This is a genomic window from Shewanella sp. AC34-MNA-CIBAN-0136, assembly GCF_040309945.1.
Taxonomy (GTDB): domain Bacteria; phylum Pseudomonadota; class Gammaproteobacteria; order Enterobacterales; family Shewanellaceae; genus Shewanella.
The window spans coordinates 1-92,214 of sequence record NZ_JBEOPJ010000021.1; the positions used below are offsets into that span (position 1 = coordinate 1).

The following is a 92,214-nucleotide window of genomic DNA, read 5'->3' on the forward strand; positions in this document are numbered from 1 at the left end:
TTGGTTAAAAGCCAACTGCTCTACCAACTGAGCTAACGACCCATCTTGGTTTTGCAAGAACTGATATTCTTACTGGAACAAAAGCCAACTGTCTCTATTTCAAGACCAACTAAGCTAACGACCCATCTTTGTTTTGCAAGAACTTAAGGTTCTTACTGGAATGAAACAAACTGCCTATATTTCAAGTCTTGTTAAATTATCATCCCATTTTGTTGTTTGTTAATAACAACTCATATTACAGTAACTGTAGACTAAGTTATTATCACATCAACACACCCCAGAAGGCTCTGCCGTTCTGAGGGCGCCTATAATACCTTTTTCAATTTCTCATGCAAGCCCAAATTTATAATTTCTTGTTGTTTGCATGAAAAACAGACTAAGAGGCTGTTTTTTGGCTTAATTAGCCTTTCAATGCTGATAATTGCTGTTGTGCAAGGCGTGCGGAGGCACTATCTGCGTACTCTTTTAAGACTTTGTTATACAGTGCTCTTGCACCCGCAGAGTCATTTTCTTTTTCTGCAATCATGCCAAGCTTAACTAAACTATCGCCACGCTTATTTGAATCTGCAAATTTACTGACAACTGTACTAAAAGCTTGTTTCGCATCATTGTACTCACTTTTATTGTACAACAATTGGCCTAACCAATAGTTTGCATTAGCTGCATAATTAGATTCTGGGTATGTCGATATAAAACTACGAAAAGCAGGAATGGCTTCATCATACTTGCGTTCTTTAAGAACCAAGTTAACAGCGGCCTCATAGCTTCCTGTTTCACCTAACGTTGAACTGGCTGCGGCAACCGTAGTAGCATCAGCTTGAGCTGGCGCTGCTGGGGTTGATGACTTAGCAGTAAGATTAGCAATTTCCTCGTACAGCTGTCGTTGACGCTGTAACATCTGATTCATTTGATAATTTTGTTGCTCAGTAATGCCTCTTAAATCTAACACTTCATTTTGCAATGCATCCATACGACGTTGCATGTCGAATTCGCCTTGTTGCTTTGCTTTAATGATGCGTTCTAATCTTGAAATTCTGTCATCATTTGAACCACCAGATGCATCCGAAACCGGTGCTGGTGCAGCAAAAGCCGTGGCCGTTGTAAAGAACATCGCCGCAACTAATATGGCTAGTTTCATTTTTATCTCCTAAAAAAGGCCAACCGATAACGGTTGGCCTTACACTTCTTACGCTTTAGTAAACTAACACACCACGACGGTTTTTAGCAAAACCAGTATCGTTACGTGAATAATCTAATGGCTTTTCTTCGCCGTAGCTCACGATGCTCATTTGGCTAGGTTGTACACCCATACCTTGTAAATACTTAGCAACCGCTTTAGCACGACGTTCGCCTAGTGCGATGTTGTATTCTGGAGTACCACGTTCATCAGCATGACCTTCAATCAACACTCGAACATTTGGATGTTCAACTAAATAGTTACCATGAGCTTGAATGATCTCAGCATTTTCACTTTGAACTTCACTGCGATCAAAGTCGAAGTAAATGATATTTTGACGACGTAATTCTTGTTCTTTTAAACGCTGCTGTTCTGCAGAGCTCAGTACAGGAGCTACACCACCAGTTTCAATACCACCATTACCGTATTCACTACCAGTACCACTCATAGAACCGTTAGCGTCAGTTTCAGAGTCTGAAGTTGAGCTACAGGCACCCAGTGCCATAAGCGGAACTGCAACCAACATAGCTTTAAACAACTTATTCAGATCCATTTTAAATCCTTATCAATATCTATTTAGAGAAACGGAGACCATGCTGGTGACTTCACCTCGCCCTGGCCGACAGGCAATCTTGCTTTAAATCTGCCGTCCATAGAAACAGCAGCTAACACTTGTTTACCTTGATGGGTTGTACCGTAGATAACCATAGTGCCATTTGGAGCAACACTTGGTGATTCATCAAGTTGAGTTGATGAAAGCACCTGCATAAAGCGTGTTGCAAGATCCATTCTAGCAATATGGAATTTACCGTTAGTACGGTTTACAAAAATCATACTACGACCGTCTGGGCTAATTGAACCGCCTAGGTTCCATTCACCTTCAAAAGTCATACGCGAGACTTTATTTGTATCTAAACTTACGCGATATAACTGTGGTTTCCCACCACGTTCAGAGGTAAATAAAATTGATTTACCGTCTGGGAACCAAGAAGGTTCAGTATCGATTGCGTAATGCTCTGTAATACGTCGAGTTGCTTTAGTCGCAATATCGACGACATAAATTTCTGGTTGGCCATCTTTTGACAGTGTAACAGCTAATTTTTTCCCATCAGGAGAAAATGCTGGTGCACCATTAATACCGTCAAAACTACTCACTAATGTACGAGTTTGGCTGTAAATGTCTTGAACAAAGATTTCAGCTTTTCTATTTTCAAAACTCACATAAGCTAAACGACGACCATCAGGAGACCACGTTGGTGACATCAATGGCTCTGGTGAACGTAGTAACATTTGTTCATTGTAGCCATCGTAATCCGCAATCATTAGATGGTAAGGTGCTTTTTGACCTTGTTTAACCACAACATATGCGATACGGGTTAAAAATGCACCACGAATACCGGTGAGCTTTTCATACACAATATCACTGATACGGTGGCTGTACTGTCTAAATTGGTTTGCACTAATAACCGTTTCACGGCTTTCAAGTAATAACTCATTGTTATTCTGAGGCCCTTTACCCGCTTGAAGTTGTGCTTTAACTAAATCAATCAGCTCAAAACTCACTAAATATTGATCGGCGCCATATGGCTTAACCGTACCAACCACAAGCGCTTCCGCTTCTACATTAGCCCAATTTTGAGCAGTAAATCCATTTACAGACGAAATAGTTGATTGTGGCAATGCACGCACATCAAGTGTCTTAAATGTACCACTGCGAGACAAATCAGATGCTACCACATCAGAAATAGATGCAGGAGCTGGACCTTGACCTTGCCATACAAAAGGTACAACAGCAATCGGTCTTGCTGCATCAACCCCTTCTGTAATCACAATATCTAACGCTGCGCGAGCAGGTGTAGTTAACACTATTAATACCAGTGTTAGCCATTTAGCCAAATTATTCATGCGACTCCTTTTAACTCCATTCCATCATTAAATACGATTGATATTAATTAAATTCCGGTGAAACGGTTAAATTAATTTCTTTTAATTGCTGATAAACAGCCGGTTCAGGCGATACTGGTAACCGTCCCGCTTTATTTATCGACGCTTTGGCGGCTCGACAAACTACCTGATCACCATCTAACGTTTGGCTTGTTGTGACAAAACCATCTGACGCTAGACGAATAAAGACCCTGCAGCTTTTCCCACGCATTGACTCATCAACAACTAAATTTCGTTGAATAGTGGCAATAATCATTGCTTTATACTTATCAACTTCTGACAACACTTGCTTGTTACGTGTTTTAGAAAGTGAGTCTTGTTCAGCAGCCATAGCCTCTGCCATTTCACGTTCTTGACGCGCTTTAGTATCAGCTTCTGCTTTACGTTTACGCTCAGCATCTTCTTTACGTTTACGTTCGTCATCAGCGCGTTGACGTTCTTCTTGAGCTTTTTTCGCAGCAGCTTCTTCTTGCTTACGTTTTTCAGCGGCTTTCTTAGCTGCGTCTTCAGAAGCTTTTTGCTCTTGTTCTTTTTGCTTGCGTACTACTTCAGCTTTATCTGCTCGCTCTTTTTCTAGCACTTGCTTTGCCTGAGCGGCTTTAGCGGCGTCATTAGCCTTTTGAGTTTCCTGCTCTTTTTGTTTACGCTGGATCTCTAAAGTTTTAATTTTTTCTTGTTCACGTTCACGTTCACGCTCACGGCGAGCTTCTGATGCTTTACGTTCTAGTTCTGCTTGACGGGCTTTTTCTTGCTGGGCCACATCTTGCTTTTGTTTCTTTAATTGCTCAACTCTGTCATTCACTTTCTGTTGATCAATTACAATTGCTTGTACAGCAGGTGCACTTGCTGCTGCCGTTTGCATTTGCTTGGGCTTATCATCAAAACTAATGCCTAAAGCAAGAATGACGATAAATCCAATATGAATACCAGCAGAAATAGAAACTGGTACGGTTAAATCTGAATTTCCAGCCACCTATTTCTCCTTTGGTGAATCGGTCATTAGCCCTACGGCAGGCACACCAGCACCTTGCAAGCTAATCATTAATTGAATAACGCTTTCATAAGGTATCGTGCGGTCCGCTTTTACAACCACTGGCCTTAACGGTTCAAGTTGGATTAATGCTCCAACTTCAGTTGATACTTGCTCTAAGTCCATAACTTCAGAGTTAGAACTACTGCCGATATTCAAAAAATATTGTCCCTCTGCGTCAATCGATGCAACGATAGGAGGCTTACTATCAGGTGGCAACGACTCCGCATTACCTTGAGGCAATTCTACTTTGACTCCTTGCGATACAATAGGCGCTGTCACCATAAAAATAATCAACAACACCAACATCACGTCGATGTAAGGTACCACGTTGATTTCTGCAACTGGACGACGACGTTTACGCTGATACATTAAACAGCTTCCTTCTCGCTATACGCTTGACGTTGCAATATGTTGGAGAATTCTTCCATAAAGTTAGCATAACTCATTTCAATTTTATCAACTTGCGTTGTAAAACGGTTATAACCAATAACGGCAGGTATTGCAGCAAACAAGCCCATTGCAGTTGCAATCAATGCTTCTGCAATACCAGGTGCAACCATTGCCAATGTGGCATTTTCTACCGCGCCCAGTGCAATAAAGGAATTCATAATTCCCCATACCGTACCAAACAAGCCAATGTATGGACTGGTTGAACCAATCGTTGCCAATAACGGTAAATGGTTTTCAAGTTTCTCCATTTCGCGCGACAAACTCACTCGCATTGCTCGAGACGTTCCATCCATAACCGCTTCAGGAGCTTTACTGTTTACTTTGCTCAAACGAGTATATTCTTTGAAACCAGCCACAAACATCGATTCTAAACCAGAGATAGCACTACCACGCGCAATTAATTCTTTGTAAAGACGATTTAAATCAACACCAGACCAAAACGTTTCTTCAAAACGTAATGACTTAACTCTTGCAGAACCTAATAATTTGTTGCGTTGAATGATCACTGCCCATGAGGCAATCGATAATGCCAACAAGGTCAGCATAACTAACTTTACCAACACACTGGCTTCTAAAAACAAACCAATAAATGAAATTTCAGCGTGCACTGTCAAACTCCTGAACAATATTTAGGGGAATAGCACGGGGACGCATACGTGATAAAGATATACACGCGACAACAACAGTCGCTTCACAATAGCAATCACCTTGATGATCAACTAGGCGCTGGTGAAATACCAACGACACTTTTTTTAATTCTATAACCTTGGATTCAACCACGAAATCCTGTTCAAATTTTGCAGCTTTACGAAAATCTAATTCTGCATGTTTGACGACAAAAGCAATATCTTCTGCCAACAGTTCAGCTTGGCGAACACCCATTGCTTTTAACCATTGCGTTCGGGCTCGTTCAAAAAATTTTAAGTAATTCGAATGGTACACAACACCGCCGGCATCGGTATCTTCGTAATAGATTGAAATAGGCCAAACAAACATAATCTGAACATCAATTTTTAGGTTGTAAAAGTTGGCTTACTATACCGAGTACCAACACGCTTGTGAATATTGTACCGAGGGAAAAGCAGACTTTATTTTGCTCAAAATGCGCTAAAACACACTAAAAACCTCAGGAACTGTAAGAGATGAAGCTTTATTAATGTGTTTACCCAAAAATTTAACAATTTATTAAACAAAACATGCCATATAAATAGAATTTTTCCTGGTAACAACAGCCTACTTTTACGGCCTAAAGCTCACAAAAAGACAATAATCAGGTAAAAGTAAACTGCGAATCCCCCTTACCATCGCACACTTTGCAAAATGTAAACGTGAATAAATGTTAAGCCGGTAAAATTCACCAACCTCTTTTTAGCAGATACATTATCAATTGTTAAGTTAATAGCATTATCTTACTCGTCTTGATGACCATATGCTGTGTGTTAAACATCAAGAAGAGATAACCGTAAAATCCCACCTTAAATATGGGTAGAATAATCATATTCATAGTGGTGTAGAGTAATATTTAACATATTAAAAGGAGTAAGCAGACTTTACAGCATGACGGGATATATACTATTTGTTAAATATTATTGCCGCCTAATTAACTAATCCGAATAGTTATGCATAAAAAATAAGTAATAACCTAATAAAGCGCTATATAAGACGATTAGAGTATAAATAACATATCACCACCGCCACAAAGCATTAGCTTTACTAATGATAACGCTTAATTTTTCTAGTTTGTCAGATTAGTGTATACATTCTATTATTGCCTTGTTTTCAGGACACATCTGATTCAGATGTTGAAAACCAAGAACTCCAAACTGATGTAACCCAATACCTCAGTTATCCCTAGTTCTTATGCTTGACTTCCTTCCTTAAATTTGTTGATTGCAAATTATTTAGCCCACTTGGATTAAGTGGGTTTTTTTTACCTTTTTTTTAGCATCTTTATAAACCCAAATGAGAAGCTTTGCGAAAAAAATTGTAAATTCGAGCGCTACTGATAGGTTGAACCCTTTCAAATGATCACCACGCAAAATACCCTTACATGTTTTATTGATTAGGCTCTTAAAGGAACGATGGTTCATTTATAAAAGAGTATTGTCAATTTGGCTCAATTTAGTTTTACGAATGTTGAATAAATGCCGAGTAAAGCAGACTGATAAACATAGGGGAACTTTGGCTGTCGTATCAATACTATTTATTAGAAAAATAGCTGACTCAAGTTACTAGCAACATCGTGACTCAAGTAAATTGATATCTCAATCATATCCAGTAATAAGGATACTGCCCATGGCTGAGCAGTGAGTGATACATGAATGGGTTTATATAGGCTTGGTTATTTTAATCACGACTCTGCGGTTCATCTTACGTTCTTCAGCAAGATCATTGCCTGTTACATGGCGTTTTTCACCATGGCCCGATGTATGAATCCGATCCTTAGGAATACCACTAGCAATGAGAATATCTTTCACTGAGTCCGCACGTTTATCTGACACCTTTTGGTTAACCGAGCGTCCACCGTAACTGTCGGTGTAAGCATCAATCAGTACAAGCTCGACTTCAGGGTCATAAGACAAATAACGCTGTATTTTCTGTAATTGTTGGGTAGAAAAACGAGTCAGCTCTACCCCGCCTTCTTGGTAATTTAACACTGTAAAAGCAATATCATCAAAACTGTAAGGCAGTAAATTAGCCAAGCAGGCGCGAAATTCACGGTATTTACCGCCAAAATTAGCTGACGACAATCCCACGGCAATTTTAGCGTTTTGATTATACCAATCCGCATAATAAAACGTGGGCTCCATTCCTTGACTCAATTCATTCAACATCGACCAAGCGGCTTTTTTGGGTACTTCACCATTAAATTGCTTATTGTAAGTCAGTTGAGTGATTTCTTTAGAATTGTGTCCAGGACGCCAACTAGGGGCTCGACTAATTAATGTCGCGTTGGTCACCGAATCAGGTTTTAACCACATATCTAACGTAAAATGTAAATTTAGCTCTTTACCGGCATTACTGGTAAACACAGCACGCCCATAGTCAGGAATATCATGTTCAAGACGGCATTCTATCGGATTGTTCTCACCGATACGCCATGCTGAGTTTTCCAGTGACGCAACGTAGTGCCTCAAATCGGCATTAGCCGTTGAGCAAAGACACAAACTTGTGAGGACCATCAGTTTTCGCCACATAAAACCACCCTTTATACCCGATTACATTTGTTCTATCGGCCATAAAGTCAGTTCCTTTAGTAAACAATCATGTTTAATCGATGATAAAAACCACAATCAAACATGACACTGCGCTTGAGTTTGCGCATAATACTCGGCTTATATCATTTGCACCGATGAATGATAGCTATTGAGGATAAAAACTGTAATGACTGATATTTGCGACGCTAATAAGTTTAAACACCGATTTCGTGGTTATTTCCCTGTTGTTATCGATGTCGAAACTGCTGGGTTTAATGCTAATACCGATGCGTTGCTTGAAATTGCCGTCAGCTTACTAAAAATGAATAGTGATGGGATCATTGTACTTGATAGAACCCTTCATTTTCATATTGAGCCTTTTGAAGGCGCGAACTTAGAGCCTGCAGCTTTAGCTTTTAATGGTATAGACCCCACTAATCCACTTCGTGGTGCAGTAGACGAAAAAGTCGCTTTTTTAGAGATTTTTAAAGAAGTAAAAAAAGCCCAAAAAGCAGCAGATTGTCATCGCAGTATCATTGTCGCGCACAATGCCGCTTTTGATTTAGGTTTTGTTAACAAGGCTATTGAACGAAATGGTTTAAAACGTTCTCCTTTTCATCCTTTTGCTAGCTTTGATACCGCGACACTTGCAGGCCTGGCTATTGGACACACAGTATTAGCTAAAGCCTGTAAAATGGCAGGGATCGATTTCGACAACAATGAAGCCCATTCAGCATTATATGATACCGAACGTACCGCCGAACTATTTTGCCTTATAGTCAATCGATGGAAAGCATTGGGTGGTTGGCCATTAGCGGCTGTGGAAGATGATACCGACTCAGCAAACGAATAATGAATACTCAGCCCTTTGATCTCATGCCAGCCATCTACACTTGGCTAGTGCGATAACAAAGTATTAATTTTATCCAATAAAAAAGCTGCCGAAGCAGCTTTTTTATTATCTCTAACTTGCTAGATTATAGCTTGTCAGAATTATCTTTTAGATATGCAGCAACACCTTCAGTGCTTGCAGTCATACCTTTTTCGCCTTTTGACCAGCCCGCTGGACAAACTTCACCGTGCTCTTCATGGAACTGAAGTGCGTCAATCATACGGATCATTTCATCAACGTTACGGCCTAGTGGTAAATCGTTAACCACTTGGTGACGAACTTGGCCTTCTTTGTCTACTAAGAAAGAACCACGGAAAGCCACACCAGCTTCTGGATGCTCTACGTCGTATGCTTTACAAATTTCGTGCTTAACATCAGCAACTAGAGTGTACTTAACTTGGCCAATACCACCCTTGTCTACTGGAGTGTTACGCCATGCGTTATGAGTAAACTGTGAATCAATAGAAACACCAATCACTTCAACACCACGTTTAGTGAACTCTTCCATACGGTGATCAAAAGCAATTAGCTCTGATGGGCATACAAAAGTAAAATCGAGTGGGTAGAAGAAAATAACTGCAGGCTTACCTTTAATTGCGGTAGCAAGGTTAAATGTGTCAACAATTTCACCAGAACCAAGAACGGCTGCTGCGGTAAAATCTGGGGCTGGACGGCCTACTAATACGCTCATTATCTATCTCCATTTAATGGCTTAAACACTCAACAACGGTATATGCGTATCGCAAAATGATGATCCACCAAGCAATTACCCATACCGTTGGGACTTATATCAGTCGTATACCATACATCTAAATTAACGGACTTATAAGTCATTTCAGATGAAAGTTGGTTTACTTGCTGAAAAATAAAACATGATGACCCATTAAATAATAAGTTTCAAATATGACAAAATGATTTGATAACAAGATTTCACTCATCACTATCAACAACCATATGTTAAACAGCAAATAATTCTGAGCTAACTATCAGCAAAAAATACCTAAAAAAGCGATATGCGCTGGACAAATAGACACTAGACAGTCAAGAATAGCGGCCTCACTTACTTTTAAGAAAAATGATTATGAATGCGGTTGTTATCGCGGTTTGCTTAATGCTGTTTTTAAGCTTTATTCGAATTAACGTTGTGGTCTCACTAACCATCAGTGCTGTTGTCGCCGGTTTAGTCGGTGGATTAGATATTCATCAAACAATTGCAGCCTTTAATGATGGCCTAGGCGGCGGCGCTCAAATAGCCCTAAGCTACGCATTGCTTGGTGCATTTGCAGCAGCTTTGTCACATTCAGGCTTAACAACATTGATTTCTCATTCAATTATAAAGAAACTCGGTAAAGAACCTAATAGTAGTAATACTCAAGTTGTACGTTGGTTGTTATTGGTCACAATATTATTGATGGCGGTTTCATCACAAAATATTTTGCCTATTCACATCGCTTTCATACCCATTCTTATTCCACCATTACTAAATGTCATTTCAAAGCTACATATCGACCGCCGTCTTATAGCCTGTATTCTCACATTTGGCTTGGTCACCACGTACATGATTCTACCCATCGGTTTTGGCGGTATTTTCCTCAATGATATCCTGTTGGCAAATTTAAATACAAATGGGCTAAATGCAATCCGTGAACAAATTCCTAACGCAATGCTATTACCTGCTATGGGCATGGTTGTAGGTTTACTCACCGCAATATTTATTAGTTACCGCAAACCTAGACAATATATGATTGAAGAACCAGTGGTAAGCGACAATATTGAAACCACGATAAGTCGAAAAAGCCTAGTGATATCACTCTCAGCAATAGTGGTCACTTTAATCGTTCAATTACAAACTGATTCGATGATATTTGGTGCATTAAGTGGATTTATTATCTTTCGTTTTTCTGGAATCATTAAACACGAAGTAAGCAAAGACCTGTTTAATCAAGGTGTGCACATGATGGCCAGCATCGGCTTTATTATGATTGCAGCTGCAGGCTTTGCTGCAGTAGTTAAATCTACCGGGGAAGTTGGCACACTAGTGACCTCTCTAGGTGACATCATTGGTGACAACAAAGCGTTAGCCGCATTACTGATGCTTATTGTTGGATTATTGATCACCATGGGAATTGGCTCTTCGTTCTCAACCATTCCCATTATCGCCACTATTTACGTGCCTTTAGCGCTCAGTTTTGGTTTTTCTGTCGCAGCAACAATTGCGCTAGTGGGTACCGCTGCAGCGCTTGGTGACGCGGGTTCGCCAGCATCAGATTCGACACTAGGTCCCACAGCGGGTCTTAATGCCGATGGGCAACATGATCATATTCGCGACAGCGTGATCCCGACGTTTATTCACTATAATATTCCACTGCTTGTTTTTGGTTGGATCGCTGCGATGGTGCTTTAACATTCAACAGATAGCTACGGCTTATCAAGATAAAAAATAAAAACGGGAGCCTCACTAAAGGCTCCCGTTTTTATGGTCTCGTACATGATATTAATCATATCGAGCCTGGGTATCTATAATCTCGGATAACGAACTATTTGGTACCGAATATCTTATCGCCCGCATCACCTAAACCTGGCAAGATATAACCTTGCTCGTTTAAGCAATCATCAATCGCAGCGGTATACAATTCAATATCAGGATGCGCGAGTTCAAGTGCTTTAATGCCTTCTGGCGCAGCAACCAAAACCAACGCTTTAATTGAAGTACAACCACGTTTTTTCAGCAGGTCGATAGTCGCAATCATTGAACCGCCAGTCGCTAACATTGGGTCAACCACTAAAGCAATACGCTCTTCAACATTACTGACTATTTTTTCAAAGTAAGGTATAGGTTGTAGTGTTTCTTCATCACGATAAATACCCACTACAGAAATACGCGCACTAGGAAGATGCTCAAGAACGCCATCCATCATACCTAAACCCGCACGAAGAATAGGCACTACGGTCACTTTCTTACCTTTAAGTTGCTCAATAGTAACAGGGCCATTCCAACCTTCAATTGTCACCGTTTCAGTTTCAAAATCAGCGGTAGCTTCGTAGGTTAATAAACTGCCAACTTCAGTGGCAAGTTCACGAAATCGTTTGGTGCTGATATCAGCTTCACGCATCAAACCGACTTTATGACGTACCAGTGGATGCTTTACTTCAACGACTTTCATTTCTTTCTCCTAGATTTCTGACTATTTCAGGCAAATTTGACAAATGTTAGTCGATTTATCCTCTCTATAAAACATAAAGTTTCAAAATTGCAGTAAATCGTGACCTAAACCAATAAAAAATAGGCAATTCATCGTTTTCTTTATAGGATAAAGTAAAAACATGGCTTCCGACTAGCAGCACAAACTGGTAGAATATTGCCGCATAAAATTCCATAAAACGATGTACCCTAGAGGATCCTCCGTGACCACTCCTACCCCCCTAAGTTACAAAGACGCCGGCGTTGATATCGATGCAGGTAATGCGTTAGTAAACAACATTAAATCTGCGGTAAAACGCACTCGCCGTCCAGAAGTTATGGGCAATTTAGGTGGTTTTGGCGCATTATGCGAATTACCAACTAAATACAAACATCCAGTGCTTGTTTCGGGCACTGATGGTGTTGGCACTAAATTAAGATTAGCCATTGATTACAAAAAGCATGACACCGTCGGTGTTGATTTAGTTGCTATGTGTGTTAATGACCTGATTGTTTCTGGCGCTGAACCGCTTTTCTTCCTCGATTACTACGCGACTGGTAAGCTTGACGTTGAAACGGCAACCTCAGTTGTTAGCGGCATTGCAGAAGGTTGTTTCCAATCTGGTTGCGCATTAATCGGTGGCGAAACGGCTGAAATGCCGGGCATGTACGAAGGCGAAGATTACGACCTTGCCGGATTTTGTGTTGGTGTTGTTGAAAAAGCAGACATCATTGATGGTACCAAAGTCAAAGCCGGTGACTCACTCATAGCACTTGGTTCGAGTGGTCCTCATTCAAATGGTTACTCATTAATCCGTAAGGTATTAGAAGTCAGCAAAGCAGACCCTCAGCAAGATCTTGCTGGTAAGCCATTGATTGACCATTTATTAGAACCAACAAGAATATATGTTAAGCCTTTGTTGAAACTGATTGAACAATCAGACATTCACGCTATGGCGCACATTACCGGTGGTGGATTCTGGGAAAATATCCCACGAGTGCTTCCTGATGATTGTAAAGCTGTAATCAAGGGTGACTCTTGGCAATGGCCAGTGGTGTTCGATTGGATAATGACAAACGGTAACATAGCACAACACGAAATGTTCCTAACATTTAACTGTGGTGTGGGTATGGTTATTGCGCTGCCAACAGACAAAGTCGATGCTGCATTGGCATTATTAACAGCAGAAGGCGAAAATGCTTGGTTGATAGGTGAAATTGCTACGCGTCAAGGTGACGAAGAGCAAGTGGAGATCATCTAATGAGCCAAAGCTGTCGTGTTGTGGTACTGATTTCCGGGAATGGCAGTAATCTTCAAGCTATCATTGATGGCTGTGACGATAACCTAAAAGCTGACATTGTTGGTGTGATTAGTAACAAGCCGGATGCTTATGGGTTAATTCGCGCTCATCAAAGCGAGATTGATACCAGTTGCGTTATTCCTTATACCAATGAAGTACGCAGTGATTATGATGCGCGTTTATTGAAATCAATTGAAAAATACCAACCGGATCTGATTATTCTTGCAGGTTTTATGCGTATTTTGACAGATGATTTTGTAAGTCACTTCCTTGGAAAGATGATTAATATTCATCCATCATTATTACCTAAGTATACCGGGCTTCACACGCATCAACGGGCTATTGATGCCGGCGATAAAAAGCATGGCGCTAGTGTGCATTTTGTTATTCCAGAGCTCGATGCCGGACCGGTAATATTACAAGCTAAAGTCCCTATTTACCCTGAAGATAATGCTGAAGTATTAGCTGAGCGTGTTCATGAACAAGAACATGCCATTTATCCTCTTGTAGTAAAATGGTTCAGCTTAGGTCGTTTAGCGATGGCTGATGGTAAAGCTTACTTAGATGGCGAGTTAATTGGTCCATCTGGTTACGCACCAGATTAATATCGATGACTAAGTGACTAAGTGACTAAGTGACTAAGTGACTAAGTGACTAAGTCTTTATGTTAAAAACAAAAAACCTCGCTAATTCGCGAGGTTTTTTTATGCAATAAACATTGTCGATATACAGTGCTAACGTACCGGTAATGTCATGTCTGCAAACATTTCATCAATCAGTTGTTGATCACGAAGCGCGACCGCTTTTTCTACCACATCTCGGGTTAAATGCGGTGCAAAATGTCGCATAAAGTCATACATGTAACTGCGTAAAAAACTACCACGTCTAAAACCAATTTTGGTTGTACTATGAGCAAACAAATGACTCGCATCAATCGCGACTAGATCTTTATCTACTGCTGGATCGATAGCCATTGAAGCAATAACCCCTACCCCTAACCCTAAACGTACGTATGTTTTAAGTACATCAGCACTGGTTGCACTAAACACCACCCGAGGATCAAGATCCGCACGCTTAAAAGACTTTTCAATTTCAGAGGCTTTATCAAAACCAAACACATAAGTCACCAGCGGAAATTTGGCTAAATCTTCAATACTAATTTTTGTCGATTGAGTCGCGAATGGATGGTCACGAGTCACAACAATTGATCGATTCCAATGATAACAAGGCAGCATAATTAAATCGGTATACAAGTGCATTGCTTCAGTAGCAATGGCAAAATCAGCATCACCTCTAGCCGCTTGCTCACTAATTTGTGATGGCGTACCTTGATGCATATGCAAATTCACTTTCGGATATCGTTTAATAAACTCTTTAATAATTTGTGGCAGAGCATATCGAGCCTGAGTATCGGTGGTGGTAATATTTAAATCACCCTGATTAGGCTGAGTATATTCTTCAGATACCTTTTTAATGCTATCGACCTTGCCAAGTATATCATTTGCAATATCAATAACTTGCTGACCTGCTGGAGTCACGTGAGTCAAGTGCTTACCACTTCGACCAAATATTTGAATACCTAATTCATCTTCTAGCATTCTAACTTGCTTACTAATGCCGGGTTGTGAGGTATAGAGGTTCTCAGCCGTTGATGACACATTTAGGTTGTGTTTAACAACCTCTGCAATATATCTAAGTTGTTGCAGCTTCATGGTTTTATCCTTTATTTAACCAGCACTCATCAGCAAAATATGCAAATAAGAACAAATCGATCGATGTTTCACATGGCAAGAACAGTTGTTCAACTATAATAAAACGTTATATGACAATTGAAATGTAATATAAATAGGAATAACGAGCAAGTAAAAATCACCTGCAATTTAATTGACTTAGCTTTTGATAAACATCCTTACTCAAATGTTTAATGATTTATCAACAAAACGACTTATTATTCAACGACAGCCGCGATAACATACGCTAAGATATAGAATCATTTTGATGCAGTTTTATTGCAACAATTTATTCCAGCATCAAAATAACTTTTAGCCATTGTCGTTTGGCTATATTTACCATGAGATATGAAAGATAAAATGGAACCTTTATGTCCTTAATTTTGGTATTAATTCTTATTGGTGCACTCTTATTGCTGATTATCGGCTTTAGTATTGTCCAACAACAAAAAGAGCGTGCTGAAGCTGAACGTCGAGTAGAAGTATCTCGCCAACGCGCCATTATAGATGAAACCGATGCAGTATTATCCAACACAGGTATGACCCCGTCTTCTAGCCACATTATGTTAGTACTCTATCGCCGCATTCAAGATGCTTTAGAACAATCTGTTATCCATGCATCAGGCCAATTAAAATCGGATTATGAGCGTCGCCTAGCTGACATTAAAATGCAAATAGCCACAGTATCGAATTCACCAAGCCAAGTCCCTGCAATTGAGAATTTTCGTTTACCTGATAATGATAGACAAGTTTTAGAATTAGTAAAAACACTGAAGAAACTTAAAGCTATTTTACGTGCAGAACATAATAAGGGAAAAGTTGATCCGTCTATTTTTGCTGAAGAAGAAATGCGTATCGACAATCTGCAATTAAGGATTAATGTTGATTCTATGATTAGCCGCGCTCGTGCAGCATGCTTTATGAAGCAGTACGGTTCCAGTAAACAAATGGTCACAAAAGCATTAAACACGTTGCACACTATTAAAGCGCAAACGCCAAATGATCCTTTTATTGCTCGTAAAGTCGATGAAGCTAAGCAGTTACTCGATGAAATAATGGGCGCTCAAAAACACAGTGAACCGAGTGCTCCAAAACCGAAAAAAGAAGGCGATGATCTTGATATGCTGTTTCAACCGAAAAAGAAATGGTAATTATCTTTATCTTCGCTAACTAAAAAACCAAGTCTCCTTAGGAGGCTTGGTTTTTTTATACGCAAAATCTATTTAATATAAAAACTGCGTTATTTTTTAACCACACATAAAAAATGCAGTAATACAGTGAGTTAGTAAAATAACTTACGTTCGTCAACACAGTTGTCCACAGAATCTGTGGATAACTGTGTGAGACATTCCTTATCACTATGTTTATTAGCAATAATAAATCGGTATGAACAAACACTCTCTATCGTTGTTTCTATACAAGTCTTGTGCGTTGATACAATTAACTTATGACATGTCATTTTGATTGCGTCAAGCCATTAACTACAAAAGTATCCTCATTTGTAGTTAATCGAACAAATAATAGCTTATCAGTAAACTGAAATGAACCATTGATACTTTCAATATATTACAAAATATGAGCATATAAGGCTTTACGCTACAATTATTGATAATGATATTATTTAAATCGAGCCTATCCTTGTAAGCTATAGCATAAATCGAGATACTAGATAAAAATTATAATATCAGCAGTAAAAAAGCCTTATGTTAAAAATGACTTCCATTAAAATATTCTCTGTATTTCTACTGTTCATTCTCACTGCTTGCGGACAATCAGATGAATTTGGTCAACCTCAACTCACACCAGAACAAGTTTCTTTGGGTTTCTTCGAAGCTATTTATGTCGATCGTGATGTAGAGAAAGCTAAAAAGTTTGTCGCACCTGATATACAGGATGTTATGGATCATTATCATATAGCATCAGCGGTGCAACGACACGTATTAGGCTTATCCATGAAGCAAGTGACGATGTCTATTGATGAAATTGATATCGATTTTTTCCGAAAATTTACCGATGACGTGACTGTAATCGTTAAAATGCAAGGATTAAAAGGTGGAAGACAATGGATTGATGATCGAACCATTCGTCTGCATAAACAAGGCAATACCTGGATTATTGTTGAGATACTACCCGAAAAAGGTCGTATTGAAGGTTAGTATTGAAGGTTAGTATTGAGTCAAAACAGATTACCAAAATTAGCTAATTTTAGTGTTTAATCATGATGGGAGATCAAAAACAATTATCGTTCATTTCAGATACTCACCACTATGCGATATGTTTAAGCATTATAAATAATTGATAAAATAAACAATGAGCAATAACCAATAAAAATAGCAGCCTAGGCTGCTATTTTTATTTTTTGTCGGAGTATTTAATGCATCAACTGAGTTGCCAAAGCATTAATAAGCTCGTTCAATCGTCTTATTCTTCGTTAGAAGGTAAAGACTCTAACACGTCATCTTTCACTTGATAGTAAGCGTTTTCGTATTCATGAACTTCCATAATAACTCCAATCTTTTAGGTCGTTTTGTAGGTGTAGGCCTGTCTTTTTATAAACAACAACACGATATTGAATCCTTAATACTGACGACATCGTGTTAATGCTGGGGGGATGACATTTGCCTTACAGAGAGAAGAGTACCAATCACTTTCTTCTTGGCGCTGAGTATATCAATAGTCAGATCACTTTCAAACCACAATTACGAAAAACTTTCAGTTCTGTTTTGTGGATAGTCTAAATGTGCCTTTAAATTGAGGTTTTACACTAAAAAACAGAAAGTGTTTCAGAAATTACAACATACTCGACGTGACAACGTACTAGCGCATTGCGATACAAGTCGACGGTTCCATTGCTGCTGTTAAGGCTAAATACCTATTACTATGCCCCTATAACAGCAACTCAAACTCTATAGTTCTGATTATTTATTGAAAGAATAATGCCCTTTAAAGATGAGGCCACAACATAATGAAATACTGGAGTGCCTCACTCAAAAATAACGCCCTGCACTCAGCCTGCACTATCAAAGCATTTAACGAATATGGCTAAGCTTTTGGTTTAGAATTAATCGTTAAAGCGGATTAGTTGCCAGGAAATGACAGGTCTTACAGGCATAACTAGAAATTGAATCAATTTGGGATAATAAAAAACCGACATCACCTAAGTGATATCGGTTTTATTCGCATCGTCATGCGATGGAGCAACGCATCAAGGTTACACTTGACTGATGGAATTCAATACTCGCTTTTCTGAAATAGGATAAGCGGTACCTAATACCTGAGCAAAACAAGATACCCGGTACTCTTCTATCATCCAGCGAGCTTCAATGAGTGCCTCTGGGACCGGTTGTGAACGTGGCACTTTGGCTAATTGAGCCGTTAACTCCTCTTGTACTTTTGCAATACTGTGCATGTGTAATCGATCACGTGCTGGGTCAACAGGTAGCTTATCGAGTCTATTTTCAATGGCTTTTAAATAACGAACAACATCCGTTAATCGTTGCCAGCCACAGTCTTCGACAAATCCTTTATACACAAGGCTATCAAGCTGAGTTTGAATATCACTCATTGCAAATGCAATATCTAAGCTAATTTTGCCCTTTAGACGTTTTTTAATACGTTGATAAATTGTCAAAATTTGCTCTACATTGAGCGCAATGCTCTCTGCTGTTGGGTTAAGCTCTTGGCGAACCCACTCTTTTGCTTGCTCGAACTGCTGCTCATTGCGAATGTCTAGTTGCTTTTGATCTAACAACTGCTGTACCGCTGCATTAATAATATCTTCGATTAATATCTGCACTTGTCCAAATGGATTAAAGTACATTGCTAGCTTTGCTTTATTAGGCAAAGCTTGTTGCAAATGTTTCACTGGCGAAGGAATGTTTATCAACAGTAATCGGCGTAAGCCTACTCGATGATGACGCTTTGCTTCATGTTCATCATCAAATAACTTAATCGCCACATCGGTTTTATTATCAATCAATGCCGGATATGCTTTAACTTCGTAATTACCTTTGCGCTGCTGATATTGAGCGGGTAAATCACCAAATGACCATGTGGTTATTGCCTCTTGCTCAATGCCTTTGTCAGCTACTTTACGTATTGCTTTAGCCACAACACCTTGCAGTTGGCCTTTTAACAGCTCTAAATCACGACCTTGGGCAACTAAACGACCATGGTCATCCTCAATCTTAAAGTTCATCTTAAGATGTTCTGTCAGTTGAGTTACATCAAAGTCGTCAGCAGAAATGCGTACACCGCTCATGCGCAGTAACTGTTTACACATGGTATCAAGCATCGATAACTCAAACGGCTTCATCGCTTGATAACATGCCCGAGCATAATCTGGGGCGGGAACAAAATTACGACGCAAATTTTTAGGCAAGGATTTAATCAGTGCAATCAACTTTTCTTGTCGTAACCCAGGCACTAGCCAATCAAAGTCACTGTCATCAATTTGATTAATCAGTGCAACAGGAATATGCACTGACACGCCGTCATCAATACTACCCGGTTCAAAATGATAACTGACAGTTAAGCCGAGATTACCTTTATGCCATATTTCTGGAAAATCGAGCGCAGATATATGGTCGGCACTACGCTGCATTAATAATGCTTGGCTGTAATCGAGTAAGTCAGGCGTTTGTTGACGCGCTTTTTTCCACCAGGCAAAAAATAGTGGTCCATTATAAATGCCAGCTGGTATTAGTAGTTCGTAAAAATCCACCAACACTTGCTCATCGACCAAAATATCTCGGCGGCGAGATTTATGTTCTAGCGACTCTATGTCATTAAGCAATTTTTGATTATTAACAAAAAACGTTTCTTTCGTCTGTAACTGCCCTTCGGCTAAAGCACTGCGAACAAAAATTTCTCGAGCTTCTATTGGGTCAATCGGTCCGTATTGCACTCGACGACGATTGACTATGGTCAAGCCATAAAGAACTTGGTTCTCAAGTGCTATAACGCTTGCCGCTTTGGCTTCAAAATGCGGTTCTAGATAATTCTTTTTCACTAAATGTGAGGCGAGTGATTCTAACCATTCAGGGTCTATTTTGGCGCAACAACGCGCAAATAAGCGTGAGGTTTCAGTCAGCTCAGCAGCCATTATCCACTTAGGACCTTTTTTCGCTAAAGGCGATCCCGGAAACACAAAGAATTTACGGTTACGCGCCCCTAGATACTCGTTGTTCTCGCCTTTAAAACCAACATGACTTAACAAACCTGATAATAATGCTCGATGTAACTGTTCATAACTGGCTGCACTGTCATTGATACGCCATTTCAATTCATGAACAGCTTGTTTCACTTGAGTGTATAAATCTTGCCATTCACGTACGCGTAAATAGGCGAGATATTCGTCACGACATTGTTTTCTAAACTGACTGGCTGATAGCTCATGCTTTTGATCTTTTACGTGATCCCATAACTTCACCCAGCTGGCAAAGTCTGAATCTTTATCCGCATAACGGCGATGACACTCGTCTGCTGCTTGTTTCTTTTCTGCGGGACGTTCACGTGGATCTTGAATCGACAAACCTGCAGTAATCACTAATGCTTCGTGCAAACAACCCAATTTGTTCGCTTCAATGACCATTCGGGCTAAACGCGGATCGAGTGGGATTTTAGCTAAATCTTTGCCTAATGGCGTTAACACTAGGTCATTACCAGACTTTTTAACCGCTTGTAATTCTTCAAGCAATAAAAAACCGTCTCGAATGTGTTTTTGATCCGGTGGTTGAATAAATGGAAATCCGCCAATGTCACCTAATCCAATCGCCAACATGTGCAAAATCACTGAAGCAAGATTGGTTCGTAATATTTCAGGATCAGTAAATTCAGGGCGCTGAATAAAATCCATTTCATCGTAAAGTCGAATACAAATACCTGGGCCTACGCGACCACAACGTCCTTGACGTTGATTGGCACTGGCTTGCGATATGGGTTCTATCGGTAAACGTTGTACTTTCGTACGGTAACTATAACGGCTTATGCGTGCGGTACCAGGGTCGATAACATAACGGATCCCAGGCACGGTTAATGACGTTTCGGCAACGTTGGTAGCTAATACAATACGACGGCCAATATGGCTTTTAAAGACTTTAGATTGTTCACCGTAAGAAAGGCGCGCATATAGTGGTAAAACTTCAGTATCACGATATTGCTGTTTATTGAGTAAATCAGCGGTATCGCGAATTTCACGCTCACCATTCATAAATATCAATATGTCGCCAGGACCCGCGGCCATTAACTCTTCTACGGCAGCAAAAATGCCATCACTGACATCTAAATCTTCATCAGTGTCGCGCACTAAAGGACGATAACGCGTTTCAACTTCAAAAGTACGCCCAGACACTTCAATAACAGGTGCATTATTAAAGTGTTTTGAAAAACGATCTACATCTATGGTAGCCGAAGTAATAATGACTTTTAAGTCAGGACGTTTTTTTAGTACCTGCTTCAGATATCCCAATATAAAATCAATGTTTAAGCTGCGTTCATGCGCTTCATCAATAATAATCGCATCGTACTGGTTTAAAAATCGGTCCGAGGTGAGTTCGGCGAGCAAAATGCCATCGGTCATCAGTTTAATATAACTGTTGTCACTCATGGCATCAGCAAAACGAACTTTAAAGCCAACAACTTCACCTAATGGGCTGTTAAGTTCATCAGCAATACGGTTCGCGACACTTCGTGCAGCAAGACGACGAGGTTGGGTATGGCCAATTAAGCCTCGAGTTCCTAAACCCAGTTCAAGACAGATTTTAGGTAACTGGGTTGTTTTACCAGATCCTGTCTCCCCCGCCACAATCACCACTTGATTATTGGCAATAGCAGAAGCAATATCGTCACGTTTTTGCGACACAGGAAGTTCATCTGGATAACTAATAATAGGTCTAGACTGTAAGCGCTGCTGCGCTTTTTGATAGGCTTGCTGCGCAGCTTCCGTTAACTGCGCTAACGTTTGGGATTTTTTTTCAGACTCGGCTTCTTTATTGACACGATACAAACGACGACGAATTTTAGCAGCATCGGTTTGATAACAAAGATTGAGATACGCCTTAGATAGCGGGTGAAGGTCCGAATTCAAATCTGATTCCCTTGCTTACATCAAAAAAAGCGATCCTAGCAAGGAAAACAGCAGAATGGTATTGATTTTAACGATTGTTAAGCTGGAGATAAGTAACACTGTTGCATATAAATATTCATCGCCTTAAGCACATTGGTCCGATTAATGGTTCCAATGACTTTTCCGGCACTCAATACAGGATAAATTTTTGGTTTAGAGCCTAACATTTGTTCAGCTAATTCCAATATACTTTCATCGGGAGTAACTGATAATACAGGGCTTTTCATACAATCTGCCACTGTGCTGGTCATATCACAGTGGTAGCTACTTTTTAACATCACTGACAAGCAATCTTGTTGGGATAAGAACCCCACTAACTTTCCAACACTATCCACAACTGGCGCGCCGCTCTTATTACTTTCGAGTAGTTTCTCAACCGCTATTGCCAGTGACATATCTGCGGTTAACAGTATCGGACGTCTATCCATGTGATCTTTAATTTTTATTGAATCCATATTGCCCCCTAAATGCACGCTAATTGACTACGTGCTTAATAAATCTCGTCAATCAATTCAAAATGAATCAACATTCAAGTACTGACTTAATTTAAGTTTAGTCAATAATGGCTCAGTGGATAGAAAATAAAACCGATTGTTTTAATCGGTCTTTATCATCACAGCTAGGACTTACTTGTCACGCCAGATCATGACTGTGGCAGCTTGGCCTTGGCTTCGAGTTGCACGATACATACCTTCGGTATTAAATGGCGTTGCGATATTGCCACGCTGATCAATTGCTATCACGCCTCCAGTTCCACCAGCTGATATTAAACGTTGATTAATGACTTCATCAGCCGCTTGAATAATCGATACTTGTTGGTATTTAACTCTAGTACATATGTCACCCGCCACTTGATAACGGATAAAATACTCACCGTGCCCTGTTGCAGATACCGCACAGACACCATTTTCAGCATACGTTCCGGCGCCAATGACCGGAGAATCACCAATACGGCCAAAACGTTTTGCTGTCATGCCGCCAGTTGATGTCCCTGCAGCAAGGTTACCTTGCTTATCAAGTGCAACAGCACCCACGGTGCCGTATTTATAATTGGCTTTTAACTGTTCTACTGACGCCTGATAATCTCCGCCATTATTTTGCTCGGCTTCAATGATACTCGCCTTAGCATCAAGCAACTGTGCATAACGATGTGGGGTATCAAAATGACTGTTAGGCACTAAACTAAATTGTTGTGTTAGCGCAAATTCTTCCGCCCCTTGTCCATAAAGCATCACATGGGGTGATTTTTCCATCACCTTTCTTGCTAAATCAATCGGGTTTTTAATATGTTTAACCCCAGCGACGGCACCTGCATTCATAGTGTTACCGTCCATGATGGAGGCATCAAGTTCATGGCCACCATCAAAAGTATAAACAGCGCCAACCCCTGCATTAAATAATGGGCTATTTTCTAACACATTTATCGCAGATTGAACCGCATCGAGGCTGTCGCCGCCTTTATCTAACACTTTATATCCGGCATCAACTGCCTGTTTAAGTTTGTCGCGAATGGCTTTCTCTTGCTCAGGGCTTAGACTGGCTGCTGAAATAGTGCCGGCGCCACCATGGATTGCTATAGCAAAAGGTGTATCGTCTTTAGCAAAACTGCTATTGGACGTTAAGCTTAAACATAGCGTAATCGTTAAATATAATTTATTCATGTTAGAAAAATCCTTGAAGGTGGTTTATCTTTGTAACCATTTCTGTTTGTAATTTCAATCATATCCTTGCGACTTTTATACTTTGTAGCGACAATGGTCATCATCATCAATTTTGGAAAAGTTAGCTTAACTTGTCGACAAAACGCCTTAAAATTAGCCAATTTCTATTGCTTTCGTTGACCTTACTGATGTCAGGCTTGGTGCTGGCCGACGAAAATTGGTTAACGATTAACGTTACCGGTGTGCCGAAAAAAATTGAAAAGAACATTTTTGCTCATTTAGGCACACTGCCAGATAACGATGTTCAGCGGCGAGCATTTTTATTTACCGTTGACGATAACACCCATGATGCGCTTGAATCCATGGGCTACTACCATGCAATTTTAGATATTGATGTCAAAGAGAATGATAAAGGCCCTTGGGAGTTAAGCCTCAATATAACCCCAGGCGAACCGGTCATTATTCAATGGGTGGATATTAATTTTCAAGGTGACATGCTCCAAGATAATACTTTTTCGCTGTGGCTTAATAGCTTGAAAATAAAACCTGGTGATACCTTAAACCACGGTGTATATGATTCGATAAAATCACAGTTAATCACGTTAGCGCTGGCAAGAGGATATTTTGATGGTCAATACACCAAATCAGAAATCAACATTAATCGTGACTTAAATACCGCCCAAATTAACCTACAGTTTAATTCTGGTAAACGCTATTTATTTGGTGATGTTCACTTTGAAGGCAGTACTCTCAATGATGACGTTGTTGAATCATTGATTCCTTTTGATGCTGATGCGCCTTACGCCACACAGCTATTAACTGAGTTTAATCGTAATTTATTAGATACAGGTTATTTTAGTAATATCAAAGTATTGCCACAGCTAAACAAAATAGATACTGGGGTAGTTCCGATTAAAGTTGAGCTAAGCCCTCGACCTAGCCATCTGATTGAAGTGGGTTTAGGTGCTGATATAGGTAATAGTACAGAAAACAGTGTTGATCCTCGTGTGCGAGTCACCTGGCGCACGCCGCAAATCAATCGCTATGGCCATTATCAAGAAACCAGTGCTGAATGGTCACCTGAGCGACCTAAGATTTTAACCACTTATACTATTCCGTTAACTCACCCCTTAGATGATCAACTGAAAATAAAACTCGGATTATTACGCGACACCTATGGTGTCACCCAAGATTACGACGCTGATAAACGCCAATTTAATAATACCGGGCAATTAGAGTCTAAAAAGTATCTCGTTGGCTTAACGCGTCAAAGGCGATCTAAAAGTAATTGGTTACATGGATATTCAATTGAATCCGTTAGAGAGTTTTATAATCAACTCGATACAGATTACGATCCACGTTTTTATTTGTTCGGTTTCAACCTCACCAAAACAGTTCGTGGTGACAACACGCTCGATCCCAAATCTGGGTATCGTCAAACTTACAGTGTTGAATACGCCGACCCGTCCTTAGGCTCCACCATCCGCCTAGCACGTTTACAAGCCCGATTTAAATGGGTAGAGACTATATTCGATAAACATCGTTTTGTTGCTCGAGTCGATTTAGGAGCCAATATTGCTGATAAAAACGATATGGCTAATATACCGCCATCGTTACGATATTTTGCCGGTGGAGACCAAAGCATACGAGGTTACAGTTACCAAGAATTAGGTCCCTATATTGACTACACCAACAGTGAAGGCGGCTTATCTCGACAGGTTGTCGGTGGGCGCTACTTGGCGATTGGCAGTGTTGAATATCAATATTATCTTACCCCGACATGGCGAGTTGCCACCTTTGTCGATGCTGGTAATGCTTTTGATACACAACAGTTTGAACCGGTAGTATCGGTTGGTGGAGGATTACACTGGATATCACCTATTGGCCCGATTCGAATGGACCTAGGTTTTGGCTTAAAAGAAACCGAGACAGTTGCACGTTCATATCGTTTCCATTTAACCATGGGAACTGATTTATGATAGATAAACATACCGAGCAAAGTACTTTGCAACATAATGAGCAAAACGCTCAGTCAGAGGAATCACTCAAGCCAAGTAATAAAAAAGCACCTAAATCAACCAGCCTATCTGCAAGAATTTGGCGCAGCATTAAGCTTTATACCCGAATACTGATTTATGTCCCTTTGGTATTATTGATGCTGTTTGCCATCATCATGGGCACCCCATTTGGCAGTAAAATGGGGGTGATGTTCGTTAATCAATTTGTCAGTGATATCGATGTTGAATATGCTTCAGGCACCTTAAATGATGATATCACATTGCATCACTTGTCATGGTCAATGCCAGGGATTAGCGTCGAAGCTGATGATTTAACTTTAAAATGGGTGCCAACATGTCTGATTAACAAACAGCTTTGTGTCACAAATCTGCTGGCATCAAGTATTGATGTGAACATTATCAGTGATGATATTCCAGTAACCGAAAAAACCACAGAAACGGGGGATATCATCGATCCCTTTACCGAGCTTAAATTACCGATTAGTATTAATCTTAGCCACGCCCAATTGGCCAATATTAATGTAGATGTTAATGGTATGACTTTTTATGCCGACAATTTAACGACTCAAGCTATCTGGAATAACGCTGGCCTTGTGGTTGAATCACTCACCAGCCAAGGGCTAATCGTCAACATCCCAGATGCAACATCAACAAGCCAAACACGTTCTCAGCCAAATAATAAAGCAACAAACCAAACCGCCGCGCCCAAAGAAACTTCATGGCCATTGGCTAACTTACCACAGGTGTTTATGCCTTTTCCTGTCAATGTGAGACAGTTTAATGCCACCGACAGTCAGCTCATTATCGGCCAGCGCAACGACCATTTTAGCCATATCGCATTAGCTGCCAGTTTTCGTCAATTTCAACTTGGAATAACCCAACTAGACATTCAACATGATGACGGTGATGTGAGTGTTATCGGTGATATTAGCTTACACGATCATTATCCACTGACATTAAAACTACTTGCTAATGTCGAAAATCTGCCTGAGTTGCCAGGGCTTCAACAGCAACAACTCCGTGTTGATCTTACCCAAGACTTAAGCCAATTAAATATCAATGCCATCGCTAAAGGCGATAGCCATTTCAATCTTGCAGCCGACATTAATCTCACCACGCCGGCGCTTGAATACCAAGTAACACTGACCGATGCCGCTTTGCAGTGGCCGTTAAAAAATCCGCTATACACCAGTAATATTAGTCACTTTACCAGTAAAGGTAATATAAAAGACCAAGTGGCACAGTTTGAAGGGCAACTGACAACACCTTACCACCCTACTTTGGCGGTTATTGCAGATGTTGTTAACAACAATCAAAAGTTGACCATCAATACACTCAATTTACAGTCAATCGCGGGCAACCTAGATCTAACTGGACAGCTATCATATAAAGATAAAATAACCTGGCAGGCCAACGTGCTTACCAACGACATTCAGTTGCAATATATTGACTATATTAATCAGCAAAATCCGATCAAAAGTAAATTCAGTGGCCATTTTAATAGCACGGGCAGCATTGCCGATAAGCAGTGGCAAGTGGCCATTCAAGACGCCGATTTAACCGGTCGATTAAATGGGTACCCGTTGAACTTGCAAGGCGATATTTCATTAAATCAAGATTTTGCGATTAACGCGACAAACCTGCAGGCCAATGCCCTTGGCGCTCAATTAATCATCAATGGCCAAGCCGACAAAACATGGGACATCGATGCCGAACTTAGCGTTCCCGATGTCAGTCAGTGGCTAAAAGGCGGCCGCGGCAATATTTTTGCAAAAGTTGATGTTACGGGTAATAGTGCCGACCCAATTGTGGATATTAACGCGCAAATCAGTCAATTCAGTTACCAAGGAAGTAAAATTGACAGCCTTGATTTACTGGCTAATTATCGCCCTTATTCGCAGCATCAATATCGGATAGAACTGCATAATAATAATCTTGTATGGGACAGCTATAAGCTGACAGATATCGCATTCATCAGTGACGGCAATCAACATCAACAACAAAGCACACTTAATACTCAAGGTGATGTGGTCATCAATACTCAAATGGCCAGTAGTAGTAATATTGATAAACAACAGATCAATGCCACATTAACAGAATTCAATATCAGTAATGCTCTTGGGCAATGGCAACAAGATAAACACATTACCTTCAGCTGGGATCAGCTCAATCATAGTGGCAGTGTAAGCCGTTTTTGCTTAGTGCATCCACACAATAAATTGTGCTTAATCAATGATGTTAATTTAGGTCACACTGGCCAGGCTAATATTACTTTTACCGGTAATCCCGGTAAATCATTGGCACCTGTGTTGTCTAAAAAAATCACTTGGAGCGGTGAAGCAGCGCTAACCAGTCAAGTTAATTGGGCTAAAGGTAAAAAGCCCACTGCCAATGTTCAGTTTACGCTTTTACCGGGCAATATTAAGCTAAGCCGCGCCAAAAACAACACCATCAGCATCGACTACCAGCAGTTACTATTACAAGCATCGCTTGATGAGAAACAAATTACTAGCTCATTGAGTTTCGATTCATCCGGAATCGCCAGTTGGCAAAGCCAACTAAGTGTCAACATCACGCCCGATCGGACCTTACAAGGTACCATTAATGTTAATGAACTTAATCTCGCGCCTTTTGGAGAGTTCTTTCCAAGGCTAGAAACCTTAGAAGGCATGTTATCCAGTCGATTAAATTTATCCGGCACCCTTATGGACCCTAATGTCTCGGGTAATATTAAACTCAGTGACGGTGCATTTGCCTTATCCACCAACCCAACATTAATCGATAAACTGTACTTGTCACTGTCTCTAGAAGGTCAGCAAGGACAACTCAATGGCCAATGGCATATGGGTGACGGGCAAGTGAGCACGACAGGTACCCTTGCTTGGCCTCAAGGGAAATTTAGTGGTGACATTGATATTAAGGGTGAAAATTTAGCGGTAATTCAACCACCAATGGCAATATTAAATGTCTCTCCAGATATTAATATGGCCTTTGATGAGCAACTGTTTGCGATAAAAGGCAAAGTTGACGTGCCATCAGGACAAATAAAAATTACTCAGTTAGCTGAAGGAGGCGTTGCGGTATCGAACGATGTGGTATTTAACGATTCAGTGTCTGAACAAACCGTTAAAACCAGTCCTTACGCCGTTACAGCCGATTTGAATATCAGTGTCGGTAAACGCCTTACTATTGATGGTATGGGTCTTAAGGGAAGACTAGAAGGCGATCTGGTACTAAAACAGCAAGCTTTTAAGCCGCCCATGTTATTTGGTGATATTAAAGTCAACAAAGGGACTTATAAGTTTATGGGGCAAACCTTAAGTATTAATACTGGTGAAGTCCAATTTATTGGTCCAACAGAATTGCCAAACCTAAATATAGAAGCAACTAGAGACATAAAAGAGAGCGATATCACCGCCGGTGTTCGAGTCACTGGTACCCCAATGCGCCCAGTGGTCACCTTATTCTCTAATCCAGCAAAAGAGCAAGCCGAGGTGCTTTCTTATATTTTGACGGGTAAAGGTTTTACCAGTACAACCAACCAACAAAGTAACTCACTAATGATGGGCGCCGCGCTCAGTTTAGGTTCACAATTTGATGGTGGAGCAATGAATAGCATTGGCAGTACTGCGACAGGACTGATTGAAAAGTTTGGATTTTCGAATGTACAACTTGATACTAATGATGACGGTAAAGTGGCTGTGAGTGGGTATATAGGTGAAGACTTAATGATTAAGTATGGCGTGGGAGTATTTAACCCCGGTTATGAAATGACCGTACGATATTATTTGTTTTCACAATTATATTTAGAGAGTGTGTCTAGCACCTTAAGTCAATCACTGGATATCTACTATAGCTTCGAAATCGATTAGCATTTGGCATTTGGCATTTGGCATTTGGCATTTGGCATTTGGCATTTGGCATTTGGCATTATAAGAATAAATTTAGCGATAAACATTCAGTCATAAAAAAAGCGCCCTAAGGCGCTTTTTTTTCACATTTGCGATTAAGCAAACATAAAGTCAATGTGTTCAACCAATTGCTTGAATGCGTGACGTTGGATAGCTTTTACACGAACTTTAACTTCTTTACCTTCAATAGAAACGGTTAAGTCAGTTGTGTAAAAGTCATCATTTAACTGGATGTTAATGATGTCTTTGTGTTCAAACTTGATTGATACAGGCTCTTTACCTGGACCATAAATTACTGCAGGAACTTTACCGGCATGACGTAGGCGGCGGCTCGAACCTTTCCCGATTTCTGTGCGGGTTACTGCGTTGATTGTGTAAGACATTAGTCACTCACTTAATAATTAATAAAGTATGAAGGCGTCATCATTTTCGACCAACGATGACTCAAATAAAGCGCGCGGATATTACCACAGCCATTATCAACCCACAAGAAGATATACCAATCCTATTAAATATGTGCTCTTTCAGCGGGAGTTCAAAGTACTGTAGGCAAGGCAGATGATTGAAACGAATAGTGATGATCGGTAACAAGCTCATGCGTTACTCTACCTCTAGCATCTAACCGCTAGCATCTGATCGCCATGAATAGTGGGAATGTCTTATTTTTATGGAAATAGACCATGCAGTCGTATTTTGAAAGCATCTAACAAAGCATAAAGTACTTTGAAACCCGCCAGAATAGAGTCTCTCAGGTATGCCACTTCTGTGTTGCATCGATTTAAAAGGGAACAACCATTTCTACATCAATACGCCTTGAAATGAAAAACCTGACAGACTCTGAACTGACCAGATATTTAATGATATTGGTATTAATTAACCCCAACGCCTCACTGGCCCACAATCAATATGCACAAACCCATCTCGAGGATAAAATCCTACACCACCTAACTTAAGCGACTCAGCAGCATCGCGTAAGTGTTTAGTTTTCACTCCGGGTAAGGCAATATCCATCGCCATGCCTTTCATGTGATAACTTTTCTTGGCAACCCCATTGCTACGCGATGCGAGCATTTGATTTGTTTTGGGTGAACGATAAGCTGAAATAACATGGATTTCATCTTGATTATCTAATGTAACCTGTAATTTATACAAATATTCAAATAATCTTTTATCAATCGGTGCGGCTAAATTTTGGCGATGATCCCGTAATACTTGATTAAATTCAGTCAACGTTTCTGATTGATATTGACCATCAACCCAAAAACTTCCCTGGCTTCTTTCACCAGTATGCAAATTATAAAAACGTAAATCTTTAACACCAAGAGTAGAACGACTTGCTTGCGCGGTATTCGGTAACAGAGTTACCACTGCGGCACCGCTTAAGCCTAATAATAACTGCCGACGAGTTAGGCACTCTATTGTCATTTATACACCACTTAAATTATCTAAATTACGATACTTATCGGCTTTAAAAGCACGATTTCATCTTCACAGCGCTTTTTATTGCGTTGTTGCTTTTTTATCCAACTGGCGAATAAATTAACCATTAATGCTGATAAATGCAAGTATACCTATGTTGAGATGTGCATTAAACACGCTAACTTACATAAGAGTGTGATATAGCTCAAGTGCTTAGGGATGAAGTAAAACCTCATTAACTTTGTTTCATCAATTATGATTATTGCACAATATCGTTACTGGTGACTTTATGGCTTAATAACTTCATCGACTCTACTGGGGTTAATTGATAAATGTCATCTCGGTACTGCGCAACATGCTGTTCATCGACCCAAGCGCGCCAATATACCATGTGAACAGGCAAGGTTGATGATAAGGCAAACCATTGAGTTTGAGTGTGATTAGACTGCAAATGAGCCCAAGTACGCTTATCAATAACTAAATGGTTGGCAAACCAGTCGGCTAACTGTTGTACTTTTTCAATTCGCACACAACCTGATGATACATCCCGCTCCACATGTGCAAACATTTCAGGTGTTGGCGTATCATGTAAATACACGCTCTGATCATTGTTAAAGTGGAATTTATAACGGCCTAATGCATTACCGTTACCGGGGCGCTGAACCACTCTGTACGGGAATTTCCCTTTTGCAGCCTGTTGCCACTGTTGAGGTGTTTTATCGACACGATGACCTTCATAATCAAACACATCAAAATGTCTATCGGTAAAGTAAGCACCATTTAATCTAACTTGCGGTAAAATATCCTTACGTAAAAGTTGTCGAGGTACTGTCCAGGTGGGATTGATAACTATATTCGAAATTTGCCCCGTCATCACCGGAGTCTGTCGATATGGCTTACCCACAATCACTTTCGACGTCAACACCACTTCATTTTGATCGACTAATACCATTTGAAAAGCCGGAATATTAATCAACAGATAAGACTGAGGGAGCCGGCTTAAATAGGTCGTTTTTTCGACAAAGCTTTTTGCTAATAAAGAGGCTCGTTGTTGTGGAGTTTGATTTAACCAGAATAAGGTTTTAGGACCAATAACCGCGTCGGCCTTTAACCCATGCCGAGACTGAAAGCGTTTAACACTTTGCTCCAAAGCCGGTTGATATTTATCTTCATCCGCAAGGTATGCGTACGCATCACCTAACAACCACAAACGTTGATTAATTTGCTTAATGCTTGGGTGACTATCTCCAGGGCGCAACAGCCCTTCAAGCGTGATGGTTGGCCAATCTTGCGTTTGCGATAACCACATTAACTTACGCAGATCATTTATTACCCCAAGGTAATCATCTGCAGCAGGCTCCAGTGCAATGTTTTTATCACGTAACGAAGTGGTGTTAGCTATTGAATCAAATGGCAGGGGTACTTGTTTATTATGCCAAAAAGCGGCCACACTCTGTTGAATGTTGTCGATATATTCTAATTGTTCAGCAGCGGACCCTGTCTGTAATATCGCTAAATATTGTGCCCGCTGTGCTGTGGGCTCAGCCAAATACTGTAATTGCAGATGTTGAGTCAAATTGCCGTATTGCTCTTCAGTGTTAGCCAACACAAATGGCGACACACACAAAAGCAATATACCCATTATGCTAACGTTTACAGACAGTTTCAGTTTGCTGAACATGCTATTCCCCATTGGCCCCACACAATGATATTGTCATGTTTTTTCACGTAAGTGAAATGAATATAGCCATTATGATTAATAATAAATGTGCTTGGGTGCAAGAAACAATTAATCAACAAAAGTGAATACCAAAGCGTTACCTATTCGCTACCTAAGCCTTACCTAAGTCAGTGAAAATTAATCATCTAGATGAAAAGTAACCAGTTAACATTAATTTATGAATACACAACTAGGAAGGGCCATGCTGAATTGTTATAAGGTGAATAAGAAGTACTGAAGCAATAGAGAATCACATGAATAAAAAACAACTCACTCAAACCATGGCCAACAAAATGGACATTCCTCAAGTTCAAGCTAAGCAACAACTTGAACAAATCCTAGCGGTTATTCATCAAGGTTTAGCAGAAGGTGAAAAAATTTACATTCCCCAATTTGGTACATTTGAATTACGTTTTTACTTACCAAAACTAGGTCGTAATCCACAAACGGGTGAAACCATAGAAATTGACGGATTTAATCAACCCAGCTTTAAAGTATCACCCGCATTAAAAGCATTGATTAACGCTTAAACCAAAGTGGTAGAAACCTTATAAGCCGACGTACTAGAACGCTTCGCGGCTAGAGGCTATACCTGCAGTTATCCAGTTTAACTCTACCTAACTGAAACTAGCCAACGACTTTCCCAATAACCCGCTCTTATAGCCGCGTAGCGAACTAGCAGGACGAAGTCCGCCCTAGCATCTAGGCTCGTTCACTCTTATCGCCCTCACCTTCTTTTGCGTTTGTTACCCTTAAAGATCAAATTCCAGACGTAAAAAAGCCCCAACATAAGTTGAGGCTTTTTTACACCACTCTCTATTGCTAGAGATTATAATGGTACCCGAGGCCAGACTTGAACTGGCACGCTTATTCAGCGAGGGATTTTAAATCCCTTGTGTCTACCGATTCCACCACTCGGGCAAACTGAGCGTGTCTTGATAACAAACATCAAATCACTTAATTCATATTTGCATAAGATAAACAGGGTTACTTTCGCGTCCCGCTTAACTTGGTGACACTTTACTGTTTTTTTTTGGCCAAGCAACTAAAATATTCATCACATCGAACTGAACGCTTCAAAAAACGTCAATCCGATGTAAAATCCAACAAAACAAGATGCTTAGCACAAAAATGATTAATTAGCTCTAACAGGGGTTAACCCTTTACTGCGATTGGTGACAGCTTCCTCAATTTCAAAACCTGCTTCGCTCCACACTTGTGCTTCTTCAACATTAAACGATTCTTTAGCCCAAATGGTCGCAGTATCTAAATTGAAGTTGGCTTTTATCCAACCATCAGATTCTGTAGGGCCAAAACCTCTTACGCGCCAATTTTGCGCTTGGGTTGAATCAAAGCCTATTGCTTTCCATTGGCTGATCTCACGTTCAGACATTCCTTGCCAGCTAGGAGCTGACGCGCATGCTACCAATAACGATACTAACAAACCTAACAATAATTTTTTCATACAGTCCTAATAACCAATGTAAATGCTGCGGCGCATAAATCGTCGAAAAACAGCACAATAAGTCGTAAATTTTGAGAATCATATCTGAGAAAAAACTTTTGACAAGTAGGTGAGCAATAATTAATTTTCATCGAAAAAAACTAACAAAAAAGGCCGCATCCGCGACCTTCTATAAAGTAACCTAAATATCAATATTAGCTACGCTGACGAGTTGGTTTACCGTGATTACCAACCACTTTATGCTTATGAACTGCACGGCGAATTTTAGCACTTTTAACTTTAGAACGAGCAACACTGTGTTTATCCGAACCTAAAACAGATCGCGTTTCAGCTTCTAAACCAGCAAGTTGGCGTAAATAGTTAACTTGGTCCATTGGCAACTCAATCCAACCACCACGCGGTAATGTTTTTGGTAACTCAACTTTGCCATAACGTACGCGGATTAAACGGCTGACCTGCACGTCTTGTGATTCCCACAAACGACGTACTTCACGATTACGTCCTTCGCGAAGGGTAACATGCCACCACTGGTTTATGCCTTCGCCACCAGCAGCTTTAATGGTATCAAACTGTGCTGGACCATCTTCTAAAGTCACGCCGGTACGTAAACGCTGTACAGCTGCTTCTGGCACTTCACCAAATGTACGCACAGCATATTCACGCTCTACTTCATTTGAAGGATGCATTAAACGGTTAGCTAATTCACCATCACAGGTAAATAACAGCAACCCTGAAGTATTAATATCTAAACGCCCTACCGCAACCCAGCGAGCATCGCGCACTTTAGGTAAACGTTCAAACACGGTAGTACGGCCTTCAGGATCTTTGCGCGAGCAAATCTCACCTTCAGGTTTATGGTATGCCAGTACACGACAAATAATGTCGTCAGCTGATTTTAATGAAATAGCACGGCCATCAATACGTATTTTGGCGTCAACCTCTACACGATCACCTAAACCAGAAATTTCACCGTCAACACTAACTCGGCCTGCAGCAATCCATGCCTCCATCTCACGACGGGAGCCATGGCCTGCACGGGCCAAGACTTTCTGCAATTTTTCACTCATTAGCGGGGACTCTTTAAAGAAATTTTATAAAAAACAAAAGGTTAATTACTCTTGCTTTATTGTCTTTTTAGGATTGTACCCGCCAATGGCGCATACAATTAGAAAAGTGCGTAGATTATACGCTGAATGGGGCTTGTGAGCAAAAAATACCATCACTAAGCTTAACTCAGGATAACAGATGCCATAAACGCTTAGAAATCAGGCTGTTTAACCTGAACTCGATGTATGGACTCCTTTTGTTTTAGACTCCACCAATCTACGACCGTAGAGTGGTGGAGTCCATACATCGAGTTACGATTGCTTAATACTTTTATCAGCCTGCCTAACCCAAGCCAATAGATTTATTCAGCCCATAAAAAAAGCTGCTAACATTATCCGTCAGCAGCCTTAATCATTTAATAAACAATTCGATATTACGATTAAATATAAAACGTAGCGCTTAGCGAGTCACGTTAAGATTAAACACAAGACTATACATTACCGGCAACACCACTAAGGTGAGTAGAGAAGCAAAGCCCAAACCAAAAATGATGGTGATGGCCATAGAACCAAAGAAAGCATCACTAATTAATGGGATCATGCCTAACATAGTAGTAATGGCCGCCATCATCACCGGGCGAACACGGCTCACACACGAATCAACCAGTGCGAATCCAGGTTCTTTACCTTCTTCAAGTTCGAGATTGATCTGGTCCACTAATACAATGCCATTTTTAATCACCATCCCGGAGAGACTCAACAACCCAAGTAGCGCCATAAAGCTGAATGGGGCATCGAACAACAGTAATCCCGCAGAAACACCGATGACCGCTAATGGTACAGTGAACCAAATGACTAAAGGTTGCCTAACTGAATTGAACAAAAATACCGTGATTAAAAACATGGCTAAATAACCCATCGGAATCGAGCTAAAGACGGCTGTTTGAGCTTCTCCTGCTGATTCAAACTCCCCGCCCCACTCTAAGCGATAACCTGCCGGCAGCTGAATGTCCTCCACTTTACTTCTGACTTTTTTATGTACCGAGTCTGCGGTTTCATTAGATCCCAATTTGGGATCGCCCAATACTGCCAACATACGAATTCGGTCACGGCGCATCACGAGAGGATTTTCCCATTCAGTGCTGAACTCACTAACAACTTGTGTTGCGGGTACAAATATATTGTTCTCTGTGCTCCATATTTGCATTTTCCACAAGCTATCAGCTTGAAGACGTTCGGCTGCAGGTGCACGAGCAACAATCGGTAACAGATGGCTAGTTTCACGATACAAGCCAATTTGTTTACCGCTAAAATTAACCAGCAAGGCATTATCTAAATCTTGCTTACTGATGCCAGTTTCACGAGCTTGAGCATTTTGCAGTTGCGGGCGAATGAGTGGCACTTGATTGCGCCAATTATGGCGAACACCATCCATTGTCGGCTCATTTCTAAAAACGATTTCAGCTTGTGCGGCCAAATTGCGCAGCACTTGAGGATCTTCGCCATAAAAACGGGCTTCGATTTTAGCCGCTGGAGACGGACCATTTTCCATATTTTTTAAGCGATATTGTGCTTGGGGAAAATGGCTATTTAACAGCTGTTCAACTTGCGGCATATAAGCCTTAACGGCTGCTAAATCACGCATTTCGACGATAAGCTGAGCAAAAGCTGGATAGCCTTTTTCAGGCTGATAAGGTAATACAAAACGCTGGGCACCCTGGCCGATGACAGATGTCAGGTGCACTAAACCTGTGTCATTAAGCTCACTTTCTTGCAGTAGCTTTTTCTCTATTTCGCCGGTAAAACGTTCAGTTGCTTTAATGTCTGTCCCTTCTGGCATCCATACATCAACAAAAAATATTGGCGTATTAGATGCGGGGAAAAACACGTTTTTAATATGACCAAAGCCTATTACGGCAGTGACTAACATCGCCAACACCACTGACAATGTAACGAGGCGAAAGCGCAATACAAAGTACAGAAAACTGCGATAAGTGGTAAATAACCAGCCTTTATAAGGGTCTACCTGCTCAGCTTGTGGCGAGGTCTCTTTGAATAGCAAATTACAGAAAAACGGTGTTAAGGTGATTGCCGTTATCCAACTGATAAACAATGAAATCATTAACACTTGGAACAATGAACGACAAAATTCACCGGCAGCATTTTGTGACAAACCAATGGGTGCAAAAGCAATAATGGCAATCACAGTGGCACCTAACAATGGCCACTGCGTTTGCGATACCACTTGCTTGGCCGCTTCAAGACGGGTTTTACCGCGTTGTAAGCCAATCAAAATACCTTCGGTCACCACAATGGCGTTGTCGACCAACATGCCTAAGGCAATGATCAGCGCGCCCAGAGAAATAAGCTGTAATTCAATGTCTAATACTTTCATCACAATGAAAGTACCTAGAATAGTGAGTAGCAGAATTAGGCCCATCAATAATCCAGAACGAAGGCCCATAAACAATAATAATACCGCGATAACAATCGCAATCGACTCTAAAAGGTTAATCAAAAAACCTTTTACGGTATTATCGACAGCAGAGCTTTGGTTATAAACGGTATCAAGGCTCATCCCTAACGGTCGTTGTGATTCAAGCTCAACTAAGCGTTCACTAACACGTTGACCCACATCGACTACGTTTACGCCGCCAGAAAACGCAATACCTAACGATAACGCCGCCTCACCACTATTGTGATAAAGCACATTGGGAGTGTCGTCATAGTCTTTTTCAATGTTGGCAATATCCCCAAGATAAATAAGCTCAGTGCTGCCAGGTGAGCTCACCACTAAACGAGACAATTCCTCTACCGAACTAAACTCACCGGTAGGATGTAAACGGATACGATTATCACCAATGACAATACTGCCAGCATTAGACACCACGTTCTGATTGTTGACTAATCCATAGATGTAATTTTGATCTAAGCCTAGCGCTGACAATTTTTGTTGTGAAATCTCAATCACCACTTGCTCTGTCACATCACCCACCACAGAGACTTTTTTTACCCCGGGAACAAGCACCAGTTCGCGGCGTAAATAATCTGAATAGTTGCTCAGTTCTCGGTTACTAAAATCGTTACCTGACAAGTTAAGTAAAATACCGTATACATCACCAAAATCATCAATCACTTGTGGCTTTGCGGTACCGGGTGGTAAACGCCCTGTAGTGTCATTAACTTTTCGACGCACCTCATCCCACACTTGTGGTAATCGATGTTTGTCATAACTGTCTTTAATCTCAACCTGAATTTGTGATAATCCAGCACTATTGATAGAGGTGATATGTTTAATACCATCAAGCTGCTGTAAAGCGTCTTCAAGCGGTAATGTCACCTCTTCTTCTACTTGTTCAGGCGACGCGCCAGGATAAGCGGTGATCACCAAGGCTTGCTTAATGGTAAATTCGGGGAATTCTAATTGTCCTAAACCAGTAAACGCCACACTGCCGCCAATAAGCAGTAAAAACGCAAACATCCAGCTAATGACTTTGTGATGAATGGAATACTCAGCAACATTCATCAATTACACTCCTCGTTGCCAGCGTAGAGGCTTCACTTTCATGCCTTCAGATAATTGCGATAATCCTGCGGCAACAATAGCATCGCCTTTTTGTAGTCCAGTTAACACTTCGACACCGTCAGTACTCACCCGCCCAAGAGTCACTTTTACCGGACTAACATCTCCACTCTCTGGCTGATAACGCCATACGGTTACATCACCATTTTGGTCTTGTTTGTCTACGGCTGAAATAGGCACTATGGTACTAAAGCCTTTTTGGGAGTCATTTAGCGTCGCTAAAGTTAATTCGGCACTCATGCCTGGCAATAGTTGTACATTGTCAGGTTGTGGTAATGAAAACACTACTTCGTAAGCTTGTGTGCCTGGCGTCACTTGAGTTGAGTATTCTTTAAATTTTGCATCAAACACCATGTCATCTAATGCGCTAAAACGAACTTTTGCAGCTAAACCATTGGCAATATCTTGAGTTAATACTGCCGCCATTGCTTCAGGTACCTGAATGCTGACATCAAGTAACTGATTATTTTGCAAGGTCATCACACCTTGGTTTGCTTGAACAATTTGGTGGTTATCTACCAAACGTTTTGCAATGGTGCCGCTAAATGGCGCTTCTAAACGGGTATAACTGACTTGATCATTGGCAGCAGCTAACGCTGCTTTGGCCGATTTAAGTTGGGCTTTACTGCTGTCAAATAGCGCTTGCGAAATTAATTTACGTTCTAATAAGGTTTGATTACGGCTAAAGTCTGCGAGCAACAAATCATACTCGGCCTCACGAGTCATTAAATTATTATGCGCATCGCGATCGTCTAATTGAGCCAGTAAAAAACCTTGTTTAACATGTTGCCCTTCAACAAGATCCAGTCTAACAAGTTGGCCTGAAATCCTAAATGATAATTCTGCACGGCTATTTGCTTCGACTCTTGCAGGAAACTGACGAATGGTATTGCCTGATGACTGTGTCACATCAAACAATTTTACTGGGCGCACCAGTACATCTTGTACGGCGCTTTCAACAGGCGTACAACCGACTAAAATAAGAGAAATAAGCAATGCCAACGGCAACGTTGAGTGATATTTCATCGACTATGATCCTTGGGAACTAAGCGTTAAAAAGACGTGGTGACAACAATATTTCCCTTTTCAGGGATAACAGTTAATTCACAATTGGGCCGAACAATACCCTGAATTATAGTTGCAATAAATGGGTTTATTTGGGAACATCAATCCCATTATTTGAGTTTGACTTATTTGCCATAATCAGAGCAATCCACATGAAAACCGAAGACATTACATTATTTCATCGAATTGTCGAAACCGGCAGCATACTTGAAGCCGCTAATTTGTTGAATTTACCTAAATCGACGGTCAGCAGACGCTTACAATCGTTAGAAGAGTCATTAAATTTAAAGTTGTTTCATCGCCAAAGTCGCGCAATAACACTGACCTCTGCAGGCAGTCATTTCTACGAAAAAACCTTGGTAATGTTAGCTGACTTAGATAGAACTCTTGCAGATATTACCGACAACAAAGCAGAGTTGACTGGCCACTTACGGATTTTGATATTTCCTATCCCGCAGATAATGGATATCGTGAGTAAAATATTTGCCTTTATGGATGAAAATCCTAAGTTTTCGCTTGAGATCATTACCAGTACCGAGCCCTTAGACATGGTGCGTAACAATATTGATATCGCATTTATGGTGAATGAAACGTTTAGTGAGCTCGACATGGTGGCCAAACCGGTTATCAGTGAAGATATGTGTTTCTTTGCCAGCCCAGAATACTTAGCCAAAGCTGGCATGCCTGTCACCTTGAGTGATATTGAACAACACAACTCAATTTTATTTCGCTTCCCAAATGGTAAAACCTTCAGTGAAGTGCCACTCGCCAATGACGCTATGCAGGCCGTAAAAGGCAATTTATGCACCAATAGCATTCAACTGGCTTATGAAGCCACAAAATTAGGCCGAGGGATTGGTTATTTACCCAAAAAATTATGTCAGGACGACGTAGAGCAAGGGGCGTTAGTGCGTTTATTTAATGATTTAGCGCCTTATACTGGCGTGGTATTTCTAGTATATCCGTCAAGACGATTTTTAAGCCTAACGGGTCAGCGCTTACTCGATTACATGCTCGCCCAGCTCCCTGTTCAAACTAGCGACAAAGGGGCGGCAAACAATACTAAAGTGTGGATTTAATGGGTTAGATTTTGGCTGTTTTTAACAACATCGACGGCTTCGTCGTCTACATCATCAAGTTCATTTGTGGTTGTATCACTGCTGTTTTCGCTATCGTTTTGCTCGTCATTGACTTGTTGATCATCGTCTTGGTGATCATCGTCTTGGTCATCAATATTACTGGCATCATCTGTAGGCTCATCGAGAGCAACTTGCACTTTATCAAATAACCCTTGCAGTGATGCGGCATCGGTTAATGCAGGTAAATCGGCAAGTTTTGTTAAATTAAAATAATCCAGAAATGCAGGGGTGGTCGCATACAATGCTGGTTTACCAGGTACTTCCTTATGGCCAACCACTTTAATCCACTGCCGATCCGCTAAGCTTTTTATGATATTACTGCTAATCGCCACGCCTCTAATATATTCAATATCACCACGCGTTACTGGTTGCCGATATGCAATCACCGCCAACGTTTCAAGCGTTGCACGAGAGTACTTAGGGGATTTGTCTTGCCACAGAGGTTGTAAATAAGGGCTGAGTATTTCTTGAGTTTGAAAACGATAACCACTAGCGACTTTAACTAGCTGTACGCCCCGCTCTTGATAATCTTGCTGTAATTCATCAAGCGTTTCCTGAATGCGCGTGCGCGATACACTAAAGTCAGCTAACACCGTTTCTTTAATGACTTTTACCGACAACGGCTTAGCTAAGACAAACAAACTGGCTTCAATAAGCTGTTTTAACTGAATAGGATTAATGGGCTTCATGGATCTCTTCGAATATCGTTAATTAATACGCTTTTACATAGATGGGTGAAAACGGTTCATTTTGCACTAACTCAACGAGTAACTCTTTAACCAGCTCCATGAGTGCCAAAAAACTCACCACTACACCAGCTCGACCTTCACTGACATCAAACAAACACTCAAAACCAATGTATTCTGTACTGGATAATTTAGCTAAAATTTGGCTCATGCGTTCACGGGTAGATAAATGTTCACGCTTTACATGATGATCTTCGTTGGCATCAATGCGTTTTAGCACTTCGCCAAACGCACGAGCTATATCCACCAGCGAAACATCTGGCGGTACCGTCACCGGTTTAATGTCTGGGGCTGCGCTAACAGATGCTTGAAACACATCTCGTTCAATCCGCGGTAACGTATCAATATCCACAGCAGCTTGTTTGATCACTTCATAGGCTTTTAATTGCCGTATAAGCACCACGCGAGGATCTTCTTCCTCATCATCTTCACTGGCCATTTTAGGTAACAATAATCGGGATTTAATCTCCGCTAATGTTGCCGCCATCACAAGGTAGTCGGCAGCCAGTTCAATGCGCGCTTCAGTGAGAATTTCAATATAGAGCAAATATTGTTGGGTGATTTGTTGAATAGGCAAATCAACCACATCTAATTTTTGTTTGCGGATTAAATATAATAATAAATCTAATGGGCCTTCAAAGGTTTCAAGAAACACTTCTAAGGCCTCAGGCGGAATAAACAAGTCTAGGGGCATGCTATTAAGCGCTTGGCCACGAACCATTGCTAATGGCAGGCTTTGCTGACTTCCTGGCATGTTTATCTTAGATGATTCGTCTGCGGGTATCACGTTGGTTTATTCAAATGCACTGGTATCGCCAGCACCATGACGTAATATCACCATCTCATCTTCAGACATATCAATCACTGTCGTTTGATTTTCAGGTAAATAACCACCGTGAATAATACCGTCTACCAAGTTATCGAGTATATCGCGAATATGTTCAGGGTCAGATTCAGCAAATTGCTCATTTGGCATCACTAAACTGGTGGTCATCATTGGTTCACCCAATGCTTCAAGTAACGCGAGTGCAATGACATTATTAGGCACGCGAATGCCAATGGTGCGCTTTTTGTCACACTGTAAACGACGTGGCACTTCTTTAGTGGCTTTGAAAATAAACGTATATGGACCAGGCATACAGCTTTTTAATAAACGATATGCTTGGTTATCAACGCGGGCAAAATTGGCCAGCTCAGAGAGATCACGACACATTAATGAAAAATTAGTGTCATTTTCAATCTGGCGAATGCGCGCCATACGCGTCATGGCATTTTTTTCGCCAATCATACAACCCAATGCATAACCTGAGTCAGTGGGATAAACAATGACTCCACCTTGTTTAAGAATCGCCACAGCTTGGTTAATTAATCGTGCCTGTGGGTTCTCATCATGAATATACCAAAATTGACTCATGCTCTTTTCGTCCAATGTTGTGATTGCCAAACCCATTCCACACCTTGTGGTTGGAATAAGTTTTTACCTAACTCGATCCAATTACTCGGGAAGTGAAAATCGCTCCCCACAGAAGCAAGTAGGTTATTTTGCTTACTTAATGCGATAAGGTTATTACGGTCGTCTAATGTTTGCTGGCCTAAAATAACTTCCATCGCATCGCCACCGGCCTCTGCAAATTCACGCACTAAGCGCTTAAGCCATTTGGCCGATAATTTATAACCGCTAGGGTGAGCTAATACTGCTACACCACCGGCTTGATGAATATGCGCTATCGCATTGGCCATATCGCCCCAATTATTGGGTACATAACCTGTTTTGCCACGAGCTAAAAAGCGTTTAAATACACTAGGCATATCAGTCGCATGACCATTATCGGCTAACCATCTAGCATAATGGCCACGACTCAGCGCTGCATCGCCGGCAATAGCTTTAGCACCATCATAGGCACCTTCTATCCCCGCTTTAGCTAAACGTTCACCAATTTCTTGGGCTCGGACTTCACGCAACTCACGTTGATGAGTTAAAAAATCCAATAATCCCGTATGAGCGATATCCAAGTTTAATCCGACGATATGAATATCAAAACTGTTCCAACGAGTCGAAATCTCACAACCATTAATTAATACTAATGGCGTGGCATGGTTTTGATTAGCAAGATGCGCTTCCGCTAACCCTCCGACAGTGTCATGGTCAGTAATAGCAAACATCTCAACGCCTTTTTCAATAGCGCGAGTTAATAATTCTGTCGGTGTTAATTGACCGTCTGATGCGGTCGTGTGGCTGTGAAGATCGGCCAAGAGAGTCTCTGTAATCATGTGGTTATTGTACTAGAGTGGCGATTAAAATACTGCTTGGATTTATGAATAAATGATGGCAATTGATGAATTATTTATGCATAAGTTAGTTAGAGGGCTCAATAAGTAGACTAGATTTGTCCATATTGCCATTTTTTGTTAGCTTTTGAGAAATATTCAATTGACATTAATCTCCAGCTGGGTTTTCCTATAGGCATTAAACACAGACACAGACACAACACAGCGATTAACGATGACACACTCTTTAGCTTCATTACACATTACTTGGTGGTGGCACTTCCCAAATTAACGGGTGGTGTGAAGCGTTGTGCTCATTTTTAAGAGACAAGATTTTACCCAAAAGCCCGCAGAAATGTGGGCTTTCTTGTTATTTGGCCCACTCACTTTAGTCACTCGGGTTACATAATATTAAAGGCCAACAGATGATAAACAAACAGGATACAAGGAGCGGCGACATAGTGATGACAACAGTGACGACAACAGTGAGCACACCAAACCAACTCGCTCAGGTTACCACGCAAAAGCAGGCATTAACCTACCATACTGATCCACTAAAATTGTATCAGCAAGTGACTAATAATGCGCCTCATACCATGCTGTTAGAATCAGCAGAGGTCGAAAGTAAAGACCATTTAAAAAGCATCGTACTCACTCATGCGGCAATGATGATACGTTGCGACGGTTATCAGCTCAGCTTCAGCGCATTAACTCAAAATGGTGCAGCGTTATTAACGCCAATAGCCAACTTCTTCAGCGATACACAGCAACAACGAGATAATAATACTCTCATCGTGACGCTGCAAAAGGCCACCGAGTTACAAGATGAAGATGCACGTTTAAAGTCAACATCTCCTCTTGATGGCTTAAGAATGTTTATTAAACACATTCAAACCAATAATCCGCTTAAATTTGAAGATTTATTTTTAGGTGGTGTATTAGCCTATGACTTAATTGATACTGTCGAGCCACTCCCTGCAGCGCCCAACGCTCACAATGATTGCCCAGATTATTTATTCTATCTTGCTGAAACACTTATTTTAATTGACCATCAAACTCAGCAAGCCGAGATTGTTAGCCACCAATTCGGTCAAGATGAAATGATTGCACAACAATTAGTTCAGCAACTGCAACACGTTATCGAACAATGTGCCGATCTAGGTGACATTGCTCAATTAACACCAGTGACAACCGACGAAGAAGTTAACATCACCGACGAGCAATTTAAGCAAACCGTGATTGATTTAAAAGAACACATTGTCGCCGGCGATATTTTCCAAGTTGTGCCATCTCGTTGTTTCAGCTTACCTTGCCCAAATACGCTCGGGGCATATCGGGCTTTGCGCTTAACCAACCCTAGTCCGTATATGTTCTATTTTAGAGGTCCTGATTTCACCTTATTTGGTGCGTCGCCAGAAAGTGCCCTGAAATACGATGCGGCCAGTAACCAAGTTGAAGTGTATCCCATTGCTGGCACGCGTAAGCGCGGTAAAAATGCTCAAGGTGAGATTGATTTTGACCTAGACAGCCGTATAGAGCTCGAGCTGCGTTTAGATAAGAAAGAATTGTCAGAACATTTAATGCTGGTCGATTTAGCACGTAACGACATTGCTCGCATCAGCCAAAGCGGTAGCCGTAAAGTGGCCGAACTGCTAAAAGTTGATCGTTACTCGCACGTGATGCATTTAGTCAGTCGCGTCACTGGTCAATTACGTTTAGATTTAGATGCCCTGCACGCTTATCAAGCTTGCATGAACATGGGAACCTTAGTGGGTGCGCCAAAAGTGCGTGCATCGCAATTAGTTCGCCAAGCGGAGCAAGCTCGTCGCGGCAGTTATGGTGGCGCAGTGGGTTACCTCAATGGTCTCGGCGACATGGATACCTGCATTGTTATCCGTTCAGCGTTTGTTAAAAATGATGTTGCTCATATACAAGCAGGTGCTGGAGTGGTGTTTGACTCAGATCCACAAGCCGAAGCAGATGAAACACGTCAAAAAGCCCAAGCGGTCATTTCTGCGATAAAAATGGGAGGTGGGCTATGAGCACCGCAACCACACAAAACGATCAACGGATGAAAATATATTTACTCGATAACTTCGATTCGTTTACTTACAATCTAGTCGATCAATTCCGCAGCCTTGGCTGTGAAGTTGTCATTTATCGTAATGATGTCAGTGCCGATTATGTTGCTGAAAAACTCATGAATGAAACGGGTAAAAAGGCATTAGTGCTATCACCCGGACCTGGTGCTCCTCACGAGGCGGGCTGCATGATGGAACTCATTGGCAAAGTGGCTGGTAAAGTCCCGATGCTTGGCATTTGTTTAGGTCATCAAGCCATGGTTGAATATTATGGCGGCAAAGTAGAGCGAGCGCCGTTTGTTGTCCACGGTAAAGCCAGCCCGACCTTCCATAATGGTCAAGGCGTATTTGCAAACTTACCCTCACCATTACCGGTGGCCCGTTATCACAGCTTAGTTGCGACTAAGGTACCTGACTGCTTAGACGTTATTGCCACCACAGATGACATGCCAATGGCAATATTACATCCACAACATCAAGCTATGGGCTTTCAATTTCATCCAGAATCAATTTTAACCACCCTAGGCAGCCAGTTACTCACGCAGACATTAGCGTATTTAACCCAAGACCATGCCTTTACTGGAGGAGAATAATGGATAATCTGCAAACGTTATTCGACCATCTGTATCAAGGTAAGCCATTAACTCGTGAACAAATGGCACAAGTGTTTAGCGCTATTATTCAAGGTGATATGCAACCTGCAACCATGGCGGGTATGTTAGTGGCGCTAAAAATGCGCGGCGAAACCATTGATGAAATAGCCGGAGCGGCTGACGCATTGCGCCAAGCAGCTAAACCCTTTCCACGAAGTGATGCCTCAAAGCAAACTGGCATTGTTGATATTGTCGGTACTGGCGGCGATGGCCATAACACCATCAACATTTCTACTACTGCCGCTTTTGTTGCAGCAGCAGCAGGCGCAAAAGTAGCTAAACACGGTAACCGCAGCGTCTCAAGCAAGTCTGGCTCTTCTGACTTACTGTCACATTGCGGTATCGCGCTCACCATGGCGCCAGACGCAGCAAGCCAGTGTTTAGATAAGCTTGGCTTATGTTTTCTATTTGCGCCGCATTACCATGGCGGGGTGAAACATGCTGTGCCTGTAAGGCAAGCGTTAAAAACCCGTACTATTTTTAATGTGTTAGGCCCATTAATTAACCCAGCAAGCCCAGAATTTATGCTGTTGGGCGTATATACACTTGAACTCATCGAACCTATTGCACAAGTGTTACATGCCCTTGGCGTTAAACGCGCAATGGTGGTGTATGGCAGTGGCTTAGATGAAGTGGCGCTTCATGATAATACTCATGTGGCAGAACTAAAAGACGGTGTGGTGCGTACTTACCAACTGAGCCCTGAAGATCTCGGCGTTAACCGTGCAGACATATCGCAGTTAACGGGTGGAGAACCAGCTGATAATGCCTTAATCACCCAAGCCATTTTACAAGGTAAAGGTCTACCAGCACATAGAGATGCGGTGGCGATTAATGCAGGTTGTGCTTTGTATATCAGTGGTATTTGCGACTCAGTTCAAGCCGGTACTCAGCTAGCGCTCACGACACTCGCCAGCGGTACAGCTTTTACCTTATTAACCGATTTAGCTGCCGCTAGCCAAGCTGGAGAACACCATGAGTAAGCCAGAAAGTAATGTATTAACCCGTATCGTTGATACTAAAGTGGCACATATCGCCGCGCTAAAACTGCGTTTCCCTGAAGCCAGTCTACAGCCTAAAATATCTGACCGTAGCTTATACGAAGCCCTGAAAGCACCTAATGCTCAGTTTATTTTTGAATGTAAAAAGGCCAGTCCTTCTAAAGGGCTTATTCGCCCTGTATTTGATGTTGAAGCCATCGCAGATATTTATGTCAATTACGCTGCAGGCATCTCTGTACTCACCGATGAACAATTTTTCCAAGGTGACATGGACTACATTCCAAAAGTCCGCGCCAGAGTGACTCAGCCCATTATCTGTAAAGACTTTTTTGTCGACCCGTATCAAGTGAAATTGGCGGCCCATCAAGGTGCTGATGCTATTTTACTCATGTTGTCAGTGCTTGATGATGAGCAATATCGTTTATTAGCCAGCGAAGCGGCTAAGTATCAATTAGATACCTTAACTGAAGTGAGTAACCAAGAAGAATTGATCCGAGCGATTGATCTCCTTGCCCCAATAATTGGTATTAACAATCGTAATTTACGCGACTTAAGTACTAATTTGGCGACAACTGAGTTATTAGCGCCACAGATCCCCGCAGACAGAGTCGTTATTAGCGAATCAGGTATTTATAACCATCAACAAGTTTGCCGCCTAAATCCATTGGTTGACGGTTATCTTGTTGGCAGTTCAATTATGGCGCAAGACGATATTGATTTAGCGTGCAGACAACTTATTTTTGGTAATAATAAAGTCTGTGGTTTGACTCGAATTGACGATATTGAGGCAGTAGCAACAGCAGGGGCGGTATTTGGTGGGTTAATTTTTTATCCCAAATCACCTAGAGCCGTAACACCAGCACAAGCAAGTGAATTAGTCGCCCAAATGCAGCAACGTAATATTGGCTTAAATATGGTGGGTGTGTTTGTTAATCACCCCGTTGCAGATATCGCTTCATTGGCCCAAACACTGAATCTTTTTGCAGTGCAATTACACGGCAATGAAACTGAACTTGAAATCACCGAATTAAAAGCGTTATTGAATCAACAGCAGCTAAAAACCGAGATTTGGAAAGCCGTTGCAATTGACAGCAACAGCGACGAAGTGAGTCAACAACCTGCTGGCGCCGATCGTTATTTATACGACAGCAAATCAGCACAACAATTTGGCGGCACCGGAAAAACATTCAACTGGCAAGCCAATATTAATGATAAACAAGATGCGATGTTGGCCGGTGGATTAACCCCTGACAATGTTTATCTAGCAAGCCAACAAGGATTTTATGGGGTCGACTTAAATTCAGGAGTAGAATCTACCCCTGGCCATAAAGACCATCAAAAACTGATTGCTGCATTTACTCAATTACGCCGTAATTAATTTTCTATTTACGACACCATTTTTAGTTAAAAACATGATTACTCGAAGGGAATATTTATGACCGAGCTCAAGCTTAACCCTTATTTCGGCGAATACGGTGGGATGTACGTACCGCAGATTTTAGTGCCTGCATTAAAACAACTCGAAACGGCCTTTGTTGAAGCACAACAAGATGAAAGCTTTATCGCTGAATTTACCGACCTGCTAAAGAACTATGCTGGCCGCCCAACAGCGCTAACACTGACCCGTAATTTAAGTCCAAATCCGTTGGTAAAAATTTACCTAAAACGTGAAGACTTACTTCATGGCGGCGCCCATAAAACCAACCAGGTATTGGGACAAGCGTTGTTAGCCAGACGCATGGGTAAAAAAGAAATCATCGCTGAAACCGGTGCTGGTCAACACGGCGTAGCTACTGCTCTAGCCTGTGCGCTTTTAGGCTTAAAATGTAGAGTCTACATGGGCGCTAAAGACATTGAACGTCAATCGCCAAATGTGTTCCGCATGAAATTAATGGGCGCTGAAGTTATACCGGTTACCTCAGGTTCATCAACCCTAAAAGATGCGTGTAACGAAGCCATGCGCGACTGGTCGGGCAGCTATGATAAAGCGCATTACTTATTAGGCACCGCAGCTGGACCGCACCCATTCCCGACAATTGTGCGCGAGTTTCAGCGCATTATTGGTGAAGAAACTAAAAAACAAATTCTTGAAAAAGAAGGCCGTTTACCCGACGCCGTTATTGCCTGTGTTGGTGGAGGCTCAAATGCTATTGGTATGTTTGCTGACTTTATTGACGAAGCATCGGTTGAGTTGATTGGCGTTGAACCTGCAGGTAAAGGCCTTGATACGGCAATGCACGGCGCGCCGCTTAAACACGGTAAAACAGGTATATTCTTTGGCATGAAATCACCGTTAATGCAAAACAGTGACGGACAAATTGAAGAATCGTATTCAGTTTCTGCCGGACTTGATTTTCCATCGGTAGGCCCACAACATGCACATTTAAACGCTATTGGTCGTGCTCGTTATGAGTCTGCAACCGATGATGAAGCACTTGAAATGTTCCAAACACTCGCTCGTTGTGAAGGCATTATTCCTGCATTAGAATCAGCCCACGCACTTGCTTACGCCGTTCGCATGGCAAAGGAAGCCACTAAAGAAACCATTTTAGTGGTTAATTTATCAGGTCGTGGTGACAAAGATATTTTCACAGTGGCAGATATTTTAGAGGCCAAACAAAAACAACAGGAGAGCGGCAATGAGTAACCGTTATCAAGCAAAATTTGCTGCACTGAAAGCACAACATCAAGGCGCATTTGTTCCCTTTGTGACCATTGGCGATCCAAGTCCTGAATTATCGATGAAAATCATTCAGACCTTAGTTGATAATGGCGCTGATGCACTTGAATTAGGTTTTCCTTTTTCAGATCCATTAGCCGATGGCCCGGTGATACAAGGTGCTAACCTACGCTCATTAGCGGCAGGCACTAAACAAAGTGATTGCTTTGACATTATCGCTAAAATACGTGCGCAATATCCTGAGCTGCCTATCGGATTATTGCTATATGCCAACTTAGTATTTGCTAATGGTATCGATTCATTTTATGCCAAAGCACAAGCTGCTGGTGTTGATTCTGTATTGATTGCCGATGTGCCTGTAGAAGAATCAAAACCCTTTAGTTTGGCTGCAAAAGCACATGGTATCGCGCCTATCTTTATTGCACCGCCTAATGCTGATGCTGACACCTTAAAACTGGTTAGTGAACAAGGTGAAGGTTATACCTACCTATTATCTCGTGCCGGCGTAACGGGCACAGAATCCAAAGCGGGTGAGCCAATTGAGAATATTCTGGCGCAACTGGTCGAATTTAATGCCCCACCGCCACTATTAGGTTTTGGTATTGCTGAACCGGAGCAAGTATGCGCCGCCATCAAGGCTGGAGCAGCGGGTGCTATTTCAGGTTCTGCCGTGGTTAAAATCATTGAAGCGCATCAACATGATGAAGTGACATTATTGGCCAAACTCGCCGAATTTACCGCAGCAATGAAAGCGGCTACATAACGACCACTTTCAGGTTGAAAAAGGAGCGATTTTATTGCTCCTTTTTTTATGTCCGTTATACTAGGATAAATATCAACCAATTCGGTATTATATGAAAAGTTCGTTAATAGGGATTTTAACGATTGCCATTCTATCTGTTATCTGCAGTTTTAAAACTGTGGCGACGTCTGAACAACCTAAAATTATTGTCACTTATAATGCTGCAATTCAAGGCACTGACCCAAAACAGGCTTATTTTGTTTCGTTACTTGAACTTGCGTTAGAGAAAAGTCGCGATAAATATGGCGACTTTCAAATGAATGCCGCCATGATCCAAATGCCGCAGGGTCGAGCACTTAAAATGGTGGCTGATAACACGATTATTGATGTTGTCTGGACCATGACCAGCATTGAACGAGAAGATCAATTACAAGCTATTTATGTGCCATTACTTAAAGGACTAATGGGTTACCGAATTGGGCTGATCCGTAAAAATGATCAAGCTAAATTTGACAACATAAACGCGATAGAAGACATCAAAAAGACCTTAATTGGCCAAGGCGCTGATTGGCCAGATGTACCTATTTTGCACAGTAATGGTTTTACCGTCACATCTGGCAGTGATAGTCGTTTAATAGCCATGTTACTGAAAGGTCGCTTTGACTACTATCCCCGCTCAATACACGAACCATGGCGAGACTTGGACCGTTATCCAGACCTAGCACTTGAACAAAAAATCTTATTAAAGTATCCCGCGCCCATTTATTTTTTTGTCAGTAAAGACAACACATCCTTAGCTCAGCGCATCGAATACGGCCTCAGAAAAGCTATCGATGACGGTAGCTTCGATGACTTATTCTATAACCACCCAATCACTCAAGGTATGTTCAGTAAATCCGAATTAGATAACCGCACCGAATTTGTGCTGCATAATCCCTTTTTATCTAAAAAAAGTGCTGATCTACTAAGTGAAACTCAGTTATGGCTCACCTTAAAACAACAATGATCACTAAGGTTGCAATTGCACAACTGCTTATGGTTCATAAACACTATCTCATCATGTTACAATCGGCGTATATTGTCGTAGTGACAGCTGTTTGTTGTCCTTTTTCTGCAAGAGATTTTTATGAAACAACTGTTAGACTTTTTACCACTGGTCATTTTTTTTGCCGTTTACAAATTCTATGATATCTACGCCGCAACAGGAGTATTGATTGCTGCCACGGCTATTCAACTCGTCATTACGTATCTGATTTATAAACATATTGAAAAAATGCATTTAGCCACCTTCGCCATGGTGACTGTATTTGGTTCACTCACCCTATTTTTCCACGATGATGCTTTTATCAAATGGAAAGTCAGTATTGTTTATGCCTTGTTTGCTATAGGGTTAATTGCCTCACAAATCATGGGGAAATCAGCGCTTAAGAGCATGTTAGGCAAAGAAATGAAAGTAGACGATAGAATATGGACTCAAGTCACATGGTATTGGGTTGGATTTTTTGTATTATGTAGTTTCGCCAATATTTATATTGCGTTTAATTTACCTTTAGAAACCTGGGTTAACTTCAAAGTATTTGGCTTAACCGCCCTTACCTTAATTAACACAGTGATAACGGTAGTGTATCTGTATAAAAATATGCAAGATGACAACTCGCAACCTACTGATAACCAATAATTGTTTATGTAAAATCAAATAAAGGAAGCAGCTATATGTGGTATATGATTTCATCTCAAGATATTGAAAACAGTTTAGAAAAACGTTTATCTGTTCGTGCTGAACATTTAGCCCGTTTACAAGTTTTAGCCGATGAAGGCCGTTTATTAACCGCTGGACCACATCCTGCTATTGATAATGAAAATCCTGGTGAAGCGGGTTTCACAGGGTCATTAGTGGTTGCTGATTTCCCTTCATTAGAAGATGCACAAGCTTGGGCAGATGTGGATCCTTATATTGGTGCTGGCGTGTACAAAAGCGTTATCGTTAAGCCATTTAAACGAGTGCTTCCTTAATGAAAATAGTTTCTTTTAATATCAATGGTATTCGTGCTCGTTTGCATCAACTGCAAGCTCTCATCGACAGTCATTCACCCGATATAATTGGCTTACAAGAAACCAAAGTACATGACGAAGCTTTTCCTGTTGCTGACGTTGAGGCTATGGGGTACAAAGTCCATTATCATGGTGGCAAAGCACATTACGGTGTCGCTATGCTGTCAAAAGCAGAACCTCTTGAAATCATTAAAGGGTATGAAACCGATGATGAAGACGCGCAACGCCGTCTTATTATTGGTCAGTTCACACAAGATAATGGCCGTATATTAACGGTTTTCAATGGTTACTTCCCACAAGGTGAAAGTATCCATCACGAAACGAAATATCCAGCTAAGCGCAAGTTTTATCAAGACTTAATGCTGCATTTAGATAAACATCACAATCCAAGTGAAGACATCGCGATTATTGGCGACATTAATATTTCGCCAACCGATTTAGACATCGGTATTGGTGAGGTTAACGCCAAACGTTGGTTAAAAACCGGTAAATGTAGTTTCCAACCAGAAGAACGTGAATGGTTAGCACGTTTACAGCAATGGGGCTTTATCGACAGTTTCCGTCAATTACACCCTACTCGCACTGAACGTTATTCATGGTTTGATTATCGTAGTAAAGGTTTTGATGATAACCGTGGACTTCGAATTGACGTCATTCTGGTCACAGAGTCAATGTTGCCACGTTTAGTTGAGTCAGATGTAGATTACGAATTACGTGGTATTGATAAACCATCAGACCATGCGCCAATTTGGAGCACATTTAGTTAATCTAAGTGGATGTTAACTGACCCTTAGATTAAACGACATGATGCTTGAACAAAAAACGCTATGCCTAACAGCATAGCGTTTTTTTATGATTGTTGACTCTGCATTAGCCATTAGCCCATGCTTGTAGTTAACCCATATTAGCCGTTAACTAACCTAAACTTGGAATAATAAACACCTTTCAAACTGCTTCCTTTCTTGCTAACTTTGTCTTGCTAACTTTGTCTTGCTAACTTTATTGAATTAACTTGCAGTAGGCTTAACTAAAAAAAGTAACGGCTAGACACTTGCCATTGTTGCTCAAGCAGTTCGACCGATTCATTAAGATACGCTCTAGCAGGTCTGGTTGAATCGACAGCATTGTATTCAAATTGAATAAACCACGGTCTATCGAGTTGATATTGATACGCAAGGGTCAATGATTGGCCATCTTCATTATTATTATCTTCAGGAGTAAGGTCATTATCGGTAACAGAAAAGTCTTCAACTCTTAAACTTAATCTGTGCTTGTCCCAACGTTTACTCAATAACACGTAACCCGATTGAAAATCATTATCGACCACAGGATAACCATCAGTGTTGGTCATTAAGGTGGTTCCTTGCATAAATTGACTGATTAAACTGACACCAAAAGGCAAACGCCATTTTGCGCCAACATGACCAAACTGGGTCAACCACACATATTGACCTTGCTTAACAATATGCGTATTGGCGTTATTATCATAATACCCCGCTTGAACACTGCCTTTATTACGCCAAGTCCACTTTGCGAGTACATGCCCACCAATGCGGTCGTCAAGTTCAGTAAAAGGGTCTGAGTTAGCGGCTTGGGCCTCTAACATACCCTCCTCTTCCATTGCAGGAATGGCAGTGATAGGAATGGTTTCTTGCACTAATGTTTGTCTTGAGGTTTGAGTCCAGCCATGCCAGGCCAGCATAGCGCCGGTGGTATCGTTAAACATAAAGGCTTCTGCAGTTAACGAAAAATCATGCTCTGATTGCCGATATTTCCCTAATGATTCAACCGTTGTCGACAGGCCAATGTGCCTAACCTCTTCGGCCAGCCAACTATTCATGGTTGAATAGTTTAAGGTGAAAGGTGATGCCCATGCGGTAGCGACATTTTCTAACGATATTTGCGGATACATCAAGCCAAACTGAACATCAAACCGAATACCTTGCTCACTCGGAATATCCCGATAACGTAAAATGGCTTCAGTGATACCTAACCCATTATTGATACCATCAACATATCCATTAGCCACAATACGACTCGACCAGGCATCGCCCCACTGGCTGTGATAACTTAACCCCAGTTGTGATAAGGCTAAGTGCGCGCCATAATTAACGCCAAACTTGCCCAATCCACCATCCAAATAAGAATCGATGCTATCGGCATAACCAACACGGACATCTATCACGCCACTGAAATCATGCTCAACATCTGCATGACCAATCACGTCATTATCCAATGGTTCGGCATAAATACTGCTACTCACACACAGTAAGCAACACACTATCCTTGTACGTAAGCCGCAAATAATCAATTCTCCTACAGGTAATCAGATTGCCCTAACCAGTCATTAAACTGTTGTTCAGGCAATGGTCGCGACAAATAAAAGCCTTGGCCCATTTCGCAGTTTAGATTGGTTAACCATTCTAAAGTAGCCTTGTCTTCAATGCCTTCGGCAACCACTTTAAGGCCTAAATTATGAGCTAATTGTAACGTCGATTGCACAATGATTTGGTCTGCTTCATTTTCAAGTAACTTTTGCACAAACGACTTATCAATTTTAAGTTCATCGACCGGCAGCTGTTTCAATTGTGCCAATGAAGAATAGCCAGTGCCATAGTCATCTATTGATAACGTGAGTCCATTTTGACGCAATAACGTGAGCTGTTTTATTGCCAGCTCGGGATCAGATACCACCGCATCTTCAGTTATTTCTAACGTCATCGCGGTAACAGGTACATTATGCTCAGCGAGGGCATTAATGACCCAGTGGCAAAACTGCTCGTCTTTTAAATTTTCAGCCGAAATATTTACTGCTATACACATATCAATGCCCAGTAATTGCCAACGATGATATTGAGCCATAGCTTCGGTAATCACCCAGCGGGTCAATGCATCCATTTGCATGGTTTTTTCAGCGATAGGAATAAACGTATCCGGTGGAATAATGCCTCTAGCGGGATGATCCCAGCGAACTAACGCTTCAACATGGGTAATTTTTTGTTTGGCTAAGTTTAATTTTGGTTGGTAGTAAAGCACTAACTGATTTTGCTCAATCGCCACTTTAAGCTCGTTAATGAGTTGAAAACGTTCAATGCTATTTTTATCGATATTGGCATCGTAGATTTGATAATCACGCTTATTTATTTTAGCGTGCTGCAAAGCCGTGTCAGCTTGTCTTAGCAGGGTAACAATATCTACGTTTGGCTGATAAAAACTGACACCAGCAGTAAACTGCAAATGTAACATTACATCTTGATAGTGATAATCTTGGCCAATCTGATCTTGGAGCTTTTTGAGAAGCACATCAAACGATTGATGTTCACAATGCTTAAATGCTAAAACGAACTCATCACCCGACAATCGATAAGCTAAGGCATCGGGATTAACCTCACATAAACGTTTAGCCACTTCTTTAATTACTTCATCACCTACAGCGTGACCTAAAGTGACATTAATTTCAGTCATACGGCGAATATTAATTAAACACAGACCCATGGTTGACCCCGATACTAACCAAGGTTCAATCATGCGCTGTAATTCATTACGATTGCCTAAATTGGTTAATGGGTCATGATAGGCTTGATGAGCAATGGCTTTTTCTCGTTGTAGAATAGCTTGCTGCATCGAGGTAAATTCATTGGCTAATTGCTGTAGCTCAATACTGGAATCGACACTCACATTAGAATCATAATTACCTTGTGCGATAAAACGTGCCTGGGCAATTAACTGTGTAATAGGTCGAGTGATACTGCCCGAAATCCAAAATGCCAACAGTAAGGACACCGGTAACATCATGACTAACACCGCGACTTGTTGTAACCACTGTGATTCTATTGAAGCCAACAAATCAGAGCGTGATTTATACATATAGGCATGCAGAGACTGACCATCGACTTCACCTAAAGATTGCTTCCAGAGAATATAATCGTGGTTGGTTTTCTCTTCAATGATATAGCGCGATAATAGTGAGCTTTCATCGTCTGGCAACGGCAAACCAGAATGGCCAACCCCAATGACCTTATTTTCAGTTGTTAACATAAAACCGCTGTTTAAACCGGTGAGCTTCTGCAATGAATTAGCTAAGGTATCATCAATAAGAAACCCAAAGCCCACCCAACCGATAACGCTATTACCACCACTAGTGAGTGGCGAAAACTTAATTTGATACAGTTTATTATCTAATAAATAGAATGGACTCAGCGTTTCAAATTCAGAACCTAACTTGTATCGAAACACCTCGTTCTGCTCCGAGCCCAGAGCAACGGCTTCACGGCCTAATTCACCTTGTGAGGCCACCAGCTGGCCAATAACTTTACCTTCAGCAGACACCGCCATTGCTAAAGATGCATTAATCCGACTGCGATGATTATTTAACGCCACTAGAAAACTACGATTATCGCCATCAATAAAGATATCTTTTAAACCAAAATCCTTTGCGGCCGTCGCGGCAAATGCAGCCAAATAATAATTTCGGTTATCATATTGCGACTCGAAAACTAAACTCGCTACTTCAAGTTGATTGGCCACATACTGTTGCTCTAACCTTTGATTAGATTGATACGTTAACCAAAAAGACAAACTCAGTACGGCAATGATTAGCAATACAAAAAAAGCAAAAATCCGAGTTTGCAACCGATTAAAAAATAGCAATACTAGTATCCTTCTAAAAATTCAAATTCATCTAAACTTTGCTGGCTAGGAATATTATCAAATTCTGCCTGTAAGGTGATAGTCATAGCGTTATCTCTAGAGAAATGAACAGTTTTCACTTGCTGATTATCAGGCATTTTTAGCTGTGGATGCCACACAACCAGCTTGAAGTCATCAGCAGGTAAATCCGCAAATGTTACTATTCCTTCTAAATTGGTCACAGCATAATACGGGGTGTCGACCACCAATAAATGTCCAGACATCCAGTCATGAACATTGCAGCCCATAGACACATGCCCTGTTTGCTCAAATCTCAATATTTGCTGTTGTTGCTGATGACGAAGTTTGAATGAAAAACGCTTCGGTCCTAATGCAGAAAAAATATGATGAGTAATATCATCTTCATTGACAAAAGCCACATCATTGCCTTTTTGTACAACAGTAATATAGGGAGAAAACTGCTTATCTTTTTGATGAACTTCAGCTTTTGGCGGAGCAACGGTGGTAACAATATTGGCAGGGTCGCTTGGGAGTAAATACACCACCATGTTTTGTGCTGGTTGGCCTTGGGCATTTAACACCGCAATACTCTGCGGTGCTGCGATCGCGGCAGAGGTACTCAATAATACACAGCTTAAGGTCAGCGCTATAACAACGCGCGTAGAGATAATAATCATTGATACTCCTAATGATGTTTGCCGAATAACACAATAAAGCGCCGCAATAAGGTGGCGATGACACATACACCATGCTATTCACAGATATCTAATAGTGTAATGCGACTAACTCAAGTGGTGTTCGACGACTAATTAGAGTCAATACACCTAAACCACCACTTAACAACTTAGTAACAGACCAGATACCTTAGTACTTTATTTCAAGCTAATCAAAAATATATCAACGATCTCCTCTTTAATGATGAGGCTGTAAGCGCTAGATTTTATATTGACTTAAAATCGCAGCTAAACCTTTAGACGATTGATTCAAATCTTTAGCTAATACACCAGCTTGTTTGGAAGTACTGCGAATCGTTTCCGATTGATGACGAATTTGATTAAGTTGTGAGGCGATATCCCTCGCAGACATGCTTTGTTGTTCCGCGGATGCGGCTATTTGGCTGCTCATATCGAACACCGCATTAATAGACTCAGCCATATGAGTAATATCATCACCGACCGCCTTAATGCTCGCACTCCCTTGGTCTGCTTCAGCAACAATCACATTGGTAATACTGGTCAGTTTTTTAGAACCTTGTTGCAACCCTTCAATCATGTTTTGAATTTCTACGGTGGCTTTTTGGGTACGCCCCGCAAGGGTTCGCACTTCGTCCGCCACCACAGCAAAACCACGACCTTGCTCCCCGGCACGCGCCGCTTCAATGGCAGCATTTAATGCCAATAAATTGGTTTGTTCAGAAATACTATCAATGGTAGTAACAGCATCATTAATTTGGGTGGCATCGCGGGAGAGCTGCTCGACAGATGAAAACGCTTCAGCGATACGCTCAGACAAATAGCTAATACGTTTGACGGCATCGTTAATCTTACTTTGGCTTTGATCCATTTGCGTTGCATTTTGCTTAGTATTTAATGATGTATCACTCGCGTGATGTGACACATCGGCTATGGCGGCCGTCATTTGATCCATGGCGTGTGCCACTGAGTCTAAAAAGTGATGTTGCTGATCAATCAGCTCGTCGTTGGTACTGGCTTGATGATTAAACTCGTTAGCGGCAACAGCCAAGGTTTCAGCATTACTGCGGATAGCACTGACCATTTCACTCATATTATCGGCGCAACGATCAATATCTTTGGCGATTAAACTGAAGTCGTCTGTACCAAAAAAGTTTAACCTCATGGTTAAATCACCGTCAGCTAGACGCTTGATTGCCATGTACATTTCCCATAAACCTCCCCCTAATGAGGTTGAGATCCAGTAACTCAACTGAAATAAGGGTAATAAACCCACCAATGCGATTATTAACATAAAACTAGTTTGGCTTAACGGCTCTTGTTCCGACGGTTGTACATTTTGACTCATCGTTAAAAATTGGTTGCCCACACTCGCCGATGCCGTCACTACATCGCCGCTACGTAACGTATTGTCGCGCCCAGATAGCTGCAATTGATTTTCTTGGGCAAATTGCTTAAGGGCATCATTTGCTAAACCTTGATTATTAGCAACCGAAGCATAACTTTCAATACTTGCTTTAACACGTTGTAACGATGTTTGTTCAATTAAGTCGTTTGTTTGTTGGTAATTCATTAGCGCTACAACACTGGTGATCAATGCCACAAGTGAACACACCACCCAAAATTTTCCATTTAGGCTGAATTTAATCAAGATTGCATCAATTTTTCTAAACTGGATTTGCTTCATATAAGCTTCCTAAGGCAATTGGCCATTATCTCAACAGTGAAAACAAAACGACATAAACGAATAACACCCACACAAACGCCAATTAATATTATAGAAGAGTCTGATTATTCAGATTCAATTACTATTCAATAACCAACATTTTTAAATTTTTTTTGCACACAATAATAATGCCTAAGTGCGCATACACTTAGGCATTTGGCTTATTTATTATCGGCTTAAGATAATAAAACTTAAGTGCTATAGCTCACGAAAATGGCTAGATCGATAAAAACTTATTAAGCGGTAAATCGCGATATCTGATCCCCGTGGCCGCAAAAATCGCATTGGTTAAACTCGGCGCAACAGGCGGTACGCCTGGCTCACCAACACCGGCAGGTTTTGCCGTAGACTCAATAATATAGGTCTCAATATCAGGGCATTGCGGTAAACGCAATAACGGATAATCATGGAAGTTAGATTGTTCAACCTTGCCATCTTTAAAGCTGATTTCGCCCATCATGGCTAAACTTAGCCCAAAAATGATTGCGCCTTCTAGTTGTGATTTAACCCGATCAGGATTAACCACTCTACCGGCGTCAATCACCGCTATGGATTTCAATACTTTGAGCTGTTTATCCACCACTTCAACTAATGTTGCTACCGCAACATAGCTAACAAAACTGCGATGAACAGCCATACCCCAACCTTGGTTTTCAGCCGCTTTAGGCGCATCTGCCATTACCGCTTCTAACTTATCTAACACCTTATGATAACGGCCCACATCAACAGGATGATCCGCTAACTCCTCACCGTAATTACCATAAGTAAAAGCTTGATTTTCAAACGGCTCAATTCGAGACGGACCTAATAAATCACGCCACATTTGCACACAGGGTTTGTTAGCATTTACCGCTATTTCGTCGACAAAACTGCCAATACCAAAAGCATGTTGAATATTACATACTGATCGCATCCAACCTATACGAGTGTGTGCAGGAGCTTTAACGGCTTCAAGTTGGATATTTTTAAGGGCTAGCGGTACATCGCTAAAACCTAAATCAAGTTCGCCAGCTGAAGGATATTCAACACCTTCGGCAAATGTTGAACTAATTGAAGGGAAACCAGTACGCGCTAATAATGCTGTCGGCATCTTATTGCTGTCTAATGCAACTTGATACATCTGTGCACTGATCGCATGGTAATAACCGTTTTGAATTTCGTCTTCTCGACTCCAGCAGACTTTGATCGGCTTATTGAGTTTTTGCGATAAAATAGCGGCTTCAACACTAAAGTCCGGCTTAGATTTACGTCCAAAACCACCGCCCAACAAAGTCACATTAACCGTAACTTGCTCTTCTTTAAGGCCTAACGCACCTGCCACATTTTGCTGGGTACTTTGTGGTGTTTGGCTCGAAGCCCACAACTCGCAACCTTCAGCCGTCACATTCGCCGTTGCTACTGGCGGCTCCATCATTGCATGAGTTAAATACGGAACGGTATAAACGGCCTTAACCGTAGAAGCTTGTGGCCAATCAGTAACAGACTCACCTAATTGACGCATCACTTTACCCGGTTGGTTAACTCGCTCGACCAAGCCTTGCAAATATGTCTCTGAGTCATGACTATCATTAATCGATTTAGACCAGGTAATGGTTAACGCTTTACGTGCTTCAATTGCACTCCAGCTGTTTGTTGCAATCACGGCAACCCCACCTAGAGCTTGGAATAATGGCGCACCTTTAGGCACTGGCAAAGTAATAATATCAACCACCCCAGCAATCTTACGAGCTTTTGCATCATCAACACTAACCACATCACTGCCTAACACTGGCGGACGAGTGATACTGGCATACAACATTCCATCGAGTTTAATATCATATCCGTATATTGCTTTACCCGTTAGCATCGCATCCATGTCGACAATGGTGTGGGATTGACCGATATGAGTGAATTCACTTTCGGGCTTGAGCACAACCGAATCTAACTCTGGCATCGCTAATGTCGCTGCAACTAGTGCTAACTCACCGTAAGTAAGACTCTTTTTACTGCCTTTGTGATGGACTTTATGAGCTTTAGCGTACACTTCAGTCACTGGAACTTGCCATATTTGTGCTGCGGCTTGTTCAAGCATGGTTCTGGCGGTTGCGCCCATTTGGCGCATACGTTGATAATGCTTACGGATACTGCGGCTACCATCGGTATTTTGGCTGCCGTAACGTTTGTCTGCTAAACCTTGAACCACGACAACCTTATCCCAATCAGCTTCCAATTCATCAGCTAAAATTTGTGGTATGCCCGTTCGGATCCCTTGTCCCATCTCAGATCGATGACAAGTCAAATACACCTTATTATCTTCCCCAATGGCCACAAACAAGTTCATCATTGCTTGCTTGTCTTGAGCTAACGCCATTGGGCTCCAACTTAAGCCTGTTGCGCCTAACGCTAATCCACCACCGACTGCACCAAATATCTTTAATACGTTACGACGACTAATATTTTCAACTGCTGTAAATGTGGTCATGATTACGCCTCCGAAGCCGATTGAATAGCGGCTTTTATCCGTGGATAAGTCCCACAACGACAAATATTACCCGACATGGCATCGGCTATTTGTGTTTCAGTAGGTTTGGGCGTCGAGGTTAATAACGCAGCAGCAGACATTAACTGCCCCGCCTGACAATAACCACATTGCGGTACATTATGTTCTAACCAAGCTTGCTTTAACTTTTCAGCCTCAAGACCTTCAATAGTGGTAACTTGCTTGCCTTGTACTTGTTTTAAACTGGTTAAACACCCGCGCATAGGACTACCGTCAACATGAATAGTGCATGCCCCACAAAGCCCTGCGCCACAACCAAATTTGGTGCCAGTTAGGCCTAATATGTCACGCAATGCCCAAAGAACGGGCATATTAGGGTCAGCATCGAGGGTGAAATCCTTTCCATTTACCATCAGTTTTTGTGTTGGGGTTGTCATAATTAATCCTTATTATCTAACCAACGAGCTAAGTCAGCTGGTGTATCAATATCAAATTGCGCTTGTTCCATCTGAACAACGTTCAAGCTATTATTTTTATCATGTTGTTTTAAAATGCTTTTAGCACCTTTATCGCCATCAATCGACATCAAAACATTAATATCTTCAGCTAAAAAAATAGCTGGAACACCCACATTTTGCAGGTAAAAAGCGCAAGTAGTTAAGTTATTACGAATATAGGCTTCTATCAATTGCAAATACTCTGTTTCTTGCAAAGCCACTTGGTCGGCTAATACGATTAACATTGCATCTGCTTGTTGGCTTTGAGCATAACGCCCTGCAAGTTTTACCGAGCTTGATAAGCCTAACTGCCAATTATCATTGATGAGCCGATGATGATCCGCAGTGATCGCCAATACTTCATCCGTTTGATGTGCACCTAACATTACCACCGCTGGGGCGATACCCACTGCGGTGGTGACGCGATCGAGAGTCTGCAGGCAATGCTCAAGTAAGCTTAGTTCGCCTTGCACTTTGGCGACAATTTTAGCACCGTTAAAACGGCTGCTAGCGCCAGCGGCTAAGATTACAGTAACAATTTTAGGCTTCATGAATGCATGTACTCTGAGAGTTTATGACAACATCACCGTATCAAGGCTGGTTAACTGACTTTGATACAGCACTCCATGGCATTGAGATAATATACTGAGCCCAACCGAACCAGGCAGCTCGCCGCCTAATGCTAACCCTGCAGGTGCCGAAAAATAGCCACTAAAATCATCGACACTGAGTTCAGCCATGCTCAACACCTTGTCACGACGATGGGTAGGACCCAATAACGAAATATAAGCCAAAGGTATGGTTTGGAGTACCTGTAATGTTTTAGCATCAATTTGTAAATTATGGCTCATCACAAAGGCGGCATCTAAACTAGCCAAAAGTGTTGTAGACACTTCTGCTGTTGGTTTCTTGATGATCTGACATCCAGGAAAATCATAAGTACGCGCATAAGCAGTACGTTCATCAAACACACTGACTTTCCAACCAAGTGTTTGCGCCATTTGTGCAATAGGTTGTGCATCTAAGCCACCACCAAAAATACCAATGTGTACTGGTGGTCTAACTGGAATATGCAACACAGTATTATCTTGATCGACTACTGCGCGAGTTTTACTATTGAGAGTGACAGATGTTGATAGCTCGGCGCCTTGTTCGACAAAGTGACCACTTAGTTTATTGACCGGCGTGCCATCTGCAACAACATCAATTTGATACACACCTGCATGACCACGCATTAAGGCGTCATGGACACTCACCAAACCAAGATAATTGTTCGATTTATTTAACGACACCATCATGATATTAACAATACCACCACAGCCCAGCTGATAACTGGTATCAGACTCATCGGTTGCGTCATAGGTTAACTGAATAACTTGCTGAGTTTGAATCGCACGTTGGGCGTGACGACGTAAATCCGCCTCAAGACAACCACCACTTAACATCCCTAGGCTTTTACCCATTGGATGAAATAGCATTATGGCGCCAGGTTTGCGGTAAGAAGACCCTTGTACTTGGGTAAGAACGGCGAGTACCCAGTCTTCTTGATAAGAAGGTAACCAGGTATCGAGTAAATCAACGAGGTGTTGAACCATGTTGGTTGTCCATCATTTGTAAACGCATTATCTTAAGCTAACAGACTGCGTTTACAATGCAAAGAATCAATGGTTTCAACTTATTAATAAATAACCTCAATGACCTGATCACATAACAATTTGTTAATCAAATAACTGATCGGCAACAAAAGGGTTATGTTGTCGCTCATCAGCGAACGTCGACATAGGCCCATGACCGGGAATAAAACTGACATTGAGCCCTAATGGCCATAATTTGGTGGTAATGGAGTGAAGTAAATCTTGATGATTAGATTGCGGAAAATCAGTTCGACCAATTGAGCCTCTAAAAAGCACATCGCCAACCCAAGCTAAATCAGCCATTTTATCATAAAAAACAATGTGTCCGGGTGTATGCCCTGGACAATGCAACACCTGTAAATGTTGTTCTCCCACACTCACTTCATCACCTTCATTAAGGTACTGATTCGGCTCAAAAGCTTCAGCGCGTGGAAAACCAAAGTTTTGACTTTGTTTAACTAAATTTTCTAACCAAAATTTATCCGCTATGTGCGGGCCTATAATCGGAATAGCTAATTTTCTGGCTAATTCAGCTGCTCCACCAACATGATCTATATGACCATGGGTTAATAATATTTGTTCAACACTTAAGCCTAACTTAGCCACCTCAGCTAAAATTCGGTCAATATTGCCACCAGGATCAACAACCGCAGCCTTTAAGGTCTTTTCGCACCATATAACACTACAATTTTGCTGAAAAGGCGTTACGGGGATGATTTGATACTTCATCGACAACCTCGTTCTTTATGATCATTCGGTTAATTATCAGTTAATTTTACCTAGGCAGATTTGATCTAGATACCTATTTAATGTGATTTCCATCGAGTTACCGATTGTTAATCGTTAAGATGGCTCATAAAATAGTACCATTCGCGCCTAAATAAGCGCCCAAGCACCGTATGAATCAAACCATATAGATGCGCCTCTAACACCAAAAAATAGCACCGGTACATCAGAGTTTGAAGAAATTTGCTGTCCCATTAATCAACACTGAATAGGCATTATATGCACACAGAACTCACCTTAGCAGACATTGTTGCTCGTAAGCACTTTTTCTCTGTGCCGTTAGACTATCAACAAAGTCCAAGTAAACAGATTACAGTTTTCGCTCGGGAAATTGTCAGCGTTGAGAACCAACATAAAAAGTTGCCTTATTTAGTGTTTTTTCAAGGTGGGCCAGGATTTGGTGCCGTCAGACCGATCAGCAATAACGGTTGGATAAAACGTGCGTTAACTGAATATAGAGTATTATTACTCGATCAACGGGGCACCGGACTATCAAGCCCAGTTAATGCCACCAGCTTAAGCTACATGAGTTCAACAGACCAAGCGGACTACCTAAGCTTTTTCCGTGCAGACAATATTGTTCGAGATGCGGAGTATATTCGCGCAAAATTATCGCCAGACCAACCTTGGAGTATTTTAGGCCAAAGTTTTGGTGGGTTTTGTGTATTGCATTATTTGTCTGCTGCGCCAGAAGGCCTAAAAGAGGCATACATTACTGGTGGTATTCCTTCACTAGACCGCCCTGCCGAAGAGGTTTATCAAGCCACTTATCAACGTGTCATCGCTAAAAACAATGACTTTTTCAAGCGTTTTAGTGATGCACGCACCTTAGTCGATGACTTAGCAAAATACCTTTACGAAAACAAAGTCTACTTAGCCACTGGCGAGCAACTCACGGTCGAAATGTTGCAGTTGTTAGGCATTAATATCGGTATGGAACAAGGCCCTGAAGCGGTTTACTATCTGCTTGAGCAAGCCTTAATTGAAACGCCGCATGGTATCGACATTAATCCACTGTTTTTACATCAGTTCAGTCAATTTCTCGACTATAACACCAACCCTATTTTTGCATTAATGCATGAGTCTATTTATTGTCAGCAACAAGCATCAGCTTGGGCCGCACACAGAGTACGAGCACAATACAGCCAATTTAACTATCGTCCTGACAAACCATTATTGTTCACTGGCGAAATGGTCTATCCGTGGATGTTTGCCCAATTTGAACAACTCATTCCACTGCAACAAGCCGCTGAACTTATCGCAGCGAAAAAAGACTGGCCTGCGTTATATGACCTAGAGAAACTGGCGAATAATAAAGTCCCGGTTGCAGCCGCGATATACAGCGAAGATATGTTTGTCGAAATGCAATACAGTTTAGAAACCACTAAAAAAGTGGCTAACCTTAAGTACTGGCTCACATCAGAATATGAGCACAATGGTATTCGTATGGACGGCGAACGCGTACTCGATAAATTGATAAGCCTCAATCGTGGCCACTGTTTGCGCTAGTGACTCAATACTGGTCAACGTGTTCAGCTTCAGTAACTTAAAAAAGGGGGCATAAGATTACTCTTATGCCCCTTTTTCATTAATATCAGTCGCGTAAATAGCGACTTATCAATTATAAAACCTGTAATACTTGCTCAATGTTTAAACGAGATTTTGGTAACTTGGCGTTGTAGTCTTCATCTGAATGATGATAACCAAATGCTAATGCGACTTCACACACATAACCGTCCAGCTCTTTAGCAAATATTTGGCCTAGCATTTCACTATCAACACCTTCCATTGGCGTAGAGTCGATACCAAGACGCGCTAGCGTATGCATAGTGTTACCTAATGCTAAATAGGTTTGTGACTTAGTCCAAGCCGCATTGTTACCCGCTTCATCAGTGTTTAAGTCAACAAATGCGTATCCACCAAATGCAGCTTCGCGATCTTCAGGCTTAGTACGGCCATCAATAATGCCTTGATCTACCACTTTGGCATAATCTTCACGGGTATACTTAGGGTTATATGCAAACAATATAGTATGTGAAGCCGTTTTAGCATGCGGTTGATTAAACTGAAACTTATTAGCATAAGAGTCATGTAAACGTTGCTTGGCCTCGTCACTTTCAATCACGATAAACTTCCATGGTTGAGAGTTAATTGATGACGGCGATAACACCATAGCGTCATAAATCACGGCTAAATCTTCTTTTGGCACGCGTTTAGTCGCATCGTAGCGTTTGGCGGTGTAGCGTTTTTCTAAATCAGCAATAATGGCATTGGTCATGTGATATCTCGATTTTACAATCATTAAAAGGACTGGCAGTTAACGACATTGATTAATGCTGTTGATTAATATCATCGAGTAACTAGCCTTGTTAGTCACAACTATTTGTCGTAAATAACATCTAAAACTCAAACTAAACTCAAACTAAACTCAAAAAAACAAAATACAAATTAACAATAAATACAATTAGTTAACAACACAGTTAACTTGAAACTTTCTTTGCATTATTATTGTGCTTAAAAACAATTTTTCAAGGTTTATAGCTCATTAAATTTATAGCTAACTAAAATGGCTTATCGCCATTTAATAGAGCAACCCATGCTGGCTGTTTGTTGTTTAGGCCCTTTGCCTATTGCAGCAATCATTTGCATGGCTTGTAGTAGTTCAGGTTCTCTGTTCGGCGCATCTTGCAAACGCGCATCATCTAACCTGCCACGATATTGCAATTCACCGAAATGATTAAAACCAAAAAAGTCAGGAGTGCACACTGCACCATATTGCTTAGCCACTTGCTGATCTTCATCCACTAAATAAGCAAATTCAAAACCATGTTGCTTGGCAAAACGCAGCATATTTTGTGGCGAGTCGGCCTCAACTTCATGATAATCATTAGACATGACCGCTAACACATTGATGCCTTCAGCCATTAATTGCTTTGTATCCGCAGCTAAACGCGTCGCAATGGCTTTAACATAAGGACAATGATTACAAATAAACATGATCAATAAGCCCTTTTCTCCTAAGTGCTCACTCATGGTAAAAGCATTACCATTGGCATCTTTCAAGGTGAAATCAGGGGCTTTCCAGTCATAATCGCAAATGGGTGTATCAAGTAGCATCAGTTTCCTTAAGCGTGTCGCTGTATGTCTATAGCCCTATTACAGCTCAATTCACTCAATATTCAAGGCTATCTGCGTTAATGTGGTTATGATATACAAAAGTTTAATCGCCATATACAGCATAATAATTGAAACATTATCAATTATTATTAGAAAATAAACTCACAAACAAAAATAGCCAACTTAAGTTAGCTATTTAGAAACTCTTTTAACACGACGGTATTACCCCTGAGAAACCACCGCCCGATAACCATCTTGGTTTTCATCTTGCACAAACTCAATATAGTGCTGAATACTGTCTAGGCTATCTTCTTGATAATGCGAGACATACAACAATTGACTTAAGTGTTCTTTGGCAATGAGTTCAAGGGCATTTTTAATCAGTCGGCGTCCCAAATAATCCAAACCTTGATAAGGCTCATCGAGGATCAATAAGGTCGGTTGTTTCACTATGGCGCGAGCAATGAGTAATAAGCGTTGTTGGCCATATTCTAATTGTCGAAAAGCGGTTTTACTTAAATGGCCCATGTGTAAAATGGCCAACCATTCTGTAGCGACAGATATTTGTTGTGCCGTCGGTTTTTGGTACAAACCAATAGAATCATAAAAACCAGAAACAATCACATCCAGTGCGCTACAGTTAACCCGATATTGCTGATGTAATGCCGAAGACACCATACCTATATGCTGTTTAATTTCCCAAATACTTTCGCCAGACCCTCTTTTTTTGCCAAAAATATCAATGTCGTTGCTGTAACATTGTGGATGGTCGCCAAAAATAAGCCCAAGCAAAGTACTCTTACCGCAACCATTTGGCCCTTTTACTTGCCAATGCACGCCATTATCAATACGCCAGTTCACGCCCGAAAAAATCACTTTATCGCTGTAAGCCACTCGTCCATTGTTTAACTGAAAAACCGGGTTAGCAAATAATGGCTTGTGTCTGTGACGACGAATTAGCGCCAATATATCATCACTTTGTTGACCCGCTTGCGCCGTTAACTGGGCAATAACAGGATGGTTATCCCACTGTGATTTGGTCATCATAGTGTCTAATTTACCATGACTAAACATAGCAACATGTTCAATCCAATCTGGCATATCTTCTTCACGCGACACCACGACCAGTATCTGTTTGGTTTGAGATAATTGTTGTAAATATTTAGTCAGAGTCTGTCTGTGTGCAACATCAAGACCTGCATAAGGTTCGTCGAGCACTAAAAAAGGCACTTGAGTTGCTACTGCACGGGCAAGCATGACTCGGCGGCCTTCACCGGTAGACAATTGAGCAAAAGGACTTAAGCTTAAATGCGTTAAATCTAATTGCTGCAGCAATTGATGGGTTAAGTCATTGTCATGGCATTGATTAAAAACAACCCCAAACACGGTCGTTTTAGGATCGGTATATCCCAGTGACTCACTGTCATCTTGCTCTAAAATAGCTTCAAGCAGTGATTGTTGCTCAAGCAATGACACTAATGCCACACAAGCTGGCGTGACACCGGTAATATCGCCACTATACGTTAAGGTTTGTGCATCAACTTGCTGGGTTAATAACTGACCAAGTAATGCACCGACATCACCTTCGGTGCTAAATACCCCCCAAGATTGTTGTGATTCAATCACCCAATCATCAATATCGACAGTGACACTCGATGAACAACACTGCAACTGCGTAAATCTGATTTCCATCTTGCCACTTATCCTAATATTTAACCTGAACTAGGTTTAATCAAGTCGATTTATCACTTGAGTGTCTCATAAGAGACTAAAAAAAATCGACAAAAAAGCAGAACATTTTATGTTCTGCTTTTGGATGTCATTCAATTGAATCGCCAACTTGAATAAAACTAGTCGATAACGGTCATTTCATTCAACGTAAATTCATCAACAGCGCCTTGAGTTGCAGCCACAAAATCGGCTAAATGCTGATTTTCCATATGCACACGCCATAATTCACGTGTCTGCCAAGTCTCATAAAACATAAAGTGAGCAGAGTTATCATTGTCTCGGTGTAATTCATAGCTAATACACCCTTGTTCAGCGCGTGTAACGTCAATCAGCTTCAGTAACTCAGTTTTCACCAATTCAATTTTGTCCGCTTTGGCTTTAATATTGGCTACAATCGTTAAATGTGACATGTTGATTCCTGTTCGATAATATAAGTGTTCGATAATATAAGTATTTAACATTACTCAATAATATAATTTAAGGTCTTAATTAAAACCCTTCTAACACAATTTTACCAATCGCACGGCCAGCTTCTAACGCCTCATGTGCAGCACGAAGATTTGCAGCATTTATTGCGCCCATGTGCTGGCCTAACGTAGTTTGAATAAAACCTTGGTCGACAAGATCCGCTACTCGGTTAAGTAAACGTCCCTGCTCATCCATATCGACTGCGTTAAACATCGAACGAGCAAACATAAACTCCCAATGTAATGACAAACTCTTTAGCTTTAATTTAGTCACATCAAGCGCAACTGGATCGTCAATCATCGCAATCTTACCAAACGGTGCTAATAACTCTGTGTAACTGTCAAAATAAGTATCGGTGCTGTTTAGACTCGCAACATGAGTAACAGGGCCAATGTTTAATGCCGCTATTTGCGCAACAAGCGGTTTAGTGTGGTCGACAACATAGTCCGCACCCAATTTCTTAACCCACTCACTTGAGCTTGCACGTGATGCGGTACCAATAATAGTTGCACCCGTAATGGCTTTAGCCAATTGTACAAATATAGAACCCACACCACCGGCAGCGCCAACAACCAAAATAACTTCGTTTGATTTCTCTTTCGCGCCAGGGCTTTGCTGCTTAATCGATAAATGCTCAAACAACAATTCCCATGCTGTTATCGCCGTTAATGGTAGTGCTGCAGCTTCTGCATTCGACAAGCTTTTAGGCTTCATGCCCACTAAGCGTTCATCAACTAACTGATATTCAGCGTTACTTCCTGTGCGAGTAATATCACCAGCATAGTACACCACATCACCCGGTTTAAATTGGCTTACCTTATCACCTGTTGCAATGACTTCGCCAACCGCGTCCCAACCAATCACTTTAACTTCACCGTCTGCAGGTGGCATGTTTAAGCGCACTTTATAATCGGCAGGGTTAACTGCAATGGCACTCACTTTAATCAATAAATCACGACCTGTTGCAATGGGTTGATCCAATGTCACATCGATTAAAGATTCTGGGTTCGAAATTTCAAGAGACTGTTTATATCCAATAGCTTTCATAAGATTGTTCCTGTGATATATAAAATAAGGTTGCTCAAACTTGATGAAGCTATATTAGCGCTTGTTTTATCTCCCATAAACAGCATAATAATTGAAACATTATCAATTAAAAATCGATAATCATGTTATTAGAAGACCTTTATGTGGTGCTTAAAGTCGCAGAGTTTCGCAGCATCACTGCCGCGGCAACCAATCTAGACATGCGCACCGCCACCGCTAGTGCTGCATTAAAACGCGTTGAAGCCAGTTTAGGCGTTGAACTTTTTATTCGCACCACCCGGCAACTTCGTTTATCGAGCGCTGGCGAAAAGTATATACCGCAGTGTGAGCAAGCCATGTTAATGCTGGAGCAAGCAAAGCAAAACATGAAAGGTGAGCTGGACATTATTGATGGTGACTTACGCTTAGCCATATCATCGGATCTGGGGCGTAATATTGTAATCCCTTGGCTTGATGAATTTATGGATACTCATTCAAAAGTGAGTTTGAGAGTCAGCATTAGTGATGCCAACGTTGACTTTTATCGCGACGCTGTCGATTTAGCTTTACGTTATGGTTCACCTAATGATGCTAATTTATACGGCTTTAAAATTTGTAATGTGCCAAGGCTAATTTGTGCATCACAAACTTACCTTGATAAATTTGGCACCCCAACACATCCACAAGAATTGGCAGAACATAATGCCCTGCTATATCAATTACAAAACTTAACTCACGACATCTGGGAGTTCACCAAAGCTGACAACAGTATTAAAGTAAAAGTATCCGGTGACCGGGTTGCCAATGATGCAGACTTAGTTAGACGTTGGTGCGTTAATGGCAAAGGAATATCAGCTAAGTCATGCTTAGACATGTCACATGACTTACTGACCAATAACCTAGTGAGGATAATGGCGGACTATCCCGTTAAATCCACTGAACTCTGGTTAGTATTTCCTAGCAGACAATCTATTACACCCGCTGCGCGATTACTGCGTGACATGCTTAAAGACAAAACTCGCAGTATTTTACTGCAACTAATAGAGAAAGGCATACTCGATAAAAGCGTGTTGGATTGATAAGACTAACTATGACATCTTATTCATTATTATTCCGATAACCTTATTCAATTCTGGCCTACGGCATTAACGTTTTAACGTTCGCTAACTCCAGCGTTGGAAAAGCAAAAGACTATCGCGTAACGACGTGCCAGATGACATAAAACCAAGATAAAAAACCATGAAAAATTGCCCATAAAACTGACTTATTTACACTCCATGAAATAGCGATAGATAACGCTGTTCCAAAGGTTATTCCATATTTCGCTATTTCATTCCTTGAATCTTTCATTAATCCTATTCCTTGTTTTATTTTATTCAGTATAAAATCATAATTCAATTTGATAGTGATAATACACGGAGCTGCGGCAAATCGGTGCCTAAGCCTGCCTGCCTGCCTGCCTGCCTGCCTGCCTGCAAATAATATTTTTGTTATGTTGTTATACGCCAACATAACCCTAAAAAACGATTAATTCAAAAAAGTGCTTTTTCTAAAGGGTTTAACTCTTTTTCACACTCTAACTTTTTTTCACACTCACATTCTTTTTCACAATCAAATTCTTCGCAACCCCCATACCCCTTTGCTTTTGTATGGGGGGTACCTGAAGCGCCAAAATACAAGTAGCGACTGCCATAAATTAAGCCTAATGTGTCGCTTTATCACCCCAAATTTCATTTAATCTTTTGTCTCTGCCACAATTCCAGCGATAAGCATTATAGCGAATTGGGTTGTTCTTATAGTAATCCTGATGATAACTTTCATCGCCTTTTATAGGATAAAAAATTGAAGCATTTAAAATAGGCGTCACAACTTTACTATTAGGAAATTGCTTTTCAACATTGCTTTTAGACTGTTGTGCAATTTCTCTTTCTGTGTCGTTTGCCACAAAAATCGCGCTTAAATAGCTAGAACCTTTATCGCAAAACTGTCCGCTTGCATCAAAAGGGTCAATGTTCACCCAGTAATGTTCTAACAGCTCGGTGTAACTCACTTTGCTAGGATCGTATGTTATTTCAACCGCTTCATAATGACCACTGTGGTTACCATTATAGGTAGGGTCTTTGATGTTTCCGCCAGTAAATCCTGAGACCACATCGGTTACGCCATCAAGCTTTTCAAAATCTGATTCCATACACCAAAAACATCCACCAGCTAAAATGGTTTTATCTGCTGTGGCATTAGATGCATAAGACAATAAACTTGCTGCAAATATCGTTAACACTAGTGTGCTTTTCATAACACTCTCCTTTATTTTCCTAGGTTATTAGTATTTTTGTCTGTAAATATCTACTATATGAACTTAATGGTTTAAAAGTTCACAATGACATTTACAAAGTTCCTAATGGTGAGTTAACACAGTTATATTTCCGAAATACCTAGACTGTAATGCAAGTAACTCTTGCCAATTTAGCTTTTCGCTTTAGCCTTCTTTTTATACGTTTTTTTAAAACTGCGCTTTGGCGCGCTACTGGCAACACCTTGTAATGCTGAGGGTAATTGACTCGATGCTTGAGTGATGAGGCCATCTAATTGGCTCAACAATGGCTGCATAAAAGCATCATACTTTAAACGTTTTTGGCTGATAGCATCCAAGCTATTTTCCCATAATGCGGTCATGTCGGGCGTGGTTGCTGATTCGGGTAAACTGCGGATTAAGCCAGTACCCACAGGGGTGGCCAATATCGATTTACCCTGGCGAATTAAATAACCGCGTTTAAACAGCAATTCAATAATTCCTGCACGTGTGGCCTCTGTACCTAAACCATCGGTTTCTTTAAGGATTTTTTTAATCTCGCTGTTTGTCACATAACGGCTAATACCCGTCATCGCGCCCAATAATGTCGCATCGGTAAAATGCTTCGGCGCTTGGGTCATTTTCTGTAGTAATTCACCACGCTGACAATGCAAAATTTGACCTTTAACCAGTGGCGGTAAAGACTGTACCGCGTCTTCATTGTCGTCGTCGCTGCTAGTTGAATTAGAACTAGATTGATTTGCAGTGGAAGACCGTTTAAACAGTTGTTTCCAGCCTAAGGTTTTATCTTGACGTGCTTTAGTGGTAAATAATCCACCGGCAATGGTCACTTCAACTGCGGTTTCTGCATAGATATAAGCGGGATAGAACTGGGCTAAATATTGCCTTGCCACATGTTGATATAACTTAGCTTCGTTGCTTGATAATGTCGATAAATTAGCCACCTTTTCAGTTGGCACTATCGCATGGTGAGCATCTACTTTAGTGTCATCCCACGCTTTAGATTTAAGTTTACTATTAGGAGACTCACAACCCTCAATTAAGCCTGAAGCGCCTTTGAGCACGGCGTCCAATACTTTTGGCGCCAAAGCATGCTGATCTTTAGGTAAATAGCGACTGTCTGAGCGCGGATAAGTAATCAATTTGTGGCGCTCATACAAACTTTGGCAAGTATCCAGTACCTCTTTCGCTGACAGGCCAAAACGTTTAGCTGCATCTATTTGCAGTGCCGATAAGCTGTAAGGTAATGGTGGGTTTTGGCGCTTATCTTTAGCCTCAATTTTAGTGACTTCCGCTGGTTTCCCATTGATACGGGCAACGACATTTTCGGCTAAACCTTTAGCTAATACTCGTCCGTCTTCATCCATATATGGCTGACATGCTTCGCTAGGTTGCCATTTTGCGGTGAATGCTTGTTGTTGGTCTGTCAATAAATGGGCTAATACTTCGTAAAATGCTTTAGGGGTAAAATCAGCGATTTCATCATCGCGGCGTACCACTAACCCGAGTAACGGTGTTTGTACTCGACCAACCGACAACACGCCTTGGTAACCCACTTTACGGCCTTGAATCGTGTAGGCTCGGGTCATGTTCATGCCATATAGCCAATCAGCACGGCTGCGGGCCAATGCAGAGGTCGATAATGGAATAAACTCTCGGTTACTGCGTAATTGCCCTAATGCACGTTTTACCGCTTGTGGGTTTAAGTCACTGATTAACAAGCGCTGAACTTGACTCAGCTTGTCTCCTTTTACACCCAGATAAGAAATCACTTCATCGACCAGCAACTGCCCTTCGCGGTCTGGATCGCCAGCATTAATGATCGATGATGCTTGCTTGACCAATTTTCGTAACACCGTAAGTTGACTGCGTGTTTTAGGTTTTGGCTGTAGTTTCCACGTTTGTGGCACGATGGGAAGGTGTTCGAGTTTCCATGACTTAAATGCATCGTCATAGGCGTCCGGTTCTGCTTGTTCGAGCAAATGGCCAATACACCATGACACGCAATCACCATTAGCAGCAGTGATAAAGCCATCACCTTTTTTATGTGGTTTTGGCAGAACATCGGCAATAGCACGACCTAAACTGGGTTTTTCAGCAATATATAAAATCATAATCCACTGTTGGGTCGCTAATATTCAATGAAATGAACCGCGCCACTTAACTGTATAAATTTACAGTATAGATTAGCGTTAAATACGCCAAGCTGCAAATATGAAATAATTAACCACTTAGTCATTTAAATCATTACAATGCGCAGGTTCACTTTAAAACACGACAAACAGATGAAACTCGGCCACCGCTTAGCACATATCAACATGATGATCCCCAATGGTTACACTCATATTTGGGATTGCTGTTGCGACCATGGATTACTCGGCGCCGCGTTGCTAGACAGACATGCTGCTATAATCCATTTTGTCGACATTGTGCCAGCATTGATGCAGCAGTTAACCGCCAAGCTCGAACGTTTTTACCCACAGCAAAACCCACCAAAATGGCAAGTACATTGTGTTGATGTGTCAGCGATCCCTTTAGATCAAGATGAGCATACACCCTTAGTGATTGTTGCCGGAGTGGGTGGAGATTTGATGATCGAGTTTGTTAGGTCACTTTGCCAGCAATATTCGAACCGAAAAATCGATTTTATCTTGTGTCCAGTTCATCATCAATATGAGTTACGCCAACAACTTATCAAGCTTAATTGTGAATTAATTGACGAAAAACTGATTGAAGAAAACCGTCGTTTCTACGAAATCCTTTATATCAGACGTGATCCCAAACTCCCCACGAATGTTGCTAATGATTCGCTTACAGACATTGACCCTATAGGCAGTGTAATTTGGCAAGCGAGTGATGCTGTACAGCAAGACATTGCTATGCGTTATTTAGCTAAAACGATTGCGCACTACAGTCGCATCAATCAATCTCGTTCAGGAAACACCTCTCAAGCACTAAAAGAGTATCAACAGGTAAACATCGCTTTAAAATAATGCCTAAAACGCTTCAATTGGCAGTCCATTTCTGGGCATATAAAGTATCAAGGACGCTACGCCGCAAATGACAAGGACGGACTTAGTCCTGCAATAAAGAGCTGGATTCCCGATCAGCTGCATCTCAGGAATGACGTAATTGCAGTATGACTACCCATGTAGTTTTCTATGTAAAATATCGTACTTTGGTTTTTTAGTAGAAGGCCGTGGATAGGTGTCATCATTTAAGGTTAACGTTGCTTCACCAAGGCTTATTGAGCCACCATTAAGCTGACTTTTCCATCTAACAAGATACTTAGCTGGAGGTAACTTAGGAAGATTAAAATAAAAAATAGTCCCAGGATCTTTTGGCACTTGAACATCTAAGTTAAGTAAATAACCATCATTATTTCTAATGACTATTGAATGCAAAGTCACACTACTTTCAAACGTTACCTTCAAAGATCGCGTAGGCTCGATAGTAAACTCAATCGTCACATCGCTATTCTTCGCAGAAAGCTCACTAGCATATATATTATTTGGTACCAGCAAAGCGAAAAAGATCATGGTTAGGTAACGATAAACTCTCATTTCAATATCCTTTCTTATAACTAAATTTAATGAGCTGACCGCATGGTCCTAACACAGCAACTATTTCCTTTATCGACTTAGTACTTTTCTTTTGCGGCTAGCACAAAGTGCCTGTATGAATGATGGGTGTAATCCAATATCGACACGGATTATGTTTACAAACCGCAGACAAGGCACCTAATAACGCATCTTGATGATCCACAGGATGCATAATTTCAAACTTACAAAATTCCCTGTAGCCTTCAACTTGCTCTTTGATATTAAAATGGCTGTGTTCACGGCTAAAACCGCAAATATTACCGAGGCTAAAACCAGATAAAAACTCAAGCTCAATCAAGGTATCAACGATATCGTCCTTAATATCATTTTGGGCGATCAGCACTAACAATTGCTCCGTGATCATTGACGTTTCTCCAGCCAGTAATAAAGGATTGGTAACAAATAAAGGGTTGTAATGGTTGATGTCAGCAAACCGCCAATAACAACAATGGCCAATGGCTTTTGGATTTCAGCACCAGGGCCCGATGCAAACACCAATGGCATCAAGCCAAACATGGCTGTCGTGGCGGTCATCAAAATAGGTCGTAAACGTCTTGCTGCACCTTGCTCGACTCGCGCCAATAAACTGCTAAAGACATGTTTGGTCTGCTCGTAATAACTCACCATCACCACACCGTTAAGTACCGCGACGCCGAGTAATGCAATAAAACCAACCGAAGCAGGCACAGATAAATACTCGCCCGAAACATACAAGCTCACGATCCCGCCCATCATAGCAAAGGGGACGTTAGCCAAAATCAAGCCCGCTTTAGCAAGCGAACCAAAAGTGGTAAACAAAATGAGAGTAATAAGCGCAATGGCGACGGGAATAACCAGTAATAAGTTATTAGTGGCACGTTGTTGATTTTCAAACTCGCCACCAAAACTGACACTGTAACCGCTAGGTAAGTTAACCTCAGCGTCAATTTTCGCGTTGAGTTCTTCAACAAAACTGACTATGTCTCGACCTTGCACGTTAGTCGTAATCACCGAGAAACGATCACCTTGTTCGCGTTCAATTAAAATAGGGCCTTCTTTATAGGTTAATTTAGCGATATCGGTAAGGCGTTTTAATGAATGATCAGGCATCACCAACAACTGATTCTGCAGCTCATTAATACTACTCAACCCGCCTTGATTATTGGCGATCAATACTGGGGTACGCTTTTTACCTTGCAGCACTTCGGTCACAACAACACCTTCAAGTTGGCTTTTTAAATACCGCGAAAACTCCATGGTGCTCATGCCAAAGCCACGTGCCAGCTCATTATCTAGGGTTAAGTTAATAAATGGACTGCCCTCAATCATGGCCATTTTTACATCGATACTGCCACTGGTGTCACTGACAAGCTGCTCAATTTGGGCCGTTAATTGCCCAAGTGTATCAATATCGGTGCCAAAGACTTTAATGGCCACATCACCAATACTGCCAGTAAGCATTTCAGAGACGCGCATCTGAATAGGTTGAGTAAAATTAAAATTTACTCCAGGAAAATTAAGCAGTTCAGTGCGAATAGCATCAATCAGTTGCGTCTTGTCAGCAAAGCGCCACTCGTCTCGCGGTGCGAGTTCCAAAAATACATCGGTTTCATTTAGCCCCATAGGATCTAAACCAATTTCATCAGAACCGGTCCGCGCAACCATTTGTTTAATTTCTGGCACCTTTTCAAGCAAGGTAATTTGAATTTGCTTGTCGATAGCAATCGACGCTTCAAGCGAAATAGAAGGTGATTTTTCTAGCTGTAAAATAATATCGCCTTCATCCAATGTCGGCATAAAGGTTTTACCCACAAGACTAAATAGCCCTAAACTCACCACTAACAGCGTAAACGACACGATGATAAACGGCTTTTTATAGGTAAACGTCTTTTTTAAACTGCTCAAATAAGCCGCTTTTAGTTTCTCTATCGCTTTAGGCTCTTGTGCAGACTTTTCGTTAACCAGATAAGATGCAATGACCGGAATAACCGTAAGCGACAACACCAATGCCGATAACATGGCAAAGACAATCGTGACAGCCACGGGCGTAAATAATTTGCCCTCTAAGCCGGTTAATGTCAGTAAGGGAGAAAACACAATCATCACAATGACAGTGCCAGATACAACTGGAATAGCCACATCTTTAGTCGCACGATAAATAAGGTGTAAACGCGGTAAACGTTGCTTAGTCGCAATAAGATTGACCATGTTCTCAACCACTACCACAGATGAGTCAACCAACATACCAATCGCGATGACTAAGCCACCTAGACTCATTAAATTTGCTGACAGATTAAATAAATCCATCATCAAAAACGTCATTAATGCCGCAAGAGGCAAAGACAATGACACAACTAAAGCGGCCCTGACATTACCTAAAAACAGCGCTAGTAATACAATCACTAACAACACGGCTTCAAATAACGCACTTGAAATGGTATCAATCGCGGTATTAATTAAATTAGCACGATCATAAAAAACGTTAAGCTCGCTGCCTTCAGGCAACGAAGTATTAATTTGCGCTAACTTTGCTTTAATATTGGTGACTACTTGGGCAGTATTGGCATCTTTAAGTGCAATAATTAAGGCTTCAGCCGCCTCTTCACCGTCTTTTGATACCGCACCATAGCGGGCTAAATGGCCAATCTGTACGTCAGCTAAATCTATCAAGCGATAAACTTGCGCATCATCCGCCTTAATCACTAACTGTTTTAGTTCATCAATATCATCGACTCGCCCTTCTGAACGCACAATAATGGTATCAGTACCAATGGTTAATTTACCGGCACCTTCATTATGATTATTGTCCGTAATCGCCTGTTGCAAATCTGCAAAACTGACGCCAGCGGCAGCCATGGCAGAAGGATTAGGACTAACACTAAAACTTTTGGCATAGCCGCCTAAAATATTCACATCAGCCACACCAGCAACGGTACGCAGCAAGGGTCTGACTTCCCATTCCAGCAACTGCCGACGTTCCATTAACGATAAGTTAGGGTTTTCAAGTGTAAACATAAAGATTTCACTTAACGGCGTACTCATCGGTGCTACACCACCAGAGACACCTTCAGGAAAACTGTCCCATACCGCCGCTAGTCGCTCGCTGACCTGCTGCCTAGCCCAATAGATATCAGTTCCTTCAGTAAAATCTAAGGTAATATCACTAATGGCATACTTAGTAGTGGAGCGTAAAATGGCTTGATTTGGGATCCCTAAAAGCTCTGTTTCAACCGGTACAGTAATTTGCGCTTCAATTTCTTCAGGCGTCATGCCCGGTGCTTTTAAAATAATCTTCACTTGCGTAGGCGAAATATCAGGAAAGGCATCAAGAGGAATATTAAACCAGGCACGAGTACCCGCTAACATTAAAATCAACGCTACGATCAGCACAAACAAGCGCTGAGTTAGCGAAAAACGAATCACAGAAGCGAGCATATTATTCGCCTCCTAAACCAAGCAGTATACCTTTCACTGCCGCGACAGATTGAGACAAGACTTTAATTTGACTCAAATCTTGATCACTCGCGACAATATAATCATCTGCAGTAGAGCCTAATACATCGATACTCAATGAAGACAATGTTTGGTCTTTTTGGGTAAAAATCTGGCTATCTTGTTGCCAAGTGAACACACTAATTTTAGGCACCAAATACACGGCTTTTTGATATTCAGGTATCACAGTAATTTGTTGCCCTAAGAGTAAATTGCACGTTTGTGGTACAGGGGTAGACCAAGCTGTTAAAAATACCCCATCAGCAATTGCAGACACTTCATCAATGGCAATATGACATTGATTAATGTTCACCGCAGATAACGAGGTTGACTGACTCATAGGCACACTGACTTTCACCCGAATACTATCGGTAGGAATAAGCGAGAATAATTGCACCCCAGCACTGTAGGGGCTATTTAAATAATTAAGATTAACAATGCCCGCCACAGGAGCCATGACCACCAGCGATTCAGTATCTGCATCAATGCTTTGCACCATCTCCATAAAGTGCTGCATGTGTTCGTATTCAAGGTGAGCACTAAAGTAATCTTGGCTGATCTCGCGCCACTTATCTGAGCCAATGCTGCCATTTTTTAATAAAGGCAAATTACGGTCATAACGCTGCTTAGCTAGATCGTATAGGCTTTTGGCCGCCTCTATTTGAGCTAAAAAATGAAACACTTCCGGTCCAGTTAATCTGACAATGGCTTGGTCTTTGGTGACAACTTGCCCCTGTCCCACTAAAAACGTGACTTGCTGAATATTTTCAGGCGTCATAACCCAATAATCGTTACCGGGTAAACGGGCTATTTGTGCAGGAAGAGGGCTACCTTCATAACTGGCCACTTTTTTAGGCGACATATAACTCACGTCTAAGTGACCTAACTCGCTAAGAGATATGGTTTCAGCACTAACAAACGCCGATGATAAACCGATTGTGATACATAAAAGGCTGGTGCCAAATTTGGCCATCATAATGAAATCCCTAAAGCTTGCAGTTGCTGAGAATGAAGTTGTTGCTGGGCCACTTGGTTAAGTGCTAAACGCGATTCGGTATCTAATGCATCCATGTAACGGCGTAACCAAATTTCATAACCCATTTGGTTTTGGTCTTTTACCTTGGCCAAATCTTCAGTGATGGTGCGACTCAGTGATACCCCTCGTTGTAACAAGGCCTGCTGTTTTCTGAGATTATGCTGCTGTAATAACAGCTTTTGTGATTGATTTTTGAGTTCCAGATACAGTCTTTCGCTATTGATGCGTTGATCTTGATAATCTTTCTGCCAAACCGACAGCTCACGTTGAGATAAAGCAGAGCCAAAACCGAGTGGAATACTGATCCCAACACCTAAATGCTGGTCGTTAGAGAGATCACCAGCCGTTTCCTTTGCGGTTAATGACACAGTCCACGGATCTTGTTCACCCGCTTGCTGGCTTGTCATCATGATGTCTTGAAACTGTTGTTGCAGCGACTGTAATTGCCACAAAGGATGCTGCATCAATACCACATCAGCACCATGAATAGATTGCACGTCTAATTCAGCCATATTATGGCCACTTTCTTCTATATTTTCGGGGATCTCACTCAAACCCGTGAGTGATTGAAATAATGCCATTGCTTCATCTTGTTGCTGTTTTAGTTCAATCTGCGCTAAATCAATATCCACGCGTTCACGATCTAATAGCAATAAATTGACTTTAGGAAACTCACCCGCAGCAGACAGTTGTTTTTGCTGCACATGTAACTGTTCTAATAGTGATGCTTTACGTTGCAGTTGCTCAGACCTAACTAAAGCGATGCGGAAATCCCACATGCTTTGTCTAAGCAAACCAGATAAATATAATTTTTGAAGTGCCACCTGCTGCTCAAGCAGAGAGCTTGTTAACCGTTTTAATTTGTTATCGCTTTGGTGCAAATTAAAAGATTTAATGGGTAAGTTAAGTGATACTTCTTGTTCATAAATGTTACTATTATCCAGATCGCCTAGGTAACTTAAACTAATGCTCGGTAAGCCCGTCAACCAAGTCGAACTGCTCAATTGTACTGAGCGGTTATCGTTGAGTGGCATGGCATTAAAGGTGGTCTTGTTTAATCGCGTTTGACTTAACTGCAACAGTGGTGACAGGTCATTGCTTGTAGCGCCATAGCTATAAGAGCTAATCGCTAGCGCAATAATAAGACATATTTTGATACTAAACTTCACGGCAGACATATGTGATTTCACTAACCCAAAAGATATAGTTAGACTATTATCTTTAGGTAGAGAACACATGGGGAGTATGTATCATAAATGTCGCTATGGTACATATGTACCATAATGTAAACTCATGATTTTAATGCGTAATCATTTACCCTTTTTAGTTTTATTTACGTAACACACTCATTTTTGGACCGCTGTCATGAGAAAAGATGTATTCATTATTATACTGCTACTGCTAATCACCTTGTTTAAGTTGTTCGACATATTTGCCGATTTTCAACTGGACATTCCCGCTTGGCACATTGCCCAAGAAGCCATGCTGGTATTGTTAACGATTGCAGCGAGTATTTTTTTAGGTTATGACCTGATCCGCAGTTCTCGCCAAGTCAAAGCACTCAAATCGAAACTTAAAAAAGCGGATAAAGAAATCGATCACATGTCAGCACAAATGCGATCAGCAAGACAAGAATACAGCGTAACAATCGCAACACAATTCGATGCATGGCAGTTTACCAAAAGTGAACAACAAGTCGCTTTATTACTGTTGAAAGGCCTCAGCTTTAAAGAAATTGCCGAGGTACGACTCACCAAAGAAAAAACGGTCCGCCAACAAGCATCAACAATTTACAGCAAAGCACAAGTTGACGGCCGCCACACTCTATGCGCCTGGTTTATGGAAGATTTTATTCAAGAGTAATACTCACTAAGCCCAAAAAAATATAGGTACCTGCTTAAAAATATTACAGGGTGAATAACGTAGTAGTCAGGATTATTATTTTAGCTTTTTCCCTTTGTCTTCATTATCCGCGCAGGCTTAGATCCCGGCTTAAATGCCTTATTGGGAGGGATCCATTTTTGACTTTTGACTTTTGACTTTTGACTTAATGACTTAATGACTTAATGATTTAATGATTTAATGATTTAATGATTTAATGATTTAATGATTTAATGATTTAATGATTTAATGATTTAATGATTTAAACCCATAAAAAAACCAGCATTTTCATGCTGGTTTTTTTGTTGTTAACAAATATTGCTAACAAGGCCGGTTAACTTATGGATGACACTCGTTGTGCATTTCTAAGTTAGTACCAATGTCTTTTGAGCGATTGGCTTTAGCATCATCATTACGTAATTGCGTTAAATGATCCAAGTAAGCTTGGTCAACGTCGTTGGTAATATAATGACCGTCGAACACAGATGTTTCGAAACGCTTAATCTCTGGATTTTCCATTCTTACTGCTTCAATTAAGTCGCTTAAGTCTTGGAAAATAATGCCATCGGCACCAATGATTTTGGCAATTTCGTCAGCATCACGACCATGAGCGATAAGCTCATTAGACGTCGGCATATCAATACCATACACATTCGGGAAACGGATTTCAGGTGCAGCGGAAGCAAAATACACTTTCTTTGCACCGGCTTCTCGCGCCATTTCAATGATCTGTTCAGACGTAGTACCACGTACAATCGAATCATCAACCAATAATACGTTTTTACCTTTAAACTCGGTATTAATCGCATTCAGTTTACGACGTACTGATTTTTTACGTTCTAGCTGACCAGGCATAATAAACGTACGACCAATATAACGATTTTTCACAAAACCTTGGCGGTATGGTAAATCCATGCAACGTGCAATTTCTAATGCGATATCACACGAGGTCTCAGGAATAGGAATAACAACATCAATGTCGTGATCTTCCCATTCTTTCTTAATTTTTTCGCCTAACTTAGCGCCCATGTTTACACGGCTTGCATAAACAGACACTTTATCAATGCTCGAATCGGGACGTGCAAAATACACGAATTCGAAAATACATGGCGCATAGCTTGGGTCTGCTGCACATTGACGGGTAAACAATTGTCCATCAAGTGAAATATAAACAGCCTCACCAGGTGCTACGTCACGCATCACTTCAAAACCAACAGCGTCTAAAGCAACACTTTCAGAAGCAACCATGTACTCAGTACCCGTTGCGGTTTCGTGTTTACCCAATACCAAAGGACGAATACCAAATGGGTCGCGAAAGGCCACTAAACCTTGGCCAATAATCATCGCAACTACCGCGTAAGCACCACGAGTTTGCGCATGCACTTTAGCAACTGCATCAAACACTTCATCGGCACTTAAGGTTAAACTGCGCGTTTCTTGTAACTCATCGGCTAACAGATTTAACAAGATTTCTGAGTCTGAGGTGGTGTTAACATGACGACGCTTTGTGACCAAGCTTGCAGCCAGTTCAATCGTATTAGTCAAGTTACCGTTATGTGCTAACGAAATACCAAATGGCGAGTTAACATAAAACGGTTGTGCCTCTGATGCACTCGAGCTGCCAGCGGTAGGATAACGAACATGTCCAATACCGGCATTGCCTTGTAAACGCTGCATATGTTTAGGTTCAAACACATCTTTGACTAAGCCGTTTGCTTTACGTAAACGAAACGCATTCATGTCAACCGTCACAATACCTGCTGCGTCTTGACCACGATGTTGGAGCACAGTCAGCGCATCATAAATGGTCTGATTAACTGTTGATTTTCCTACTATTCCGACGATACCACACATGGGTAAGGTTCCTCACTGTAAAGTGTTTTATGTTTATATTTTGGGTACAAAGCTAGAGGTATTTTCAAGGTAGTTAAAAAACCACTGAATAACCACGCCAAATTCAGGTACAAGAACAGAGTCCTGCCACCATTTAGTGTCAGGGAATGCCGTAAAAGCATCCATAAAAAACAGTAATGCACTAACGATTAACGCGCCACGAATGGCACCAAAACACAGGCCTAAAACACGGTCTGTGCCCGATAATCCGGTTTTAGCCACTAACTGGCCTAATAAATAATTAACGAGTGCCCCTATGATCAGGGTAATGATAAAAAGAATAGCAATCGCCACACCATTTCTAACTAACTCGTCCTGCATTTGGGTTAAATGAGCTGCAAGATCAAGATAAAACTGGCTAGCGATAAAGAAAGCGGCAAACCAAACCACAAGAGACATGGCTTCTTTGGCAAATCCGCGGATCAAACTAATAATAGTTGATAACCCGATGACAATAATTATTGCGTAATCAATCCAAACCATGGAGATGGGGATCCGGTATAGGGTTCAAGACGGCGGGATTCTAACAGAGACAGAGATGTTTCTCACCTCTGATTGCACAAATTATTCTTGCGTGATTAAGAACAATCAAATTGTAAATATTAATCACGCACGCAAAATACCGTCTGAAGAGGTTATTGTTCCTGTGGATTATAGGCTACGATTTTGCCTTTTAATCCGGTTAATTTGAATATAGGTTGCTGACGAGCTTTAAGTTTTTCTTCTGAAACTTCAGGGCCAACAAATACTCGGGTTAGTTTCCCTTCAACGGGTACTTTAGGCAGTGTATAAGCGTTAAACCCCGCTTTTCGCAGTTGAGCAATCAACGCTTTTACATTGGTAATATTATTAAACCCGCCTAACTGCAATGTAAAACCAGCAGTAATAGGTGATTTCACTTTATTTGCAACCTGGGTTTCAGGCTTTTTAACTGCCACTGTAACTGGAGCTGGAGCTGGCGGCTTAACAGCTTGGCTGACTTCTTTGGTCGGCTCTTTGTTCGGTTCAGCTCCCCCTAATGCAACGATATCGTTACTGAGATCTTGTGGTTCAGCAATCGTTAACACTTGAAATTCTTCTACTGGTTCTGCGGTATTGTCAGAATTAACTTTATTGGAAGCACTTGGCTGAGTTTGACGTAAAGGAATTTCAGTGAACTCCTCAACCACTTGCGTTTTTTTACCGTCTAATAAGTCGGGTAAAAAAATCACGCCTAAGGCCACTAATACGATGGTACCCACCAAACGATTTTGAAATTGACGATTCAAAGCTAATTCCCTTTTTTAACCAAATGACGTAAATGATGGCTTGTACAACCGACGTCGGACATAAATAGTGTTTATAAAGATTTAAAGCCTGCAACAGTATAAAAAGAACCGAAGACAATAACCACATCATCGACATTTACCGTAGTTTGTATGGCTTGCCATGCGCTAGCGATGTCAGCAAACTCACTAACATGCTCACGACTACTGTCATTGGGCAATGCTTGACGCAATGCTTGTGCTGATGCGCCTCGTGGATTATCTAAACTCACCAAGTTCCAATGGCTAATTTGTTGATCTAATGTCGCCAATACCGACTTAATGTCTTTATCTTTAAGCATGCCACACAGGGCTACAATACGCCGACCTTGGTACGCCTGTAATTGTTGTGCTAAATATCTGGCTGCATGGGGATTATGCGCAACATCTAATAGTACTAATGGTTGCTGACTCACCTGCTCTAGTCGTCCAGCCAGTTGAGCTTGTTGTAATCCTCGATTAATGTGCTGTTGGCTTATTTGCGGCCAAATATGGCTTAGCAGCGCAACAACACTTGCAGCGTTAGCTAACGGTAACCTTGGCACCGTTAAGCCAGTATATGACTGCTGCGCAGATTCAAAGTGCCATAATGCTGGTTGAGTCTGATCTTTATGGTAATCAAACTCATGCCCAACACGATAAAGAGTTGTACGGAGTTGATTAGCATATTCAGTGACGCTCAACGGTAAATCTGGCTCACCGATAATAGCAACACAATCTGAGCGAAACACGCCAGCTTTTTCTCTGCCAACCAGTTCACGGGTATCGCCTAAATATTCTTGATGATCAAGATCGATAGAGGTCAAAATAGTGGCAGTGGAATCGATAATATTGGTTGCATCCAATCGCCCACCTAAACCCACTTCAAGAATGATCACATCGACTTTAGCAGCTTTAAACAAATATAAACCTGCTAAGGTGGCATATTCAAAAAAGGTTAATGAAATATCACCTCGCGCGGTCTCTATCGCACAAAAAGCTTCGATAAAGGAGTCATCACTGGCATCTTGTTGATTTATTTGTACCCGTTCATTGTAATGCAGCAAATGAGGCGAGCTATAAACGCCGACGGACAAATCAGCTTGATGTAAAATCGAAGCCAGCATAGCGCAGGTTGTACCTTTGCCATTGGTACCGGCTACGGTAATGACTTTCGCTGGCGCTAAATCAAGCACATTTAATTTCTCGGCAACAGCGCTGACTCGAGTTAAGCCCATGTCAATTTCGCTAGGATGAATTGCCAGCAAATAATCCAGCCATTGAGCTAAGCTTGACTGTTGATTGGGTACAGTAATTTCAGACACGATTGACATAATTCAATACCATTTAACTTATTCAAACCTTACTCGGCGCTGCGAATACAAAACATGGGTTTTACATTTCAATAAAGATAACTTACAAGACTTAATCGAGCATAAACAATGGACCCAGCGCTAACTTAGGCAATTGATAATGTTCAGGGTAAGTCACATCGACCAAATACAATCCATTCGGTTTCGCAGTAGGTGCCGCTAACTTACGATTTTTCAGAGCAAACAATTCTGTTATCCACTCTATAGGTTGATTACCTAAGCCGATTTGCAGTAATGAACCAACAATATTACGCACCATATGATGTAAAAATGCATTAGCTTGAATATCGACCATCACATACATGCCTTGGCGAGTCACATTGACTTGATGCACGTTTCGAAACGGCGTTTTAGATTGACAATGCAATGCTCTAAAACTGGTAAAATCGTGTTCGCCAACAAAAAGCTGTGCCGCTTTATGCATCAAGGTTTCATCAATATCACCGTGATAATGGCTCACTCCGGCACTTAAAATACCCGGGCGCAGTTTATGATTATAAATCACATAGCGGTAACGTCTGGCTGTCGCACTGTAACGAGCATGAAAACTGTCATCGACTTCTTTTGCCCAGCGTATCGCCACACTGTCGGGTAAATTAGCATTAACGCCCTGTGTCCACGCCGTCATTGGACGTTGAACATCGGTGTCAAAATGAACCACCTGCCCGGTACCGTGTACACCAGTATCTGTTCTTCCGGCACACAAAACGGTTATAGGTTCATTAGCCACATAACTTAACGCTTTTTCAATCTGGGCTTGCACTGAATCGACCTCGAGTTGGCGCTGCCACCCACAAAAACCACTACCATCATATTCAACACCTAACGCGACCCGCATGCCTATATCCTCTACTCAATAATGGCGCGCAGTTTATCACAAAAAAACGGCGCATGTATCTGCGCCGTTTGCTTTTATGTGGTTAACATAAGCCTATTTCATTACCTATGCAGGCAAGAAATTATCGGCTTAACTGACACTTTTTAGTAAATTTTTGGCTTCTAATTGCTGACGTTCATTACCGTCCATTTGCACTTCTTTTAATAACGCTCGAGCACTGTCTTGATCTTCAATCTCAATATACGCCCTGGCTAAATCAAGTTTTGCATTAACGGAGTTTTCTTCATCATCAACATCAACCATATTCGGATTGCCCATTAATGAACTTGCAGAGCCCATATCAACATTAACGTCTTTATACTGATCGGTTTTATCGTCATCTTCATCAGCATCGTTCAACAGTTTATCAATATCGATATAACCGTTTTCACGCTCAAAACGCATTAAGTCATCGTCACTGGCTTTATATTCTGTTGATTGGCTTCGTTCTTTTTGATCGAGTGCAGCCAATGCTTCATCAACAGTTAAGTTGTCATCGCTAAGGATATACTCATCTTCTGAGGTAAAGTCATCATCGTTGTCATCATCATTGAGTGATTGTGAAAATGCAGCCAGTAGATCATCGTCACTCACATCTGCTTCATCGATTTCTCTCTCGTCAGCGGCTGACTCGGCAGCTTTAAGTAAATCGCTTTCCCAATCTAAAAGTTCAGGTTTTGGTTTACTTGATTTTAGGTCATTAAAGAAGCCTGAATCTTTATTGATTTTACTTTTCGCACTAGACGAAGCAGCCTCTTCATCATCCATTTGTGCTAACAAGGCATCAAGACCATCATCCGTTTCTGATGTAGGAGCTTGTGCAGCTGCAGTTTCTTGATCAGACTCAACATCATTATTGCTCGTTGACGCTAACGCGGCTTCAAGTTCAGCATCTAACCAGCTGTTATCTTCGTCATCGCTGTCTGCTGCTTTATCAGCATCCGCTTCTGGCTCAATATACTTGTTCGTTTCAATATCAGCGGAATCATCTGTGTTAGTTAAATCGGTATCGTTAAGATATTCATCAAACTCATCGAATAATGCGTTATCGTCGATGCTTTCATTGTCAGGCTGAGTGCTGTCAACCTGCGGAACACTGCCATACTGTGGGTTTTCAGTGTCATTTTCTGATGGAGTATCGTCTTTTATATCTTCTTTAAAGCTTGCCAATAAAGTATTAATGTCATCATCGAGGGACTCATCATCAGATATAGATTCTTCATCGGAAATATCATCATCTAATTCAGCAGCTATCTGTGCTTGGACGGCAGCCTTCTCCTGAATGTCGGCATCTGACTCAATCACTGGCTCGTTAAGACTCGCTAATAATGCATCGATGTCATCATCACTGGTTTCATTATCATCAATAGAATCTACGACATCCTCATCACTTAACTCTGCAGCAATTTGCGCCGCTAAATCATCACTATCGGAAGTTTGCTGTTCACCGGTTGATAGTTCATCACTTTTTTCATCAAACACTGATTCAATAACAGGTTCATTCAAGCTAGACAGCAATGCATCAATGTCATCATCACTCGACTCTACATCTTGGATATCTTCGTTAGTATCATCTTGCAACTCAGCTGCAATTAACGCGGCTATGTCATCATCGTTGTCAATTGAATCACGGTTTAGCGGCTGAAGGTCTGTATCCCCATCATCTGTTGAGCTATCTGTTGAGCTATCTTCTTCGGTCTCATCCTTGGTCACAGACAAGCCAGCTAGGAGTTGATCTATATCTTCGTCCGTTGCTGTAGGAGCATTAACATCAGTTTGTTCCGAATCAGGCTCTGATAGTAATAAATCAAGGTCCTCTTCCGCGTTTGCTTCAGCTGATTTTACCGGTGTTTCGGCAGCCACATCATCTGGCTCTGCAGGCATATCAAACTCAGCTAACAATGCATCGATATCGTCATCCGCGTTTGCTTCAGCTGATTTTACCGGTGTTTCGGCAGCCACATCATCCGGTTCAGCAGGCATATCGAACTCAGCTAACAATGCATCGATATCGTCATCCGCGTTTGCTTCAGCTGATTTTATCGGTGTTTCGGCATCAACATCATCCGACTCTGCAGGCATATCAAACTCAGCTAACAATGCATCGATATCGTCATCCGCTTTTGCTTCAGCTGATTTTACCGGTGTTTCGGCGGCCACATCATCTGGCTCTGCAGGCATATCAAACTCAGCTAACAATGCATCGATATCATCTTCCGCGTTAGCTTCTGTTGATTTTACTGCTTCTTCAGCGGCCACATCATCTGGCTCTGCTGGCATATCAAACTCTGCTAACAATGCATCGATATCGTCATCCGCGTTTGCTTCAGCTGATTTTACCGGTGTTTCGGCGGCCACATCATCTGGCTCTGCAGGCATATCAAACTCAGCTAACAA

The 92,214-nt window shown here is 41.3% G+C and carries 75 protein-coding genes, 1 tRNA gene and 1 pseudogene; 24 read left to right on the forward strand and 53 right to left on the reverse strand.

All coding sequences use genetic code 11. The annotated features are described in order from the left end of the window. Window positions 1-400: 400 nt before the first annotated feature. The 8 genes from ybgF to AAEY94_RS17725 all read right to left on the reverse strand — a co-directional run bounded on the left by ybgF (window position 401) and on the right by AAEY94_RS17725 (window position 7,801). Window positions 401-1,138, reverse strand: coding sequence for a tol-pal system protein YbgF (ybgF, locus tag AAEY94_RS17690; protein ID WP_059745509.1), 738 nt, complete (start codon window positions 1,136-1,138; stop codon window positions 401-403). 55 nt (window positions 1,139-1,193) lie between these two features. Continuing rightward, window positions 1,194-1,730, reverse strand: a complete 537-nt coding sequence (gene pal, locus AAEY94_RS17695; protein ID WP_101086786.1) for a peptidoglycan-associated lipoprotein Pal — start codon at window positions 1,728-1,730, stop codon at window positions 1,194-1,196. A 23-nt stretch (window positions 1,731-1,753) separates the two neighbouring features. Further along, window positions 1,754-3,082 carry a Tol-Pal system beta propeller repeat protein TolB gene (tolB, locus tag AAEY94_RS17700; protein WP_011636935.1) on the reverse strand — a complete coding sequence of 443 codons (1,329 nt, stop codon included), beginning with the start codon at window positions 3,080-3,082 and terminating at the stop codon, window positions 1,754-1,756. A 43-nt stretch (window positions 3,083-3,125) separates the two neighbouring features. Beyond that, on the reverse strand, window positions 3,126-4,094 hold the full coding sequence (tolA, locus tag AAEY94_RS17705; protein ID WP_350979411.1) for a cell envelope integrity protein TolA: 969 nt from the start codon (window positions 4,092-4,094) through the stop codon (window positions 3,126-3,128). Beyond that, window positions 4,095-4,523, reverse strand: a complete 429-nt coding sequence (gene tolR / locus AAEY94_RS17710; protein ID WP_101086784.1) for a protein TolR — start codon at window positions 4,521-4,523, stop codon at window positions 4,095-4,097. Then, window positions 4,523-5,212 (reverse strand): protein TolQ, encoded by a 690-nt coding sequence (gene tolQ / locus AAEY94_RS17715; protein WP_101086783.1) that lies wholly within the window; start codon window positions 5,210-5,212, stop codon window positions 4,523-4,525. The genes tolR and tolQ overlap by 1 nt, the downstream gene beginning before the upstream one ends. Continuing rightward, a complete protein-coding gene (gene ybgC, locus AAEY94_RS17720; RefSeq protein WP_101086782.1) occupies window positions 5,202-5,603 on the reverse strand; it encodes a tol-pal system-associated acyl-CoA thioesterase in 402 nt (133 codons plus the stop codon). Before ybgC ends, tolQ begins: the two co-directional genes overlap by 11 nt. Window positions 5,604-6,931: 1,328 nt before the next feature. Beyond that, window positions 6,932-7,801 carry a flagellar protein MotY gene (locus tag AAEY94_RS17725; RefSeq protein ID WP_350979414.1) on the reverse strand — a complete coding sequence of 290 codons (870 nt, stop codon included), beginning with the start codon at window positions 7,799-7,801 and terminating at the stop codon, window positions 6,932-6,934. A 187-nt stretch (window positions 7,802-7,988) separates the two neighbouring features. Between AAEY94_RS17725 and rnt the strand changes: the two genes are divergently transcribed. Continuing rightward, entirely contained in the window at window positions 7,989-8,654 is a 666-nt protein-coding gene (gene rnt, locus AAEY94_RS17730; protein WP_101086779.1) for a ribonuclease T, read from the forward strand. 124 nt (window positions 8,655-8,778) lie between these two features. Here the strand turns inward: rnt and AAEY94_RS17735 are convergent, their stop codons facing one another. Continuing rightward, window positions 8,779-9,384, reverse strand: a complete 606-nt coding sequence (locus AAEY94_RS17735; RefSeq protein ID WP_011636928.1) for a peroxiredoxin — start codon at window positions 9,382-9,384, stop codon at window positions 8,779-8,781. Between the two features lie 390 nt (window positions 9,385-9,774). On the opposite strand from AAEY94_RS17735, the gene AAEY94_RS17740 reads away from it, so the two are divergent. Next, the gene (locus tag AAEY94_RS17740) at window positions 9,775-11,097 is read left to right on the forward strand and encodes a Na+/H+ antiporter family protein (RefSeq protein ID WP_335691514.1); all 1,323 of its coding nucleotides are present in this window, start codon (window positions 9,775-9,777) and stop codon (window positions 11,095-11,097) included. Window positions 11,098-11,230: 133 nt separating this feature from the next. Here the strand turns inward: AAEY94_RS17740 and upp are convergent, their stop codons facing one another. Continuing rightward, window positions 11,231-11,857 (reverse strand): uracil phosphoribosyltransferase, encoded by a 627-nt coding sequence (gene upp, locus AAEY94_RS17745; RefSeq protein ID WP_101086777.1) that lies wholly within the window; start codon window positions 11,855-11,857, stop codon window positions 11,231-11,233. A gap of 241 nt (window positions 11,858-12,098) precedes the next feature. Here upp and purM point away from each other — a divergent pair, with 241 nt between their 5' ends. Both purM and purN read left to right on the forward strand, forming a co-directional pair. Next, window positions 12,099-13,136: a phosphoribosylformylglycinamidine cyclo-ligase gene (purM, locus tag AAEY94_RS17750; RefSeq protein WP_101086776.1), complete on the forward strand. Its 1,038-nt coding sequence runs from the start codon at window positions 12,099-12,101 to the stop codon at window positions 13,134-13,136. Further along, window positions 13,136-13,780 carry a phosphoribosylglycinamide formyltransferase gene (gene purN, locus AAEY94_RS17755; RefSeq protein WP_101086775.1) on the forward strand — a complete coding sequence of 215 codons (645 nt, stop codon included), beginning with the start codon at window positions 13,136-13,138 and terminating at the stop codon, window positions 13,778-13,780. Before purM ends, purN begins: the two co-directional genes overlap by 1 nt. A 129-nt stretch (window positions 13,781-13,909) precedes the next feature. On the opposite strand, the gene cysB is transcribed toward purN, so the two are convergent. After that, window positions 13,910-14,887, reverse strand: coding sequence for an HTH-type transcriptional regulator CysB (gene cysB / locus AAEY94_RS17760; protein ID WP_162023403.1), 978 nt, complete (start codon window positions 14,885-14,887; stop codon window positions 13,910-13,912). A gap of 389 nt (window positions 14,888-15,276) precedes the next feature. Here cysB and AAEY94_RS17765 point away from each other — a divergent pair, with 389 nt between their 5' ends. Further along, window positions 15,277-16,056: a hypothetical protein gene (locus tag AAEY94_RS17765; RefSeq protein ID WP_101086773.1), complete on the forward strand. Its 780-nt coding sequence runs from the start codon at window positions 15,277-15,279 to the stop codon at window positions 16,054-16,056. 552 nt (window positions 16,057-16,608) lie between these two features. Continuing rightward, a complete protein-coding gene (locus AAEY94_RS17770; protein ID WP_101086772.1) occupies window positions 16,609-17,061 on the forward strand; it encodes a nuclear transport factor 2 family protein in 453 nt (150 codons plus the stop codon). 1,055 nt (window positions 17,062-18,116) lie between these two features. Here the strand turns inward: AAEY94_RS17770 and hrpA are convergent. From hrpA to AAEY94_RS17785, 3 genes are all read right to left on the reverse strand, one after another. Further along, a complete protein-coding gene (hrpA, locus tag AAEY94_RS17775) occupies window positions 18,117-21,992 on the reverse strand; it encodes an ATP-dependent RNA helicase HrpA (RefSeq protein WP_350979419.1) in 3,876 nt (1,291 codons plus the stop codon). Window positions 21,993-22,069: 77 nt separating this feature from the next. Next, window positions 22,070-22,486 (reverse strand): CBS domain-containing protein, encoded by a 417-nt coding sequence (locus AAEY94_RS17780; protein WP_182744032.1) that lies wholly within the window; start codon window positions 22,484-22,486, stop codon window positions 22,070-22,072. A gap of 171 nt (window positions 22,487-22,657) precedes the next feature. Beyond that, window positions 22,658-23,692, reverse strand: a complete 1,035-nt coding sequence (locus AAEY94_RS17785) for an isoaspartyl peptidase/L-asparaginase family protein (RefSeq protein WP_350979421.1) — start codon at window positions 23,690-23,692, stop codon at window positions 22,658-22,660. 188 nt (window positions 23,693-23,880) lie between these two features. On the opposite strand from AAEY94_RS17785, the gene AAEY94_RS17790 reads away from it, so the two are divergent. Then, on the forward strand, window positions 23,881-25,671 hold the full coding sequence (locus AAEY94_RS17790; protein ID WP_350979483.1) for an autotransporter assembly complex protein TamA: 1,791 nt from the start codon (window positions 23,881-23,883) through the stop codon (window positions 25,669-25,671). Next, the gene (gene tamB, locus AAEY94_RS17795) at window positions 25,668-29,582 is read left to right on the forward strand and encodes an autotransporter assembly complex protein TamB (RefSeq protein ID WP_350979423.1); all 3,915 of its coding nucleotides are present in this window, start codon (window positions 25,668-25,670) and stop codon (window positions 29,580-29,582) included. The genes AAEY94_RS17790 and tamB overlap by 4 nt, the downstream gene beginning before the upstream one ends. Window positions 29,583-29,716: 134 nt before the next feature. Here tamB and rplY read toward each other — a convergent pair whose 3' ends face one another. The 3 genes from rplY to AAEY94_RS17810 form a co-directional block, all read right to left on the reverse strand. Then, a complete protein-coding gene (gene rplY / locus AAEY94_RS17800; RefSeq protein WP_011636915.1) occupies window positions 29,717-30,004 on the reverse strand; it encodes a 50S ribosomal protein L25 in 288 nt (95 codons plus the stop codon). Window positions 30,005-30,494: 490 nt separating this feature from the next. Continuing rightward, window positions 30,495-31,046: a peptidoglycan L,D-endopeptidase MepK gene (gene mepK / locus AAEY94_RS17805; RefSeq protein ID WP_101086766.1), complete on the reverse strand. Its 552-nt coding sequence runs from the start codon at window positions 31,044-31,046 to the stop codon at window positions 30,495-30,497. 253 nt (window positions 31,047-31,299) lie between these two features. Next, window positions 31,300-32,721 carry a L,D-transpeptidase family protein gene (locus AAEY94_RS17810; protein ID WP_350979426.1) on the reverse strand — a complete coding sequence of 474 codons (1,422 nt, stop codon included), beginning with the start codon at window positions 32,719-32,721 and terminating at the stop codon, window positions 31,300-31,302. Between the two features lie 293 nt (window positions 32,722-33,014). Here AAEY94_RS17810 and AAEY94_RS17815 point away from each other — a divergent pair, with 293 nt between their 5' ends. Then, on the forward strand, window positions 33,015-33,290 hold the full coding sequence (locus AAEY94_RS17815) for an HU family DNA-binding protein (protein WP_101086764.1): 276 nt from the start codon (window positions 33,015-33,017) through the stop codon (window positions 33,288-33,290). 305 nt (window positions 33,291-33,595) lie between these two features. Here the strand turns inward: AAEY94_RS17815 and AAEY94_RS17820 are convergent. The 5 genes from AAEY94_RS17820 to AAEY94_RS17840 all read right to left on the reverse strand — a co-directional run bounded on the left by AAEY94_RS17820 (window position 33,596) and on the right by AAEY94_RS17840 (window position 39,880). Next, window positions 33,596-33,681 (reverse strand) — tRNA-Leu (locus AAEY94_RS17820). Between the two features lie 214 nt (window positions 33,682-33,895). Beyond that, window positions 33,896-34,225, reverse strand: a complete 330-nt coding sequence (locus AAEY94_RS17825) for a hypothetical protein (RefSeq protein ID WP_101086763.1) — start codon at window positions 34,223-34,225, stop codon at window positions 33,896-33,898. Between the two features lie 194 nt (window positions 34,226-34,419). Next, window positions 34,420-35,292, reverse strand: a complete 873-nt coding sequence (gene rluB / locus AAEY94_RS17830; protein ID WP_101086762.1) for a 23S rRNA pseudouridine(2605) synthase RluB — start codon at window positions 35,290-35,292, stop codon at window positions 34,420-34,422. Between the two features lie 439 nt (window positions 35,293-35,731). Then, on the reverse strand, window positions 35,732-38,797 hold the full coding sequence (locus AAEY94_RS17835; RefSeq protein ID WP_350979485.1) for an efflux RND transporter permease subunit: 3,066 nt from the start codon (window positions 38,795-38,797) through the stop codon (window positions 35,732-35,734). A 3-nt stretch (window positions 38,798-38,800) separates the two neighbouring features. Beyond that, on the reverse strand, window positions 38,801-39,880 hold the full coding sequence (locus AAEY94_RS17840; RefSeq protein WP_350979430.1) for an efflux RND transporter periplasmic adaptor subunit: 1,080 nt from the start codon (window positions 39,878-39,880) through the stop codon (window positions 38,801-38,803). Between the two features lie 191 nt (window positions 39,881-40,071). On the opposite strand from AAEY94_RS17840, the gene AAEY94_RS17845 reads away from it, so the two are divergent. Next, a complete protein-coding gene (locus AAEY94_RS17845) occupies window positions 40,072-40,998 on the forward strand; it encodes a LysR family transcriptional regulator (RefSeq protein WP_350979432.1) in 927 nt (308 codons plus the stop codon). A 155-nt stretch (window positions 40,999-41,153) separates the two neighbouring features. Here the strand turns inward: AAEY94_RS17845 and scpB are convergent. The 4 genes and pseudogenes from scpB to rnm form a co-directional block, all read right to left on the reverse strand. Then, window positions 41,154-41,747 (reverse strand): annotated as a pseudogene (scpB, locus tag AAEY94_RS17850) (SMC-Scp complex subunit ScpB); the annotation flags it as partial. A gap of 22 nt (window positions 41,748-41,769) precedes the next feature. Then, a complete protein-coding gene (locus tag AAEY94_RS17855) occupies window positions 41,770-42,558 on the reverse strand; it encodes a segregation and condensation protein A (RefSeq protein WP_162023413.1) in 789 nt (262 codons plus the stop codon). A 39-nt stretch (window positions 42,559-42,597) separates the two neighbouring features. Beyond that, window positions 42,598-43,218, reverse strand: coding sequence for an L-threonylcarbamoyladenylate synthase (locus AAEY94_RS17860; protein WP_101086756.1), 621 nt, complete (start codon window positions 43,216-43,218; stop codon window positions 42,598-42,600). Then, complete coding sequence (rnm, locus tag AAEY94_RS17865; RefSeq protein ID WP_101086755.1) at window positions 43,215-44,075, reverse strand: RNase RNM; 861 nt, start codon at window positions 44,073-44,075, stop codon at window positions 43,215-43,217. The genes AAEY94_RS17860 and rnm overlap by 4 nt, the downstream gene beginning before the upstream one ends. Window positions 44,076-44,536: 461 nt before the next feature. On the opposite strand from rnm, the gene AAEY94_RS17870 reads away from it, so the two are divergent. The 10 genes from AAEY94_RS17870 to xthA all read left to right on the forward strand — a co-directional run bounded on the left by AAEY94_RS17870 (window position 44,537) and on the right by xthA (window position 54,048). Continuing rightward, entirely contained in the window at window positions 44,537-46,114 is a 1,578-nt protein-coding gene (locus tag AAEY94_RS17870) for an anthranilate synthase component 1 (RefSeq protein ID WP_350979487.1), read from the forward strand. Between the two features lie 29 nt (window positions 46,115-46,143). Then, window positions 46,144-46,746, forward strand: a complete 603-nt coding sequence (locus tag AAEY94_RS17875) for an aminodeoxychorismate/anthranilate synthase component II (protein WP_101087210.1) — start codon at window positions 46,144-46,146, stop codon at window positions 46,744-46,746. Continuing rightward, complete coding sequence (gene trpD / locus AAEY94_RS17880) at window positions 46,746-47,789, forward strand: anthranilate phosphoribosyltransferase (RefSeq protein ID WP_101086753.1); 1,044 nt, start codon at window positions 46,746-46,748, stop codon at window positions 47,787-47,789. Before AAEY94_RS17875 ends, trpD begins: the two co-directional genes overlap by 1 nt. Then, complete coding sequence (gene trpCF / locus AAEY94_RS17885) at window positions 47,782-49,185, forward strand: bifunctional indole-3-glycerol-phosphate synthase TrpC/phosphoribosylanthranilate isomerase TrpF (RefSeq protein WP_350979435.1); 1,404 nt, start codon at window positions 47,782-47,784, stop codon at window positions 49,183-49,185. The genes trpD and trpCF overlap by 8 nt, the downstream gene beginning before the upstream one ends. Before the next feature lie 57 nt (window positions 49,186-49,242). Then, window positions 49,243-50,454, forward strand: coding sequence for a tryptophan synthase subunit beta (gene trpB, locus AAEY94_RS17890; RefSeq protein WP_101086751.1), 1,212 nt, complete (start codon window positions 49,243-49,245; stop codon window positions 50,452-50,454). Beyond that, window positions 50,447-51,250, forward strand: coding sequence for a tryptophan synthase subunit alpha (gene trpA / locus AAEY94_RS17895; RefSeq protein ID WP_350979438.1), 804 nt, complete (start codon window positions 50,447-50,449; stop codon window positions 51,248-51,250). The genes trpB and trpA overlap by 8 nt, the downstream gene beginning before the upstream one ends. 91 nt (window positions 51,251-51,341) lie before the next feature. Then, window positions 51,342-52,235, forward strand: coding sequence for a substrate-binding periplasmic protein (locus AAEY94_RS17900; RefSeq protein WP_350979440.1), 894 nt, complete (start codon window positions 51,342-51,344; stop codon window positions 52,233-52,235). Between the two features lie 120 nt (window positions 52,236-52,355). Next, window positions 52,356-52,907 (forward strand): septation protein A, encoded by a 552-nt coding sequence (locus AAEY94_RS17905; protein ID WP_162023420.1) that lies wholly within the window; start codon window positions 52,356-52,358, stop codon window positions 52,905-52,907. A 35-nt stretch (window positions 52,908-52,942) separates the two neighbouring features. Next, window positions 52,943-53,242: a YciI family protein gene (locus AAEY94_RS17910; RefSeq protein ID WP_101086747.1), complete on the forward strand. Its 300-nt coding sequence runs from the start codon at window positions 52,943-52,945 to the stop codon at window positions 53,240-53,242. After that, a complete protein-coding gene (gene xthA / locus AAEY94_RS17915; protein ID WP_101086746.1) occupies window positions 53,242-54,048 on the forward strand; it encodes an exodeoxyribonuclease III in 807 nt (268 codons plus the stop codon). The genes AAEY94_RS17910 and xthA overlap by 1 nt, the downstream gene beginning before the upstream one ends. Before the next feature lie 260 nt (window positions 54,049-54,308). Here xthA and AAEY94_RS17920 read toward each other — a convergent pair whose 3' ends face one another. The 9 genes from AAEY94_RS17920 to AAEY94_RS17960 all read right to left on the reverse strand — a co-directional run bounded on the left by AAEY94_RS17920 (window position 54,309) and on the right by AAEY94_RS17960 (window position 65,688). Next, the gene (locus AAEY94_RS17920) at window positions 54,309-55,544 is read right to left on the reverse strand and encodes a hypothetical protein (protein ID WP_350979443.1); all 1,236 of its coding nucleotides are present in this window, start codon (window positions 55,542-55,544) and stop codon (window positions 54,309-54,311) included. Window positions 55,545-55,597: 53 nt separating this feature from the next. Beyond that, complete coding sequence (locus tag AAEY94_RS17925; protein WP_350979445.1) at window positions 55,598-57,931, reverse strand: EAL domain-containing protein; 2,334 nt, start codon at window positions 57,929-57,931, stop codon at window positions 55,598-55,600. Between the two features lie 2 nt (window positions 57,932-57,933). After that, window positions 57,934-58,608: a cupredoxin domain-containing protein gene (locus AAEY94_RS17930; protein ID WP_350979447.1), complete on the reverse strand. Its 675-nt coding sequence runs from the start codon at window positions 58,606-58,608 to the stop codon at window positions 57,934-57,936. Window positions 58,609-58,864: 256 nt separating this feature from the next. After that, window positions 58,865-60,310, reverse strand: coding sequence for a methyl-accepting chemotaxis protein (locus AAEY94_RS17935; RefSeq protein WP_101086743.1), 1,446 nt, complete (start codon window positions 60,308-60,310; stop codon window positions 58,865-58,867). A 256-nt stretch (window positions 60,311-60,566) separates the two neighbouring features. Next, window positions 60,567-62,810 carry a xanthine dehydrogenase family protein molybdopterin-binding subunit gene (locus AAEY94_RS17940; protein ID WP_182744981.1) on the reverse strand — a complete coding sequence of 748 codons (2,244 nt, stop codon included), beginning with the start codon at window positions 62,808-62,810 and terminating at the stop codon, window positions 60,567-60,569. 2 nt (window positions 62,811-62,812) lie between these two features. After that, a complete protein-coding gene (locus AAEY94_RS17945) occupies window positions 62,813-63,265 on the reverse strand; it encodes a (2Fe-2S)-binding protein (RefSeq protein ID WP_101086741.1) in 453 nt (150 codons plus the stop codon). A 2-nt stretch (window positions 63,266-63,267) separates the two neighbouring features. Continuing rightward, complete coding sequence (locus AAEY94_RS17950; protein ID WP_182744982.1) at window positions 63,268-63,876, reverse strand: nucleotidyltransferase family protein; 609 nt, start codon at window positions 63,874-63,876, stop codon at window positions 63,268-63,270. Window positions 63,877-63,897: 21 nt separating this feature from the next. Then, window positions 63,898-64,920, reverse strand: coding sequence for an XdhC family protein (locus tag AAEY94_RS17955; RefSeq protein WP_162023425.1), 1,023 nt, complete (start codon window positions 64,918-64,920; stop codon window positions 63,898-63,900). Between the two features lie 123 nt (window positions 64,921-65,043). After that, a complete protein-coding gene (locus AAEY94_RS17960; RefSeq protein ID WP_350979451.1) occupies window positions 65,044-65,688 on the reverse strand; it encodes an MBL fold metallo-hydrolase in 645 nt (214 codons plus the stop codon). 276 nt (window positions 65,689-65,964) lie between these two features. Here AAEY94_RS17960 and AAEY94_RS17965 point away from each other — a divergent pair, with 276 nt between their 5' ends. Next, on the forward strand, window positions 65,965-67,254 hold the full coding sequence (locus AAEY94_RS17965; protein WP_182744985.1) for an alpha/beta fold hydrolase: 1,290 nt from the start codon (window positions 65,965-65,967) through the stop codon (window positions 67,252-67,254). Window positions 67,255-67,366: 112 nt separating this feature from the next. Here AAEY94_RS17965 and AAEY94_RS17970 read toward each other — a convergent pair whose 3' ends face one another. From AAEY94_RS17970 to AAEY94_RS17990, 5 genes are all read right to left on the reverse strand, one after another. Continuing rightward, window positions 67,367-68,023, reverse strand: a complete 657-nt coding sequence (locus AAEY94_RS17970) for a nitroreductase family protein (protein ID WP_350979453.1) — start codon at window positions 68,021-68,023, stop codon at window positions 67,367-67,369. Window positions 68,024-68,316: 293 nt separating this feature from the next. Then, entirely contained in the window at window positions 68,317-68,862 is a 546-nt protein-coding gene (locus tag AAEY94_RS17975) for a thioredoxin family protein (protein ID WP_335691478.1), read from the reverse strand. Between the two features lie 222 nt (window positions 68,863-69,084). After that, a complete protein-coding gene (locus tag AAEY94_RS17980) occupies window positions 69,085-70,554 on the reverse strand; it encodes an ATP-binding cassette domain-containing protein (protein WP_335691476.1) in 1,470 nt (489 codons plus the stop codon). A gap of 158 nt (window positions 70,555-70,712) precedes the next feature. Beyond that, a complete protein-coding gene (locus tag AAEY94_RS17985; RefSeq protein WP_162023430.1) occupies window positions 70,713-71,003 on the reverse strand; it encodes a putative quinol monooxygenase in 291 nt (96 codons plus the stop codon). A gap of 79 nt (window positions 71,004-71,082) precedes the next feature. After that, window positions 71,083-72,108, reverse strand: coding sequence for a zinc-binding alcohol dehydrogenase family protein (locus AAEY94_RS17990; protein WP_350979457.1), 1,026 nt, complete (start codon window positions 72,106-72,108; stop codon window positions 71,083-71,085). A 122-nt stretch (window positions 72,109-72,230) separates the two neighbouring features. Between AAEY94_RS17990 and AAEY94_RS17995 the strand changes: the two genes are divergently transcribed. Next, the gene (locus AAEY94_RS17995; RefSeq protein ID WP_350979459.1) at window positions 72,231-73,166 is read left to right on the forward strand and encodes a LysR family transcriptional regulator; all 936 of its coding nucleotides are present in this window, start codon (window positions 72,231-72,233) and stop codon (window positions 73,164-73,166) included. A gap of 623 nt (window positions 73,167-73,789) precedes the next feature. Here AAEY94_RS17995 and msrA read toward each other — a convergent pair. Both msrA and AAEY94_RS18005 read right to left on the reverse strand, forming a co-directional pair. Further along, window positions 73,790-74,383, reverse strand: a complete 594-nt coding sequence (gene msrA / locus AAEY94_RS18000; protein ID WP_101086730.1) for a peptide-methionine (S)-S-oxide reductase MsrA — start codon at window positions 74,381-74,383, stop codon at window positions 73,790-73,792. 170 nt (window positions 74,384-74,553) lie between these two features. Beyond that, a complete protein-coding gene (locus AAEY94_RS18005; protein WP_350979462.1) occupies window positions 74,554-76,515 on the reverse strand; it encodes a DNA topoisomerase III in 1,962 nt (653 codons plus the stop codon). 171 nt (window positions 76,516-76,686) lie between these two features. On the opposite strand from AAEY94_RS18005, the gene AAEY94_RS18010 reads away from it, so the two are divergent. Further along, a complete protein-coding gene (locus AAEY94_RS18010) occupies window positions 76,687-77,394 on the forward strand; it encodes a tRNA (adenine(22)-N(1))-methyltransferase (RefSeq protein ID WP_350979464.1) in 708 nt (235 codons plus the stop codon). Window positions 77,395-77,544: 150 nt separating this feature from the next. Here the strand turns inward: AAEY94_RS18010 and AAEY94_RS18015 are convergent, their stop codons facing one another. From AAEY94_RS18015 to AAEY94_RS18035, 5 genes are all read right to left on the reverse strand, one after another. Continuing rightward, on the reverse strand, window positions 77,545-77,964 hold the full coding sequence (locus AAEY94_RS18015; protein WP_350979466.1) for a hypothetical protein: 420 nt from the start codon (window positions 77,962-77,964) through the stop codon (window positions 77,545-77,547). Window positions 77,965-78,061: 97 nt separating this feature from the next. Next, on the reverse strand, window positions 78,062-78,367 hold the full coding sequence (locus AAEY94_RS18020) for a DUF3240 family protein (protein ID WP_101086726.1): 306 nt from the start codon (window positions 78,365-78,367) through the stop codon (window positions 78,062-78,064). Further along, window positions 78,364-81,417: an efflux RND transporter permease subunit gene (locus tag AAEY94_RS18025; RefSeq protein ID WP_350979469.1), complete on the reverse strand. Its 3,054-nt coding sequence runs from the start codon at window positions 81,415-81,417 to the stop codon at window positions 78,364-78,366. Before AAEY94_RS18025 ends, AAEY94_RS18020 begins: the two co-directional genes overlap by 4 nt. A gap of 1 nt (window position 81,418) precedes the next feature. Then, entirely contained in the window at window positions 81,419-82,450 is a 1,032-nt protein-coding gene (locus tag AAEY94_RS18030) for an efflux RND transporter periplasmic adaptor subunit (RefSeq protein WP_182744996.1), read from the reverse strand. Further along, the gene (locus AAEY94_RS18035) at window positions 82,447-83,688 is read right to left on the reverse strand and encodes a TolC family protein (protein ID WP_350979471.1); all 1,242 of its coding nucleotides are present in this window, start codon (window positions 83,686-83,688) and stop codon (window positions 82,447-82,449) included. The genes AAEY94_RS18030 and AAEY94_RS18035 overlap by 4 nt, the downstream gene beginning before the upstream one ends. A 187-nt stretch (window positions 83,689-83,875) precedes the next feature. Here AAEY94_RS18035 and AAEY94_RS18040 point away from each other — a divergent pair, with 187 nt between their 5' ends. After that, window positions 83,876-84,373, forward strand: a complete 498-nt coding sequence (locus AAEY94_RS18040) for a helix-turn-helix transcriptional regulator (RefSeq protein ID WP_162023441.1) — start codon at window positions 83,876-83,878, stop codon at window positions 84,371-84,373. 357 nt (window positions 84,374-84,730) lie between these two features. Here AAEY94_RS18040 and purF read toward each other — a convergent pair whose 3' ends face one another. From purF to AAEY94_RS18070, 6 genes are all read right to left on the reverse strand, one after another. Continuing rightward, window positions 84,731-86,245, reverse strand: a complete 1,515-nt coding sequence (gene purF, locus AAEY94_RS18045) for an amidophosphoribosyltransferase (protein ID WP_011636872.1) — start codon at window positions 86,243-86,245, stop codon at window positions 84,731-84,733. Window positions 86,246-86,278: 33 nt separating this feature from the next. After that, window positions 86,279-86,767 (reverse strand): CvpA family protein, encoded by a 489-nt coding sequence (locus AAEY94_RS18050; RefSeq protein ID WP_101086721.1) that lies wholly within the window; start codon window positions 86,765-86,767, stop codon window positions 86,279-86,281. A 152-nt stretch (window positions 86,768-86,919) separates the two neighbouring features. Beyond that, window positions 86,920-87,552, reverse strand: a complete 633-nt coding sequence (locus AAEY94_RS18055; protein ID WP_350979474.1) for an SPOR domain-containing protein — start codon at window positions 87,550-87,552, stop codon at window positions 86,920-86,922. Between the two features lie 71 nt (window positions 87,553-87,623). Beyond that, a complete protein-coding gene (gene folC, locus AAEY94_RS18060; RefSeq protein ID WP_350979476.1) occupies window positions 87,624-88,901 on the reverse strand; it encodes a bifunctional tetrahydrofolate synthase/dihydrofolate synthase in 1,278 nt (425 codons plus the stop codon). Window positions 88,902-88,992: 91 nt separating this feature from the next. Next, a complete protein-coding gene (truA, locus tag AAEY94_RS18065; RefSeq protein WP_350979478.1) occupies window positions 88,993-89,778 on the reverse strand; it encodes a tRNA pseudouridine(38-40) synthase TruA in 786 nt (261 codons plus the stop codon). 129 nt (window positions 89,779-89,907) lie between these two features. After that, window positions 89,908-92,214 (reverse strand): FimV/HubP family polar landmark protein (locus tag AAEY94_RS18070; protein WP_350979480.1); only part of this gene is annotated, 2,307 nt, incomplete at its 5' end.

What these genes read in the sequence shown, in the direction of transcription:
- AAEY94_RS18025 (WP_350979469.1), bottom strand. Translation starts at nt 81,417, where the DNA reads ATGCTCGCTTCTGTGATTCGTTTTTCGCTAACTCAGCGCTTGTTTGTG.
- AAEY94_RS17770 (WP_101086772.1), top strand. Translation starts at nt 16,609, where the DNA reads ATGTTAAAAATGACTTCCATTAAAATATTCTCTGTATTTCTACTGTTC.
- AAEY94_RS17985 (WP_162023430.1), bottom strand. Translation starts at nt 71,003, where the DNA reads ATGTCACATTTAACGATTGTAGCCAATATTAAAGCCAAAGCGGACAAA.
- AAEY94_RS17835 (WP_350979485.1), bottom strand. Translation starts at nt 38,797, where the DNA reads ATGAATGTTGCTGAGTATTCCATTCATCACAAAGTCATTAGCTGGATG.
- AAEY94_RS17870 (WP_350979487.1), top strand. Translation starts at nt 44,537, where the DNA reads ATGACAACAGTGACGACAACAGTGAGCACACCAAACCAACTCGCTCAG.
- AAEY94_RS17980 (WP_335691476.1), bottom strand. Translation starts at nt 70,554, where the DNA reads ATGGAAATCAGATTTACGCAGTTGCAGTGTTGTTCATCGAGTGTCACT.
- AAEY94_RS17810 (WP_350979426.1), bottom strand. Translation starts at nt 32,721, where the DNA reads ATGTTCAGCAAACTGAAACTGTCTGTAAACGTTAGCATAATGGGTATA.
- purF (WP_011636872.1), bottom strand. Translation starts at nt 86,245, where the DNA reads ATGTGTGGTATCGTCGGAATAGTAGGAAAATCAACAGTTAATCAGACC.
- AAEY94_RS17845 (WP_350979432.1), top strand. Translation starts at nt 40,072, where the DNA reads ATGAAAACCGAAGACATTACATTATTTCATCGAATTGTCGAAACCGGC.
- AAEY94_RS17840 (WP_350979430.1), bottom strand. Translation starts at nt 39,880, where the DNA reads ATGAAATATCACTCAACGTTGCCGTTGGCATTGCTTATTTCTCTTATT.
- AAEY94_RS17875 (WP_101087210.1), top strand. Translation starts at nt 46,144, where the DNA reads ATGAAAATATATTTACTCGATAACTTCGATTCGTTTACTTACAATCTA.
- AAEY94_RS18030 (WP_182744996.1), bottom strand. Translation starts at nt 82,450, where the DNA reads ATGATGGCCAAATTTGGCACCAGCCTTTTATGTATCACAATCGGTTTA.
- AAEY94_RS18010 (WP_350979464.1), top strand. Translation starts at nt 76,687, where the DNA reads ATGAAACTCGGCCACCGCTTAGCACATATCAACATGATGATCCCCAAT.
- AAEY94_RS17725 (WP_350979414.1), bottom strand. Translation starts at nt 7,801, where the DNA reads ATGTGGCGAAAACTGATGGTCCTCACAAGTTTGTGTCTTTGCTCAACG.
- AAEY94_RS17855 (WP_162023413.1), bottom strand. Translation starts at nt 42,558, where the DNA reads ATGCCAGGAAGTCAGCAAAGCCTGCCATTAGCAATGGTTCGTGGCCAA.
- rluB (WP_101086762.1), bottom strand. Translation starts at nt 35,292, where the DNA reads ATGAGTGAAAAATTGCAGAAAGTCTTGGCCCGTGCAGGCCATGGCTCC.
- rplY (WP_011636915.1), bottom strand. Translation starts at nt 30,004, where the DNA reads ATGTCTTACACAATCAACGCAGTAACCCGCACAGAAATCGGGAAAGGT.
- msrA (WP_101086730.1), bottom strand. Translation starts at nt 74,383, where the DNA reads ATGAAAAGCACACTAGTGTTAACGATATTTGCAGCAAGTTTATTGTCT.
- AAEY94_RS18035 (WP_350979471.1), bottom strand. Translation starts at nt 83,688, where the DNA reads ATGTCTGCCGTGAAGTTTAGTATCAAAATATGTCTTATTATTGCGCTA.
- AAEY94_RS17790 (WP_350979483.1), top strand. Translation starts at nt 23,881, where the DNA reads ATGTCAGGCTTGGTGCTGGCCGACGAAAATTGGTTAACGATTAACGTT.
- folC (WP_350979476.1), bottom strand. Translation starts at nt 88,901, where the DNA reads ATGTCAATCGTGTCTGAAATTACTGTACCCAATCAACAGTCAAGCTTA.
- AAEY94_RS18020 (WP_101086726.1), bottom strand. Translation starts at nt 78,367, where the DNA reads ATGATCACGGAGCAATTGTTAGTGCTGATCGCCCAAAATGATATTAAG.
- AAEY94_RS17815 (WP_101086764.1), top strand. Translation starts at nt 33,015, where the DNA reads ATGAATAAAAAACAACTCACTCAAACCATGGCCAACAAAATGGACATT.
- AAEY94_RS17970 (WP_350979453.1), bottom strand. Translation starts at nt 68,023, where the DNA reads ATGACCAATGCCATTATTGCTGATTTAGAAAAACGCTACACCGCCAAA.
- AAEY94_RS17975 (WP_335691478.1), bottom strand. Translation starts at nt 68,862, where the DNA reads ATGCTACTTGATACACCCATTTGCGATTATGACTGGAAAGCCCCTGAT.
- AAEY94_RS17910 (WP_101086747.1), top strand. Translation starts at nt 52,943, where the DNA reads ATGTGGTATATGATTTCATCTCAAGATATTGAAAACAGTTTAGAAAAA.
- AAEY94_RS17990 (WP_350979457.1), bottom strand. Translation starts at nt 72,108, where the DNA reads ATGAAAGCTATTGGATATAAACAGTCTCTTGAAATTTCGAACCCAGAA.
- tamB (WP_350979423.1), top strand. Translation starts at nt 25,668, where the DNA reads ATGATAGATAAACATACCGAGCAAAGTACTTTGCAACATAATGAGCAA.
- purN (WP_101086775.1), top strand. Translation starts at nt 13,136, where the DNA reads ATGAGCCAAAGCTGTCGTGTTGTGGTACTGATTTCCGGGAATGGCAGT.
- rnm (WP_101086755.1), bottom strand. Translation starts at nt 44,075, where the DNA reads ATGATTACAGAGACTCTCTTGGCCGATCTTCACAGCCACACGACCGCA.
- AAEY94_RS17900 (WP_350979440.1), top strand. Translation starts at nt 51,342, where the DNA reads ATGAAAAGTTCGTTAATAGGGATTTTAACGATTGCCATTCTATCTGTT.
- AAEY94_RS17765 (WP_101086773.1), top strand. Translation starts at nt 15,277, where the DNA reads ATGTCCTTAATTTTGGTATTAATTCTTATTGGTGCACTCTTATTGCTG.
- mepK (WP_101086766.1), bottom strand. Translation starts at nt 31,046, where the DNA reads ATGACAATAGAGTGCCTAACTCGTCGGCAGTTATTATTAGGCTTAAGC.
- tolR (WP_101086784.1), bottom strand. Translation starts at nt 4,523, where the DNA reads ATGTATCAGCGTAAACGTCGTCGTCCAGTTGCAGAAATCAACGTGGTA.
- AAEY94_RS18040 (WP_162023441.1), top strand. Translation starts at nt 83,876, where the DNA reads ATGAGAAAAGATGTATTCATTATTATACTGCTACTGCTAATCACCTTG.
- AAEY94_RS17965 (WP_182744985.1), top strand. Translation starts at nt 65,965, where the DNA reads ATGCACACAGAACTCACCTTAGCAGACATTGTTGCTCGTAAGCACTTT.
- AAEY94_RS17940 (WP_182744981.1), bottom strand. Translation starts at nt 62,810, where the DNA reads ATGACCACATTTACAGCAGTTGAAAATATTAGTCGTCGTAACGTATTA.
- trpCF (WP_350979435.1), top strand. Translation starts at nt 47,782, where the DNA reads ATGAGTAAGCCAGAAAGTAATGTATTAACCCGTATCGTTGATACTAAA.
- tolB (WP_011636935.1), bottom strand. Translation starts at nt 3,082, where the DNA reads ATGAATAATTTGGCTAAATGGCTAACACTGGTATTAATAGTGTTAACT.
- trpA (WP_350979438.1), top strand. Translation starts at nt 50,447, where the DNA reads ATGAGTAACCGTTATCAAGCAAAATTTGCTGCACTGAAAGCACAACAT.
- trpB (WP_101086751.1), top strand. Translation starts at nt 49,243, where the DNA reads ATGACCGAGCTCAAGCTTAACCCTTATTTCGGCGAATACGGTGGGATG.
- AAEY94_RS17825 (WP_101086763.1), bottom strand. Translation starts at nt 34,225, where the DNA reads ATGAAAAAATTATTGTTAGGTTTGTTAGTATCGTTATTGGTAGCATGC.
- AAEY94_RS17930 (WP_350979447.1), bottom strand. Translation starts at nt 58,608, where the DNA reads ATGATTATTATCTCTACGCGCGTTGTTATAGCGCTGACCTTAAGCTGT.
- cysB (WP_162023403.1), bottom strand. Translation starts at nt 14,887, where the DNA reads ATGAAGCTGCAACAACTTAGATATATTGCAGAGGTTGTTAAACACAAC.
- AAEY94_RS17960 (WP_350979451.1), bottom strand. Translation starts at nt 65,688, where the DNA reads ATGAAGTATCAAATCATCCCCGTAACGCCTTTTCAGCAAAATTGTAGT.
- xthA (WP_101086746.1), top strand. Translation starts at nt 53,242, where the DNA reads ATGAAAATAGTTTCTTTTAATATCAATGGTATTCGTGCTCGTTTGCAT.
- rnt (WP_101086779.1), top strand. Translation starts at nt 7,989, where the DNA reads ATGACTGATATTTGCGACGCTAATAAGTTTAAACACCGATTTCGTGGT.
- ybgF (WP_059745509.1), bottom strand. Translation starts at nt 1,138, where the DNA reads ATGAAACTAGCCATATTAGTTGCGGCGATGTTCTTTACAACGGCCACG.
- AAEY94_RS17995 (WP_350979459.1), top strand. Translation starts at nt 72,231, where the DNA reads ATGTTATTAGAAGACCTTTATGTGGTGCTTAAAGTCGCAGAGTTTCGC.
- AAEY94_RS17905 (WP_162023420.1), top strand. Translation starts at nt 52,356, where the DNA reads ATGAAACAACTGTTAGACTTTTTACCACTGGTCATTTTTTTTGCCGTT.
- AAEY94_RS17780 (WP_182744032.1), bottom strand. Translation starts at nt 22,486, where the DNA reads ATGGATTCAATAAAAATTAAAGATCACATGGATAGACGTCCGATACTG.
- AAEY94_RS17740 (WP_335691514.1), top strand. Translation starts at nt 9,775, where the DNA reads ATGAATGCGGTTGTTATCGCGGTTTGCTTAATGCTGTTTTTAAGCTTT.
- AAEY94_RS17950 (WP_182744982.1), bottom strand. Translation starts at nt 63,876, where the DNA reads ATGAAGCCTAAAATTGTTACTGTAATCTTAGCCGCTGGCGCTAGCAGC.
- AAEY94_RS18005 (WP_350979462.1), bottom strand. Translation starts at nt 76,515, where the DNA reads ATGATTTTATATATTGCTGAAAAACCCAGTTTAGGTCGTGCTATTGCC.
- trpD (WP_101086753.1), top strand. Translation starts at nt 46,746, where the DNA reads ATGGATAATCTGCAAACGTTATTCGACCATCTGTATCAAGGTAAGCCA.
- AAEY94_RS17945 (WP_101086741.1), bottom strand. Translation starts at nt 63,265, where the DNA reads ATGACAACCCCAACACAAAAACTGATGGTAAATGGAAAGGATTTCACC.
- AAEY94_RS17935 (WP_101086743.1), bottom strand. Translation starts at nt 60,310, where the DNA reads ATGAAGCAAATCCAGTTTAGAAAAATTGATGCAATCTTGATTAAATTC.
- AAEY94_RS18015 (WP_350979466.1), bottom strand. Translation starts at nt 77,964, where the DNA reads ATGAGAGTTTATCGTTACCTAACCATGATCTTTTTCGCTTTGCTGGTA.
- AAEY94_RS17735 (WP_011636928.1), bottom strand. Translation starts at nt 9,384, where the DNA reads ATGAGCGTATTAGTAGGCCGTCCAGCCCCAGATTTTACCGCAGCAGCC.
- AAEY94_RS18050 (WP_101086721.1), bottom strand. Translation starts at nt 86,767, where the DNA reads ATGGTTTGGATTGATTACGCAATAATTATTGTCATCGGGTTATCAACT.
- truA (WP_350979478.1), bottom strand. Translation starts at nt 89,778, where the DNA reads ATGCGGGTCGCGTTAGGTGTTGAATATGATGGTAGTGGTTTTTGTGGG.
- AAEY94_RS17955 (WP_162023425.1), bottom strand. Translation starts at nt 64,920, where the DNA reads ATGGTTCAACACCTCGTTGATTTACTCGATACCTGGTTACCTTCTTAT.
- upp (WP_101086777.1), bottom strand. Translation starts at nt 11,857, where the DNA reads ATGAAAGTCGTTGAAGTAAAGCATCCACTGGTACGTCATAAAGTCGGT.
- AAEY94_RS17860 (WP_101086756.1), bottom strand. Translation starts at nt 43,218, where the DNA reads ATGAGTCAATTTTGGTATATTCATGATGAGAACCCACAGGCACGATTA.
- AAEY94_RS17785 (WP_350979421.1), bottom strand. Translation starts at nt 23,692, where the DNA reads ATGAATAAATTATATTTAACGATTACGCTATGTTTAAGCTTAACGTCC.
- pal (WP_101086786.1), bottom strand. Translation starts at nt 1,730, where the DNA reads ATGGATCTGAATAAGTTGTTTAAAGCTATGTTGGTTGCAGTTCCGCTT.